This window comes from Pseudomonas sp. NFX1, from assembly GCF_051123555.1.
Classification (GTDB): domain Bacteria; phylum Pseudomonadota; class Gammaproteobacteria; order Pseudomonadales; family Pseudomonadaceae; genus Aquipseudomonas; species Aquipseudomonas capeferrum.
On record NZ_CP169366.1, the window covers coordinates 685116 to 799661 of the forward strand.

Below are 114546 nucleotides of genomic sequence, written 5' to 3' on the forward strand. Positions count from 1 at the left end.
TGGCGAGTCCCTGCGTGAAGTCGAGCCGGACGACCTGGTCAAGTTTGGCCTGATCCCCGAGTTCGTCGGCCGTCTGCCGGTACTGGCGACGCTCGATGAGCTGGATGAGGCTGCTTTGATGCAGATCCTCACCGAGCCGAAGAACGCGCTGACCAAGCAGTATGCCAAGCTGTTCGAGATGGAAAGCGTCGACCTCGAGTTCCGCAGTGATGCACTCAAGGCCGTTGCTCGCAAGGCCTTGGAGCGCAAAACCGGCGCCCGTGGCCTGCGTTCGATCCTCGAAGGCGTGCTGCTCGACACCATGTACGAGATCCCTTCGCAGAAGGATGTCAGCAAGGTGGTGATCGATGAGAGCGTCATCGAGGGTACTTCGCAGCCGCTGATGATCTACGAGAACAGCGAGCCGCAAGCCAAGGCCGCACCTGACGCCTGATCCAGGCGATAACCAGGTGATGGTTGCAAGCAAGAAAGGGGCCTACGGGCCCCTTTCTGCTTTTCCTGCGCAAGCGCTTGTAATTTCCCAGGCGTGCCCCCACATTAGGTCCAAGCATCATTTCCACCGGTTTCCGGCCATAAAGGCCGCTGTAGAGGCGAAATCATGAAGACCACCCTCGACTTGCCTCTTTTGCCATTGCGCGATGTCGTTGTTTACCCGCACATGGTCATCCCGCTGTTCGTGGGGCGCGAAAAATCCATCGAAGCCCTTGAGGCAGCGATGACGGGCGAGAAGCAGATTCTGCTGCTGGCCCAGAAGAACCCGGCCGATGACGATCCAGGCGAAGACGCCCTGTACCGTGTCGGTACCGTTGCCACCGTGTTGCAATTGCTGAAACTGCCCGATGGCACCGTCAAGGTGCTGGTCGAGGGCGAGCAGCGCGGTGCGGTCGAGCGCTTCACCGAAGTAGAAGGGCACATCCGTGCCGAAGTTTCCCTGATTGATGAAGTCGACGCCGCCGAGCGCGAGTCGGAAGTCTTCGTGCGCACGCTGCTGTCGCAATTCGAGCAGTACGTGCAGTTGGGCAAGAAAGTCCCCGCCGAAGTACTGTCGTCGTTGAACAGCATCGAAGAGCCTGGGCGCCTGGTCGATACCATGGCCGCGCACATGGCGCTGAAGATCGAGCAGAAGCAGGAAATCCTCGAGATCGTCGACCTGGCGACCCGCGTCGAGCACGTGCTGGCGCTGCTGGATGCCGAGATCGACCTGTTGCAGGTCGAGAAGCGCATCCGTGGTCGGGTCAAGAAGCAGATGGAGCGCAGCCAGCGCGAGTACTACCTGAATGAGCAGATGAAGGCCATTCAGAAAGAGCTTGGTGATGGCGACGAAGGCCACAACGAAGTCGAAGAGCTGAAAAAGCGCATCGAAGCCGCTGGCCTGCCCAAGGATGCCCTGACCAAGGCCCAGGCCGAGCTGAACAAGCTCAAGCAGATGTCGCCGATGTCGGCTGAAGCGACGGTGGTTCGCTCCTACCTCGACTGGCTCGTCCAGGTGCCGTGGAAGGCCCAGAGCAAGGTGCGCCTGGACCTGGCCAAGGCCGAGGAAATCCTCGATGCCGACCACTATGGCCTGGAAGAGGTCAAGGAACGCATCCTCGAATACCTTGCCGTGCAAAAGCGCGTGAAGAAGATCCGCGGCCCGGTGCTGTGCCTGGTCGGCCCGCCTGGCGTCGGTAAGACTTCGCTGGCCGAGTCGATCGCTGCCGCCACCAACCGCAAGTTCGTGCGCATGGCCCTGGGCGGCGTGCGTGACGAGGCCGAGATTCGTGGCCACCGTCGCACCTACATCGGCTCCATGCCGGGCCGTCTGATCCAGAAGATGACCAAGGTGGGCGTGCGCAACCCGCTGTTCCTGCTCGACGAGATCGACAAGATGGGCAGCGACATGCGTGGCGACCCGGCCTCGGCATTGCTCGAAGTACTCGACCCCGAGCAGAACCACAATTTCAACGACCACTACCTGGAAGTCGACTACGACCTCTCGGACGTGATGTTCCTCTGCACCTCCAACTCGATGAACATCCCGCCAGCGTTGCTGGACCGGATGGAAGTCATCCGTCTGCCGGGCTACACCGAAGACGAGAAGATCAACATCGCGGTCAAGTACCTGGTGCCCAAGCAGGTCAAGGCCAACGGCCTGAAGAAGGAAGAGCTCGAGATCGATGTCTCGGCGATCCGCGACATCATCCGTTACTACACCCGCGAAGCCGGCGTGCGGGGCCTGGAGCGGCAGATTGCCAAGGTCTGCCGCAAGGTGGTCAAGGAACATACCGGGCAGAAGCAGGTCAAGGTAAAGGTGTCCAGCGAGCAGCTCGAACACCTGCTGGGTGTGCGCAAGTTCCGTTACGGCCTTGCCGAGCAACAGGACCAGATCGGTCAGGTAACCGGCCTGGCGTGGACCCAGGTGGGTGGCGAATTGCTGACCATCGAGGCGGTGGTGATCCCCGGCAAGGGCCAGCTGATCAAGACCGGCTCGCTGGGCGATGTCATGGTCGAGTCGATCACTGCCGCGCAGACCGTGGTGCGCAGCCGCGCGCGCAGCCTGGGCATCGCAGCTGACTTCCACGAAAAGCACGATGTGCATATCCACATGCCCGAGGGCGCCACGCCCAAGGACGGGCCAAGTGCCGGTATCGGCATGTGCACCGCGCTGGTGTCGGCGCTGACGCAGATTCCGGTACGTGCCGACGTGGCCATGACCGGCGAGATCACCTTGCGTGGCCAGGTCCTGGCCATTGGCGGGTTGAAGGAAAAACTGCTGGCGGCACACCGTGGCGGCATCAAGACGGTGATCATTCCCGAGGAGAATGTTCGCGATCTGAAGGAGATTCCGGAAAATATCAAACAGGATCTTCAGATCAAACCGGTCAAATGGATTGACGAAGTCCTGCAAATTGCGCTGCAATACGCCCCGGAGCCCTTGCCAGATGTGGCTCAGGAGATTGTCGCAAAGGATGAGAAGCGCGACAGCGATGCTAAGGAAAGAATCAGCACGCATTAGTAGTTTTTAGCTGGGGGGCTTTCCTTGACAGTTTTTTCGGGGCCTTGCTATAAAGCGGCACGCTATTGTTATCAGGCCACCCAGCGCACGTTACATACGCTTTTCATTACATACTTAGAAACAAACTCAATAGAGAAATAAGGGGACTTAGAGTGAACAAGTCGGAACTGATTGACGCTATCGCTGCATCGGCTGACATTTCCAAAGCTACCGCAGGTAAGGCTCTGGACGCTGTGATCGACTCCGTAACGGGTGCCCTGAAAGCAGGCGACGACGTCGTTCTGGTTGGCTTCGGTACCTTCTCGGTCAAGGATCGCGCCGAGCGTACTGGCCGTAACCCTCAAACTGGCAAGGCTATCAAGATCGAAGCCGCCAAGGTTCCAGGCTTCAAGGCTGGCAAAGGCCTGAAAGACGCCGTCAACTAAGTCGTCTCTTTCAGCCGGACCCGGCCTGGCCAGGTTCGAGCACGTGAGGCGGGTCGCAAACGTTCCCGCCTGACACGTTTGCTAAGAAAAGGCGCATCCTCGGATGCGCCTTTCTTTTATCAGGATTCTACCCACGCTCCGCGGTTGTCGACGCAGTGGTACAGCCGTTTCTGGGGGACGCATGCTGCAAAATATCAGGGACAATTCACAAGGTTGGATTGCCAAGACCATCATCGGCCTTATCGTCGTGTTGATGGCGTTGACCGGTTTCGAGGCCATTTTCCAGGCTGCCAGCCATAGCCAGGACGCCGCCAAGGTGAACGGCCAGACCATCAGCCAGAACGAGCTGAGCCAGGCGGCCGACATGCAGCGCCGCCAGCTGATGCAACAGTTGGGCAAGGATTTCGACCCCGCGCTGCTGGATGACAAGCTGCTGCGTGATGAGGCGCTCAAGGGCCTGATCACTCGCAAGCTGCTGTTGCAGGGCGCCGAAGACGCCAAGTTCGCCTTCTCCGAGGCCGCGCTGGATCAAGTGATCCTGCAGACTCCGGAGTTCCAGGTTGACGGCAAATTCAACGCCGATCGTTTCGACCAGGTCATTCGCCAGATGGGTTATGGCCGCCTGCAATTCCGCGACATGCTTGCCGAGGAAATGCTCATCGGCCAACTGCGTACCGGCCTTGCCGGCAGCAGCTTCGTCACTGACAAGCAGGTCGAGGCGTTCGCGCGCCTGGAGAAGCAGACCCGCGATTTCGCCTCCCTGACCTTCAAGGCCGACCCGGCCGCGGTCAAGGTCAGCGAAGCAGAGGTCAAGGCGCACTACGACCAGCACGCCAAGGAATTCATGTCGCCTGACCAGGTTGTCATCGATTACATCGAGCTGAAGAAGTCGGTGTTCTTTGACCAGGTCAAGGTCAGTGATGACGAGCTCAAGGCCCAGTACGAGAAAGAGATCGCCAACCTTGCCGAGCAGCGCCATGCCGCGCACATTCTGATCGAGGTAAACGACAAGGTCACCGACGCCCAGGCCAAGGCCCGTGCCGAAGAGATCGAACAGCGCCTGGCCAAGGGTGAAGACTTCGCCGCACTGGCCAAGGAGTTCTCCCAGGACCCAGGCTCGGCCACCACGGGTGGTGACCTCGGCTTCGCCGGCCCTGGCGTGTACGACCCGGCCTTTGAAGATGCCTTGTACCAGTTGAAAGATGGCCAGGTATCGGCCCCGGTGCGCACCGAGTTCGGTTACCACCTGATCAAGCTGCTGGGTGTCGAGGCGCCGCAAGTACCAAGTTTCGCCAGCCTGAAGGACAAGCTGACCCGTGACTTGAAGATCCCGCTGGTCGAACAGCGCTACGTCGACGCCAGCAAGCAGTTGCAGGATGCCGCCTACGAGGCTTCCGACCTGGCTCAGCCTGCCCAGGACCTGAACCTGAAGGTACACACCTCCGCCGCGTTCGGCCGTGAGGGTGGCGAAGGTATCACTGCCAACCGTGCGGTGGTTCAGGCGGCGTTCTCGGAGGAAGTGCTGGAGGAGGCTGCCAACAGCACCGCCATCGAGCTCGATCCGGAAACCACCGTGGTGCTGCGCGTCAAAGAGCACCGCAAGCCGGAACAGCTGCCGTTGGAAGCCGTGGCCAAGAACATCAGCGAACACCTGGCCAAGGAGAAGGCGACAGCCGAGCTCAAGACCAAGGCGGACAAGCTGATTGCCGGCCTGCGTGATGGCTCCATTGCCGCTGACAGCGTCCATGAGGGTCAGGGCTGGAAAACCTACGAGGCAGTGACCCGTGGTGAGGACGGTATCGACCCGGCCGAGCTGCAGGCAGTGTTCCGCCTGGGCAAGCCGCAGGCCAAGGACAAGCCGGTCTACACCAGTGTGGTGCTGGGCGATGGCAGCCTGGTGGTCTTGCAGCTCAAAGGGGTCAACGAAGGCGCTGCGGCCACCGACGAAGAGAAGCAGCAGATTCGCCGCTACCTCGCTTCGCGTGCCGGCCAGCAGGACTTCGCTGCCTACCGCAAGCAGTTGGAAGCCAATGCTGATATCACCCGTTACTGAGTGATCGTTGCATGACAAGACAGGCCGCGTAATGCGGCCTGTCTTGTTTCTGGCCTGAGCGGCCCTCTACCGCTTCACCCCTTCATAATTATCCAGCGTATCCCGCGCAATCTCCCGACCCAGGGCAATCAGCTCCGGTGCCTTGTAGAACTCGAAGAACCGGCACACGCGCTTGGGTACGTTGATCAGTACATCGGGCGGGTAGCCTGCAATCTTGTATTGCGCCAGCGACGTCTGCATCACTTCGAAGCTTTGGTTGATCAGGTCCAGCAGTGACGCAGGCCCCACGTTGTCGATGATGAATGACCCGGTAGCAGACTTGGGTGCGCCTTCACGTTCGGGGGCCGCCGCAGGCTGCTGGCCTTCCGGGTCTGCAGTACCTGCCAGCCACGGGCTGGGCGGCGCCAGCCCTTCGGCAACGATCTCCTGTTCGATACGTATCAGCTCTTCCGCCGGCTTGCGACGGAAGGGCAGGCGTGAACCCAGTGAGCTGAGCAGCGAATCGAAGCGCATCTTGAATGCCGCCGGGCGTTCGATCACCGGCAATTGGTACTGCTTCTGGTTGGTGGCGTTGAGGTTGACCGCAATGATCAGGTCGCAGTGGCTGGACACCACCGGCACGATCGGCAGCGGGTTGAGAATGCCACCGTCGACCAGCATGCGGTTGCCTTGCATCACCGGTGTGAACAGGCTGGGGATTGCTGCAGAAGCGCGCATGGCCTGGTGCAGGCACCCTTCCTGGAACCAGATTTCCTGTTGGTTGGTAAGGTCGGTAGCCACTGCGGTGTAGGGGATGCGCAGCTGCTCGATGTTGATCTCGCCGACGATCTTGCGGATCTGGCCGAACACCTTGTCACCGCGGATCGCGCCAAGGCGGAAGCTGACATCGACCAGGCGCAGGACGTCCAGGTAGTCCAGGCTTTCGATCCAGTTGCGGTACTCTTCGAGTTTGCCGGCGGCATAGATGCCACCCACCACCGCCCCCATGGAGCAGCCGGCGACGCAGGCGATGTCGTAGCCGCGTCGTTCGATTTCTTCGATCACACCGATGTGTGCATACCCTCGGGCACCCCCCGATCCCAGTACCAGCGCAACGCGTTTACTCATGATTTTCCCTCGGCCTGTGCAACCATGGTTTAACAATGCACCCATTGCTGCCTGTGCTTCAATGTACACCGCGCTGATCTACGCTAAGCAAAGCGCCTTGGCGGGCACTTTTCTATTGCAGGTGCGTCGAACAGCCACTCTTTTGACTTTGAGGAATTACCGATGAAAGCCTGGATCTGCCTTCCACTGATTGCCCTGGCCCTTGCTGGCTGTGCGGGCAAGACGGCCTACCGTGACAGCTGCGCAACCCAGCTGGATGCCGCCTGGAAGGAACTCGACCTGGCCAAGGCCGAGGGTTTCGCCGGTACTGTCAGTTATTCCAAGGCCTTGTCGCTGCTGACCGGCGCCAAGACCCAGCAGCAGTTCGAGGGGTTCGAAGGTTGCACCAAGAAGGCCGAGAAGGCGCGTTTCTACATTCGTGAGTCGCGCGCTGGCCGCTGACCGAGGAGCGTCCCATGTCTGCCATGCTCGATCACGTGGTGTCACAGATACTGGCCTCGCAGGTGCGCCTGCTGGCCTGCCGTGAGCGCCTTGCCGCCGATACCGACAGCGAGGCATTGCATGACCTGCGCATTGCTGTACGGCGCTTGCGCAGCCTGCTGCGGCCGCTGCGGGGGTTGCCTGGGGTCGAACAACTGGAAGGCGCAGCCAAGGCCCTGGGGACGTTGACGACGCCGCTGCGTGACCGCGAGGTGCTGGCGGCCGAATTGTTCGGGCGGGGCTTGAACGAGGCGGCGCAGCGACGGCTGGCGGGGCGGGGCAAGCCCTTTGCCAGGGTCGCGAGCAGTGCGCAGCTGGCCCGTCTGTTGGCGATCGTCGATGCATTTCCGTTGTTCCTGCGTGCGGCTGATCGCGAAGGCCTGGTGGATGCGCTGGGCAAGCGCATCGACAAACGCCTGGACAAGCAATGGCGCAAGCTGCGCAAGGCATTGGCGGACCCCGCCCACGATCGGCATCGGCTACGGTTGTTGATCAAGCGGGCACGCTATGGCGACGAGGCCTACCCGCAACTCGAGCATGCCGGGAAAAAACTGCAACGCCTGTTGAAGCAGGCACAGAGCGATCTGGGTACGTGGCATGACCGTCTGCAGTGGTTGTTGCAAGCGCGCGAGGACGCCGACCTGGCAGTGTGCAAACTCGATTGGCAGCAGCAGTTGCAGGAGGCCGCAGGCAAATCCGATGCTGCGCTGGATGCCTTGCAGGTGGCGTTGAAGCAGCGTCAGCCCGGCAAATGACCGATATGCGGGCTGAACGGTGCCAAGTGGCTGGTTAGTATGTCCTGATGCAGGGCACGTGAATGGCGTGCCCCGGATCACCACGGCACAGGAGCCCACCTGCCATGAACTTCACCCAATTGCTCGAAGCCGTTCGAGCCAACCCTGAATCGGTATCGGTGCCGGCGTCATGGGCCCAGGGCCGCGCGGCTTTCGGCGGGCTCATGGCCGCCATGGTGTATGAAGCGATGCGCCTGAAGCTTGCCGATGATCGGCCTGTGCGCTCTTTGGCCATCAGCTTCGTGGCGCCTGCTGCGGCTGACGTGCCGATCCGTTTCGAGGTCGACGTGCTGCGTGAGGGCAAAGCGGTCAGTACCTTGCTTGGCCGCGCGGTGCAGGAGGGGCAGGTCGTCACCCTGGTGCAGGGCAATTTCGGTGCGGGGCGCTCCTCGCAGGTCGAGGTCCCGGCCAAGGCTGCGGTTGCCATGAAGCCACTGGAGCAGGCTGCCCCTGAGCTTCCCTACATCAAAGGTGTGACCCCAGAGTTCATGCGCCATGTAGCCCTGCGTTGGGCGGTTGGTGGGCTGCCGTTCAGTGGCAACGATTCGCGGCAGATGGGGGGCTGGGTACGGCTGCGCGACATCGCTGACGAGCCGTTGAACGAGGCTCACCTGCTGGCACTGGTAGATGCCTGGCCGCCCAGTCTGTTGCCGCACCTGAAGCGGCCGGCGGCGGGCAGCACACTGACCTGGACGATCGAATTCATCCAGCCCATACCGCAGTTGTCGACACTCGACTGGTGCCGCTATTGCGTCGAGACCGAGCACGCACGTGAGGGTTATGGGCATGCCGCCGCCGCGCTGTGGTCCGCAGAGGGCGAGTTGCTGGCGTTGAGCCGGCAGACGGTGACGGTTTTCGCGTAGCCGTAACGGGCGGCAGGGTCAGCGGCGATGCTTGTGCCGCTCGCGCCAGGCACGCCACCAGGCGCCGCTTAGCACAAAGCGTGGAAAGGTGATGAACTGCTCGGTCAGCAGTCGCTGTACGGCGTCTTTGCGGTTGGCGAATGGCTCTGGTTGTTCGGCTTCGAGGCGATGCCCGTGGCGCTGCAGGCCCAGGCCGGCAATCAGGGAGATGACGCCCACGGCGATCTGGCCCAGGTCCAGGGCGAACAGGCCGGACAGCACCAGCAGTGCGCCGAGAATGAACAGCGGCACGGCGATCAGGTGCAGTACAAGGTTGGCCGGGTGACGGTGATTATGGTGGTAGCCGCGCCATTGCCAGGCGGGTAGGTTGGGTAGGCGTTTGCTCATGGGCAGGTCCTCTCGGTCATGTCCAAAGCTTAGTGCGGCCCCCGGCAGGGGGCCAATCGAGGCTGGCTATCGTGACTGTAAATGAGGGCTATAGCTTGAGCTGGCCTATCACCTTGTTCAGCTCACCGGCCAGCGTCGCCAGTTCGTTGCTGGTGGTGGCCGAGCCGACGGTCTGTTGCACGGTGTGTTCGGTGACGTCGCGGATACTCACCACTGCCCGGTTCATTTCTTCGGCCACCTGGCTCTGCTGTTCGGCAGCCACGGCGATCTGGGTGTTGCTTTCGCGCATCTGCGCAACCGCACCGGTGATCTCGGCCAGCGCTGCACCAGCTGCCTGGGCCTGCCGGACGCAATCGTCAGCCTTGTAGGAGCTCTCCTGCATGAACTCCACCGCATCGCGGGTGCCGGACTGAAGCGCCGAGACCATGGTGGTGATTTCGTCCGTGGACGTCTGCACGCGCTTGGCCAGGTTGCGTACCTCATCGGCGACTACCGCGAAGCCACGGCCCAAGTCACCGGCACGGGCTGCTTCGATGGCCGCATTGAGTGCCAGCAGGTTGGTTTGTTCGGCAATGCTGTGGATCACCCCGACCACGCCATTGATCTTCTGGCTGTCCTCGGCCAGTTGGCGGATCATCTCGGCGGTCTGCTGCACGCCGCTGGACAGCCCGGAAATCGAGTCCTGAACGCGGCTGACGACCTCCTGGCCGCTGCCGGCCAGGGTATCTGCGGTCTGCGACAGGTCGCGTGTGGCGCCGGCATGCTGGGCGATATGGTGCACAGTGGCCGACATCTGGTTGATGGCCGTGGCGGCCTGGTCGGTCTCGCTCTGCTGGCCGAGCATGCCGTGGCGTACGTCATTCATGCTCGCCGCCAGGCGTGCGGCGCCGGCGTCGAGCTGTGCGGCGGTGTGGGCCACGGTGCTGACCACGCGGTGGTAGGTGCCTTGCATGGCGTTGAAGGCGCCCGCCATCTGACCGACTTCGTCGCCGCACGCCAGGGGTACGCGTGCCGACAGGTCGCCGGTCTTCTCCACATGGAGCATGACGTCCTTGAGGGTGTTGAGCTGGCTGAGCAGAAAGCGGATCAGCAACTGCGAGGCGCCCAGCATGGCCAGCATCAGTATCAGCACGCACACGGCATAGTTGGTGAAACGTTCGAAGAACACCTGGCGTACGCTCGGCGACTGGGCCAGCACGGCCAGATGCTGATCGCCGTTGCGCAGCACCTGGGCGCCGCGCAGGGGGTTGTCGCCAAGCAGCCAGGCAGCGGGCAGTGCGACCCAGCCCTGGGCGTCGCGCAGGGCCTCCAGCGGTTCGCCGGCAAAGGTCGGGGTCTGGCCTGGCAGCCAGGTGATGACATTGGCCTGGCGGGGCAGCGTTTGCCCGACGGGCCACGCTGCCAACAGCTGGGCCTGTGCCGCCGCTTGGGCCTGAGCGGCGTCCGCGCGGGCACGCTGCTCCAGATGCACGGCGTACAGCACCAGCAAAAGGGTCGTGACAAAGGCCACCGCGTTGACGGCCCAGAATTTGTACTTCAGGGAAACATTGCTAAGCCAGGCACCCATGGGCAGGTCTTCTCTGAGTTGAGCGGAAACAATATTGGCAAGGTGCCATCATTGTGCCCGCGCCCGCCAGAGCCGTTCTTGATGTGTATCAAGAAAAAACCGAGGTGCCTGTATCGACGGGGCCCGATGCAGGCTTAGCTCAGCCGAAAGAATGCCCGTGCCGCCGCGGTGGTATGGGTTGCCGTGTGTTCCATCGACTCGCCCCGGTGCAGCGCTACCTCCCTCAACACTTCCGGCAGAAACGCCGGTTCGTTACGGCCGCTTTTCGGCTTGGGCCTCAGGCTGCGCGGCAGCAGGTAAGGCGCATCGCTCTCCAGCATCAGGCGCCCTTCAGGGATATTGCCGACCAGCGGGTGCAGGTGCGTCCCACGACGCTCGTCACAAATCCAGCCGGTGATGCCGATGTGCAGGTCCAGGTCCAGGTAGGCGAACAACGCCTCGCGCTCGCCGGTGAAGCAATGCACCACAGCGCCGGTCAAGTGGTCCCTGTAGTCCTTGAGGATGGCCAGCAAGCGCTCGCTGGCGTCGCGTTCGTGCAGAAACACGGGCAAGCCCAGTTCGGCCGCGAGCGTCAGCTGTGCCTCCAGGGCCTTTTCCTGCTGAGGGCGAGGGGAGAAGTCGCGGTTGAAGTCCAGGCCGCATTCACCGACTGCTCGCACCCGTTGCTCATTCAACAATTGGCGCAGTTGCCGCTCGCTGCCAGCGTCCCAGGACTTGGCATCGTGGGGGTGGACGCCCGCCGTGGCGAACAGGTGTTCAGCGGCCGCATCCAGCTGCTGGCACAGCTCCAGTGCCTGTTCGCTGACCGCAAGGCTGGTGCCGGTCAGCAACATCTGCGCCACGCCGGCCTCGATGGCGCGCTCGACGATGGCGGCCTGCTGGTCGTGGAAACTGCTGTTGGTCAGGTTGACGCCGATATCGATCAGTTGCATGGTGCTACCTCGTGCCGCGGGGCGGCCAGCATAGCAAAATCCGCGTTTCTCGGAAAAATCCAAGAACTTCATGCGGTTGCCGTGGTCTTCTGCTGTCATTTATCACTAGGCGGCGATGCCGCATGAGTGCCGCCCACCGACCTCGGACTCGTTTTCGCATGCTGCGATACTTGCTGACCTTCCTGCTGATGCTTGGGCTGACCACGGCCGGTGCTGCCCAGGCACGCTTGCCGGGGCCGCAGCAGAACATCCCGCCCAGCAAGCTGCGCGACCTGCAGCAGGTTCGGGCGAGCAAGGTGTTGCGGGTGCTGGTCAATCAAAGCCGCAACAGCTCTGGTGAGGTCAAGGGCGAGCCGGTCGGCATCGAATACTACCGCCTGCGTGCGCTCGAGCATTACCTGAATGCGCGTGCCGGTGACGGGCAGCAGATTCAGCTGAAGCTTATCCCTCGGGCCAAGGAGCAGTTGCTGGGTGCGTTGCAGCGCGGCGAGGGCGACCTGGCGGCGCCCGGTGAACTGCTCGACCCGGTGGTAGTGCGCGGTGTCAACAGCAGCGCGCCGGTGCTGGACCAAGTGCCCTTGTTGCTGGTCGGGCGCAAGGGGGAGCGCAGCTTCAGCCATGTCGAGCAGTTGTCCGGGCGCACTGTGGCCTTGACCAGCGCCAGTGCTGCCGGCCCGGTGATCCAGCAGGTGAACCAGCAGCTGGCCCTGCGCAAGCGCGCGCCGATCAAGGTGGAGTGGGTCGATTCGACCCTGGCGGTGGAGGATGTGCTGGAGATGGTGCAGGCCGGCATCTACCACCTGACCGTGGTAGAGCGCCCGATTGCCCGGCGGTGGGCCAGGGTGATGCCGCGTCTGCGCCTGGACAACCGTGTGCACCTGGGCTCGCCGCAAGCCATGCGCTGGTATGTAGGGCGCGATGCGCTGCAATTGCTGGCCACGGTCGATCGCTTCCTTCAGGGTTATCGCGCGCCGGACAACCAGGACGCCGCGTTCGAGCGTATCTACCGCCGCCAGTACCGGGTACACAACCCCTTGGCGAGCAAGGATCGCCAACGCCTCAGTGCGGTGCGTGCGGTGCTGCAGAAGCATGGCAAGGCGCAGCAGATCGACTGGCTCAACCTGGCCGCACTGGCCTTCAAGGAGTCGACACTCAACCCCGCTGCGCGCGGCACAGGCGGGGCCCATGGCCTGATGCAGATCACCCCTTCGGCCGCCCAGCGGGTAGGGGTGAGCAATACCGCCACGGTGGACGGCAATGTACAGGCCAGTGCCCGCTACCTGGCGTTGATCCGACGCAAGTTCTTTGCCAGCCCACAGATCAACGAGCGCGAGCGCATGGCGTTCGTGCTGGCGGCCTACAACCTGGGGCCCGAGCGGGTCCAGGCGATGCGTGCCGAAGCGCGCCGGCGTGGGCTCAACGGCAACCAGTGGTTTTTCCAGACCGAGCGCATTGCCATGGAGCAGGTCGGCATGGGCCCGGTCAATTTCGTCAACAGCGTCAACAAGTACTTCCTGGCGTTCAACCGCGAGCGTGCCCTGCTGGAGCGGGTGGCCAAGCGCTGAGCAATGCAGCGTGAGGCTTGTAACTTCGCGCTTGTAGCTCTAGCATACCGCCTGCGCCGATTTAAACAGCTACTTGCGGGGCGCAGGAAAGGCCCTCCGGTCATCCGAAATACCGCTAAAGCGCTGGTTCGGTGACGCCTCCCACCGCTGCCCAGCGGGAATCGCGAGGCTGAGAGAAGCGCCATGAGTTGCCCACGTACCAGTGTCTGTTTGAGCCCTTTGCCTGCCAACCAGGCTTCCCGCACACCGCGCATCCTGCTCGGTGGCCAGCATCAACCCACTCTTTTGCGTCACCTTGAAGGGCTTTCGCGTCGTAAAGGCCAGGCCCGTGCCTTTCTCATCCAGTTCACCGAAACCTGCTGCCACCTTGCGCAGTACGGCAACGACCGTTTCGACCTGGCGGTGATACAGGCGCCGGCCTCTGCCGAGGCCGCCGAAGTCATCGGCCATCTCACCCGCATTGCTCGCCAAGGCCTGATTACCCGCCGTTGAGGAGAGTGCTGTTGAGCACCAATATCATCACCACCGAAGGTCATGAGGCCCTGAAGAAGGAGCTGGATCACCTGTGGCGCGTGTACCGCCCCGAGATCACCCAGAAGGTCGCCTGGGCGGCTTCGCTTGGCGATCGCAGCGAGAATGCCGACTACCAGTACAACAAGAAGCTGTTGCGCGAGATCGACCGTCGGGTGCGGTACCTGCGTAAACGCCTTGAAGATGTAAAGGTGGTGGCTTATTCGCCGGAGCAGGAGGGCAAGGTGTTTTTCGGCGCTTGGGTCGAGATCGAGAACGACGACGGTGAGACCAAGAAGTTTCGCATCGTCGGGTATGACGAAATCTATGGGCGCAACGACTACATCTCGATCGACTCCCCCATGGCCCGGGCCTTGCTCAAGAAGGAGGAGGGCGATGAGGTGGTGGTGAAGACCCCGACCGGGGATGCGGCGTGGTACGTGAACAGCATCCGCTACGGGCAATGATCGGCGATTGCCTGTAGCGGCCATTCACTGTGTTTCTTACCCCTCCCGCAACACCGTCAACGGGCTGGCATTGAGCGCCCGCCGTGTGCCCAGCACCCCAGCGCCACCCACCAGCACTGCCCCCGCCAGTGGCAGTACCAGCAGCCATGGGTGCGGGTGCCACTGCAGGTCGAAGGCGTAGCGGTACAGCACCAGCGTGATCAGCTCGCAACCGAGTGCGGCCAGTAGCCCGCTGGCCGCGCCCAAGAGGCCGAACTCGATACGCCGCGCCTTGACCAGCAACGGCCGCGCCGCACCCAGCGCACGCAGCAAGGCGCCCTGGCGGATGCGTTCGTCGAGCGTTGCCTGCAAGCCGGCGAACAGCACGGCCAGCCCCGCCGCCAACACGAACAACAGTACATACTCGACCGCCAGGGTGACTTGGGCGAGGATGCTGCGCAGTTGATCAAGCAAGGCGTCGACCTGAAGGATGGTCACTGCCGGGAAGGCCCGGGACAGGGCGACCACATCCAGGTCATGACCTGGGGCCAGGTAGAAACTGGTGAGGTAAGTGGTGGGTAACCCCTGCAGCGTTCCAGGCTGGAAGATCATGTAGAAGTTCGGCTGGAAACTGTCCCAGTGCACGCTGCGCAGGCTGCTGACCCGGGCCTGGCGTTGCTGGCCACCGATGTCGAAGGTCAGCAGGTCGCCCAGTTGCAGCTTCAGGCTGGTGGCCAGTTCCGCCTCGACCGATACACCGGGCACCTCATCGCCGGAAGGCAGCGCCTGCCACCAGTCGCCCGCAGTCAGCGCGTTGCCGTCAGGCAGCTCGGCGGCCCAGGTCAGGCTGAGGTCGCGTTGTACGGCCCGCTCGCCGGCAGAGTCCTTGCTGACGATCTGTTGCACCGGTTGCTGGTTGATCTGGATCAGGCGGCCGGGTGTCACCGGGTATAGCGGCGCCGAGGCCGCATTGACCTGCTGCAGGCGCTGGGCGAACGGTGCGCGATCATCTGGCAGGATGTTCAGGGCAAAGTGATTCGGCGCGTCCTTGGGCAGTTGCGCCTGCCAGGTGTCGAGCAGTTCGGCGCGCAGCAGTGCAACCAGCGCCATGGCCAACAGGATCAGGCCAAATGCCAGTGCCTGGCCAGCGGCTGCCAAGGGGTGGCGTAACAGCTGCCCCAGCCCCAGGCGCCAGGCCAGCGGTGCGCCGACCAGCAGTTGGCGCAGGCTGCGGAGCCCGAGCAGCAACAGGCCGCCGAGTACCACGGCGGCGACCAGGCCGCCGCCCAGCAGTGCGAACGTCAGCAGCAGGTCGAGGCTCAGGCGCCACATGATCAGGCCCAAGGCCAGCAAGGCAGCGCCATACACCAGCCAACTGCTGGGCGGCACCGGCAGCAGGTCGCGGCGCAACACGCGCAGCGGCGGCACCTGGCCGAGCGCGGCGAGCGGCGGCAAGGCGAAGCCAGCAAGGGCCACCAGCCCGGTGCCCATACCGGCGAGCGCCGGCAAGATGCCGCCCGGTGGCACCACACTCGGCAGCAGGCCATGCAGCAGCCGGAACAGGCCCAGCTGTGCCAGCCAGCCGAGCAGGGCGCCTGCCACGGCCGCCACCAGGCCAAGCATGGCCAGTTGCAGGCAGTACAGGCCCAGCGCTTGCCGTCGGGACAGGCCAAGGCAGCGCAGCAGCGCACTGGCATCCAGGCGCCGCGCGGCGTAGCGGCTGGCCGACATGGCCACGGCAACGCCGGCCAGCAGTACCGCCACCAGGCTGGCCATGTTCAGATAGCGCTCGGCCTTGCTCAAGGCGCCACCGATCTGCCGGTTGCCATCGCGGGTGTCGCGCAGGCGCTGGCTGGCCGCCAGGTCTTTTTCCACGGCCTGGCGATACTGGGCCAGTGCGTCGATGTCGCCGCGCCACAGGTCACGGTAGGTCACCCGGCTGCCGGGCTGGATCACCCCGGTCGCCTGCAGGTCCGTGAGGTTCATCATTACCCGAGGGGTCAGGCTGTAGAAATTATTGGCGCGGTCCGGTTCGTAGGTCAGTACACGGCTCATGCGCAGGGTTTTCATGCCCACATCGATGCTGTCGCCGATCGACAGCCCCAGCGCGGCCAGCAACCTCGGTTCTACCCAGGCCTCGCCGGGCGCCGGGCCACCGCCGGGGGTTTCTTCGGCATAGGGTGCTGCGGCGCTGCGGACTTGCCCGCGCAAGGGGTAGGCGCCGTCGGCGGCCTTGACGCTGGACAACTGGATGCCGCTATCGCCGCCCACCACACTGGTGAACTCGACCACCTGTGCGTGGCGCAAACCGAGTGATGTGCCTGCACTGATCTGCTCGTCGCGGGCCGGTGAGCTGCCCTGCAACACCAGGTCGGCGCCGAGGAACTCGCTGGCGCGCAATTGCATGGCGCCGTTGAGTCGGGCGCCGAAGTAACCGATTGCGGTGCTGGCGGCTACGGCTACCAGCAGGGCAAAGAACAGCACGCGCACTTCGCTGGCGCGGATGTCGCGCAGCAACTGGCGTAATGCCAGGCCGCACAGTCGGGAGAAGGGCATGCTGGTCATCGGGCTCAGACCTCCACGGGGGCTACCAGGCGCCCCGCGTCCAGGCGGATCAGGCGCCGGCAGCGGCGGGCCAGGCGCTCGTCATGGGTGACCAGCACCAGGGTGGTGCCACGCTCCTTGTTCAATTCGAACAGCAGGTCGCTGATGCGCTCGCCGGTATGGCTGTCGAGGTTGCCGGTGGGCTCGTCGGCGAACAGCACGGCAGGTTGTGCGGCGAAGGCGCGGGCGATGGCCACCCGCTGTTGCTCACCGCCGGACAGCTGGCGCGGCGTGTGGCTCAGGCGCTTGCCCAGGCCAACCCGTTCGAGCAGGGTGCGGGCGTGCTCGCGGGCATCGCGGCGCCCGTCGAGCTCCAACGGCAGCATGACATTCTCCAGTGCGTTGAGGCTGTCGAGCAGCTGGAACGACTGGAACACGAACCCGACATGCTCGGCGCGCACACGGGCGCGTTGGTCTTCGTCCAGTGGCCCCAGGTCGTGCCCGGCGAGGATGACCTTGCCGGCGCTGGGGCGGTCGAGGCCGGCCAGCAAGCCGAGCAAGGTCGACTTGCCTGAGCCCGAAGCGCCGACGATGGCCAGGCTGTCGCCCTGGGCGAGGTCGAGGGAAAGTGCGTGGAGGATGGTCAGGTCGCCTTCCGCGCTGGGGACCACTTTGCTAAGGTTCTGCGCAACGAGAATGCTGGGGCCCATGGAGAATCCAATGCGAATGTGGTGGTTGAGTGCCGGTCTGGCCTTGTATTGCCTGGCCCAGAGCGCCACGGCGGGAACGGTGCTGGTGGTTGGCGATAGTATCAGCGCCGGTTTTGGCCTGGATAGCCGCCTGGGGTGGGTCTCTTTGTTGCAGACCCGGCTCAAGGACGAAGGTTTCGATGATCAGGTGGTCAATGCCTCGATCAGTGGTGACACCAGCGCCGGAGGCCAGGCGCGGCTGCCGGCGCTGCTTGCAGCGCACAAGCCGGCCGTGGTGGTGCTGGAGTTGGGCGGCAATGACGGGCTGCGCGGGCAGCCGCCGCAGCAATTGCAACAAAATCTTGCTTCGATGATCGAGAGCGCTCGCCAGGCAGGTGCCAAGGTGCTGCTGCTGGGCATGCGCCTGCCGCCCAATTATGGCGTGCGCTACACCACGGCGTTTGCCCAGGTGTATGAGCAGTTGGCGGCAGAGAAACAGGTGCCATTGGTGCCTTTTTTCCTGGAGGGTGTAGGGGGCGTGCCGGAGCTGATGCAGGCCGATGGCATCCATCCGGCGCAAGGTGCCCAGCAGCGCTTGCTGGAAAATGCCTGGCCGCAGATAAAACCCTTGCTGTGACGCTTTAAACGGGGGCGGGTTTCGGCTAAGGTTGCGCCCCCCGTTTCGAGAGCCCCCGATGCCGCGCCCTGCCTGGTCCCTTTATGCCTACCAACTGATCGAGCCTGACGAACAGCTCGACCTGTTTGCCTGCCAGGAAATCCGCGTCCACCTGGCCGCTCGCCAGCTTGAGCTTGGCGTGCCGGTCGACCGTACCTTGTGTGGCGGCCTGCTGCCCGCGCAGCCGCGCTGGTCGGGCGTGCAGCGCTCGATCTACCGCGACAACCGTCTGTGCGCGCTGTGCCGTGCCATTCTCGACGCCCAGCGGCGCGGCATGCGCCCGGTGTGGCCGCAGCTTTGACGCGCAAACTGTCACACCTTTCATCATCTGAAACGCTTGCATACCGCCAATGCCTCCCGCTTGCATCGGTGCGGGTGTACAATCGATCCTCTTGACCCACCTTTCGAAGGATTTACCGGATGTTGCCGCGCTTTCCTGCCGTCACCCGTAGCCTGTCCCTGGCCGCCCTGCTGGTAGCGGGCCCCGCTGCTGCGCTGGAACTGCCACTGCCACCCCCCGGTGAAGACATTGTCGGCCAGGTGCAGGTGATCAAGGCCAAGTACGAAGACACGTTCGCCGACATCGGTACCGCCAACGACCTTGGCTACCTGGAAATGATCGCCGCCAACCCGGGTGTCGACCCCTGGTTGCCGGGTGCCGGCACCGAGATCATCCTGCCGACCCGCTATGTGCTGCCGCCCGGCCCGCGCGAAGGCATCGTCATCAACCTTGCCGAGTACCGCCTGTATTACTTCCCGAAAGGGGAGAGCGTGGTGCATACCTTCCCGCTGGGTATCGGTCGTGAAGGGTGGGGTTCGCCGATCGCCAACACCAAGATTACCGCCAAGACCCCGAATCCGACCTGGACCCCGCCGGCCTCTATCCGTGCCGAGCATGCTGCCGACGGCGATATCCTGCCGACAGTGGTGCCTGCCGGCCCAGACAACCCGCTGGGGCCTTTCAAGTTTACCCTGGGTGTACCGGGTTACCTGATTCACGGTTCGAACAAGAAGTTTGGTATTGGCATGCGTACCAGTCATGGTTGCTTCCGCATGCTCAACAACAACGTACTCGAACTGTCGAAAATGGTCCCGGTCGGTACGCCGGTACGCATCATCAACGAGCCCTACAAGTTCGGTATCAGTGCCGGCAAGGTCTATCTGGAAGCGCACACTCCGCTGGACGATCAGGGCAACCCGTCAGTCGTGGACAAACACACTGCGGTCATCAATGCCTTGCTCAAGCGTGAAGACCTGGCGAACAACCTGCGGATGAACTGGGATATGGTGCGCGACGTGGTCGCTGCCGAAGATGGCATGCCTGTCGAGATCGCCGTGCCGGTCGACAATCAGGGTACTGCACCGATGGTGACGAGCATTCCGCCCGAATTGCAGTAAGGTTTCGCGACCTGCCCAGGGCCTGCCTTAGTGCAGGCCTTTTCGTATGTGCGCTGCGTGTCGAACGGCAATAAAAAAGCCGACCCACAAGTGGGTCGGCTTCATAACAATCCGTGAGGACTATTACTTGCGGCTGGCTTTGTCCAGCATACGCAGAGCGCGCTCGTTGGCTTCGTCAGCGGTCTGCTGAGCCTTCTGAGCGGCTGCCAGTGCGTCGTCAGCCTTACGGTAGGCTTCGTCAGCACGAGATTGAGCGCGAGCTGCTGCGTCTTCAGTCGCAGTCAGACGAGCTTCGGTTTCTTTGGATACGCTGCTGCAACCGGTAGCCAGAACTGCGGCCAGAGCCAGAGCAGAGAATTTCAGAACGTTGTTCATCGTGTTCCCCTTCAAGGACTTTCTATTAAAGAGCCATCTCTCGGAATAGAGAAACTGGCCGGCGTACATAGTACCCATTACTTGTAGTAAGTAAACTGACTGAGCGCAAGAACTGCAAAAAAAATGTTGCGCCAGGTCACGCCGACACGCATTGCGACGCTTTTGTGAAAAAAACGTTCAGGGATCGCAAGCGGTTGTAGTACGGGAACTTTTTTGTTGAACTAACGGTGACTTTGACTGTCCTTCTGCGTCTTAAGGGCTAGAACATCCGGCTTCTGTTGGCGTACCGGGAAGAGTCGATTTAACCCCGTTTTTCGCCATTTTTAACCGCTGCTACCTTGAGCAATCCCGCCTGCCGCGCCTACTATCTTGTGAGTGCCGGGGGCAGAACCATTGCAAGCGCCTTGCGGTCCAAGGGGCAACAGGTGGCGTAGAGGTTCTGTGCCGGATCAACCACCATCGGTTAAGGTATGGGTCTGCCGAGAAGACCTGCGAGGAGTAGTGATGAGCGAAGCGCTGACCATCCACCATGACCAGGCCGGTCATCAGTTCGAGACCAACGTGGACGGTCATCGTGCCTATCTGACGTACATGGACCTGGGCAAGCAGACGCTGGACATCTATCGCACCTTCGTGCCCAACGCCCTGCGCGGGCGTGGGATTGCCGCAGCACTGACCGAGCGGGCCTTGGAGTATGCCGAGCAGATGGGCTACACGGTGATACCGTCGTGCTCTTATGTAGAACGCTACATGGAGCGCCAGCAGCGTCACTCGAGCAAGGCTTGAACTATTAGATAAAAGAAAAGGGGCCGTTCGCGGCCCCTTTTTTCGTCTTTGCTCAGCCGCGCTGGCGCTGTGGCAATACATCCTTGAGTTTGGCGTGCATGCTGCGCAGGGTCTTCTCGGTGGCGGACCAGTCGATGCAGGCATCGGTGACCGAAACACCATATTGCAGTTCGTTCAGGTCTTTGGGGATCGACTGGCAACCCCAGTTCAGATGGCTCTCGACCATCAGGCCGATGATCGATTGGTTGCCTTCGAGGATCTGGTTGGCGACGTTTTCCATCACCAGCGGCTGCAGGGCCGGGTCCTTGTTGGAGTTGGCGTGGCTGCAGTCGACCATGATGTTGGCCTTGATCTTGGCCTTGGCCAAGTCTTGTTCGCACAGGGCGACGCTGACCGAATCGTAGTTCGGCTTGCCATTGCCGCCGCGCAATACCACGTGACCGTAAGGGTTGCCCTTGGTGGTAACGATCGATACGCCGCCTTCCTGGTTGATGCCCAGGAACCGGTGCGGTTTGGATACCGACTGCAGGGCGTTGATCGCAACGGTCAGGCCGCCATCGGTGCCGTTCTTGAAGCCGACTGCCGAAGACAGGCCCGAGGCCATTTCCCGGTGGGTCTGGGATTCGGTGGTGCGGGCGCCGATGGCCGACCAGCTGATCAGGTCCTGCAGGTACTGCGGGGAAATCGGGTCGAGCGCTTCGGTGGCCGTCGGCAGGCCCATTTCAGCCAGGTCCAGCAGCAGTTGGCGACCAATGTGCAGGCCGTCCTGGATCTTGAACGAGTCATCCAGGTACGGGTCGTTGATCAGGCCTTTCCAGCCGACCGTGGTGCGCGGCTTTTCGAAGTACACGCGCATGACCAGGTACAGCGTGTCGGACACTTCTGCGGCCAGTACCTTCAGGCGTTCGGCATACTCGTGGGCAGCCTTGATATCGTGGATGGAGCAGGGGCCGACCACGACGAACAGGCGATGGTCCTTGCCGTCGAGAATATTGCGCACCACTTCGCGGCCGGCAGTCACGGTCTGCAGAGCCTTGGCGCTGAGAGGGATTTCCTTCTTGAGCTGATCGGGGGTGATCAGGGTCTCGTTGGAAGCAACGTTTAAGTCGTCGATCGGTAAATCAGCCATCGTGTTACTCGTCAGGTCACGGGTGCCGGCCGCCAGCAATCCCCGTGCGGCCCAGCAGCAAGAATGTTCGCAGCGGGGAGCCGAACCTTAGCGCGTTACAGGGGGGCGCGACAATGGGCTTGACCCCGTCAACCCAGGGATTTTCCCCACGCTGGCGGTGGTGTGGTGCGATTGGGGTGCCCAGGGTGCAGCAACCGGTGTAAAAAAGCGCACTGACATTTACCTGGAGATTGGCATGCATCCGCGCAAACCACGTATCGGCATCATCGGCAGTGGTGCTATCGGCGGCTTTTATGGGTTGATGCTGGCACGGGCCGGTTTCGATGTGCATTTCCTGTTGCGCAGTGAGTATGAAGTGGTGCGCGACCAGGGGCTGATGCTTGAAAGCGCAGTGCATGGCACCTTGCAGATGAAGGTTCAGGCTTATGTCAGCGCTGCCGACATGCCGCAATGCGACTGGCTGTTGGTGGGGGCCAAGGCCACCAGTAACGAGCAGTTGGCGCCGCTGATCGTCCAGGCCGCCGCGCCCGATGCGCGGGTGGTATTGCTGCAGAATGGCCTGGGTGTAGAGGCGCAGTTGCGTCCTGCCTTGCGCGATGACATGCACTTGCTCGGCGGCTTGTGTTTCATTTGTGTCAACCGCCAGGCGCCTGGGGTGATTCGTCATCAGGCGCTGGGGGCGGTCAATCTTGGCTATCACAGCGGGCCTGCCCGCGATGGCGGTGCCGCGCTGGTGAAGGAGGGGGCGGGGTTGTTCCAGGCGGCGGGCATCGATTCGCAGGCCATGGATAACCTGAGCCAGGCGCGTTGGCAAAAGCTGGTGTGGAACGTGCCTTATAACGGGCTTTCGGTGTTGCTCGGCGCCAGCACCACACCGTTGATGGCCGACCCGCACAGCCGGGCGCTGGTCCAGGCGTTGATGGCCGAGGTGGTCCAGGGTGCCGCTGCTTGCGGCCACGTGCTGCCCGAGGGCTATGCCGAGCATCTGTTCCAGATCACCGAGCGGATGCCCGACTACTGGCCAAGCATGTACCACGACCACGCGCAGCAGCGTCCGCTGGAGCTTCAGGCTATCTATGCCGAGCCGTTGGCACAGGCGCGAGCGGCAGGTTGCAACTTGCCGCGCATGCAGATGCTTTACCAGGCACTGTCGTTCATCGACCACGCTGGCCGGCACGCCTGAAGCTTGCACAGCCCGCGCCGGCAGCACGCCGGACGGCAAAGCGTGCGTGCGGCGCGCTGCTAAGCTGAAGCTTGCTCTGCCGCAGCGGCAGTCGAGGAGGTCGAATGATCCGCTCCATGCTGTACGCCACCGACCTCGGTGTCTACGCCCCCTTTGTCATGCAGCACGCCTTGGCCCTGGCGCGGACGTTCAATGCAGAGCTGTATGTGATCCACGCGGTAGAACCCATGGGGCAGTTTGCCGAATCGCTCCTGCAAAGCTACCTGGATGAACAGACGCTGGACCAGTTGCACAGCCAGGGCGTCACCACCGTCATGGCCAATATCGAACAACGCGTGCTGGAAAACTTTCGCGATGAACTGGGTGAAGAGGCGGACCTGGCTGTCATCAAGGCGGTGCGTGTGCGCCAGGGCGACCCTGCCCAGGTGATCCTCGACCAGGCCCAGCGCCTGAGTGTCGATCTGCTGATTTTTGGGAGCCACAGTGCAGGTGCGGGGGTTGATGTACCGCTTGGGCGAACGGCGGTGCGATTGCTTCAGCTGTCGCCTGTGCCGGTGTATATGGTGCCGCTTGCTCAGCATTTGGGGCGTAGGAAAACGTGAAGCTGGCTGTAGGCTATTACGGGGCGCGTGTAACAAAATAGTTCTAGATTTATTTCCAGAACCACTAATATAGTTATATATCGTCGCTGCCTGCTGCCGCTGACTCACCGCTGAACCGAGGGAAACCTATGAAGCTTCAACAACTGCGCTACATCTGGGAAGTGGCGCACCACGACCTCAACGTCTCCGCGACGGCGCAGAGCCTGTATACCTCCCAGCCAGGTATCAGCAAGCAGATCCGCCTGCTCGAGGATGAGCTGGGTGTTGAAGTCTTTGCCCGCAGCGGCAAGCACCTGACCCGCGTCACCCCGGCCGGTGAGCGCATCATCAATACCGCTGGCGAGATCCTGCGCAAGGTCGAGAGCATCAAGCAGATCGCCCAGGAATTCTCCAACGAGAAGAAGGGCACCCTGTCCATCGCCACCACCCACACCCAGGCACGCTATGCGCTGCCGCCGGTGATCAGCAGTTTCATCAAGCAGTATCCGGAAGTGGCCCTGCACATGCACCAGGGCTCGCCCATGCAGATTGCCGAGATGGCCGCTGATGGCACTGTCGATTTCGCCATTGCCACCGAGGCGCTGGAGCTGTTCGGCGACCTGATCATGATGCCGTGCTACAAGTGGAACCGCTGCGTCGTGGTGCCGCAGGGGCACCCGCTGACCAAGCTGCCGAAGCTGACCCTGGAAGCGGTCGCCGAATACCCTATCGTCACCTACGTGTTCGGCTTCACTGGCCGTTCGAAGCTGGACGAGGCTTTCAACCATCGCGGCCTGACGCCGAAGGTCGTGTTCACCGCAGCGGATGCCGACGTGATCAAGACCTACGTGCGCCTGGGGTTGGGTGTCGGTATCGTCGCCAAGATGGCAGTCGACACCAAGCTCGACAGCGACCTGGTGGCCCTGGATGCCAGCGAGTTGTTCGAGGCCAGCATCACCAAGATCGGCTTCCGCCGTGGCACCTTCCTGCGTGGCTTCATGTGCGACTTCATCGAGAAGTTTGCCCCGCACCTGACCCGTGAAGTGATGGCCAAGGCCATTCAGTGCCATAACAAGCAGGAGCTCGAAGAGCTGTTCGACGGCGTCGAGCTGCCGGTGCACTGAAAGCAGCTTCAAGCTTCAAGCTTCAAGAAAGAGCAGGCCGTGCGCGGGCTGCTCTTTTTTTCTTGCAGCTTGCGACTTGTGACTAGACGCTGCTTCAAGCCTTGCTGATCAGGTTGCCAGCGTGCAGCCCGCATTCCTTCTGGGTTGACTCTTCCCACCACCAGCGGCCTTCGCGCTCATGCTGGTTCGGCAACACCGGGCGTGTGCACGGCTCGCAGCCAATGCTGATGAAGCCGCGTTCGTGCAGGCTGTTGTAAGGCAGTTCGAGCATGCGAATGTAGCCCCAGACTTCCTCACTGCTCATCTGTGCAAGCGGGTTGAACTTGTACAGCGTACGCTCGGGGGTCGAGAAGGCGCCGTCGATTTCCAATGCCGCCACCTGGCTGCGGGTGCCCGGGCTCTGGTCTCGGCGTTGGCCGGTGGCCCAGGCACTTACCGTGGCCAGTTTGCGTCGCAAAGGCTCGATCTTGCGGATGCCGCAGCACTCGCCATGGCCATCCTTGTAGAAGCTGAACAGGCCCTTTTCCTTGACGAACGGGTCGAGCTTGCTGCGATCGGGGCTGAGCAGTTCGATCGGCAGGTTGTACTGCTCGCGGACCTGGTCGATGAACCGGTAGGTTTCCGGATGCAGGCGGCCGGTGTCTAGGCTGAACACCTTGACCTGCTTGTTCAGCTTCCAGGCCATGTCGACCAGTACCACGTCTTCGGCGCCGCTGAAAGAAATCCACAAGTCGTCGCCGAAGTGTTCGAAGGCGAGCTTGAGGATGTCCTGCGGGGACTTGTTGGCATAGGTCGCGGCGAGGGCGGCGACGTCGAAGGGTTGGCTCATCAGGCGGTTTCCATCTTGGCTGTGGCGCTCTGCGCTCGTAATAGGGTGATGGTAACAAAAAATACGGGGTTAGACGCCCGGCATAGGGGCTTGTGGCGCCGGGTCAGAGCTGTTGCAGGGTTTGCATCAGCACCCGTACCTTGGCAATCGACTCTTCATACTCCGCCTCCCAGTTCGAATCTGCCACCACCGCGCCACCTCCCCAACAGCTGACGTGCCCATCCTTGACCAGCAAGCTGCGAATGGCGATCGAGCTGTCCATTTCGCCCCGTACGTCGATGTACAGCAGCGAGCCGCAATACAGGGCGCGGCGGGTAGGCTCCAGTTCGTCGATGATCTGCATGGCGCGGATCTTGGGTGCCCCGGTGATCGAGCCGCCCGGGAAGCTGTCGCCGATGAGGTCCAGGGCATCCTTGTCGCTGGCCAGTTGCCCGGTGATGCTGCTGACCAGGTGATGCACGTTGGGGTAGCTTTCCAGGCTGAACAGCTCGGGCACCTTGACCGAACCGATCTGGCAGGTGCGGCCCAGGTCGTTGCGCAGCAGGTCGACGATCATCAGGTTTTCCGAGCGGTCCTTGGGGCTGTGCAGCAGCTCTTCGGCATTGCGGGCGTCTTCGTCCGGGTCGCTTGCGCGCGGGCGGGTGCCTTTGATCGGGCGGGTCTCGACCAGCCCCTGGCTGACGCGGATGAAGCGCTCCGGGGAAAAGCTCAGCAGTGCGCTGCCGTCGGCCAGTTGCTGGTAGCCGGAGAACGGCGTTGGGCACGCCTTGCGCAGCGCCTGATAGGCGCGCCACGGGTCGCCTTCGCAGGGGGCGCGGAAACGTTGTGTCAGGTTGATCTGGTAGCAATCGCCGGCCTGGATATACCGCTGTACCTGGTTGAACGCTGCCTCGTATTGCGCGGGTTGCAAATCGCCCTTCATGGCGGCGAGCAGGTGGAACTTGCCACCCGCAGGGGCATCCGCTGCGTGGAACAGGGTGATCAGGCGCTCGCGCTCGTCAGCTGCAAGGTGGGGGTGGAACACCAGTTGGCTGGTGCCTAACTGGTGATCGGTCACCAGTGCCCAGTCATACAGCCCCAGCTGGGCATCGGGCAGGTTGAGGTCGTCTGCGGCGAGGCTGGGCAGTTGCTCCAGGCGGCGGCCGAAGTCGTAGCTGAGGTAGCCGATCAGGCCGCCGGCAAACGGCAACTGCACCCCATTGGGCAATTCGGCGTGGCCGAGTTGCGCCAGCCCTGCACGCAGGCGTTGGAGGAACGCGCGGCCGTCCTCGTCTGTTTGCGCTTGCAGATAGTGCAAGGGCCAGGCGCTCAACAAGTCATAGCGCCCGCGTTCGGCGCCGGGGCGGGCGCTGTCGAGCAGGATCGCGCCGGGTGCCTGGCGCAGGCGGGCGAAATAGGCAGCGGGATCAGGCTGGTAGGGCAGGGGGTGGAGCGTACAGGTCGGCATCAGTGTGGACGGCGATGTAAAAGCGAGGGGGGCGATTGTAGACCTGTGTAGGAAAAGCGCCTAGCGCTGGGCGCGACATTAAACCTTTCGATTGCGCGCCGGTGCCGCTATACAGGCTTTCGCAGGTGAGCCCGCGAAGGTCTGTATAGCGGCAGGCTGTCAGTGCGGATGCACGTGCCCGAACAGCCCTTGCGATACGCGAACACGCTGTTCGGCATCTTCGGTCAGGCCATCCTTGGCCAGTGCTTCAATGTGCGCCTCGATGGCATGGGTGCGCTGGGTCAGCCCGCAGTCGTTGGCAATCTGGATGTTCAGGCCCGGGCGGGCATTGAGTTCCAGGATCAGCGGCCCTTTCTCCTGGTCCAGCACCATGTCGACACCGATGTAGCCCAGGCCGCACAGCTCGTAGCAGCCGGCTGCGAGCTTCATGAAGCCATCCCAGTTGGGCAACTGAACGCCGTCCACCGCATTGGTGGTGTCCGGGTGCTTGCTGATGATGTTGTTCAGCCAGGTGCCACGCAGCGTCACGCCGGTTGCCAGGTCGACACCCACGCCGATGGCGCCCTGGTGCAGGTTGGCCTTGCCGCCGGACTGGCGCGTCGGCAGGCGCAGCATGGCCATGACCGGGTAGCCCATCAGCACGATGATGCGGATGTCCGGTACGCCTTCGTAGCTGATGCTCTTGAAGATCTGGTCCGGTGTCACCCGGTATTCGATCAGCGCACGGTCGCGGTGGCCGCCGAGTGAATACAGGCCGGTCAGGATGCTCGAGACCTGATGCTCGATCTCTTCGTGGCTGATGATCTTGCCCGACACCGTGCGGTAACGGTCTTCGAAGCGATCGGCGATCACCAGGATGCCGTCACCGCCGGCGCCTTGCGCCGGCTTGATGACGAAATCACTGCGCCCGCCAATGATCTGGTCGAGCTTTTCGATCTCTTTCTCGGTCTCGATGACGCCGTACATTTCCGGCACATGGATGCCCGCTGCGAGTGCGCGCTCCTTGGTGATGATCTTGTCGTCGACGATCGGGTACAGGTGGCGCTTGTTGTACTTCAGGACATAGTCCGCGTTGCGCCGGTTGATACCCATGATGCCCCGGGCCTCCAGGGCTTTCCAGGTCTTGATCAGTCCGAACATCAGGCATCAGCCTTCTTCAGGAACGCTTTGAAGCGAACGAGCTCGGTCAGGCGGTAGCCGCGGTAGCGGCCCATCGCCAGCATGAAGCCCACCAGGATCAGCAGCACCGCCGGGAAGGTGAAGACGAAGTACACCAGCTCCGGCACCATCATCAACAGGTGCGCCACGGACGCTGCGAACAGGGTGCCGATAGCCACTTTCATGGCATGGCCGCCGCCGCGCTCTTCCCAGGTGATCGACAGGCGTTCGATGGTCATGGTCAGAATCACCATCGGGAACAGCGCCACCGACAGCCCGCGCTCCAGGCCCAGCTTGTGGCTGAACAGGCTGATGGCGGCGATCAGCACCACCACGAAGGTCAGCACCACCGACAGGCGTGGCAGCATCTGCAGCTTGAGGTGTTCAAGGTACGAGCGCAGTGACAGGCCCAGCGCCGTGATCACCGTGAACAGCACGATGCCGAAGCCCAACTGGGTTTCACGGAAGGCCAGGGCAATCAGTACCGGGGTGAAGGTACCCAGGGTCTGCAGGCCGATCAGGTTGCGCAGGACCAGAATCACCAGCACGCCGATCGGGATCATCACCATGATCATGAAGGTCTGCTGGGTCTGCAGCGGCAGGCTGTACAGCGAGTATTCGAGGAAGTCGGCGTCGGTGTTCTCGTCGGTCAGCTTGGCCAGGCGGATGGCGTTCATCTCGCTGTTGTTCATGCTGAAGGTGACGTTGGCTTTCTTGCCGCCATCGACGCTGATCAGGTTGTCGTCACCGGTCCACCACAGCAGGCGGTCGCTGGGCAGGCCCTGCTCGCCGGTGTCCGGGTTGAAGTACAGCCAGTCGTTGCCGTTGAAGCTGCGCAGCCACAGCTCCGGGGTCTGCGGGGTGTCGGCGACCAGGCGGATGGTGTGGACCTTTTCCATCGGCACGTGGGCAATGGACAGCAGCAGGTCGATGACCTGGGCTTTCTTCATGGCCGAGGTGTCGCCGGCCAGCAGCAGCTTGACGTTGTCGTCGTTGAGGTTGTTGACCCGCTTGATGGTCTCGCTGACGAAGGTCTCGACGTCGGCCGAATGCTGGCGGATCGGCGCCATCAGGGCTTCGGCGGCGATTTTCTCGGGGCCTTCGACAGCCAGGCTGTCACGGAAGGTCGGGCCTTTGACGGTGGTCTTCTCGTTGCTGTAGCGCTTGGTCAGCACCAGGCGGTAGTAGAGGGTCTGGTTGCCGCTGGCGCGGCGTGCCGACCAGGTCACCTTGCGGTTGCCGTCGGCACGGTTGACGCTCACCCCGTAGTTGTTGGAGATGAAGCTCTCGTTGAGGCTGACGTAGTCGCGGTTCAGCGGCGGGACGAACATCTGCACCTTGACCGGGTCTTTGGTGCTGGCCACGAACTCGACCTTGGCGTCGATGTTCCACAGATCGTCGGTTTCATCTTCGGTCACCGGGATGCCGAGGAAGAAGATCTGATAAGCCGTGACCGCCACGCCCAGCAACACCAGCACGGTGATCAGGACTTTCAGATGGAGGGTAAGAGAGCGCATCGGGATTACTCTGCTTTGGGAGCGTCGGTGGCACAGGCAGGTTTGCCGGCCGCGTATTTAAGGCTTGGGTCGACCAGCGCGTCGAAGTGCTTGAGCGCCTCGGAGCCGATCAGCAGCGGGAACTGGAACGCGCTGCGGTCGGTGAGGTTGACTTCGATGGTGCGCAGGGCCTGGCCCATGCAGATTTCGAGTTCGATGACCGGGCGCGCGGTATAGGCCTTGCCCGATTCGGCATCGTAGTCGCCTGCCCGTCGCTTGATCTTGCTGACGCGCGCAAGGGGGCGCTCGATCGGATGCGAATGGGCGGCATCGATGGCCAGGTAGAAGCGTACCCAGCTCTCGCCGTTGCGCTTGAAGCGCTTGATGTCGCGGGCGCTGAGCGAGGCGGTCTTGGCGCCGGTGTCGAGCTTGGCGGCCACTTCCAGGTCAAGGTCGCCCAACTGTGCGTATTCGTTGAGACCGTACACGGTCTTGCCCGCCGCTTGGCCGATGGCCGGCAGCAGGGTGAGGCATAGCAGCAATAAAACGGGTGTAAGTCTCATAGTCCTGGCGCGGTACTGTGCAGGGTTCGGGGCAAGGCGACTGGCAACGACTGCGCAAGCTTCCTCGTTCATCTGTCAACAACATGAATAGATGACAGACACGCTATCCATACTCCGTCGGAGGCGCGGCATTCTATCACGCCGACGTCTTGACGCCAGCGCGTCGCGATCTGACAGCGGCCGGACAGGGTTAGTTCGTTCTTAGACGATTGTCGACAATATTGATATTGTCTTTGACTGATAGCGCTTAATTAGCTAATTTCTGGCCATGTGATTATCAGGGTGTCGACAATATGCTGGACCTTTCCACTCCCAGCCCCGCGTTGGCAGACGAAACGGAAACCTTGTCCGAAAACGTCTTTCGGCGAATCCAGGCGGCCATCGTCAAGGGCGAGATCGCCCCGGGCAGCAAGATCTCCGAGCCGGAGCTGGCGCGCACCTACGGCATCAGCCGCGGGCCGCTGCGCGAAGCCATCCACCGGCTCGAAGGCCAGCGCCTGCTGGTGCGCGTGCCGCATGTCGGGGCGCGGGTGGTGTCGCTCAACCACGCCGAGCTGATCGAGCTGTACGAAATCCGCGAATCGCTCGAAGGCATGGCCTGCCGCCTGGCCGCCGAGCGCATGAGCCAGGCCGATATCGACGAGCTGCGCCGGGTGCTCGACACCCATGAACGCGATGCGGCGTTCCAGGCTGGTGTCGGCTACTACCAGCAGGAAGGCGACTACGACTTCCACTACCGGATCATCCAGGGCAGCGGCAACCAGACCCTGGTCAAGATGCTCTGCGGCGAGCTGTACCAACTGGTGCGCATGTACCGCATCCAGTTCTCCGCCACGCCCAATCGGCCGCGCCAGGCGTTTGCCGAGCACCACCGGATCCTCGATGCCATCGCCGACCGTGACGGTGAACTGGCCGAACTCCTGATGCGCCGCCACATCGGCGCGTCCAAACGCAACATCGAGCGTCACTACCTGGACGCCAACGACAACAGCCCACGAGGTGATTCATGACTGTGAAGAGCACGCCCGGCCAACGTTTCCGCGACGCGGTTGCCGCCGAACACCCCTTGCAGGTGGTCGGCGCGATCAACGCCAACCATGCCCTGCTGGCCAAACGCGCCGGTTTCAAGGCCATCTACCTGTCCGGTGGCGGTGTTGCTGCCGGCTCGCTCGGCCTGCCGGACCTGGGTATCAGTGGCCTGGACGATGTGCTCACCGACGTGCGCCGCATCACCGATGTCTGCGACCTGCCGCTGCTGGTGGATGTCGATACCGGTTTTGGCGCCTCGGCGTTCAACGTGGCACGTACGGTGCGATCGATGTGCAAGTTCGGCGCTGCCGCCATCCATATCGAGGACCAGGTGGGTGCCAAGCGCTGCGGCCATCGCCCGAACAAGGAAATCGTCACCCAGCAGGAGATGGTCGACCGGATCAAGGCCGCCGTCGATGCGCGTACCGATGACAGTTTCGTGATCATGGCGCGTACCGACGCCCTGGCCGTTGAAGGCCTGAATGCTGCCCTGGACCGCGCCGCTGCCTGCGTCGAGGCGGGCGCCGACATGATCTTCCCGGAGGCCATCACCGAGCTTTCGATGTACAAGACCTTCGCTGACCGCGTGAAGGCGCCGATCCTGGCCAATATCACCGAATTCGGTGCCACGCCGCTGTACACCACCGAAGAGCTGGCGTCGGTCGACGTGTCGCTGGTGCTGTACCCGCTGTCGGCCTTCCGGGCCATGAACAAGGCGGCCGAAAATGTGTACACCGCGCTGCGTCGCGACGGCACCCAGAAGAACGTGATCGATACCATGCAAACCCGCATGGAGCTCTATGACGCCATTGGTTATCACGCCTTCGAGCAGAGCCTCGATGCGTTGTTTGCGCAGAAGAAAGGATAAGTGATGGTGCTGGCCCCCTTTGGCAGCGGGTTTAGCCGCGAACAGGCCGGCACAGGCACGCCGAATTAGCCAGAAAGCAATCCATAACAAATTCAAGAAAGGAGAAACACCATGGCCGAAGCAAAAGTACTCAGTGGCGCAGGCCTGCGTGGCCAGGTGGCCGGCCAGACCGCGCTGTCGACCGTCGGGCAGGCCGGTGCCGGCCTGACTTACCGCGGCTACGATGTCCGTGACCTGGCGGCTGGGGCGGAGTTCGAGGAAGTGGCCTATCTGCTGTTGTACGGCGAACTGCCAAGCAGCGCCGAGCTGGCCGAGTACAAGCACAAGCTCAAGGGCCTGCGTGACCTGCCGCAAGCCCTCAAGGAAGTGCTCGAGCGCATCCCGCGCGACGCCCATCCGATGGACGTGATGCGCACCGGCTGTTCGCTGCTGGGTACCCTGGAGCCGGAACTGACCTTCGACGCCCAGCACGACAAGACCGACCGCCTGCTGGCGCTGTTCCCGGCGGTCATGTGCTATTGGTACCGCTTCACCCACCATGGCGTGCGCATCGATTGCACCAGCGATGAAGACACCCTGGGCGGGCATTTCCTGCACCTGCTGCACGGCAAGAAGCCCAGCGAATTGCACGTCAAAGTGATGAACGTGTCGCTGATCCTCTACGCCGAGCACGAGTTCAACGCATCGACCTTCACCGCGCGCGTGTGCGCTTCGACCCTGTCCGACCTGTACTCCTGCATCACCGCTGCCATTGGCTCGCTGCGCGGCCCACTGCATGGCGGTGCCAACGAAGCGGCGATGGAGCTGATCGAGCGCTTCCAGAGCCCGCAGGACGCGACGGCCGAACTGCTGAGGATGCTGGAGCGCAAGGACAAGATCATGGGCTTCGGCCATGCCATCTACAAAGAGTCCGACCCGCGCAACGAGGTGATCAAGGGCTGGTCGAAGCAGCTGGCCGACGAGGTCGGCGACAAGGTGCTGTACCCGGTTTCCGAAGCCATCGACAGGACCATGTGGGAGCAGAAACGCCTGTTCCCCAATGCTGACTTCTACCACGCGTCGGCGTACCACTTCATGGGCATCCCGACCAAGCTGTTTACCCCGATCTTCGTTTGCTCGCGCCTGACCGGCTGGGCGGCGCATGTTTTCGAACAGCGTGCCAACAACCGCATCATCCGCCCGAGCGCCGAGTATGTCGGCGTCGAACAGCGCCAGTTCGTGCCGATCGAACAGCGTTGAGTTGAAGGCCGTTGCGGGCTGTAACGCAGCCCCGACGGCCAGACCTACCGACTACCGTGACCGAGCCTGATAACTATATGAACACCGCATACCGCAAGAATCTGCCGGGCACCGACCTGGACTACTTCGATGCCCGCGCGGCGGTCGAGGCGATCAAGCCCGGCGCCTACGACGGCCTGCCGTACACCTCCCGCGTGCTCGCCGAAAACCTGGTGCGCCGCTGCGACCCGAGCACCCTCGACGCCTCCCTGGCTCAGTTGATCGAGCGCAAGCGCGATCTCGACTTCCCCTGGTTCCCGGCCCGTGTGGTGTGCCACGACATCCTCGGCCAGACTGCCCTGGTCGACCTGGCCGGCCTGCGTGACGCCATTGCCGACAAGGGCGGTGACCCGGCTCAGGTCAACCCGGTGGTGCCGGTGCAACTGATCGTCGACCATTCCCTGGCCGTCGAGTGTGGTGGTTTCGACCCGCAGGCGTTCGAGAAAAACCGCGCCATCGAAGACCGCCGCAACGAAGACCGTTTCCATTTCATCAACTGGACCAAGAAGGCGTTCAAGAACGTCGATGTGATCCAGCCGGGCAACGGCATCATGCACCAGATCAACCTGGAGAAGATGTCGCCGGTCATCCACAGCGACCGCGGCGTGGCCTACCCGGACACCTGTGTCGGCACCGACAGCCACACCCCGCATGTCGACGCCCTGGGCGTGATCGCCATCGGTGTCGGCGGCCTGGAAGCCGAGAACGTGATGCTCGGCCGTGCCTCGTGGATGCGCCTGCCGGAAATCGTCGGCGTCGAGCTGACCGGCAAGCTGGCGCCGAACATCACCGCCACCGATCTGGTGCTGGCCCTGACCGAATTCCTGCGTAAACAGAAAGTCGTCGGTGCCTATCTGGAATTCCACGGCGAGGGCGCCCGCGCCCTGACCCTGGGCGACCGTGCGACCATCTCCAACATGGCCCCGGAATATGGCGCCACTGCAGCGATGTTCGCCATCGACCAGCAGACCATCGACTACCTGAAGCTGACCGGCCGCGAGGATCAGCAGGTCAAGCTGGTAGAAACCTACGCCAAGACCGCCGGCCTATGGGCCGACAGCCTGGGCGGCGCCGTCTACGAGCGCACCCTGAGCTTCGACCTGTCGAGCGTGGTGCGCAATATGGCCGGCCCATCCAACCCGCACGCCCGCGTTGCCACCAGCGAGCTGGCGGCCAAGGGCATCGCCGGGGCCTGGGAGGAAGTGCCCGGGCAAATGCCGGACGGCGCGGTCATCATCGCCGCCATCACCAGTTGCACCAACACCAGCAACCCGCGCAACGTGATAGCCGCAGGCCTTCTGGCACGCAATGCCAACAAGCTCGGCCTGGCGCGCAAACCTTGGGTCAAGTCTTCGCTGGCGCCAGGCTCCAAGGCGGTGCAGCTGTATCTGGAAGAAGCGGGGCTGGAGAAAGAGCTGGAGCAGATGGGCTTTGGCATCGTCGCTTTCGCCTGCACCACCTGCAACGGCATGTCCGGTGCATTGGACCCGGTGATTCAGCAGGAGATCGTCGACCGCGACCTGTATGCCACTGCCGTGCTGTCGGGCAACCGCAACTTCGACGGGCGCATCCACCCTTACGCCAAGCAGGCCTTCCTGGCCTCGCCACCGCTCGTGGTGGCCTATGCCATCGCCGGTACTATCCGCTTCGACATCGAAAAAGACGTGCTGGGGGTGGTCGACGGCCAGGAAATCCGCCTCAAGGATATCTGGCCGAGCGATGAAGAGATCGATGCCGTGGTGCGTGCGGCGGTCAAGCCGGAGCAGTTCCGCAAGGTCTACATCCCGATGTTCGCCATCGAGGAGGACCGCGGGCCGAAGGTTGCGCCGCTGTATGAGTGGCGCCCGATGAGCACCTACATCCGCCGTCCGCCGTACTGGGAAGGTGCCCTGGCCGGTGAGCGCAGCCTGCGTGGCATGCGCCCGTTGGCGGTGCTGCCGGACAACATCACCACCGATCACTTGTCGCCGTCCAACGCCATCATGCTGGACAGTGCGGCGGGTGAATACCTGGCGAAGATGGGCCTGCCGGAAGAGGACTTCAACTCCTACGCCACTCACCGTGGCGACCACCTGACTGCGCAGCGCGCCACCTTCGCCAACCCCAAGCTGTTCAACGAAATGGTGCGCAAGGAAGATGGCAGTGTGAAGCAGGGCTCGCTGACGCGTCTGGAGCCAGAAGGCAAGGTGACCCGCATGTGGGAGGCGATCGAAACCTACATGGAGCGCAAGCAGCCGCTGATCATTGTTGCCGGTGCCGACTACGGCCAGGGCTCGTCGCGTGACTGGGCAGCCAAGGGCGTGCGCCTGGCCGGTGTCGAGGCGATCGTCGCCGAAGGCTTCGAACGGATCCACCGTACCAACCTGGTGGGCATGGGCGTGCTGCCGCTGGAGTTCAAGCCGGGGACCGACCGCAATACCTTGGCGCTCGATGGCAGCGAGACCTACGATGTGCTGGGTCAGCGCACGCCACGCGCGACCCTGACCCTGGTGGTGACGCGTCGCAGCGGTGAGCGGGTCGAGGTGCCGGTGACTTGCCGCCTGGATACTGCCGAGGAAGTGTCGATCTACGAGGCGGGTGGGGTGCTGCAGCGCTTTGCCCAGGACTTCCTCGAAGCCTCCGCTTGACGGCTGGGGCCGCGCAGCGGCCCCAAGGGTTATTGCATTTTCAGACAGGACGGCACAGCAATGGCACATGCAGCACAAATCAAGATCCCCGCCACCTACATCCGTGGCGGTACCAGCAAGGGCGTATTCTTCCGCCTGCAAGACCTGCCCGAACAGGCGCAGGTCCCGGGCCCAGCCCGGGATGCGCTGCTGTTGCGGGTCATTGGCAGCCCGGACCCCTACGGCAAGCAGATCGACGGCATGGGCGGCGCCACTTCGAGCACCAGCAAGACGGTGATTCTTTCGCGCAGCATCAAGCCCGAGCACGATGTCGACTACCTGTTCGGCCAGGTTAGCATCGACAAGGCTTTCGTCGACTGGAGCGGTAACTGCGGCAACCTGTCTGCCGCTGTCGGCTCGTTCGCCATCAGCAGCGGCCTGGTGGATCCGTCGCGCCTGCCGCGCAACGGCATGGCCACCGTGCGGATCTGGCAGGCCAACATCGGCAAGACCATCGTCGCCCAGGTACCGATCACCGAAGGTGAAGTTCAGGAAACGGGCGATTTCGAGCTCGATGGCGTGACCTTTCCGGCCGCCGAGGTGCAGTTGGAGTTCCTCGACCCGGCTGCCGATGAAGACGGCGACGGGGGCTCGATGTTCCCCACCGGCAACCTGGTGGACGACTTGGAAGTGCCCGGTGTGGGTACCTTCAAGGCGACCCTGATCAATGCAGGGATCCCGACCATCTTCATCAATGCGGGCGATATCGGCTACACCGGTACCGAGCTGCAGGACGCGATCAACGGCGACCCGCAAGCGCTGCTGCGGTTCGAGACCCTTCGCGCCTATGGCGCCGTGCGCATGGGCCTGATCGAGCATGTCGACCAGGCGGCCGGGCGTCAGCACACACCGAAAGTGGCCTTCGTCGCCCCGCCGACCACCTACACTGCGTCGAGTGGCAAGGTTGTCGCGGCGGCTGACATCGACCTGCTGGTGCGTGCGTTGTCCATGGGCAAGCTGCACCACGCAATGATGGGCACTGCCGCAGTGGCCATCGGTACCGCTGCTGCCATTCCGGGCACGCTGGTCAACCTCGCCGCAGGCGGGGGTGAGCGCAGTGCCGTGCGTTTCGGCCACCCCTCGGGCACCTTGCGGGTGGGCGCCGAAGCGCGTCAGGTGAAGGGCGAGTGGACGGTGACCAAGGCAATCATGAGCCGCAGTGCTCGCGTGCTGATGGAAGGCTGGGTGAGGGTGCCCGGCGATAGCTTCTGATGCACCATTGGCGCTCGGCTTCGAGCGGGGCTGCACAGCAGCCTCAGTACTTCTGAAGGGAGCAGATGATGAGCGCCAACGTAGACCTCAACGAGCGCCCGGACTACGACCGGGTGCTGCAAACCCTCGCCGACTATGTCCTGACCTACCGGGTCGAATCCCCCGAGGCGCTGGACACCGCGCGCAACTGCCTGATGGATACCCTGGGCTGCGGCCTGCTGGCCCTGCGCTTTCCTGAATGTACCAAGCACCTTGGCCCGCTGGTGGAAGGCACCGTGGTACCTAACGGCGCCCGTGTGCCCGGCACCGCGTATCGGCTGGACCCAGTCAAGGCCGCCTGGGATATCGGCTGCATCGTGCGCTGGCTGGACTACAACGACACCTGGCTGGCCGCCGAGTGGGCGCACCCCTCGGACAACCTTGGCGGCATCCTGGCCGTGGCCGATCACCTGTCGCAAAAACACGTGGCAAAGGGTGAAAGCCCACTGCTCATGCGCGAAGTGCTCGAAGCCATGGTCATGGCTCACGAGATCCAGGGTGTGCTGGCGCTGGAAAACTCCTTCAACCGCGTTGGCCTGGACCACGTGATACTGGTCAAGGTGGCCTCCACGGCCGTGTGCGCAAAGCTGATGGGCGCCACCCGCGAGCAATTGCTCTCGGCGTTGTCCCATGCCTTCGTCGATGGCCAGGCCCTGCGTACCTACCGCCATGCGCCCAACGCCGGTTCGCGCAAGTCCTGGGCGGCGGGCGATGCATCCAGCCGTGGGGTGCGCCTGGCCGATATCGCGCTACGTGGCGAGATGGGCGTGCCGGGTGTGCTGACTGCGCCGCAATGGGGCTTTTACGACGTGTCGTTCAGCCATACCAACAAGGACCTGGCGCTTAAGCCCAGCGCCCAGCAGGAGCTGCGCGTGCCGCAGCCGCTGGCCAGCTATGTGATGGAGAACGTGCTGTTCAAGGTCAGTTTCCCGGCCGAGTTCCACGCGCAGACCGCCTGTGAGGCGGCGGTGAGCCTGCACCCGCAGGTGCGTAATCGCCTGCATGAGGTAGACCGCATCGTCATCACCACCCAGGAATCGGCGATTCGCATCATCTCCAAGGGTGGCCCGCTGGCCAATGCCGCCGACCGCGACCACTGCCTGCAGTACATGGTGGCAGTGCCGCTGATTTTCGGCCAGCTGGTGGCTGAGCATTACGAGGATGCCTTTCACGCTGCCCATCCGAGCATCGACCGCCTGCGCGAGAAGATGGAGGTGGTCGAGGACCCGCGCTTCACGCGTGAATACCTGGAAGCTGACAAGCGCTCCATCGCCAACGCCCTGCAGGTGTTCTTCAAGGATGGCAGCAGCACCGAGCAGGTGGTGGTCGAGTACCCGGTCGGGCATCGGCGCAGGCGCGGGGAGGGCATACCCTTGCTGGAGGCGAAGTTCAGGGAAAACCTGGCGACGCGGTTTGCGCGGCAGCGTTGTGAGGCGATTTTCGAGCTGTGCGAGGACCAGCAGAAGCTGGAATCGACGGCGGTGCACAGGTTTGTCGACCTGTTCGTGATCTGAGGTTGCCTTTGCGGGCCTCTTCGCGGGGCAAGCCCGCTCCCACTGGTAGGGTGTCGCCCCTGAGGGCCGAGCGCCCAATAAAAAACCCCGGCATTTCTGCCGGGGTTTTTGTTACTGCTTACCGCTGATTACGCCTGAACCACCGGGATCTTGGCGTTGGCCGCAGCCTCGCGGAACTCGGCGATCTGGTCGAAGCTCAGGTAGCGGTAGACGTCGGCAGCCATGCTGTCGATGTCTTTGGCGTACTGCATGTACTCTTCGACGGTCGGCAGTTTGCCGATGATCGAAGCGACAGCAGCCAGCTCGGCCGATGCCAGGTACACGTTGGTCGCGTCGCCCAGACGGTTCGGGAAGTTACGGGTCGAGGTGGAGACCACGGTCGAACCGGTCTGCACGCGCGCCTGGTTACCCATGCACAGCGAGCAGCCTGGCATTTCCATGCGCGCACCGGCCTTGCCGTAGATGCCGTAGTAGCCTTCTTCGGTCAGCTGATGAGCGTCCATCTTGGTTGGCGGAGCCAGCCACAGACGGGTAGGGATGCCACCCTTGACCTTCTCCAGCAACTTGCCGGCAGCGCGGAAGTGGCCGATGTTGGTCATGCACGAACCGATGAACACTTCGTCGATCTTCTCGCCCTGTACCGAAGACAGCAGGCGGGCATCGTCCGGGTCGTTCGGCGCGCAGAGCACAGGCTCCTTGACGTCGGCCAGGTCGATTTCGATGATTTCGGCGTACTCGGCATCGGCGTCGGCCGACAGCAGCTCAGGGTTGGCCAGCCAGGCTTCCATGGCCTGGGCGCGACGCTCCAGGGTACGTGGGTCGCCGTAGCCTTCGCCGATCATCCAGCGCAGCAGGGTGATGTTGGACTTCAGGTACTCGGCGATGGCCTTTTCCGGCAGCTTGATGGTGCAGCCGGCAGCGGAACGCTCGGCCGAGGCGTCGGACAGTTCGAACGCTTGCTCGACGGTCAGCTCGTCCAGGCCTTCGATCTCCAGGATGCGGCCGGAGAAGGCGTTTTTCTTGCCCTTCTTCTCGACGGTCAGCAGGCCGTTCTGGATGGCGTAGTAAGGGATGGCATGCACCAGGTCACGCAGGGTGATGCCGGGTTGCAGTTTGCCCTTGAAGCGCACCAGGATCGACTCTGGCATGTCCAGCGGCATGACGCCGGTGGCGGCGGCGAAGGCCACCAGGCCGGAGCCGGCCGGGAACGAGATGCCGATCGGGAAGCGGGTGTGCGAGTCGCCACCGGTGCCGACGGTGTCAGGCATCAGCATGCGGTTCAGCCAGCTGTGGATGATGCCGTCGCCTGGGCGCAGCGACACGCCGCCACGGGTGCGGATGAAGTCTGGTAGGGTGTGGTGGGTGGTGACGTCGATCGGCTTGGGGTAAGCCGCGGTGTGGCAGAACGACTGCATCACCAGGTCAGCGGAGAAGCCCAGGCACGCCAGGTCTTTCAGCTCGTCGCGGGTCATCGGGCCAGTGGTGTCCTGGGAGCCGACGGTGGTCATCTTCGGCTCGCAGTAGGCACCTGGGCGCACGCCTTGGCCTTCTGGCAGGCCGCACGCGCGGCCAACCATTTTCTGCGCCAGGGTGAAGCCCTTGTCGGATTCGGCAGGCTGCTCTGGTTTCTTGAACAGGTCGGACGCACCCAGGCCCAGTTCGGCGCGGGCTTTTTCGGTCAGGCCACGGCCAACGATCAGCGGGATACGGCCGCCAGCGCGGACTTCGTCCAGCAGTACTTCGGTTTTCAGGGCGAAGTTGGTGACCAGTTCGTCGCTGTCGTGACGGCGCACTTCACCTTTGTACGGGTACACGTCGATGACGTCGCCCATGCCCAGGTTGGTGCAGTCGAACTCGATCGGCAGGGCGCCGGCGTCTTCCATGGTGTTGTAGAAGATCGGGGCGATCTTGGTGCCGAAGCAGAAACCACCAGCGCGCTTGTTCGGCACGTATGGGATGTCGTCGCCGAAGAACCACAGCACCGAGTTGGTGGCGGACTTACGCGAAGAACCGGTACCGACGACGTCACCGACGTAGGCGACCGGGAAGCCTTTGGCCTTGACCGCTTCGATCTGCTCCAGCGGGCCGACCGAACCTGGCTGCTGCGGTTCGATACCGTCGCGGGCCATTTTCAGCATGGCCAGGGCGTGCAGCGGGATGTCAGGGCGCGACCAGGCATCCGGGGCAGGGGACAGGTCGTCGGTGTTGGTTTCGCCAGGCACCTTGAACACGGTCAGGGTGTACTTGTCGGCGATGGCCGGGCGCGTGGTGAACCACTCGCCGGCAGCCCAGGACTCCAGCACGGCCTTGGCGTGGGCGTTGCCCGACTTGGCTTTTTCGGCCACGTCGTGGAAGGCATCGAACATCAGCAGGGTGTGCTTGAGCTGTTCGGCCGCGACGGCGCCCAGTTCGGCGTCATCCAGCAGCGCGACCAGCGTTTCGATGTTGTAGCCGCCCTGCATGGTGCCCAGCAGCTCGGTGGCGTGCTTGCGGTCGATCAGTGGCGACTTGGCTTCGCCCTTGGCTACGGCGGAGAGGAAAGCGGCCTTGACGTAGGCAGCTTCGTCGACCCCTGGCGGTACGCGGTTGGTGATCAGGTCTACGAGGAAGGCTTCTTCGCCGGCCGGCGGGTTTTTCAGCAGCTCGACCAGGCCTGCAGTTTGTTCGGCGTTCAGCGGCTGGGGCACGATACCCAGGGCGGCACGCTCTTCGATGTGTTTGCGGTAGGCTTCAAGCACAGTTATTACCCTCATCAGTGGTCCCTAAAGGGAGTCCGGGACGCTCATCCAGCATTCCATGCACCCATGCGCAATCACGGCTTCTTGGGCCGCCCAGCCAGGGTCGCAGAGAATCCTTACAGAAGCTGCTTTCAAAGTTTTACGCCTGCAGAACGGGGAGCTGATGAGGGCTGGCGCGGGCATGCGAGGGTGCATGGCCCGGGCCAACGCCGTTCTACCGGATTAACTGTGCTCGTGACGCTTTGAAAACAGCTTCCAACGGACATTGTTGCCTTGAAAAGGCGGGATGATTCTACGGCAAAAAAAGCCCGAAGGTAAGGCGGCGAACATGACTTTAACGAGTGACCCCGGTTAGACAAAGGGCTAACATGGGCCCGTATTCCTCCGCAAAGCCGTTGTTTTTCATGTCCAACAAGTCCATCAAGACCCCTTGCGTCGGCCTGTGCTCCACGGTGTACGGAGACACGGTATGCCGTGGCTGCAAGCGTTTTCACCATGAAGTGATCAACTGGAACGGCTACGACGACGCGCAGAAGCGCGCCGTGTGGTTGCGCCTGGAGCAGTTGCTGGTGCAAGTGATGATGGCCAAGCTGGAAGTCTTCGACAAAAGCCTGCTGCGCCAGCAACTGGAGCAGCGTGCCATCCGTTTTGTCGAACATCAGTCGGAATACTGCTGGGCTTACCAGCTGATCGCCCGTGGGGCGCGGATGATCCGTGACCTGGAAGCCTATGGCATGGTGCTGTTGCCCGAGTTCCGTGACTGGGAATTGCCGCAGCTGCGCGATGCCATCGATCGCGAATTCTTCTTGTTGTCCGAGGCGCATTACCAGCGCTACATCGTGCCGGCCTTTCTCCAGCAGGGGCTGGGGTGAGCTGATTCCTCCTGCCTGGCACACCGGTGGTTGCCTAACGTAAGGGCCTTGTGACCTGACGAGAAGGAACACCGGCATGAGCGAATACGTTTACAACTCCCGTTATACCTTCCTGGCCCGTTGTTGGTGGCAAAGCTCGGCTGTGCGCATCGAGCCTGAGTCATGGGCCGATTCGAAAAGGCATCTGTCGACAGTCTGGGTCGAATCGGGCAGCGGGGGTGCCCGCGGCCATTGGGATCGGTATCTGCAGGCCGAGCCCGACGGCGTGCTGGAAAAAAACCTCAATCCATCGGATTACCAGTCCGCGACCCAGCAGTACTACGAGCTGTTCTGGTTTGGCGCTTACGCCAAGGGCAGCTACGCGCATGACAAGCCGCTCTATTACGAGATAAGGCCAGCCGACCGGGTATGGGCGGTATCCAGGTGGGTACTGGACCACAGTGACAACTTCTTGTCGGGCTACGTGGGCGCTTGGCCTGCCAGTGAACCAAAGGGCGCCGACCGCAAACCCGATGGGGCCCGTCTGTGGAGGATCGATGGCCTGGCCCGCGAAGGGCTGAAACAAGGCGATCGGCACTGCAACCTGCAGTTGTTGGCGCCGGGAGGAAGCAAGGTTTGTCGCTATCAGAGGGCGGGCGGCCGGTTTTTCAATACCCGTGAGGGTGAGGCGGGGTTCATTGCCCTGGAGATCCTGAGCATTCCGCATCAATTCGGCGAGCTCTGAGGGGGCTGCCGCCGTTCATCCCTGCCACAGTCGGCAGCGGATGAAGGGTGGCAGTGGCAAGCTCAATCGCCGCTGTATTCACAGCCGCTGGTGCAGGTTTCGTGAATGCGTACCTTGGACAGCTCCGGCAGCAGCGGCTTGACCTGCTCCCAGATCCACTTGGCGATGACTTCGCTGGTGGGGTTTTCCAGGCCTGGGATGTCGTTCAGGTAGTTGTGGTCGAGCTGCTCATAGAGCGGCTTGAAGATCGCCTTGATTTCGGAGAAGTCACGGATCCAACCGGTGTGCGGGTCGAGCGGGCCGGTGAGGTGAAGCGCGACCTTGAACGAGTGACCATGCAGACGACCGCACTTGTGCCCGGCGGGCACGTGGGGCAGACGGTGGGCGGATTCGAAGGTGAATTCCTTGAAGATTTCCACGTTGTAGAGACTCTTGAAAAAAATACTGGGGCAGATTCTACCAGCATGCCAGATGCAAGGGGTGCGGGCGTTCGTGCAACTGCCCGGTGGCGCACGGTCAGCCAACCGCTTGGTTGACTGGCGTTTCGTGGCGAGGGACGTCTTCCAACTGCTTGCAAAGCCCCAGCAGCACTACGTTGCCGACTGTATCTCCACAGACGGAAGATCATCATGAACAGTTATGTATTCAATGCCGAGAAAAGTTTCATCGCTGCCTGCTTCTGGCAGGACGTGCTCCCGACTACCGCAAGCGATGAGTCCCCCAGTTGCAGAGGGTAGGCGACACCCGTACCGGCGTGGCAGCGCCCTAACATTCAGCAACGCGCTACTCCCACCTTCATGGGGCTCCGGCTTGCGCTATCATGCGGCCAGTTTTTTCAGCTTGGCTTAAGGAGCTTTGAGTAATCTTAACTCCGTAGACAACTTGAACATCTCGATGGAGAGAACCTCATGAAGACTTTGACTGCCCTGTTCGCTGCCGCTGCTCTGGCTGTTGGTACCAACGTCGCCCTGGCCGATGTACCGGCTCACGAAATCAGCGGCCTTGAAAAAGCCGGTACCGTCCAGTCCCTGCAGAAGCTGGCCGAAACGGCCAAGGCAAAACACCCGGGCTCGACCATCACCGATTCGGAGCTCGAGAACGAGTACGGCCGTTACATCCTCAAGGTAGAACTGCGTGATGCGCAAAACGTCGAATGGGACGTCGATCTGGACGCCAAGACTGGTGAAGTACTCAAGGACAAACAGGACACCTGATGAAAGCGCTACCGCGCAAGGCTCGCTACCTGGCCCTCGCGCTGATGGCTGTCTGTTCGCTGGCGGTTGCCCGTGACCTCGATCAGGATGAAGCCCTTGAGCTGCGGCAAAAGGGCGTCATCCTGCCGCTTGAGCAATTGCTTGACTCAGCCCTGGGGCGTTACCCCGGGGCGCGTCTGCTGGAGGCAGAGCTGGAAGAAAAACACGGACGCTACGAATACGAGGTCGAGCTGTTGACCCCTGCCGGGGTGGTGCGCGAAATCAAGCTGGATGCCCGCAGCGGCGTGCTGCTCAAAGACGAGGAAGACGACTGAATGCGCCTGTTGCTTGTCGAGGACAATGTGCCGCTGGCCGATGAACTGATCGCCGGCCTGCAACGCCACGGCTATGCCGTGGACTGGCTGGCCGACGGCCGTGATGCGGTGTACCAGGGCCAGAGCGAACCCTACGACCTGATTGTCCTCGACCTCGGCCTGCCGGGCTTGCCGGGGCTCGATGTGCTGGCCCAGTGGCGCGCCGGCGGCCTGGCCACGCCGGTACTGGTGTTGACCGCGCGCGGCTCCTGGGCCGAACGTATCGAGGGCCTGAAGGCTGGGGCCGACGATTACATGAGCAAACCCTTCCACCCGGAAGAGTTGCAGTTGCGCATCCAGGCGTTGCTGCGCCGTGCCCGCGGCCTGGCCAATCAGCCCACCTTGGAAGCTGCCGGCTTGCACCTGGATGAAAGCCGACAGTGCGTGAGCCGTGATGGGGTCGATATTCAGCTGACCGCCGCCGAGTTTCGGCTGCTGCGCTATTTCATGCTGCATCCGCAGCAGATCCTTTCCAAAAGCCACCTGGCCGAACACCTTTACGATGGCGAGACCGAGCGCGACTCCAATGTGCTTGAAGTGCACGTCAATCACCTGCGTCGCAAGTTGGGCCGCAGTGTGATCGAAACCCGTCGCGGTCAAGGCTACATCTACGCCGGGAACGTCGCGTGAAGTCGATCCAGGCGCGCCTGAGCCTGGGGCTGGTGGCGGTGCTGGTGGTGGTTGGCGTGGTGCTGGCGCAGCTCACCCTGTGGTTGTTCGAGGCGGGCCTGCAGCGCTACCTGGAAAACGGCCTGCGCAAGGAAAGCGAGAACCTGCTGGTGGCACTGGTGCGTGGCCCTTCAGGGTTGCAGCTGGATGAGCGGCGTATTTCCGGCGCTTACCAGCGGCCGTTTTCCGGTTATTACTTTCGCATCGACTTTGACCAAGGTACCTGGCGTTCGCGCTCGCTGTGGGACCTGGACATGCCCAGGCCTGCTGCGCCCGGCCTTTCCGATAGCCACGAGCTAGGCCCTGAAGGCCAGCAATTGCTGGCGCTGCGCGCTGACTATCGACGCCTTGGCCAGGACATCTCAATCAGTGTGGCGCAGGATTACTCACCGGTGCGCGAAGGCTTCCGGCGCATGCAGCAGATCGGCCTGGGCATGGGGCTGGTGGCCTTGATACTGGTACTGGTACTGCAGCGCATCACGGTGAAGCGCTCGTTGCGCCCACTGGAGCGAGCCCGTCAGCAGATCGCCCAGTTGCAACAGGGCAAGCGCTCCCAGCTGGATGCCGAAGTACCTGTGGAACTGGCACCGTTGGTGGGGCAGATCAACCATTTGCTGAGCCACACCGAAGACAGCCTGCGCCGCTCGCGCAATGCCCTGGGCAACCTGGGCCATGCGCTGAAGACGCCGTTGGCGGTGCTGCTGAGCCTGGCGTCCAGCGAGCGCTTGCAGGGGCTGCCCGACGTGCGTGAGCAGATGCGCGCACAGCTTGAGCAGATTCAGCAGCGCCTGGCGCGCGAACTCAACCGGGCTCGCCTGGCGGGCGATGCCTTGCCGGGTGCCCAGTTCGACTGCGATGCCGAATTGCCAGGGCTGTTGGGCACGTTGGGGATGATCCACGGTGAAGGCCTGGTGCTTGAGCGGGACGTACCGCCTGGGCTGTTGCTGCCCTGGGATCGCGAAGACGTGCTGGAGCTGCTGGGTAATCTGCTGGACAACGCCTGCAAGTGGGCCGACAGCGAGGTGCGCCTGGGCATCGCGCCGAGTGAAGGGGGTTACCAGCTGTGGGTTGACGATGACGGCCCGGGCATTCCTGAAGCCCAGCGGCTGCAGGTGCTGGAGCGCGGTTCGCGGCTGGATGAACAGGTCGATGGGCATGGTCTGGGGCTGGGCATCGTGCGCGATATCGTCGAAGCCTGGGGCGGGCGCCTGGTACTGCTCGAAAGCCCTTTGGGCGGGTTGCGGGTGAATATCGAGTTGCCGCGCCGGGCTCGATAACGCCGGGGCCAGCCAGATCACCACTGCAAAAATATTGCAGTACAGCCGCATTTTTTTGAATTGGCCCTTGTAAGCCCCGCCCGGCACAATCCCCTCACGAAACTTCCCAGTTTCCATCTCTCCACGGACGGAGCCCCTTGCGCTATTGCTTTGGCAATACAGGGCCCAGGCCAGCTCGGCTGGGCTTTCTTTTTCACCAGAAAAACTACGATCCCGATTATTCCAATGCCTGCCTCGCGTTCCGAAAGTCGTCTGCAGCGGCTGTTGCCTGCGCCCCTCAATACATCTCCTAAAGAATGGCTGCGTGCTGGAGCCGGTGCACTGCTCGGCCTGTTCTTCGCCGGCTGGCTGACCAGCCTGGCCTACGGCCCTGGCATCGCCTTGCACCTTCTAGGCCCCCTGGCTGCCTCGGCAGTGCTGGTATTTGCCGTGCATTCCGGCCCTTTGGCCCAGCCTTGGCCAGTGCTGGGCAGTTACGCCCTGGCGGGCGCTGTCGGCCTGGCCATGCGCCAGGGCTTCGGGCCTGAGCTGTGGGTGGCTGCCGCAGCCCTGGCGATCTCGGTGCTGCTGATGTGCCTGCTGCGCTGCCTGCACCCGCCGGGCGGTGGGGTGGCGGTGAGTGCAGTGCTGGCCGATTCGGGGCTTACGGCCCTGGGTGACCATCTGCTGGAGCCGGTGCTGCTCAATGCGCTGATCCTGGTGACGGTGGCGGTGCTCTACAACCGTTTGACCGGCGTGCGCTACCCCAAGGGCAATGCCCCGCGCAAAGAGCTGCATCACACCCATGACCCGCTGCCCAATGAGCGCGTCGGGGTCAGCGGCGCCGACCTGGACCAGGCGCTTGAAGAGTTGGGCGAGTTCGTCGATGTCACCCGCGACGAGCTGGAACGCATCATCCTTGCCACCGAGCAGCATGCCCTGCAACGCAGCCTTGGCGGTATTACTGCGGCATCGGTGATGTCCCGGGATGTGCAGTTCGCGTCGCCTGACACCACCCTGGAGCAGGCGTGGAAGATGCTGGCCAGTCACCACCTGAAAACCCTGCCGGTACTGCAGCATGGCAAGTTGGTGGGCATCGTCAGCCTCAGCGACCTGGTCGGGCCTGCCATGCAGCGGGGACAGTTCCGATGGCGCGGCCTGTTCGGGCGCAAGGCGGTGCGCATGGCGCAGGTGATGAGCCGGCGGGTGATCAGTGTCAGCAGCCAGCACCCGCTGGAGCGCCTGTTGCCCTTGCTGTGTGAACAAGGGCTGCACTGCTTGCCGGTAATCGACGCTGGCCAATTGGTCGGGGTGGTCACCCAGACCGACCTGATCGCCGGCCTCAAACGCCAGTTGCTCAGCGCCGCGGGCAATGCTTCAGATCACCGGGTCCCAGCGCTGTGACCAGTCGCTGACGCCGGCGGCCACGAGCCGGCGCAGTATCGCGAATGCCTGTTGCAGGGCCTCGCTGTCGCGCTTGCGCGGGTACACCAGAAATGTCGGGTAGGTGAATTCTGGTGCCTGGGGTACCCGCTCGAACACCCCGCTGTCCAGATAGGCCTGCACTACGCGGGTACGGAAGTAGCCGCTGCCGCCCTGGTCGAGGATGAACTGCAGAGCCAGGGGCCCGAGGTTGAAGCTCAGTGCCGGGCGCGCGCAGTCGGGCAGGGCGGCGTCGTGCTGGCGGCGGAATGCCTCCCCCCAGTCGATGTAGATGTACGGGTCTGGCTGGTCGACCCGGCGCACGCGGATCAACTTCTCTTCCATCAATTGCTCCACCTGCAGGCCCGGCCCGTAGGTCGGCTGATAGACCAACGCTGCGTCCAGCAGGCCCATCTCCACCTTGCGCAGCAGCGACTCGCCATCGCTCACCTCGCTGCGGATGGCATGGCTGGGCAGCTCGCGGTGCAGGGCGCTGACCCAGTCGAGCATCATCGGGTTGCCCAGGCTCACTTCGCCGCCCACATGCAGCACCTGCTGGCACCCTTCAGGCAGCGGCAGGTCGCGGCGCGCCGCTTCCCACGTCTGCACCAGCTGGTTGGCATAGCTGACGAAGGCCTCGCCATCGCTGGTCAGGCTGGCGCCGTTGCGGCTGCGTACGAACAACTGGCAGCCCAGTTGCTGCTCCAGGCGCTGCACCCGTGCAGTAATCGCGGTCTGCGATACGAACAGGCGCTCAGCGGCGGCGACCAGGCTGCCGCAACGCACGATTTCCAGAAAGGTACGGGCCTGTTCGATATCCATGGGGTGCTCAGTGGCGGAAGGGGAGGCCTATTCTAGAGAATTTGCACCGTTATGGGGCGTATTGGCGTTGTCTGCAAATTTGCAGGTCGGTTGTGACTTTAGTCCCATGGCGGCCCCGGTGTGGCGGTCCATACTCAAGTTTCGCCCTTCAATAACAACAAGTACCGGGTTTTCTACGCCATGAGCTATCAGCACAGCTACGCCCATTCCATTGCCGACCCTGCCGCATTCTGGGCCGAACAGGCCGCGCACCTGGCCTGGCACCGCACGCCTTCCCTCACCTTGCAGAACAACCCGGACGGTACCCACCGCTGGTTTGCCGACGGCCGCCTGAACAGCTGCCACCTTGCCCTCGACCACCAGATCGAACAAGGTCGCGGCGAGCAGTTGGCGCTGATCTACGACTCGCCTGTGACAGGCGTGCAACAGGCGTACACCTATCGTCAGTTGCGCGACGAGGTGGCACGCCTGGCAGGCTTGCTGCGCCATCTGGGGGTCAACAAGGGGGACGGGGTGATCATTTACATGCCCATGGTGCCCCAGGCGGCCATGGCCATGCTGGCGTGCGCGCGGATCGGTGCGGTGCATTCGGTGGTGTTCGGCGGTTTTGCCGCCAACGAACTGGCCTTGCGCATCGATGATGCCCGGCCCGCGTTGCTGCTGACGGCGTCCTGTGGCCTGGAGTTCGACCGGGTGATCGAATACAAGCCGCTGGTCGATCGCGCCCTGCAACTGGCCCGCCACCAGCCACGCAATGTGCTGGTATTGCAGCGGCCCCAGGCCCGCGCCCCGTTGCAGCCTGGCCGCGACCTCGATTGGCAGCAAGCGCTGGCAACGGCCGAGCCGGTCGCCCCTGTCGAACTGGACGCAGGTGACCCGCTGTACATCATGTACACCTCCGGTACCACTGGGAAGCCCAAGGGCATCGTGCGGGAAAACGGCGGCAACGCGGTAGCGCTGTGCTATGCCATGCGCCACATCTACGGTATGCAGGCCGGTGACGTGTGGTGGGGGATTTCCGACGTGGGCTGGGTGGTCGGCCATTCGCTGATTGTGTATGGCCCATTGATGAGCGGCTGCACCACGGTGTTTTATGAGGGCAAACCGATACGCACCCCGGACGCCTCGGCGTATTGGCGGGTGGTCGAGCAATACAAGGTCAACGCCTTGTTCTGTGCGCCGACCGCCATGCGCGCAATCCGCAAGGAAGACCCGGACGGCGCGTTGATCAAAGGGCACGACCTGAGCTCGCTGCGTCAGCTGTTTCTGGCCGGGGAGAAGCTCGACTCCAGCACCCATGAATGGCTGGAACGGGTCACTGGCAAACCGGTGCACGACCATTGGTGGCAAACCGAGACCGGCTGGCCGGTCACCGCACCTTGCGTTGGGCTGGAAGGCAGCGCCGCGCGAGCGGGCTCGAGCAACCGCGCCGTGCCGGGCTACAACGTACGTGTGCTGGACGATGAAGGCCATTTGCTGGGGCCCAACCACCAGGGCTCGATCGTCATCGCGCTGCCGTTGCCGCCCGGGTGCAGCCAGACGCTGTGGGGCGACCACGAGCGCTACCTGCAGGCCTACCTGCGCACCTACCCCGGCTACTACCACACAGGCGACGGGGGTTACCTCGATGATGACGGTTTCGTGTACATCATGGGGCGCACGGACGACGTGATAAACGTCTCCGGGCATCGTCTGTCTACCGGCGAGATGGAGGACCTGGTGGCGCGTCACCCGGCGGTCGCCGAATGCGCGGTGATCGGCGTGCATGACGATATCAAGGGGCAGGTGCCTTTGGCGCTGGTGGTGCTCAAGGACGGCGAAGGCATTACCGAGTCGCAGCTGCTGGTCGAATTGGTGGGCAACGTGCGCGAGGAGATCGGGGCACTGGCGTGTTTCAACCGGGTGCGGCTGGTCAAGCGGTTGCCCAAGACCCGCTCAGGGAAGATCTTGCGGGCGGTGCTGCGCAAGATTGCCGACGGCCAGGACTATGTGCCGCCTTCGACCCTGGACGACCCCGCCGTGCTGGGGGAAATCGAGGTGGTGCTGGCGGACCTGCCGCGGGCGGGTTGAGGCGGGATGCTGGGGCTGCATGGCAGCCCCAGCATCAATCAGGCCCCACCTGATGCAACTGCCCCAGGCGGCTGCGCGTGCGCATCAGGTCGGCAATCGCGCCACCCAGGCTCTCATCCAGCGGTCGCTGCCCGATCACCGTCAGTTGCTTGTCCTGGTCATACAGCACATCCACCAGGTTCACGAACCGCTGCTGCGCGGCCAATGAGCAGTCGGACAAATCGCCCAGCCCATCAATGACCCACTCATCGTACTGCGCCGCCAGTGCCAGGTAATCGATGACCGCAGTAGGCTGTTCGCACAGGTCGTCGAAAGCAAGCATCACCTGCCGACCTTGATGGGCCAGTGCGCGCAGGCTGCGTTTGTTGATATCCAGCGTGGCAGGCTGCGCGCCCGGCACGTTCAGTGCCTGGCGCTGCTCGGCGGTGCCGGGCCACACATAGTGACCTTGGGTAAACCGCTGGTGCTCGCGGTTGGCTGGCAGGCTGCGAAAATCGGTGTCGCCGCAGACTTCCAGCACCTGCATTCGGCCGTTGATCAGGCGGATCACCGGCAGAAAACGTTCATGGTAAAGCGGGTTGGGCAACAGCCCTTCCGGTGCGTAGTTCGACGTGACCAACAGCCATATCCCACGCTCGAACAACGCGGTGAACAGCCGGGTGAGCAGCATGGCATCGCCAATGTCATGCACATGGAATTCGTCGAAACACAGCACTCGACACTCGCCGAGCAGCTCGTCCAGCGTCGCCCCGAGGGCATCGTCCAGCGCCCGGTGGCGGTGCATGCCCTGGTGCAGTCGGGCAAAGAAATCATGGAAATGCAGGCGCCGCTTGGTCGCAACCGGCACAGCCTGGAAAAAACCGTCGAGCAGCCAGCTTTTGCCCCGGCCGACCGAGCCATGCAGGTAAAGGCTGCGTGGTTGTCCGTTTTCCAGCTGCGCCAACTGCTCGGCCATGCACTGGATGACCCGCCGCTGACCCTCGCTGAGCTGGTAGCCACGGCTGCTGGCCTTGTCCTCGAACCAGGCCAGCAATTCGCTCTGAGGGGCAGCGCTTGCGCGCAGGCGCTGGCCGAGCTGACGCAGCGGGGTAGGGATCCAGGCAGGCAAATCGATAGCTCCGTGGTCGAGGGGGCGCAGCTCAGCTTGCGCGAAGGCCGCCATTTTGACCAATAGAGAAAGCAGTGGGCAATGATCGCCTGACGAGATAGGTCGGGAGGCTCTCAGCTTTTACGTTCCAGTTGGCGCTCGATCATGTACTTCACCGCCAAGCGGCGTTCCTTGAGGTGGCGCAGGTCTTCGTCGACGAAATTGCCAGCGGAGATCGACTCGGCGGCCAGCACCTGGTTGTCGATGTCCATGTACTCGTCCAGCAGCCGGTCCAGGGCCTTGTCCTGCTGGCGACGTTGCTGGACGATTTCGCGGGGGTAGTGCAAGTCCTGGTAAAGGTCGTGTGAGACAGGCATGGGTGCCTCCTTGGTCAATGCAGTGCGCTTATCTGATTGGAAGGGTGAAATACGATTGTGTTGACGCGGGGCAGGGGGAAAGCGACGGGTGGTTGCCGGGGATGGGCGCTTCGCGCCGGTGACGAAGAGTAACTTGCTGTTTTAAAGCATTTTTTTTCATCAAGGGGGTTCACAGGTCGAAAGAATGTTGTTAAAGTGCCGCGCATTCCACGACAACAACCCAGTTGTCAGGCAGTTGGAATTGTCAGAGCAGCAATTGCTGCATCCGATACAGGGGCGTCGCCAAGCGGTAAGGCAGCAGGTTTTGATCCTGCCATGCGTTGGTTCGAATCCAGCCGCCCCTGCCATTTTCTGTTTCACATTACCTGCTATTTTCTCGGTGCTTAGCAAGATAAGCGCTGGGTTTTCTCGTTTCCGGCGTTTGTGCCTGCCCTTGTCGCCGGTAAGCCGGCGACAAGGGCAGGGGGTGCAAACTACGCCGAGGTGCGCAGGAGTTCACTCAGCACACGCGCCAGTTCATCGGCCTGCACAGGCTTCTGCATCACCAGGCTACCCGGCAACTCCAACCCCTCCAGCTCTGCATAACCGGTCAGAAACACCACCGGCAAACGCGGGTGCCGTTCGCGCGCCGCCAGCGCCAACTGCGCGCCGTTGAATTCGGGCATGGCAAAGTCGGTCAGCAACAAGTCAATCTCGTCATCGAGCAAGGCCAGGGCCTGCTCACCGCTGTGCGCCTGACGCACCTGATAGCCGTACTGGCGCAGCACATCGCCGAGCATGTCGCGTACCAGGTGGTCGTCATCCACCAGCAGCACCGTGCGGTTGTGGCCACTTGCACTGGTCGGCTGGGCAAGCAGTGGGGCCACCGGTTCGCTCTGCACGTGATCCTTTACCGCCGGCAGGTACACTGCCACCTGGGTGCCGCGACCAGGCTCGGTGTCGATGCGCACGCCACCGCCCGACTGCTTGGCAAAGCCGAATACCTGGGCCAGGCCCAGGCCCGAGCCCTTGCCGATGTCCTTGGTGGTGAAGAAGGGCTCGAACACCTTGGCCAGCACGTCTTCGCTCATGCCGCAGCCGGTGTCGCGGATGCTCAGCATCACGTACTCGCCGGGGTCAGGGTCTTCCGGGCGCTGAGGGCGGGCCTCGATGTGGGTGTTGCGGGTCGAGAGGGCCAGTTGGCCGCCGTCCGGCATGGCATCCCGGGCATTGATCGCCAGGTTGAGGATGATCATCTCGGTCTGGGTCGGGTCGGTCAGTGCCTGCCACAGGTTCGGGTCCAGGTCCAGGCGCACCGACACGTTGCCGCCAAGGGTGCGGCGCAGCAACTCCTCAAGGCCGGCCAGGGTCCGGTTCAGGTTCAGTGGCACCGGCTCCAAGCGCTGGCGTCGGGAGAAGGCCAGCAACTGCGATGTCAGCTTGGCACCCCGTTCGCCCGCTTCGCGAATATGCGTGAGGCGGGTGCGTGCCTTGTTCAGGTCGGCCTTGTTCAGGTCGCGCTCAAGGAAGCTGGCACCGGTGAGGATCACTGTCAGCAGGTTGTTGAAGTCGTGCGCCACGCCAGCGGTCAGTTGGCCGACTGCTTCCAGGCGCTGCATCTGTTGCAACGCGGCCTCGATGCGCTCGCGCTCGGTGATTTGCTCACGCAGGCGGGTGTTGGCCTCGGCCAGCCCCAGGGCCGCCTCGCGCTCGCTGGTGATGTCGCGGGCCACCACATACAGCAGGGTGTCTTCCGGTACCACTACCCAGGACAGCCAGCGCTGCTGGCCGCCGGCATGCAGGATGCGCCCGACGAAGCGCGCGCTGGTGCGGCCGTGGGCGAGGGCGGCCAGTTCGGTGAGCAACAATTCTTGATCGGGTTCGGGTAACAGGTGCAGCAGCGAGGCCTGGCTCAGCCGCTCGCGGGAGAAGCCCAGGCTCGCCTCCCAGGCCGGGTTGAGCGCGACCGGGGTGAGGTCTTTGTTCAACACCGCCAGCAGGTCCTGCGACAGCTCCCAGGCACGGTCACGTTCACGGGTGCGGCGTTCGACGCGTTCACCGAGCATCTCGTTGAGTTGCTTGAGGGCTTGGGTGGCCTGGCGCTGGGTATGGATGTCCTGCAGCACGCCGGAAAAGCGCACGCACTGGCCGTCGACGAACTGGGTCTGGCCGCTGCTGAGCAGCCAGCGCGGTTCCAGGCCGGCGAGTAGTGCGCTACGGAATTCGACCCGGTAGTGGCCGCCGCTCTCGGGGCGCATGGCTTGCTGCACGGCGTCACGGACCATGGCGACGTCATCGGGGTAGATGCCGGCCAGGAACACGTCCATGCTCATTTCGGTGCTGGTGGGCAGCCCGAACAAGGTTTTGCAGCGGTCGTCCCACAGCAGCAGGCCTTCTTGTGGGCGCAGGTCCCAGGTGCCCATGCCGGCGGCGTCGATGGCGATGCGTGCGCGCGCTTCGACATCTGCCAGCGCTTCTTCGGCGCGGCGCCGGCGCTGGCGTTCCTGTACCTCGGTCAGGGCCCGGCGCACGGCCTTGGGCAGCAGGGGCAGGTTTTTCTTCAGCACATAGTCGGTGGCACCCAGGCGGATCATCTCCACCGCGTGCTCTTCACCGTAAATGCCGGAAAGGAAGATGAACGGGGTGTCCGGTGCCAGGCGCTGGGCAATGGCCAGCACGTCGGTGCCGGACGAGCCGGGCAGCACGCAGTCGCAGAGGATCAGGTCGTAATGAGCCTCGCGCAGCGCGTGTTCGACCCCGATATGGTCGAACACCAGCTGCGACTCAACGTGCAGCCCGCTGCGCTCCAGGCGCAGCAGGGTCAGCTCGGCGTCCATCGAGCTGTCTTCGACCATCAGCAGTTTCAGGGGCGTTGGCAGCATTTTTGCGGTGGCCTCAATTGCTGCTGCGGCGGTTCAGGCGCAGCGAGCCGGGTGGCGGTTCGTTGAGCACGGCCCAGAACACCCCGAGGTCGGAGATGGCGGCGACGAACTCTTTGAATTCCACGGGTTTGACCACGTAGGCATTGACCCCCAGCTCGTAGGCGCGCAGCAGGTCGGGTTCCTCTCGCGACGAGGTCAGCATCACCGTCGGGATACTGCGCAGGTCAGGGGTGGAACGGACTTCCTTGAGCACTTCCAGGCCATCGACCTTGGGCAGCTTGAGGTCCAGCAACAGCACGGCGGGGTTGCCGTCGTCGCGTGCAGCATAGGCATTGCGGCGCAACAGGTAGTCCAGGGCATCGGCGCCGTCACGCAGCACGATGACTTCGTTGGCCAACTGGCTGCGCTCCAGGGCCAGCAGGGTGAGCTCCAGGTCCCGGGGGTTGTCTTCTACCAGCAGGATGGGTTTGAGCATGATGGTACAGGGGCCTCATGTAGTCGCGGCAGGCCGCGGGAGGGTGAAGTGGAAACTGGCGCCCTGGTCGATCTGGCCTTGCGCCCAGACGCGGCCGTCATGGCGCTCGATGATGCGGCGTACGCTTGCCAGGCCGATCCCGGTGCCTTCGAAGTCTTCCATCCGGTGCAGGCGCTGGAATACGCCGAACAGCTTGTTGGCGTAGGCCATGTCGAACCCCACGCCGTTGTCGCGGATGCACACCTCGACTTCGCCCTGATGCACCTGGGCGCTGATTTCGATACGCGCCGGGTCGCGTCCTCGGGTGTACTTGATGGCGTTGCCGATGAGGTTCTGCAGCGCCAGGTTGATGAACGCCGGGTCGGCAATCACCTTCGGCAGCGTGGCGATGTCCCAGACGATTTCGCGGCCCTGGTAGTCCGGGGCCAGCTCGGTGCGAATGGCGTCGACCAGGGCATTGAGGTCGACATCCGACAAGCGCAGGGCCGAGCGGCCCATCTGCGAGAAGTTCAGCAGGTTGTCCACCAGGCTGCCGGCAAAATGCGCCGCTTCTTCTATATGCTGCAAAAAACGTCGACCGCGTTCGCTCAGGCCCTGGCCCTCGATCTCGCCCAGCAACTCGGTGTAGCCGGCGATATGCCGCAAGGGCGCACGCAGGTCGTGGGACACGCTGTAGGAAAAGGCTTCGAGTTCCTTGTTCGAACGGCGCAGCTCGCCTGCCAGTTGCGCCAGCTCTTCGGCCTTGCGCAGGACGATGCCGAGCACGGCGGTGCGCAGTTCAACCACACCTTCGACGATCAACGGGTCCCAGGGTTGGCAGTAGCCGCGCACGTCTTCCTGCCAGCGCTCGAAGCTGTGCCGCGGGTCCAGCTGGCCTTGCGGGCCGAGCTGTTTGGCAGGCTGCCCGGCCCAGTTCACCGTGCGCACCTGTTCAGGGCGGAACCACACCAGGTAGTGCGAATGGATTTGCGAGATGGCCACCGCCAGCACACCGCCGACATGCGCCGCCAGCTCAGGCAACTCGTCGATGTCGCGGCGTACGTTGTCGCTGTGGAATACCGTGTCTTCACCGCGCTGGGCCAACCAATGCACCAGCGCCGTGACTTGCGCTTGCGGTGGCGTCTTGCCGATCAGGTCGCAGCGGTCGGCCGAGATCACCGCAGCGCCGCAGGCGTCGGCGAACTCCAGCAAAACTTCGGGCAGGTCGCGCAGGCCGTCACTGACGCTGTCATGGTCGGCCATCGACGAAATCATGCGCACGATGTGCTGGCGCAGGTCGAGCAGTTTGCGCGTGCTGGCGTGGGACTCCCGCGATTCGATCTGCAGCGACAGCACGCTGGCCAGCAGCTCGCAGGCGGTGCGGGTAGGCAGGCCTACCGGACGCGGCTGATCATGGTGGCAGGACACCAGCCCCCACAGCTGCCCGTCGACCACGATCGACAGCGACATCGACGCCAGGGTGCCCATGTTGCGCATGTATTGCAGGTGCACCGGCGACACGCTGCGCAGCGCAGCGAAGCTCATGTCCAGTGCCTTGCCGGTACGCGGGTTGGCGGCGGGCACCAGCGGCGAGGGCTGGTAGTTAACGTCTTCGATCACGCGGATACGGTTGACCCGATACAGCTCGCGGGCCTGGCGCGGGATGTCCGAAGCGGGGAAGCACAGGCCCAGGTAGCTGGGGTAGCCTGGGTCGGCCACCTCGGCCAGCACCTGACCGTTGCCTTCGCTGTCGAAACGGTACGCCTTGACCCGGCCAAAACCGGTGATGCGCTTGAGCTGTTGCACCGACTGCTGCAGCAACTCCTCAAGGCTGGCAGCCAGGTGCAGGTTGCCGACAAAGCTGCGCACCAGTGGGTAGTAATCACCTTGCTCGGCCGCGTTCGCAGGCCTGCGCACCGGCTCGAACTCGACGATCAGCACCTGGTCGTGACGGTGGGCCATTACGCGCAATGGCTCGGTGCAGGGGGCGCCCTGGCGCAGGCGCACATCGCCTATATGGAAAGGAAAAGCCTCGTCGTCGGGCAGGCGGGCAAGGTGCGCCCGTACATCGAAGGCGTCACTGACCAGGTCGGCAACCGTACAGCCCAGCAGCTCCCTGGCCGGCAAGCCGAGCCAGCGCTCGGTGTTCTCGCTGGCCTGGAGGACGCGCAGGTCGGTTTCGTCCAGCACCAGCAGAAACCCGTGGGGCTGGATGCTGCCAGGCACCTGGATAGGCTCCTGGGCACAGCGCTCTGCGGCCTCGGCGAATGGGTTGTCTGCAGTCATCAATGAAAACGCTCCTGTCATGCCTGTCCATGCATGCCGCATCTGTCTGGCACGGGATGAGGGTAGCCATGCACCGTACCAGAATGTCGGCTGATTTGCCGGCTCATGGCCATTGGAGGCACTGTGCGACGAGGGGTTCGCTGATGAAGAAGATTTTTTCCTGACGGCTGTCGGGGAGTGGCCTTGAACACGCGCTATCGCTTTCTCGCTAATACCAAAAAATGGCTTGAAGCCATCAATGATATTCCAACGCGCTGCTACGCTCAGGTGAGCACACAGCGACAAGGATTATCAAGTGACGGAACGCTTTGTGGCCGCGTTGTTGGGCCTGATGTTGAGCGGCAGTGCCGTAGCGGCTGACTTTCTCGTGGAAGTACGGGTCCTGGTGCAGCGCGGCTGCATGCTCGTCAACCAGACGCGCGACGCTGGCGCACAAGCGTTGGGTCGGATCGACCTGGGTAGCGCTGCGCGTCTGGATGGCCCTGATGCGCCTTTGAGCGGCGTACTCCTCAACCAACGGCCGCCACGCCTTGAATGCAACCCTGACACGCCCTACCAGGTGCGGGTCGATGGCGGCCAGCACGGTGGCGCAGGTGAGCTGCGCTTTCTGGCCAACGACGACGGCAAGGCCCGGCCCATTCCTTATCGCTTGTACCGCGACGCTGCCTGGCGCGAACCGGTTGCGGTCGATGTGGCGCATTCGGCACGGGTGCCGGACAGCGGGTCCATAGAACTGCCGTTATACGCCCGTATCGACAAACTGGCCTGGGTGCCACGGGCAGGCCTGTATGGCGACCTGCTCAAAATCACGGTCACCTGGTAGGGACGCCACCATGCACAAGGACGCGACGCCATGAACCGCACCTCGATCCTGCTGCTTACCCTTGGCCCGCTGCTGTTGCCCGGCGGTATGGCCCATGGCACCACCACCGGTTTCATCCAGGCACGGCTAGTGATCAGCGCGGCCTGCCAGATCAGCAGCGGCACCGACCAGCCCGCGACCCTGGGCAACCCCGGCCTGATGGACTTCGGTGAACGCGGCCCGAACTGGGACCAGCCACTGCGCAGTCGGGTCGACGAAGTGGCCGGCGAAGGCAGCTTGCAGATCAGCTGCACGCCCGAGGTGCGGGCCTTCAATGTGCGGATCAATGGCGGCTTGAATGGCAGCGACGGTGTGCGACGCCTGAGCAACGGCCGTGAACTGATCCCTTATCAACTGGCGGTAGACCCAGGCGGCAACAGCCGCTACGGCATCGGCCAGGCGCGCGCCTTCACCATCAGCAGCACCCAGCAGATTCCGATTCCGATTTACGGCGTGGTGGTGGCGCAACCGCGCGCGCTGCCTGCCGGGCTGTACCGCGACACCCTGAGAGTGACCCTGGACTGGTAACCACGCAAGGAGACTCCGATGCGAACGAACCTCACCCACTGCATCCTCGCCGGCCTCGGTTTGGCCTTGGCTTCCCAGGCCCAGGCCGCCACGGTGACCGGCAACATCACCTCGACGCTGACACTGATCTCGGCCTGCCAGGTCAACGGCAGTTCTGCGAGTTCAGGGTTGAACTTCGGTGCCCTCAACTTCGGTACCCAGGATGCCCTGTTCGGCACCGCCAACGCACAAGTGCTTGGCGGTAGCGGTGGCGCCATGAGCATCCTGTGCTCGGCGGGCACCATACCGGCGATCCGCGTGCGGGCCGGTAGCCACGATGGCCAGTCCAGCGGCGGCACGCGTGCGCTCGCCGACGGTGCCGGCAACTTCGTGCCGTATGACTTCTACACCGACACCGGGCGCACCCAGGTGCTGGTCATCGACGCCACCATCACCTTGCCGACCAGCACCGGCGTGGCGCAAACCGTCAACCTGTACGGCCAGGCACGCGGCAAGGCTGGGCTGCCGGCGGGGGTGTACACCGACACCGTGGCGGTCGAGCTGACGTTCTGAGCCATGCGCGCCTGGTTGGCAGGTGGCCTCACGGGTATCGCTGTGCTGCTGGCGACGCCCCTGGGTGCGGCGCCCACCAGCACGTTCCAGGTGTCTGCACAGATCGTCGCCGGCTGCCTGGTGGTCGGGGGCGTGAGCAATTACGGAGCGCTCAACTTCGGCACCCAGTCGGCGCTGGCCAGCGGCACCCTGAGTACCTCGCTGGGAGGCAGCACGGTGACCTTTCAGTGCACCCCAGGCGTGGCCTTGAGCATGAGCCTGGACGGCGGGCAGAACAACGCCAGCGGCACGCGCAACCTCAAACGCACGGGCGGCACGCAAGTGCTGGCCTACCAGTTGTACCGCGACGCGGCCTACAGCCAAGCCTTTGGCATCGGCCAGAGCGTGGCGATCAGTTACACCGACCCCACGGCGATCAAGTTGCCCGTGTATGGCCGAACCCAGTTGACCGGCACGCTGCCGGCAGGGACCTACACCGATGTAGTGCAAGTGACGGTGACCTGGTGAAACAGCCGGCACCAATTACAGCTAAGGAGAGTGGCATGGGGGCAGGCGCGAAGTGGGCGCATGGTTTGATCGGGTTGTTGCTGCTGGCAAGCCTGCCGGTGGGGGCCGCCACCTCGGTGCTGATCTGGCCGATTGACCCGGTGCTGGAGGCCGACCAGAAGGCCGGTGCGCTGTGGCTGGAAAACCGCGGCAGCGCCCCGGCCAACTTGCAGGTGCGGGTGTTCGCCTGGCGACAGGGGGATTACCAGGAGCAGTTTCAGCCGCAGCGCGACATCATTGGCAGCCCGCCAGTGGCCAACATCGCCCCCGGGCAGAAGCAGCTGATTCGCCTGACCCGCACTGGCAGCTCGCCCGCCGGCCAGGAGCAGGCCTATCGCATCATCATCGATGAAATCCCCCCGGCGATACCGGCCGACCCCGCCAGCCAGGGCGCCACGGCCGCCATCCGCTTGCAGATGCGCTACTCGGTGCCGCTGTTTGTCTACGGCGAAGGCTTGTGGGGCAAGGCCGACCCCGAGGGCAAGCGCAACGCCGAGGGTGTGGGCAAGCCGCAATTGAGCTGGCGCGCGGTGACGGTGCAGGGCAAGCCCTACGTGGAACTGCGCAACACCGGCCCGGTGCATGCGCGCCTGACCGACATGGTGGTGCAGCAGGGCAGCCAGAGCAAACCATTGGCCGAAGGCCTGCTGGGCTATGTGCTGCCCGGTGCCAGCATGCGCTGGCCTGCACCACTGGCGCCGAGCGCCGGCAGCGTGCTCAAGGGGCGGGTCAATGGCCAGAGCGCGGCGGATGCCATCCGCCAAGGGCAATGAGCCAGCAATTGAATGAAGGGCAGGGGCCAGGGAGGACCCGGCAATGGTTGGAAACCGTGTGTGAACTGGCTGTCGGCGACAACGCGCCGCTGGTGCCTGGGGCTGGCCATGTTCGGCCCCTGCCTGGTGCTGGCCGACGACCTGCCACCACCACCCACGGAGATGTCCGCCACCGCCGATGCCACGCTGTACCTCGACCTGTTGGTGAACCAGATGCCCAAGGCTGAGCTGGTGCCGGTGCAGCAACGGGCCGGGCGCCTGTACTTGGGCAGCGATGTGTTGCGTGCTGCCGGTATCAGCCTGCCGGGCGAGCCCCAGGGCGAACTGGCCCTGGATGCGGTGCCAGGCCTGCACACCGACTACGACAGCGCGAACCAACGCCTGCTGTTGCAAGTACCGCCTGCCTGGCTGCCGGGCCAACAGGTTGGCGACCGCAGCCTGTACCCGGCCAGCGATGCACGCAGCAGCTTCGGCGTGTTGTTCAACTACGACCTGTACCTCAACGATACCGATGAAGGCGGCACCTACCTGGCGGCCTGGAATGAACTGCGCCTGTTCGATAGCTGGGGAACGTTCTCCAGTACCGGTCAGTGGCGCCAGTCGTTCAATGGTGCGCAGGCCGACCAGACGCGCCAGGGCTTCCTGCGTTACGACAGCACCTGGCGCTTCACGGATGAACAACGCCTGCTCAGTTACGAAGCCGGTGATTTCGTCACCGGTGCTTTGCCCTGGACCAGCTCGGTGCGGGTCGGCGGCCTGCAACTGTCGCGAGACTTCGCCGCCCGTCCCGACCTGGTCACCTACCCACTGCCTGCATTCGCCGGTGAAGCGGCGGTACCGACCTCGCTCGACCTGTTCATCAACGGCTACAAGTCCAGTACCACTGAGCTGCAGCCGGGCCCTTACACCCTGACCAACGTGCCGTTCATCAACGGCGCCGGCGAGGCGGTGGTGGTGACCACCGACGCCCTTGGCCGGCAGGTGTCGACCACGCTGCCGTTCTATGTCACCAGCAGCCTGCTGCAAAAAGGCCTGTCGGACTTTTCGGTAGCTGCCGGTAGCCTTCGCCGCGACTACGCGTTGCGCGACTTCAGCTACGGCCCAGGCGTCGCCTCGGGCAGCCTGCGCTATGGCCTGAGCGACAGCTTTACCCTCGAAAGCCACATCGAAACCTCTGAATCGCTTTTGCTGGGCGGGCTGGGTGGCAACATGCGGGTGGGCAACTTCGGGGTGCTCAACGCGGCCTTGGCGCAGAGCCAGTTCGAGGGCGAGAAGGGCCATCAGGTCGCCCTCGGCTACCAGTACAACAGCCAGCGCATCGGCTTCAGCTACCAGCGCCTGCAGCGCTATGGCGACTATGCCGACCTGTCACGGGTCGACAGCCCGGACATGCAGCTGAGCCAACGCAGCGAGCAGGTCACCGTCAGCCTCAACCTCAACGAATACGGCAGCCTCGGCGCCGGCTATTTCGATGTCCGGGCCGGGGACGGTTCGCGCACACGGCTGATCAACCTCAGCTGGAGCAAGTCGCTATGGGGCAACACCAGCATCTACCTGTCGGGCAACCGCGAGGTTGGTGACAGCCAGTGGGCCGTGCAGGCGCAAATGGTGATTCCGTTCGACTTCAATGGCACCTTGGCCATGAGTGTGGAACGCAGCAAGGAAGGCGAGGACCTGCAGCGGGTCAATTACAGCCGTGCGGTGCCGGTGGGCGGTGGTGTCGGCTACAACCTGGGTTACGCCACCGGTGGCAACCGCGATGCCTACCGCCAGGCCGATGCCACCTGGCGCCTGCAGTCGGTGCAGTTGCAGGCTGGTGTGTATGGCAGCAGTGGCGAGATGACCCGTTGGGCTGATGCCAGCGGCTCACTGGTGTGGATGGACGCCGGGGTGTTCGCCGCCAACCGCATCGACGACGCCTTCGTCGTAGTCAGCACCAATGGCTATGCCGATGTGCCGGTGCGCTACGAAAACCAGCAGATCGGCCGCACCGACAGCAGCGGCCATCTGCTGGTGCCGTACAGCAGCGGCTACTACCGGGGCAAGTATGAAATCGACCCGATGGACCTGCCGCCCGACATCCTGGCGCCGGAAGTGGAGCAACGCGTGGCGGTCCGTCGGGGCAGTGGTTACTTGCTGGAGTTCCCGATCAAACGTGTGCTGGCGGCGAGCATTGAGCTGGTGGATGGCAACCAGCAGGTGATCAAGCTCGGCAGCCGCGTGACCCATGAGGAAAGTGGCAGCCAGGCCGTGGTTGGCTGGGATGGGTTGGTCTACCTGGAGAACCTGTCGCCGCACAACCGCCTGCAAGTTGCGCTGGAGGGGGGCGGGCATTGCCAGGTCGAATTCGACCTGCCTGAAAGTGCAGGGTCGATCCCCTTGATTGGCCCATTGGTGTGCCGATGAAGGCCTGGCAACGAAGGTTATGGGCCAGCGCGCTGCTGCTGCCAGCAGGTGTGGCATGGGGCAAATGCACGTCAGTGCCAACCGTGCCTGCGACATTTGGCACCATCAGTTCGACCCTGGTGCGCAGCACGGTACAGACCGCCTTCAGCAGCAATTCGGGGTTGCAGTGCAACGGCTCGGTGCTCAGCGTGCTCGGCAGTGGCGATACCTTCAAGGCGACCATTCTTCCGGCCACCGGTGGCTTGGTCGGCCCCACAGGCGACGTCATTCCCTACACGTTGTATGCCGACAGCAGCACCAACTACCCGATCACCCGGGGCGTGGCCTTCGATTTCGCCCGCAACGGCATTATTGACCTGCTCGGGTTGCTCAACGGTACGCCCAAGGCGGTACCGATCTACATGCGGACCCAGATCGGCAGTAACGTTGCGGCGGGGCTCTATCAGGAAACGCTGAGCGTCGGCTGGGCCTGGAACTACTGCGACGGCATCGGCATTGGCGGTTTGTGCATCGGGCGCGACAACAGTTCCGGCACCCAGCCGCTCACGGTCAGCCTGACGGTGAGCAACGACTGCCAGATCACCACCCCCACCATCAGTTTCGGCAGTGCACCCGTGGTATCGGGGTTTGCCACGGTGAACCAGGGCGTAAGCCTGACCTGCACCAAGGGTACCAGCTACACGGTGGGGCTGGATGACGGGCAGAACGTGTCTGGCGGGCGGCGCCGGATGAAATCCGCAGCCAACAACTACCTGGCCTACGATATTTTCAAGAGCGCCAGCGCGGTGCGCTGGGGCTCGGTCACCGGGGCCCGACGTTCGAGCAGTGACGCCGACATCAACCCGGGGGCTGGCACCGGCACGGGCAGCCAGGTGTTCAACTACAACGCCAAGGTGTACACCGACCAGGCCACACCGCCGGCGGCCACCTATACCGACAATGTGACGCTGGATGTGCAGTTTTAGCGGTCGACCCTTGATGTCAACGCAGGTCGTCAACCATTTTCAGCAACGTCTCCAGCACAGCCCCGGCCAAAGCCTTCGACCGCGCCCCCGACCACCCGGCAACCGGATCAGGCGCATCGTCATGGTCCTTGAACGGCATCTCCAGCGTCAGTGACAGGCAGTCATGGGCCATCCCCACGGCATTGCACGCCAGCGTGGTATTGGCCTGCCCAGGCTCATCGCGCGTGTAGCCATGCACGGTCTGGAAGTCCGGCGTCACGCTGCACAGCGTGCTACGGAACTGTTCCTCCAGCTTCGCCAGGCGTGGCGTGTAGCCTGGGTTGCCTTCACACGCAGCGGTGAACACATGCGGGATTTCTTCGTCCCCATGCACATCGATGAATGCATCCACCCCGTACTGCTTCATCTGCGCCTGGGCAAAGAACACCTCGGGGCTGAGTTCGACGCTGGCGTCCTGCCAGGCGCGGTTGAGGTCCTTGCCTTTGAAGTTGGTGCGCAGATGCCCGAGGAAGGCACCGTCCGGGTTCATGTTGGGGATCAGGTACAGGTCGGCTTTTTCCAGCAGTTGCCGCACCTTGTCATCGTTGGCTTGCAGGCGGTCGATCACGCCCTCCATGAACCACTCGGCCATGTGTTCGCCCGGGTGCTGCTGGGCGATCAGCCACAGCTTGCGTTTGCCGGGTGCGCCGTTGCCGGCACGTAGCAAAGGGATGTCACGGCCCTGCACGCTACGGCCGCTGGCCAGCAGTTCGACCCCCGGAATCTGCTGTGCGCGTTCGATCAGTTGGTTGTGGCGGGCGCGAGGGTAGGGTTGGAAGTAGGCGAACCAGACCTGTTCGTGCTCAGCGTTCAGCTCGAACGACAAGGCCTTGCCATCGAACTGGCTGGGTACGCGGAACCACACCTGCTGATCGTAGGAGGCCACCGCGTTGTAGCCGGCCCAGGCCTGCTTGTATGAAGATTCGTAGGCGTTATCCAGGCTGAAGCGATGGGCCTGCCCCGGTGTCAGCCCGCTGACCTTGAAGTGAAACCACTGGAAGTGGCCGCTGTGGGTGTCCGGGCGGATGGCCAGGTGCACCTGGGCTGGGTTGCTGGCATCCAGTACCTGGATGTTGCCGGAATCGAAATCGCAGTCGATCTGCAGGGGGGACAGCGTCACGGTCATCGCCGGGCTCCTTGACGGGCTTTGTTGTGGGGTTACTGTACACCGGTTGCGTGCCGGAGTGATGCAGGTGGCCTGTTGCTGCGGGTTTCATGTGCTCGGCAATAGGTTAATAGCTGTGTATTTTGCATATTAGGTTGGTTCTAAAATCAATTTCATTTATTAGCTGTCGCCCGCTACAGTCGTGGTTTTCCAGGCCCTGCAAGGAGCAGCGGATGTCCCTTCGAACCCGACTCTTGATCATCGCCGCCAGCACGTTGCTGGCCACCCAGGCATTGGCTGCCGAGCGCCTGACGCTGCGCATCGGTGACCAGAAAGGCAACATGCGCGCCCAACTGGAGGCCGCGGACGCCCTGCGCGACCTGCCATACGACATTCAGTGGGCCGAGTTCCCCGCAGCCGCGCCATTGGCCGAGGCGCTCAATGCCGGGGCAATCGACGCAGGCATCATCGGCGATGCGCCATTGCTGTTCGTGCTGGCCTCGGGGGCGCCGGTCAAGGCGGTTGCCGTTGACAAGTCCGACCCGTACGGCACCGCGCTGCTGGTCAGCCCAGAGGCGCCGTTGCACAGTGCCGCCGACCTCAAGGGCAAGCGCATCGCGACTGGCCGAGGCTCGATTGGCCATCACCTGGCCCTCAAGGCGCTGGACCAGGTTGGCCTGTCGGAAAAGGACGTCGAGTTCCGCTTCCTCGGCCCGGTCGACGCCAAGATCGCCTTGGCCAATGGCGCGATAGACGCCTGGTCGACCTGGGAGCCCTACACCGCACTGTCGGAATTGAGCGGGCAGGGCCGGGTGCTGGTCAATGGGCGCGGCCTTTCCAGCGGCAACAGCTTCCTTGCGGCCACCGACAAGGCGCTGGAGGACGCGCCACGTCGCGCGGCGTTGCAGGACTACCTTGCGCGCCTGGCCGGTGCCCAGGTCTGGGCCAACCAGCACCTGGACAGCTACTCGAAAACCCTTGCGGCCATCATCGGCTTCCCTGAAGACGCTGCACGCCTGCAGTTTGAACGCCGCCAACTGCGCTGGCAGGCGATCGATGCCAAGACCATCGCCGAGCAACAGGAAACCGCCGACTTCTACCAGGCCCATGGCCTGATGAGCCGGCGGCTGGACGTTGCGCCGACCTTCGCCAGCGGCTTCAGCGTGCCCGCTGCCGATTCACTGGCGGCCCAACGCTGAGCCGCTGGCAGCGGCCGCCGATCAATCCGCCAAGGTGGCGTTGTCGATCACGAAGCGATACTTCACGTCGCCTTTGAGCATCCGCTCATAACTCTCATTGATCTGATCGGCCCGGATCAGCTCGATGTCGGCAACGATCCCATGCTCGGCGCAGAAGTCGAGCATCTCCTGGGTTTCGGCAATGCCGCCGATCATCGACCCGGCAATCGCTCGGCGCTTCATGATCAGGTTGAATACGTTCGGCGATGGATGCGCCGTGGCAGGTGCCCCCACCAGGCCCAGCGTGCCATCGCGCTTGAGCAGCATCAGGAATGCATCCAACTCATGCGGCGCCGCGACAGTGTTGAGGATGAAGTCGAATGACAGGCGGTGCGCTGCCATTGCGTCGGCGTCGCGCGACACCACCACTTCATCGGCGCCCAACGCCAGCGCCGCTTCACGTTTGGACTCGGACGTGGTGAAGGCCACCACATGCGCGCCCATGGCATGGGCCAGCTTGATGCCCATGTGCCCCAAGCCACCGATGCCGACCACGCCGACCTTCTTGCCCGGCCCAGCGCCCCAGTGGCGCAGCGGGGAATACGTGGTGATACCGGCGCACAGCAGTGGCGCCACGGCCGCCAGTTGCGCTTGCGGATGGCGTACGCGCAGCACATAGCGCGCATGCACGACGATCTGTTGCGAGTAGCCGCCCAGGGTCCAGCCGGGTTCGTCGGGCGTTGGGAAGTTGTAGGTACCGATCATGCCGTTGCAGTAGTTTTCCAGCCCCGCGTCACAGTCGGCGCAGTGTTTGCAACTGTCGACGATGCAGCCGACACCGACCAGATCGCCGGCCTTGAAGCCTTTGACATGCTCACCCACGGCAGTCACCCGGCCGACGATTTCGTGGCCCGGTACACAGGGGAAGCGGGTGCCCTCCCATTCGGAGCGCACCTGGTGCAGGTCGGAGTGACAGATGCCGCAATAGTCGATGGCGATCTGCACATCGTCGGCGCCTGGCGCGCGACGGGTGATGCGGATCGGTTCGAGGGGCTGGTCGCTGGCGTGGGCGCCATAGGCGATGACGTGCATGGGGAGATCCTCGGGTGAAGAGTCGGAACAAGCAGCATGTCCGACCCTCACCGGGCAGGGGTAACTCGATTCAGCCGACGGATTGCCTGATTCTGTTGCCGGCGTCAGCGCATGGCGCGCTGAAAAACGCCATCAGCATGGCTCGCCTTCTGCGCCTTCCCTGGCCATCCACTTCAACAGCGTTGCGATGGGCACGCGGCGGTGCACTTCGTGCCGCTGCTGCGCAGCTGCCTCGCCAGAGCGTTCGCGATAGCGGCTGATGATCAGGTCCCGGCCATCCTCGGAGACTCGGGCCTCGAGCTCGTGCAGCAACTGTTGCCGGGCGTTGCTCTCCAGGCGCCTGAACAGCACCACGGTTGGTTGTGCATCACGCATCGGTTGGCACCCCCTGGCAGCGTGCTGGGTGGCCAGCTTTGCCCTCGGCTACCCGTTCGGCACGCTGCTGGGCGGTGTAGTCGCGCACGGCCTGATAATAGTCTGGCTGAGTGCGCAGCCTGTCGGTCAGCGGCAGCACGTCGGCGCGGCCATCCACCACGCCACCTGCCGTTGCCGCGTTGCCCAAGGTGTCGACCGTGTCGCTGTTGTCGCCAAACGGTGCGACTGCGATGCCCAGCACCCTGCCGGTTGCATCGCGCAGGTTGTGCGTGCCGAGCAACGGCAGTTCGACGATCGGGCCATCGGCAATGTTCCACACACCGAAGGTCTGGCCAAAGTCCGAGGTGTGTCGGGCCAGCCCCATCTTCCCGGACACATCGACCAGGCCTGCCACGCCCAGGGTCGTGTTGAAGGTGAAGCGTGCAAGGCTGGTCATTGCCCGCTCGCCATTGCCTTGCAGCAGGTCGTTGAGAAATACCTTGGGCTCGCCGAAGTTGGCGACGAAGTTGTGCACGCCCTGCTGGGTGAAATCAGGCAATGCGCTGTAGCCACGGGCGATGGGTGCCAGCAGGTAGTCATCGACACTTCGGTTGAAGGCGAACACGGCGCGGTTGGCGGGTTCGGCGGGGTCGCTGAGTTGATAGGCCACAGGCCCGCAGGCACTGGCAGGCGGCCGCTGACTGCAGCCTGCGGCGGCGAGCAGTGACAGGGCGAGTAGGGCATTGCGGGCTGAGGACCAGGCATGGGGGAGGGTGGGCATGGGCGCATTCCTGACAAGAACTGGCGCCGATGGTGTGGCCGGTTGATTGCCAGGGAATGTCCAGATTGCTTCGCGGTTGTCACTTTGTTTCCGGGTTGAAATATATGACGGCAGCTGCGCGATGGCCGTACAGTAAGCGTTTACTGTCCCTGTTCGCGGTGCCCTGGTGTGAGCCATTTGCTGATTGTCGACGATGATGTCGAAGTACTCGACCTGCTGCAGAAGTTTCTCCGTCAGCATGGTTACGAAGTCGATGTGGCCAGTGATGGCAAAGGCCTTTGGCAGGCGCTCGAACGGCGGGTGCCAGACCTGGTCATTCTTGATGTGATGCTTCCGGGCGACAGCGGCCTGGTGCTGTGCCAGCGCTTGCGTGCCGAATACAAGATGGCGGTGATCATGCTCACCGCCATGGGCGAGCTGAGCGACCGTGTGGTGGGGCTGGAGCTGGGCGCAGACGACTACCTGACCAAGCCGTTCGCTGCCCGTGAGCTGTTGGCCAGGGTGCGGGCGGTGCTGCGCCGCGCAGGCGAAAGTGCGAGCAGCCCACCCGCTGACGTGCGTACGGTACTTGAGTTCTCGGGCTGGCAACTGGAGGTGCTGCGCCGTGAGTTGCGCTCGCCAGAGGGCGTGCTGATCCCCTTGTCCACGGGCGAATTCGAACTGCTGCTGGTGTTTGCCGAGCACCCCAGGCGCGTGCTCAGCCGCCAGCAATTGCTGGACCTGGCGCGGGGTGAAGCGCACGAAGCCTATGATCGAAGCATCGATGTGCAGGTGAGCCGGCTGCGGCGCAAGCTTGAGCGCGATGACGACTGCGAGCCGCTGATCCGCACCTTGCGCAACGTCGGCTACCTGTTCAGCGCCAGCGTGAACAAACGATGAGCCCGCTTGCCTGGGTGCGCAAGGCGCTGCCACGGCCGCGGGTCACCATCGCCCGCTGGATTGCGCTCACGACCCTGGCTGCCATGCTTGGCCTGCTGCTGCTCAAGTGGCTGTTCAGTGTGCTGCTCAGTGTGTGGGCGCAACCGCCGTTGCTGGAAAGCGGCCTGATCGACAAGGTTGCCTCGGTCGCCCGCATGATCGACGCCGCGCCTGCGGCACAGCGGCCGGCCCTGGCCAGCGCAGCGGGTGATGCGGCCTACAGCGTGCAATGGCTGCGCCGGCATGCCGACGCTGGGTTGCCGACCCTGGCCGATAGCGAGTTTCGCGAAGGCGCGCCGACCTTGCGTGCGCTGTTGAAGCGCCCGGACGCGCAGATCGAGGTCTTCGGACCGCAGGATCTGCCCGCGCAGGCGCAGCAGCGTGGGTATGCCCTGCTGATCGAACTGTCGGACAAGTCGTGGCTGCTGTATCGCGCCAGTGACCGCAGCTGGGGGCTGGATGAACTGCCGCGCAACCTGATCATTCTGGCGTTGATGATTGCCTCCAGCCTGGCCTTGGCGCTGCTCGCCACGCGTTACCTCGCCCAGCCTCTGGAGCGTTTCGCCGAAGGGGCGCGGCGCTTTGGCAAGGACTTCAACGCGCCACCGATACCGGTGGTCGGCCCTTACGACTTGCGCCAGGCTATCCTTGCGTTCAACGCCACGCAGGCCCAGCTCAAGCACTTTCTCGACGACCGCACGCAAATGCTCGCCGCCATCTCCCATGACCTGCGCGCCCCGCTGACCCGCATGCGCCTGCGCGCCGAGTTCATCGAGGACAGTGAACTGCAGGCCAAGTTGTTCAAGGACGTGGACGAGATGCAGGCGATGGTCGACGCCGCATTGCAGTTCTTCCGTGACGATGCGCGGCTGGAGCCGAGCACGGCGTTCGACCTGGGTGAACTGCTGTTGACGGTGGTGGATGACTTCAAGGATGCAGGCATCGACATCCGCCTCAGCGGCCCGCGCCGCTGCGTCTATGTGGGCCGGCCCATCGGCATCAAACGGGTGGTGGTGAACCTGATCGACAACGCAGTGAAGTACGGCTGTGAGCCGACCGTGCAGTTGCACGTTGCTGACGAGCACCTCGTCATTGCAGTGCTTGACCGTGGGCCGGGCATTGCGCAGCCACTGCAGGCGCGTGTTTTCGAGCCGTTCTACCGCATCGAAGGCTCGCGCAACAAGGATACCGGCGGGGTGGGCCTTGGCTTGCCGGCGGCGCGCGCCATCGTGCTGGAACAGGGCGGCAGCGTGACCCTGAGCAACCGCCAGGGCGGCGGGCTCGAGGTCAGGGTCACGCTGCCTGTCGGTTGACCGGGTCGCTGTGCTCAGAGCTCCAGGTCACTGAGGCCGGGGTGATCGTCCGGGCGCCGGCCGAGGGGCCAGTGGAACTTGCGATCCGCTTCGGCTATGGGTTGCTCATTGATACTCGAATGGCGGTTGTGCATCAGGCCATCGTCGGCGAATTCCCAGTTCTCGTTACCATACGCGCGGAACCATTGGCCGCTGTCATCGTGGTACTCGTAGGCGTAACGCACGGCAATGCGGTTGCCGGTAAAGGCCCACAGCTCCTTGATCAGGCGATACTCCAGCTCATGGTTCCACTTGCGTGTCAGAAAGGCCTGCACCTCGGCCCGGCCACGGGGGAACTCGACGCGGTTACGCCACACCGTATCGGGCGTGTAGGCAAGCGCCACCTTGGCGGCGTCGCGGCTGTTCCAGCCGTCTTCGGCGAGGCGGACTTTTTCGATGGCGGTTTCGCGGTTGAAGGGGGGCAGCGGTGGGCGGGGCATCGTAGGCACTCCTGAGGTGATTTGCACCTATTCAGAGTAGTCACCGAGTCTGGTGAGGAGAATGGGTGCGTTTGACACTTCATAGTTGCGGGCTGCGGAACAATGCGCTGTACGGCGTAGTATCGAGTTCTGGCACCGTAGCGCAACCCAGGTCTCAGCCGGCTCAGTCCCAGTGCGGCGCCAGGCCGTCGGGGCTGACTTCGCGGCCATTGCGCTCGAGGGTGGCAATGCGCGCCATGTCGTCGGTATCCAGGTGCAGGTCACGGGCGAGCCGGTTGCTGGCCAGGTTTTCGCGCTTGGTAGAGGACGGGATTACCGCATAACCCAGTTGCAGGGCCCAGGCCAGTGCGACCTGCGCGACGGTGGCTTTGTGCTTGGCGGCGATTTCGGCCAGCAGCCGGTCCTTCAGGACCTTGCCATAGGCCAGGGTCATGTAGGAGGTGACGGTGATGCCCTGTTCCTTGAGGAAAGCGCTCAGCGCGCTGTTTTGCAGATAGGGGCTGAGCTCGATCTGGTTGGTGGCGATTTCGCCCTTGCCCACCACTTCGATGGCCTGGCGGGTCAGGTCGATGTTGAAGTTGGACACACCGATCTGGCGGGTCAGGCCCAGCGCCTTGGCCTCAGCCAGTGCAGTCATGTATTCGGGCAGCTCGATGCCATTGCCCGGTGCGGGCCAGTGGATCAGCAACAGGTCGACGTAGTCGGTGCGCAGTTTGGCGAGGCTTTCGCGCAGGCTGGGGATCAGTTTGTCGGCTGCATAGTTGTCGACCCAGATCTTGGTGGTGATGAACAGCTCGCTGCGCGCCACGCCGCTTTCGGCAATGGCCTGGCCCACGTCGGCTTCGTTCTTGTAGATCTGTGCGGTGTCGATGGCGCGGTAGCCCAGTTGCAGTGCCGAGCTGACCGAGTCGATGACGGCTTGGCCGGTAAGGCGGAAGGTGCCTAGGCCGAAAGAGGGAATGCTCATGGAGGTGCTCCTGTTGAGTGAGACTGTTCGAGTGGGCAGCAGTGTGCGGGGTTCAGGTGAAATGATTAAGGCGGGTCTGGGCGAAGGTCATTTGACTTGTAGTCACGAATGGCGGGGGTGACCGTGATCAAGTCGCGGGCAATCCATCGATTGCCGCCCTGGTTGACTTAAGTAGTGCGGCTGCCCGGCGCAACGCTGTTTAGCTGCGGGCTGAACCTACAATCGGAAAATGCCGCCCATGACCTCGCCATCGCAGCAACCCAATGTCACCGACACCCTGATCGCCAGCCTGTTACCCACCTGGCTCAGCACGGCCTCACTCGATCAGCTGGGCAAGTTGCGGACAAGCCTGCAGCATCAGCAGCGCACCCAGCACAGGCTGGCGACGTTGTTTTCCCGTGTAACCCCATTGGATGCCTTCGCCGAGGCGTTGCTTGACCAGGTATTGAGCGAGCAACTGTTGCCTGGGCTTGATGTGCGGCAGGTGAAGTTGCGGCGCACCACCATCCTTCCTGGTTCGTCTACGGTACCTGGCGGGTTGGGCCAGTCGCAGACCGAGGTCAGCGAGGTGACGTTGCTGGTTGCTGCGCTGCACAACTTCGCCGAACAGGAAGCCGCGCCGGCAGGCTCGCTGCAGACCGAGGTGATCGTTGATGCTGAAGGCACGGTGCAGGCGCTTGACCCACAAACCTACGTTGCGCTATGCCGAAGCGTGGATGTCGGGGGGCAGTACCAGGGGCATCTTGAATCCATACTGCTGGCGCCGGGCGTGCCGGGTACGCAGGTAGCCGCATTGCTCGAAGAAAGCGCACGCGCCAACCTGGAGGCCGACGTGCGCCTGGCGGCAGCCAAAGGTGAGATCGATGAGCGCACGTACTTGCAATGCCTGCCGGTCATCGCGGAAGTTGCCGTGGTGGCGTCCGACCCAACCCGATTGCTGCCCTTCGAAATTCGCCTGCTGGGCAAGTTGATGCGAGGGGTGGTGGCGTTCGAAGCGCGCCAGGAGGGGCTGCCGAGCGCACCGCTCGAGGGGGTGGTGCTGTGGGTGCCGGATGATGTTCATGGTGCGTTGCAACGTTATGATTCCTGGGATGAGCTGTGGCAGGCCCTGGGCCAAAGGTGCCGGCAGGACGGCTATCCTGCCTTCATTCAGCGCTTCGTCAGCGAGCGCGACCGGTGCGCCTTCAGCCAGACCCTGCAACGTTTGTTGCAGACCCATACCAACAGCCAGCCAGTCCAGCTCGATGGCCGCAGTCAAGCGATCGAAGGGCAGCTGTTTCAGCACGTACGCCAGGTGCGTATCAATACGCTGCTTGACGATGCGTGCGTGTTGGCCACACCCACTGCCAAGGCCAACCAGGCAGAGCGCGAGCGGCGCATGGGCGACTATGCCAGTGCAGGTCTTGACCTGTTGGGGCTGGCCAGCCTGTTCGTCCCCGTGCTTGGCCTGCCGTTGTTGGGTATCGCTGCGTTGCAGGCCAGCCATGAGGTTTATGAAGGGTATGCCGACTGGCAGCTAGGGGACCGGGAAGGCGCGCTGAATCACCTGTGGGGCGTTGCTGAAAACCTGGCCGCAGGGGTGGCATTGGCGTCGATCGGTTTGGTAGCAGGGCGCCTGATCGAACGGTCTGCCTACGTGGACGCATTGATGCCGGTGTTGACCGAAAACCATGGGTTGCGCCTGATCGATGCAGCTCTGCCAGGCTACGCGTTGCCAGATGGAGGGCTGGCCGTTGGCGAGCGGGCCGAGGTGGTGGGACAGATGCGCTTGCGTACCCACCTGGCGACCTACCAGGTGGTCGAGGATGCTCAAGGGGCGGGCTTGCGCATCCGCCACCCCAGCAGGGCGCAGGCCTACTCGCCGTTGCTCGACAGCAATGGCGAGGGCGGTTGGCGCCATCAGTTGGAAACCCCACAGCATTGGCAGGGTTCTACGCAACTGATGCAACGCTTGAACAGCGCCTGGGCGGCGCTCGAGCCACTGACTGCCGAGCATGTCATGCGCATCACAGGCTTCGATGAAGCGCGTCTGCGCCGCTTGCACCTTGAGCATGCGCCAGCGCCTGCACGGTTGCAGGATGCTGTGCAGCGCTACCAGTTGCATGCACAGCATCCAGCGTTGCACGGTGACGCTTTCGAGCTGCACCTGAGTGGGCTGCAGGCCCCTGCAGAACCCGCCGAGCGGGTGTTGAGGCGCGACTTCCCCGGCCTAACGCCGCGTGGCGCGCGGGAGATCACCCAGCGTGCGGGGCCCGAAGTGATCGAAGCCATGAACAGCAGCCAACGTGTGCCGCTTGCCTTGGCCACCGAAGCACGCTGGCTGTTGCGTGACTGCCGCTTGGATCGTGCCTGCGCAGGGTTCTATCAGGCGGCAGCGGTGAATGCTGACACCGAGCGGTTGGCTCTGGGCCTGATCGCAGAGGCGGCACCGTGGCCGCAAACCGTGCGGGTCGAGCTGCGCAGCGAGCGCCTGGGCGGCGATCTGCTCGCCCAGTCAGGTGCACAGGATGCCAGCCAAGTGAGGTACATCGTCAGGCGTGGCCAGGGTTACCAGGCTCTGCAGGATTCGGGGGTGCCACTGCCGTCGGCGAGCGAAAATGACAGCGTGTGCCAGGCGCTATGGTGGCACCTCGATGAGGCGCAGAAGCAGGTGCTGGGCGAGGGTGTGGGTACGGCTGAGCAGCTTGGCCATACCCTGGCCATTCGCGCTGGCGAACCACGGGAGCGCGCGGCAACGCTGCTTGGCATGGCGCCGCCAAAGGGGGCTGTGCGCCCGCCAGTGCGCCTTGGCGATGGTCGGCTGGGCTACCCGCTGAGTGGTGGCGATGCCTCGCGACCACTGCGCGGCCGGGTATTCACCACGGCAGACCTGCATGCCCGCCAGTCCATTCGCACCGGGCTGCACCAGTTGTTCACGCACCGCTCGGTTAGGGATGTGATGTGGTTGGCGATGCAACTGGAGCAGAGGCCGGGCCGCACGGTCTGGACAGCGTTCAGTGACCTGGCAAGGCAGGTCGAGCGGCTAGACCTCAGCCTGCGTGGTTGGCGGGGGCAAGCCACGCCGGAAAATTACCATCGCCGCCAGCGCGTCGGGCAACTGATTCGGGAGGCATGGGAGCCTGATTTCTATGGACCCGGCGGTGTAGAGGAGTTGGTAGTACGCAGTGAGCCAGTTGGTGGCCTGCCCCTGCTGCCAGCGGATATCCAGTTTGGGAACCTGCACCGGCTGTGCTTGAGCAATCTTGGCTTGACCTCGCTGGAAGGCGATTTCCTTGGCCGCTTCACCCAATTGCGCAGCCTGCAATTGAGTGGCAACAAACTGACCGTGGTACCTGGCTTGGGCAACCTACGCCGTTTGATCAGCCTGGACCTGCAGCACAACCGCTTGACCACCGTCGATGGGGTTCAGCATATGTCGTCGCTGACGCAACTGATCTTGAATGACAACGAGGTCAGTGAGGTGCCTGGGTTGGCAACGCTAACCAGACTCACCCGCCTGGACCTGCGGCGCAACCGGCTGACTGCGCTTGACGGTGTGCAGGGGCTGACGCTGCTGACCCAGCTGGACCTGAGTGACAACCTGTTGTCTGGCCTTCCCGATCAGATTCACAGGTTGATCCGGCTACAGTATCTGAACCTGAGCAATAACCAGTTCACGTCGTTGCCAGCGGGTGTCGAGCGGATGGTGGGGTTGACCCAGTTGAACCTTGCCGGCAATCGCCTTGACGAACTGCCGGAGGCGTTAGGCGGGCTGAGCCGGTTGTTGCAGCTGCACGTGGCCGAGAACAGGCTAGTGAATGTCCCGGCGGCCATCGGCAACCTGACCAGCCTTAAAATCCTCAACTTGCGCGGCAACCAGCTCACCGCGATACCCGAGGGCCTGGAACGGCTGCGACAACTGACCGAACTGTACCTGGGCGATAACCAGATCGTCATCGATGTCTCAGGCGGCCAACGCCTGGAAGCGTTCAGCGCGCTGCGAACCTTCAGCTTGAATGGCAACCCGATCGGCATGATCCCGCCACTGCGTAACCTCGACCACCTGGCCCATCTGTCGCTGCGCTCGACAGGCCTGAGGGAATTTCCATTGGCTTTTCTGGAGCACCATGCGCAGCTGTATGTGGACCTTGCCGATAATCTGATCGTCGAATTGAGCGAGCGGGCCTTGATCTGGATTCGGCAGCACCCGAACCGGCTCAACATCAACAACAATCCCCTAGATGAGCAGGTGCTGGCACGTTGGCGTGCTGCGCGGGTGCAGTTCGACACGCTAAGCCAGCGCGGTTGATTCAAGGGCTGCCGCTGCCAGTGGGGCGGTTTGCAATAGTTACCGCCAGCCCCCCGCTTGGCAGTGGTGCAATCGCAGCTCTTGCCATGAGGAGCCTGTGATGCAGACCCCGCCATTTCCCGAAGCGTCCACGGATGCCTTGATTGCCAGTCGCTTGCCTGCCTGGCTGACCGAGGCCCCGCTCGATACCTTTTACGCGTTACACGAAAGTCAACGCCGTCAACAGCAGGTACAGCAGCTACTGCACGACCTGCTGGCGCAGATCGCACCGCTGGACGTCTTCGCCGCCCCATTGCTGCAACACGCACTGCAAGCGCAGCATCAGCTGACGCTCGATGTGCGTCAGGCCAGATTGCGACGCAGAACCTTGCAGCGCTTCCCCTCGCACATTGCGCACGTGCCAGATGGGGTCAAAGAACAGGTCTATGAACACAGCTTGCTGCAATCGGCCTTGCATAACTTCACCGAAGGCGAAACATTCGCCAGCGCAATCATGCAGGGGACCGCGGTGCTGGATGCAACCGGGCAGCCTTGTTCGCTTGCTCCCAAGGCATTCTTCACGCTGTGCCGCTCGCTCGACCTCGGTGGCCAGTACCAGTCGTACCTCCAGGCGCACCTGACACCGGCAGGAGAGGCCGGTCGGCAACTCGAAGTACTGATCGAGGAGGGCTTGCGTGCAAACCTGGAGGCGGCGTTACGGTTATCGCTGGTCAACGGGGAAATTGCGCAGCACGCTTATGAACATTGTGCTGCGCTGGTTGCGCTGTTTTCATCCGAGGCGTTTTCGGCTTCAGGGCTGCGGCCCATGCAACTGCGGGTATTCGGTCAGCGGGTACGCGGTGCGGTGGCGTTTGAAATCACTCATCAGGAGGCCACTGATGAGGTATTCGAGGGGATATTGTGCTGGATCCCCGATGACCCTCAAGGCCCCTTGACCTGGTACACGTCCTGGGATGTCTTGTACTTGACCCTGGGCAAGCAGTTTCGCTTGCCTGGGTACGTCGAGTTCTTTCAGCGGTTCATCGGTGCACGTGACCTGCAAGCCTACGTGCGCGCCCTGGATAACGCGCTGAAAGCCACCGACCGGGATGTGCCGGTCGAGCTTGACGGGCGTCATGAAGCAATCGAGCTACCGCTGTTCGAGTATTTGCGCACGCAGCAGATCGACACCCTGCTGGACAACGCCAAGGTGCACGGCGTGCCCACTGCAGAAGTGGATGCGCAGGTACGCGACAGGCGCCTGCATTTCTACCTGAGTTTTGCCCTTGATGCGTTGGGCCTGGCAAGTTTCGCGCTGCCCGTGCTGGCTTTGCCGCTGCTGGGCATCACTGCGCTGCAGGTGGCGGATGAGGTCTACGAGGGTTATGCCGATTGGCAACTGGGGGACCGCCAGGGCGCACTGGAACACGTGTATGCGGTTGCAGAAACCGTGGCCATGACCGCTGTGAACGCTGGTGCAGGCGCAGCGTCGCACCGGCTGGCGCGTAACGTACGGGTCGAAACGTTGGTGCCGGTGCATGCGGTTGATGGCACGGTGAAGTTGTGCGACCTCGACTTGCCAGGTTATGCCGTTCAACACCAAGGCACCGTCGGCACGGTGGTCACGGTGCAAGGCGCAGAAGTGGTGCGTACCCCCCTGGCCAGCCATGTGACCTCAGCAAACGGTGAAACCCAGCAGCGCCGTATCCGCCACCCCACGCGCAGCAATGCCTACGCACCGTTGCTTGAAGGCAACGATGCCGGTGGCTGGCAGCATGAACTTGAGACCCCACATGAATGGCACGGCAGTGTTCAGCTGTTCAAGGACCTCGCTACGGATTGGGCGAACCTCGACGAGCAGGCCATACATAACGTGATGCGGGCCACAGGGCTCAATGAAGACCTGTTGCGCCGATTGCATGTGGAACACGCCTCGCCCCCGGCCCGCGTGTTGGATGCGCTGCAGCGGCACCAGTTGCACACGCAGTTGCCAGGGCTGCAAGGCGAGGGCTTCGAGCTGCAGTTGCAGGCGCAGCAGCCCTGGCCGTCCGAGGCCGAAACCCTGCTGCGTCGGGATTTCCCCGGGTTGTCGGTGCTGGGCGCGCGGGAGATCATCGCACACGCTGGTGAAGACCTGGTCGAGCAGTTGCAGGCGCACCAGCGTGTACCGCTGGCCTTGGCCGAGCACGCGCGCTGGTACTTGCGCGATACGCGCCTGGACCGCGCTTGCGCGGGGCTGCTGCAAGCCGCAGCGATCAATCGTGATACCGAGCAACTGGCGCTGGGCCTGATCGCTGACCGTGCTCCTTGGCGCGGCGTGCGCATCGAGGTGCGCGGCGATACGCACTTGGGCGCACGGTCTGCCTGGGCCGGTGCGCAAGAGGCCAGTGAAGTCCGTAGCGTAGTCAGAACTGCCCATGGCTATCAGGCGTTGGATGCGCACGGTGTCCCGCTGCCATCGGCAACGGCCGAAGACTCTTTGTTCCAGGCCCTGTTGCTGCAACTTGACCCTTGGCAGAAGCGGGCTTTGGGTAACGCTGGGGACTCACCTGAGGCGCTGGCTGAGGCGCTGTCGCTGTGGGCCGGTGAGCAGCGCGATCATGCCGCAACGCTGTTGGGCATGGCGCCGATCGGACTTGGTTTCAGGCCACCGGTACGGCTCGGCGATGGTCGCCTGGGCTACCCGCTGAGCGGGCGTGGCGAGAGCAGCGATCGTGCGCTGCGACGCGGTATCCAACGGCTGTTCCCCGACATTGACCCAAGTACGATGGCACGCTTCGCGCAAGACGCCCGCGAGCTTGGGCTGACCCCTTGGAACTACTACCTGCGCCTGTGTGAAGAGCTGCGTGCCCTGGATCAGGCATTGGGCCTGTGGCGGCGACAATCGTCCGGGCCGATCCAGTTGCTCAGACGGGCGCGCATGGCACGGCGGATTCGTCATGCCTGGCAACGGCGCATTCGCGATGTTGACGGTCATCCAGCCCTGATCCTGGAAGGCTCACGCCTGGGCACGCTGCCAGCGCTCCCAGAATCGGTGCGCTTTGATCATGTGACCGCGCTCACCCTGCGCAGCCTCGAGCTGACAGCTATCGAGCAGGGCTTTCTTGCCCGTTTTCCCAATGTGCATCGTCTGGATTTGTCGTTCAACAGGCTGGCATCGATACCCGAAACCGCAGCATTGACGCAGCTTCGGCAGATAGATCTACGGGACAATCTTATCGTTGACATCAGCGAAGCGCAGGCGAGCGCGCTGCGTGCCAACCCCGAAAGGGTGCATTTGCAGGGCAATCCGCTTTCAGCAATGGCGCGCGAGCGGCTGGCGATGGGGGCGTCTGCAGTGCCACCCGAGCAGGGCGCAGGAAGCAGGGAGCGGTGGTTCGAAGGGGAGAGTGAGCACGAGGCGGCGCGGCATCGCAGCCAGTGGCGGGCGCTAGAGCATGAGGCTGGCAGCGGCGGGTTCTTCGCATTTCTCGATGCGTTGCGGGCTAGCGAGAAGTTTGCGCTTGAACCCGCAGAGATGCGGCGTCGGGTAGGCGAGTTGATAAACGCCATGTACCACCATGCTCACATTCGACAGGCACTTTTCCTGCAAGCGGCTGTGCCTCGCAGCAGCGTCGACCTTGATACCCTCATCATCAGGTTGCAGGTTGCATTGCGTACCGATGGCGTGCACGGTCGGCGTATCGAGCGTGAGTTGCGCAGCCTTGGGCGTGAACTGTTCAGGCTCGATCAGGTGAACCGCTTTGCTGCACGTCATATGGACGGCCTGCGTCTGCGCGCCGTGTCATTCAACCCGAGCGAGATCTACCTGGCATTTCGGGCACAGCTCGCAGAGCAGTTGGGCATTTATGGCCAGCCGACGTACTTGAGTTTCAGGCACATCGAGCATGTGACGCCAGATGATCTTGTCGGGGCCGAAGCAGCTGTGTACGAGGCCGAGACGGCCGAGGCGCTCAGCCAGTTCCTGGCGCAGCAGGCGTTCTGGGAAGATCACGTTCGGGTTGCTTACGACGATCAGTTTGCCGTCATCCGTCAAGCCTACGTTGAACGACAAGCTGTACTCGCCGCAGACCAGGCCCACGAGCAGGTGTCGCCAGATGCGTTGGCGCGCATCACCGAACAGCGCCGGGAGGAGGAGCAGGCACTGACGCTGACACTGGCCCGCGGCAGTTACTGGACATGGTATCGGCTGGAGCCTCCCCACGGTCCTGGCACCCGGGCGTTTGCGCACCTGTCGAGGCGGCTTGAAACAAGCCTGGAGCTATGGCGCGGGCTGCCAGGTGAGCCCGAGTACGCCGCGCGGTCACATGTCGCGGATGTACTGCGCGCGTTCTGGCAGTCGAATTATCGCGAAGAAGGGCCGTCCTTGGGCTCTACCAGTACAGGTTTGACTATCAGTACGTTGCCTGTGTTGCCCGCCGGTATCATGTTCGACCGGCTAAGAGCCTTGTCCTTGCGTAATCAGCAGCTTTCGAACATCCGGGCTGACTTCCTGCGCCATTTTCCCAACCTGGAGGTCGTGCAGCTGTCCGGTAACCGACTGACCGAGCTTTGCGGGCTGGAACATCTGCCGCAACTGCGCATCCTGGACCTTGGTGGTAACCAGCTCGAGACGGTGGCTGGGTTGCAGCACTTGCGGCAACTGACTGACCTGGACCTCAGTGGCAACCACCTGGAGCAACTGCCGGCCGGCGTCGAGCAGTTGGCCCAACTGGCCAGCCTGGACCTTTCGTTCAATCGGCTCAACGTACTCGATGAGCGCATCGGGCAGTTGGCAAACCTTGAGAACCTGCAGTTGAGCGGTAACCTGCTGAGCAGTGTGCCCAGCAGCCTTGGCAACCTTGCCCAACTGAATATTCTCAACCTTGGCGCGAACCGCTTTGCCACTGTCCCGGAGCGTTTGAATCATCTGGGCAGGCTGACCCAGCTGTACCTGCACGACAACGTGATAACCCTCGATGCAGAAAGCCAGTTGCGCCTGGAGTGGTTCTCCCGGTTGGAAGTCCTGGACTTTGATGGAAACCCGTTGGGTGTGGCCCCTCAGTTGCGCTACAACGTTCACCTGCAGTACGTGTCGTTGCGTGCAACGGGCTTGCGCAGTGTTCCGCTGGCGTTGATGCAGCGCTACCCTGACCTGGTCGTGGACCTGCGTGGTAACCGCATTGCGACGCTTGGCGAGGACGCGTTGAACTGGATCGAAGCCCACCCGGAAACGATCAATCTCGAACAGAATCAGCTGAACGAAGAGGTCATGGAGCGAATACGCGAGGCGCTGGCACGGGTGCAGGCCGAATGGGTGAGGGCGATAGAGCAGCAGCAAGCCACTGCGAGCAGGAAACCGCGGGGCCGCAGAGGCTGAAAAGCGGTTTTGCGTGGGTTGCGGTAGAAGAAGGGGCACGGCCCACCGGGTAGTGGGCCGTACTTGCCGCGGTCAGCGGCGGCGGAACAGCGGCAGCGGCTGATCGGTGGCGCCCTGATAGGTCACCGAGAAGTCTTTCAGACCTTCCAGTGCGTCTTCCGGGTCCTTGTCAGCACGGATGGCAAACGCGTCGAAACCGCAGCGGGCCATGAAGAACAGCTGGTCGCGCAGAACGTCGCCGATGGCGCGCAGCTCGCCTTTGAACTGGTAGCGGTCCCGCAGCAGGCGCGCGTTGGAGTAGTTGCGCCCGTCGGTGAAGGCCGGGAAGTTCAGGGCGATGACCTGGAAGTGCTGCACGTCCTCGCCGATCTCTTCCGCTTCCTCGTCGCTGTCCAGCCACACACCCAGGCCGCCGTCGCGGGCCTTGAGCACGTGGGCATGGTCACGCCACAGTTGCAGCGGGACGATGTAATCGTCGCAGTTGCTCAGCTCGTCGAGGGTAGTTTCCTTGGGCAGCAGGTGCCAGGTTTCGTCGACGATCTGGTTGTTCTTAATGATTCGCTGCATAGACGCGTTCCTTGAAGGGGTCGATGCCGATACGCTGGTAGGTGTCGATGAAGCGCTCTTCCTCGGTACGTTGTTCGACGTACACGGCGATCAGCTTTTCAATCACGTCGGCCATGGCGTCCTGGGCGAAGGATGGGCCGAGGATCTTGCCCAAGCTCGCGTCACGCGCAGCGTTGCCGCCCAGGGACACCTGGTAGAACTCCTCGCCTTTCTTGTCCACGCCGAGGATGCCGATGTGGCCCACGTGGTGGTGGCCGCAGGCGTTCATGCAGCCAGAGATGTTGAGGTCGATTTCGCCGATGTCGAACAGGTAGTCCAGGTCGTCGAAGCGGCGCTGGATGGATTCGGCGATCGGGATCGACTTGGCGTTGGCCAGCGAGCAGTAGTCGCCACCCGGGCAGCAGATGATGTCGGTCAACAGGCCGATGTTCGGCGTGGCGAAGCCACCTTCACGCAGTTCTTGCCACAGGGCGTGCAGCTGGCGCTGCTCGACATCGGCGAGGATGATGTTCTGCTCGTGCGAGGTGCGCAGGAAGCCAAAGCTGTAGCGCTCGGCGAGGTCCGCCACGGCGTCCAGCTGCTTGTCGGTCAGGTCGCCAGGGGCAACGCCGGTGGGTTTCAGCGACAAGGTCACGGCCACATAGCCGGGGCGCTTGTGGGCGCGGGTGTTGCGCGAGCGCCAGCGAGCGAAACCTGGGTATTCGGCATCCTGGGCACTGTAATCGACGTTGTCGAGTGCCAGGTAGTCAGGGTCGACGAAGTGGCGCGACACGCGCTGGACTTCATCTTCGGTCAGGGTGCTGCTGCCGCCACGCAGGTGGACCATTTCGGCCTCGACCTTCTCGGCGAACACTTCGGGCGTCAGCGCCTTGACCAGGATCTTGATCCGCGCCTTGTACTTGTTGTCACGGCGACCGTAACGGTTGTACACGCGCAGGATGGCGTCCAGGTAGCTGATCAGGTCTTGCCAGGGCAGGAACTCGTTGATGAACGAGCCGACCACCGGGGTACGGCCCAGGCCGCCGCCCACCAGTACGCGGAAGCCAAGCTCGCCGGCTTCGTTGCGCACCGGCTCCAGGCCGATATCGTGTACTTCGATGGCGGCGCGGTCTTCCTTCGAGCCGTTGATGGCAATCTTGAACTTGCGCGGCAGGTAGGCGAATTCCGGGTGGAAGGTGGTCCACTGACGGACGATCTCGCACCACGGGCGCGGGTCGATCAGCTCATCTGCGGCGACACCGGCGAACTGGTCGGTGGTGGTGTTGCGCAGGCAGTTGCCGCTGGTCTGGATCGCGTGCATCTGCACGGTGGCCAGCTCGGCAAGGATGTCCGGGATGTCTTCCAGCGCCGGCCAGTTGTACTGCACGTTCTGGCGGGTGGAGATGTGGGCGTAGCCCTTGTCGTAGTCGCGAGCGATCTTGGCCAGTGTGCGGACCTGGCGGGCGTTCAGCTGGCCATAAGGCACGGCGACGCGCAGCATCGGCGCGAAACGTTGGATATACAGGCCGTTCTGCAGGCGCAGAGGGCGGAATTCTTCTTCGCTCAGCTCACCGGCCAGGTAGCGGCGGGTCTGATCACGGAACTGCTTGACGCGGTCCTCGATGATCCGCTGATCGTACTCGTCGTATACGTACATAAAAGTCCTGTCTCAGGCTGCATGCAGCTATTCGCGCGCACGGCCGCGCACTCCGGTTCGGAGCTGGGGAACGATATCAGAGTGTGTTTATGCGCTAAAGTGATGTTTTTGCATATGAAAAGAACCAAACGAACTAAGTGAGACTGACTGGCATTTGTTCGTCAACGCGGGTCGCAGGTTTATACTCGCGGGTTTGTTGCAAGGGGTGTAACCGCATGCTCAAGGCGCTGTGCCAAAGCTTGTGCCTGAGCCTGCCGTTGGCAGCCAATGCGCAGGCTGCTTCAGTCGTGTTCCTTAACCCGGGCCTTTCGAGCGAGACATTCTGGGTTGGGTATTCGCGCTTCATGCAGGCGGCGGCCGACGACCTGGGCCTGACGCTGCGGGTGGAATACAGCGAGCGCAGCGCCGAACGTGCGCTGAACCAGGCACGGGCGCTTCTCAAAGGCCCGCAGCGCCCGGACTATCTGGTGCTGGTCAACGAGCAGTACGTGGCGCCAGAAATCATCCGCCTGTCCCAGGGCACCGGGGTCAAGCTGTTTCTGGTCAATAACGGCCTGACCGCCAGCCAGGCGCAGAGCATCGAGGCCCAGCCCGAGAAGTATGCCCAGGTACTGGGCACGCTGATCACCAACGACGAGCAAGCCGGTTACCAGATGCTGCACGAGATGGTCGCCCTGCTGCCGCCGAGCAACGAGCCGGTGGACCTCGTGGCGTTTGCCGGGGTCAAGACCACCCCCGCCTCGCAGTTGCGCGAAGCGGGCATGCGCCGCGCCTTGGCTGACTTCCCCCAGGTGCGCTTGCGCCAGGTGGTGTATGGCGGATGGAACCGGCAGCGTGCATTCGAGCAGGCGCAACTGCTGTTGCAGCGCTACCCGGACACACGCCTGGTGTGGTCGGCCAACGACGAGATGGCCTTCGGTGCCATGCAGGCGTTCGAGGCTGCCGGGCGAATGCCGGGGCGGGATGCGGTGTTCAGCGCCGTCAACAGCTCGCCGCAAGCGCTGCGTGCGCGCATCGACGGGCGTCTGGGCGTGCTCATGGGCGGGCATTTCACCTTGGGTGGTTGGGCCATGGTCATGCTCAATGACGATGCGCAGGGGCTGCCGATCAATCGGGGCGGGCGCCGTGAGCACAGTGTGCCGGTGCTGCAGTCGATTGACCCGAACAAGGCCCGACGCTGGCTCAAATTGCTCGAACGTGACGACTACGGCATCGACTTTCGCCACTACAGCGCTGAAGGCCGTCCATCCGATTTTCAGTACCCTTTCCTCACATCCCCTGTGGAGTACTGATCTGCCTGGCCGCGGCTGGCAAAAAACCCTGCTTGAGAGAAGGGCATTGCTCGTCTTTACTGCTGTGGGTGAAGTGCATTCCCATAACCACTACAAGAGGCAATGCAATGGGAAACTCAACCAAGGTCCGCAAAGCTGACAGCAGTGTCGATGCCTGGGCGATTCTGTGTTTGATCGTGCTGGTGGTCGTTACCGCCGTGTATTGGGTCAGCCACCAGTAGACTTCCCTTCAGACCGTGATGCAGCCTGAGCGCCTGCGGGGTGGATGCCCGCAGGCGTTTTCATTCAGGCTGAACCTCAGCGTGCCGTCAGGTGCATGGCCAGTTGCACCAGCCCGATCAGCAGCAGAATGAACAGCAGGGTGAACACCGTGCCCATGGCAATGAAGTGGCTGGCCTTGCCGTGGGTGAAGTCGCGCGCGCGGTTTTTGCCGCTTTGCACGCCGAAGGCGGCGGCGAGGATGCTGTGCAGCATTTGCCAGAAGGAGGGGGGCTTGCCTTGGCTTGAGTCGTCCATGGTGGCTCCTGGGTTTCGGAGGCAATCAGGGACAGTGTAGGCAATGCCAGGGTAGTTGGCATTTCTGGCCCTTTCGCGGTTAAACCCGCGAAAGGGCCAGCACAGGCCTAGTTGTCGTACCCGAGGTTAGGCGCCAACCAACGCTCGCTCACGCTCACTTCCTGGCCCTTGCGCGCGCTGTAGCGCTCGATCTGGTCCTTGTCCACCTTGCCCACGGCAAAGTACTGCGCCTGCGGGTGCGCAAAGTACCAGCCACTGACCGCCGCCGCCGGGAACATCGCAAAGTGCTCGGTCAGGAATACGCCGCTTGCGCCGGTCTCGCCAATGGCCGTGCCATCGAGCAGGCGGAACAAGGTTTCTTTCTCGGTGTGGTCCGGGCAGGCCGGGTAGCCTGGGGCAGGGCGGATGCCGCTGTACTGCTCCTTGATCAACGCCTCGTTATCCAGGTGTTCGTCGCGGGCGTAACCCCAGTGCTCTTTACGCACCTGCTCGTGCAGCCACTCGGCGCAGGCTTCGGCCAGGCGGTCGGCCAAGGCCTTGACCATGATCGAGCTGTAGTCGTCGCCCTTGTCCTGATACGCCTTGGCCACTTCCTCGGCGCCGATGCCGGCGGTGGTGATGAAGCCGCCGACGTAATCGGTGACACCGCTGCCCTTCGGCGCGACGAAGTCTGCCAACGACCAGTTCGGCTTGCCGTCGGGCTTGATGGTCTGCTGGCGCAGGTGGTGCAGGGTGGCCAGCGGCTGGCCGTCGTCGCCATACACCTCGATATCGTCATCGGCGACCTGATTGGCCGGCCAGAAGCCGAACACTGCGCGGGCACTGATCAGCTTTTCGTCGATCAGCTTGTCGAGCATCTCGCGGGCATCTTTGTACAGCGCTGTGGCCGCCTCGCCGACCACTTCGTCGGTGAGGATGCGCGGGAACTTGCCGGCCAGGTCCCAGGAGATGAAGAACGGCGTCCAGTCGATGTATTCGGCCAGGGTCCGCAGGTCGATGTCCTGCAGCACCTTGACGCCGGTGAAGGAGGGCACTGCGGGCTGGTAGCCGGCCCAGTCATACTGCGGCTTGGCGGCAATCGCCTTGGCGTAGCTCAGGCGCTCGGTACGGGCACTGCGGTTGGCCGTGCGCTCGCGAACATCGACGTAGTCCAGGCGGGTCTTTTCGACGAAGCCGGGTTTGAGCTCCTTGGACAGCAGCTGGGTCGCCACGCCGACGGCGCGCGAAGCGTCGGTGACGTAGATCACCGCGTCGTTGCTGTACTTGGGCTCGATCTTCACCGCCGTGTGCGCTTTGGACGTGGTTGCACCACCGATCAACAGCGGCAGGTTGAAGCCCTGGCGCTGCATTTCGCGGGCCACGTGGACCATCTCGTCCAGCGACGGGGTAATCAGGCCGGACAGGCCGATGATGTCGCATTTCTCGTCGCGAGCGGTTTGCAGAATCTTCTCTGCCGGCACCATCACGCCGAGGTCGACGATGTCGTAACCGTTACAGCCCAGCACCACGCCGACGATGTTCTTGCCGATGTCGTGCACGTCGCCCTTGACCGTGGCCATGAGGATCTTGCCCTTGGCCTCTGGCTTGTCGCCTTTTTCGGCTTCGATGAACGGGATCAGGTGAGCCACGGCCTGCTTCATCACGCGTGCCGACTTGACCACCTGGGGCAGGAACATCTTGCCGGCACCGAACAGGTCGCCGACCACGTTCATGCCGCTCATCAGCGGGCCTTCGATGACCTCGATGGGCCGCGCGCATTGCTGGCGGCACTCTTCGGTGTCTTCGACGATGTGCGCGGTGATGCCTTTGACCAGGGCGTGCTCCAGGCGTTTGCCGACCGGCAGCGAGCGCCAGGCCTCGTTCTCGACTTCCTTGGTGGCGCCGCCGCCTTTGTAGTCGTCGGCGATGGCCAGCAGTGCATCGGTGCCTTCCGGAGTGCGGTTGAGCACCACGTCCTCGACCTTGTTGCGCAGGTCGGCCGGGATCTCGTCGTAGATCTCCAGCTGGCCGGCGTTGACGATACCCATGGTCAGGCCGTTGCGGATGGCGTGGAACAGGAACACCGAGTGGATCGCTTCACGCACCGGGTTGTTGCCGCGGAACGAGAACGACACGTTGGACACCCCGCCCGAGCTCAGCGCGTGAGGCAGGTGGTCACGGATGTAGGCGCAGGCTTCGATGAAGTCGACGGCATAGTTGTTGTGCTCTTCGATGCCGGTGGCGACGGCGAAGATGTTCGGGTCGAAGATGATGTCTTCCGGCGGGAAGCCCACTTCGTTGACCAGGATGTCGTAGCTGCGCTTGCAGATTTCTTTCTTGCGCGCGGCGGTGTCGGCCTGGCCGACCTCGTCGAAGGCCATTACCACCACGGCGGCGCCGTAGCGTTTGCACAGGCGGGCGTGGTGCTTGAACTGCTCGACGCCTTCTTTCATGGAGATCGAGTTGACGATGCCCTTGCCCTGGATGCACTTCAGGCCCGCCTCGATCACTTCCCACTTGGAGGAGTCGATCATGATCGGTACGCGGGAGATGTCCGGCTCGCCCGCGATCATGTTGAGGAAGCGGACCATGGCGGCCTGGGAGTCGAGCATCCCTTCGTCCATGTTGATGTCGATCACCTGGGCGCCGGCCTCGACCTGCTGCAGGGCCACTTCCAGGGCTTCGGTGTAGTTCTCTTCACGAATCAGCCGGGCGAACTTGGCCGAGCCGGTGATGTTGGTGCGCTCGCCAACGTTGACGAACAGCGACTGACGATCGATGGTGAAGGGTTCCAGGCCCGACAGGCGGCAGGCCTTGGCAATTTCCGGGATCTCGCGGGGTTTGTACTTGGCCACGGCTTCGGCGATGGCCTGGATGTGGCCCGGGGTGGTGCCGCAGCAGCCGCCGATGATGTTGAGGAAGCCGCTGGCGGCGAACTCCTCGACCACTGCGGCCATCTCGGCCGGGGTTTCGTCGTACTCGCCGAAGGCGTTGGGCAGGCCCGCGTTGGGGTGCGCCGAAACATGGGTGTCAGCCTTGGTCGACAGCTCTTCCAGGTACGGGCGCAGGTCCTTGGCGCCCAGGGCGCAGTTCAGGCCCACGGAAATCGGCTTGGCATGGCGCACCGAGTTCCAGAAGGCTTCGGTGGTCTGCCCGGACAAGGTCCGGCCCGAGGCGTCGGTGATGGTGCCGGAGATCATGATCGGCAGTTCGACCTGGTCATCCTCGAACACCTGTTGCACGGCGAAGATCGCCGCCTTGGCGTTCAGGGTGTCGAAAATGGTTTCGATCAGGATCAGGTCGGCACCGCCCTCGATCAGGCCGCGGGTGGCCTCGACGTAGTTTTCCACCAGCTCGTCGAAGGTGACGTTGCGGTAGCTGGGGTCGTTGACGTCCGGGGAAATCGAGCAGGTGCGGCTGGTCGGGCCAAGCACGCCGGCGACGAAGCGCGGTTTGTCCGGCGTTTCCAGGGTCTTGGCATCGGCGACCTGGCGGGCGATGCGCGCGCCTTCGACGTTCAGCTCGTAGACCAGCGACTCCATGCCGTAGTCGGCCTGGGAAATCTGTGTGGCGTTGAAGGTGTTGGTTTCTAGAATATCGGCGCCAGCATCCAGGTAGGCTTTTTCGATGGCGGCGATGACATCAGGGCGGCTGAGCAGCAACAGATCGTTGTTACCCTTTACATCGCTTGGCCAATCGGCAAAGCGCGTGCCACGATAGTCGTGTTCCTCGAGGCGATAACTTTGGATCATAGTACCCATGCCGCCGTCGAGGATCAGGATGCGCTCTTTGAGTGCGTGCTGGAGTGCTTGGAGACGAGCGCTGCGGTCGGACATAGGAACTACCTGGTCGGGCGATATCAGAAGGTGCCGAATCATAACAAAGCTGCGCGGTTTTTAGGCGCATCGCCCATTTGCATGAATTTTGCTCATGTTGGCGCACAAGCACCCAAGCGCCACCAGGCAATCGTGATGGCTTTCATGAACCAGGACTTTTCGCACATGCTGCATCGTATTCTTGCCGGCGTCTTCGCCTTGCTCATCAGCGGCGTGGCGTTCGGGCAAGCCCCCCAGTCGAGTCCGGCCATTTCCTACACCCGGGACATTCAGCCGATCTTCACCGAGAAATGCGTGGCCTGCCACGCTTGTAACGACGCGGCCTGCCAGCTCAAGCTGGAAAGCCCCGAAGGGGCCGTGCGTGGCGCCACCAAGGTACCGGTGTACCAAGGCGACCGAAGCAAGGCGGTGCCCACCACGCGGCTGTTCTACGACGCCCACAGCGAGGGCGAGTGGCGCAAGAAGGGCTTCTACTCGGTGCTCGACAGCCAGGGCAGCCAGGCGGCGCTGATGGCGCGCATGCTCGAACTTGGGCACAAGACACCGCTCACGCCCAATGCCAAGTTGCCCGAAGACATCGTCCTGGGGATCAGCCGCAACAACATGTGCCCGTTGCCCCATGAGTTCGACGCCTACGCTGGCGCGCACCCCAAAGAAGGCATGCCGCTGGCGGTCACCGGCCTGACCGACCAGGAGTACAGCACGCTGCAACGCTGGCTGGCCACGGGGGCGCCGGTGGAGTACCAGCCGGTCCAGCCCAACCCGGCCGAGGCCAGGCAGATTGCCGACTGGGAAGCGCTGCTCAACCGCCCAGGGTCCACCGAAGCCCTGGTCGGGCGCTGGCTGTACGAGCACCTGTTCCTTGCACACATCTACTTCGTTGGAGGGGAGCAGGGCCACTTCTTCCAGTGGGTGCGTTCGCGCACGCCCAGCGGCCAGCCGGTCGACCTGATCGCTACCCGTCGCCCCAACGACCCGCCGGGCACCGACTTCTATTACCGGCTGATTCCGGTGCAAGGCGTGATCGTGCATAAGACGCACATCACCTACCCAATGGGCCCACAAAAGCTCAAGCGGGTGAAGCAACTCTTTTACGCCGGTGACTGGCACGCTGCGGCGCTGCCCGGCTATGGCCCGCGTCATCGGGCCAACCCGTTCGAGACCTTCGAAGCGATCCCGGCGGTGGCGCGCTACCAGTTCATGCTGGACAACGCCGAGTACTTCGTGCGCACCTTCATCCGCGGCCCGGTGTGCCGTGGGCAGATTGCGACCGACGTGATTCGCGACAACTTCTGGGCGCTGTTCCAGGAGCCGGCCCATGATCGCTACATCACCGATGCCCAGTACCGCGGCGCCGCCACCCCGTTGCTGGCCATGCCGGGGCAGATCGATGACGTGGGCAGTGTGCTGAGCCTCTGGCACGCCTACCGCGACAAGCGCAACGAGTACGAAAAACTGCGCCGCGAAGCCTATGCCGAAATGCCGGCGCCGGGCTGGTCGACGTTGTGGGCGGGTAACGACAATGCGCTGCTGAGCATTTTCCGCCACTTCGACAGCGCCTCGGTGAGCAAAGGCCTGATCGGCGATGTGCCGCTCACCGTGTGGCTGTTCGACTACCCGCTGCTGGAGCGCACCTATTACCAGTTGGCGGTCAACTTCGATGTGTTCGGCAACGTCTCGCACCAGTTGCAGACACGCCTGTACTTCGACCTGATCCGCAACGGTGCCGAAGTCAATTTCCTGCGCCTGATGCCGGCCGATCAGCGCGGCGCGATCCTCAGCGACTGGTACCAGAACAGCGGCAAGGTGAAGATGTGGCTCGATTATGAAGACATCGATACCGATACCCCGAGCGGCATCAAGCTCGACCCGGGCAACCCCAAGCGCGACTTCGGCCTCAAGCTGCTGCAGCGCACCGGCAGCCTGAATGCGGCACCCGACCCGATCAACCGATGCCAGGGTGCCTACTGCTCACGGCCGCAAATGAGCGAAGAGTTCCGCAATGCCGAGCAGTCGCTCAGCCGCCTGGTGTCGCGCCCGGCTGCCGGGCTCAAGGTCATCAACCAGCTGCCTGAGGCAAGCATGCTGCGCATCGAAGGGCAGGGCGGTCAGCGCCAGGTGTACAGCCTGCTGCGCAACCGTGCGCACAGCAACGTCGCCTTCCTGCTGGGCGAAGCTTCCCGCTATCAGCCAGGGCTGGACACACTGACCTTGTACCCGGGCGTACTCAGCAGCTACCCGAACTTCATCTTCAACATACCGACCCAGGATGTGCCGGAATTTGTCGAAGACATGGAGTATGCGCGTGATGACCCGAGCAAGTTCGAGCGCATCGTCATGCGCTGGGGCGTGCGCCGTAGCCATCCGCAGTTCTGGCAGTACTTCCATGACCTGAACAGCTACATCAAGGAGACCCAGCCGGTGGAAGCGGGTGTGCTGGACATGAACCGCTACGAGAACCTCTGATCGGTTGGCCTGACCTTTCCGGGGTAGCTGCGGTCGGAAACGGTGGGTGGTCCTGATCGACTGCAGGGGGGGCTGCTGGGCAGCCCTTCGCGGGTATTGCCCCCCTCTGCGCGCGGTCACCGGCCTCAATGCACCGGCAATCGCAGGGTATTCCATGCTGTATTCGCTTCAGGCACTGCGGGCGTTCGCCGCCTGGGTGGTGGTTTGCCACCATTTCATGCAGATTTTCTTCGACTTCCACGCCAGTGGCCCCATCGGCCAACTGCTTACCGACCGGGGCGCCGTGGGCGTCGATATCTTCTTCGTCATCAGTGGGCTGGTGATCTACCTGTCGACCCGTGACAAAACCATCGAACCGCGTCAGTTCCTGCTCAACCGGGTGCTGCGCATCGTGCCGGCGTACTGGTTCTACAGCTTGCTCATGGCGGGCCTGCTGCTGGCGGCCAGCCGCTGGATGCCGCACCAGCAGTTCGACTGGCAGCACCTGTTGCTGTCGTTGCTGTTCGTGCCAGCGGAAAACCCTGGGGGGTACGGGCTCTACCCGACTTTGAACGTGGGCTGGACGCTCAATTTCGAGATGTTCTTCTACCTGCTGTTCGGCCTGGCGTTCCTGGTGCGCCAGCGCCATCACCTGTGGCTGGTGAGCGCGGCGCTGTTGCTGGTCAGTGAAGTGCTGGGCCGGCTGGGCGTGCTCAGCCATTTCTACAACAACGACATCATCTACGAGTTCCTGCTCGGCATCGGCTTGGGCGTGCTGTATCGCCGGGGTCTGATTCGCGAGGGCGTGTGGATGCCGCTGGCGTTGCTCGGGGTGGCGGGGTACGCCCTCTATCACCTGGACGCTTCCCAGCGCCTGTTGCACTGGGGCGTGCCCAGTGCCTTGGTGGTGCTGGCCTTCATTGCCCTGGAACCCTGCTTCAAGGGCAACCAGGTACTCAAGGCACTCGGCGACTGTTCGTATTCGGTGTACCTGATCCACGTGCTGGTGCTGTATGCCGGCTGGTTCGCCAGTGAGCGGCTGCACTTGAACCCGTACCTGGTGTTTGCCCTGTGCGTGCCGTCCATTGGACTAATGTCGTGGTTCAGCTACCAGTGGCTGGAGCGTGGCTTGTACCGGCGAATGCAGGCCTGGCTGGCGGCGCCACGGGGGCAGGCCCCGGCTTACGTGCTTTCCCGAGTCAAATACTAGGACTTTGTGCCGGGGCCAGGTTGGCGTACACTTGGCCGCAAGTCTGTGAGGAACTTACATGAGCGCTATAACCATTACCGACGCCGCCCATGATTACCTGGCCGATCTGCTCTCCAAGCAGAATACGCCCGGCATCGGCATTCGCATTTTCATCACCCAGCCAGGCACCCAGTACGCAGAGACGTGCATTGCCTACTGCAAGCCGGGCGAAGAGAAGCCTGACGACACCGCCGTGGGTCTGAAGAGCTTCACCGCTTACCTCGATGCGGTCAGCGTGCCCTTCCTTGAGGACGCGCTGGTCGACTACGCCACCGACCGCATGGGCGGCCAGCTGACCATCAAGGCGCCAAACGCCAAGGTGCCGATGGTCAACGAGGACAGCCCGATCAACGAGCGTATCAACTACTACCTGCAGACCGAGATCAACCCCGGTCTGGCCAGCCATGGCGGCCAGGTGAGCCTGGTGGACGTGGTCGACGACGGCATTGCCGTGCTGCAGTTCGGCGGCGGTTGCCAAGGCTGCGGCCAGGCTGACGTGACGTTGAAGGAAGGCATCGAGCGCACCCTGCTCGAGCGCATTCCCGAGCTCAAAGGTGTGCGTGACGTGACTGACCACACCCAGAAGGAAAACGCGTACTACTGACAAGTACGCGTCCCTAGCAACAAACTGTTACGGATTCAACCCCTGCGACAACAGGCCGCAGCCCGTATTCAAAGGGCTGCAGGCCAACACCGCCTTCGTCGGGTAGAAGCACTTGGGGTGTCATGTAAGAATGCCCCGGTTTTTCGACCGGCCCCTCCCAGGGTCGGCACCTTTCCTGTGAAGGATGGCCTGTAAAGGATGGTTCCATGAATGATCTGTATACCCGGCGCGCGGTTGTCGCTGGGATGGGCGTTCTCGGGCTTGGCCTGCTGGCCGGCTGCAGCCCGGCCCGGGGTCTCGAGTTCAAGTACGGCAAGAACATGAGCAACGAAATCCTTGGGCGCAAATTCAACCTCAAGGACCCCCAAGGCAACCCGCGTACCCTGTCGAGCTTCTACGGCAGCATGCCGATGATCTTCTTCGGCTTCACCCAGTGCCCGGCGGTCTGCCCGACCACGCTGGCGCGGGCGGCGCAAATCAGGCAAATGCTCAAGGGCCGTGACCGTGACCTGTTCCAGGTGGTGTTCATCACCCTGGACCCGGAGCGCGACACCCCCGAAGTGCTCGATGCCTACGTCAAGGCGTTCGACCCGTCGTTCACCGCCCTGACCGGTACCCCTGAGGAAATCGCCGAGGTGGCCAAGGAATTCAAGGTGTTCTACGAGAAGGTCCCGGCCGGTGACACCTACACCATCTCTCATTCGTCCACCAGCTACGTCTACGACACACGTGGCACTCTGCGCCTGAGCCTGGGCCATTCCCTGAACGCCAAGGAATGCGCCGAAGACCTGGTCACCCTGATGGAGATTTGCTAATGGCTGTTTCACTGCAACCGTTCAAGCGCGGCCTGGCCGCCATCGCCCTGCTGGGCCTTGCCCTGCCAGCGTTGGCCGAGACCACCGTGAGTGATGCCTGGGTCCGTGCCAGCGTGCCGCACCAGCAGTCCACCGGTGCCTTCATGACCTTGACTGCCAGCAGCGACAGCAAGCTGGTAGGGGTCGAGTCGCCAGTGGCGAAGACCGTGCAGGTGCATGAAATGACCATGAACGGTGATGTGATGGGCATGCGTGAGGTCAAGGCAGTCGAGTTGCCGGCTGGCAAGGCTGTAACCCTGGACCCGAATGGCTTGCACGTCATGCTGATGGGCTTGAAGCAGCAGGTGAAGGAGGGTGAACAGGTGCCTCTGACCCTGCTCATCGAAGACGCCAAGGGTGGCAAGCAAACGCTGCAGGTGCAGGCGCCGGTGCGCCCGCTCAACGCCGAGGATGGCGGTGGGCATGACCACATGCACATGAACCACTGAAATACCGGGGGCCGCATAGCGGCCCCCGTTCATTCAGCTGCGAAAGCGTGGCAGCGGCCTGTCCAGGGTCAGCGAGGTCAAGGTCTTGCGTACCTGGGCTTCGTCGGCCTCCAGTGCCTTGAGGCTCGCGCGAATCTTGCCGGCGACGGGCACATCGCCCTGCCGGTCGATCCAGTCGGCGATCTCCTTGCAAGCACTGCTCAGGCAGGCCTGACGCTGGTTCATCAGCGATATGAGGGTGGTGAGCTCTCTTTCGGACATGGCAGGATCCTCCAATTCAGCCCTGTCAGTGTAGCAGTGCCTGACCCGTTTGCCCGGCCAGTCCCGCGGCCTGCCTAGCTGTGCAGGCAAGCCTGTCGATAGGCTCCCGGCGTCACTCCATAGGCCTGCTTGAATTGCCGGCTCAGGTGGCTTTGGTCAGCAAAGCCCAGGCTGAATGCCACCTCGGACGCCGTCAGGCCGCTTTTCAAGAATTCCCGGGCTCGGGCCAGGCGCCGTTGCTTGAGCCAGGCATGCGGCGGCAGGCCGGTGGCCTGGCGAAACACCCGGGCGAAGTGGAAGGGCGACAGGTTGACCGCTGCCGCCAGGGCTTCAAGCGAGGGTGGGTCGGCCAATTGGCTCTCCAGCAGTTCGCGGGCGCGTGCTACCGCCAGGGGCTCGAGGCCGGGTGCTGAAGGCTCGGCGCACTGCCCGTGGCGTTGCACCAGGGCCAGCACGGCATGGCGCCAGGCGGTCTGCTGCTCCAGCACACTGGCAGCCGATTCGGACAGCTGGTGCAGTTGACTGAAGGCCAGCGCCAGGGCCGGGTCCTGGATCACACTGTCCTTGAAGCTGGGCATGCCATGGCGGCCCATCTCCAGTTCCTCCAGCACGCCGGTGACGCGTTCGTGTTCCGGGTAGAAGCCGCGATAGCGCCAACCGGCTTCATGGGCAGTGGCACCGGTGTGCAGCTCGTCGGGGTTGATCAGCACCATGCTGCCCACCGGGGCCAGGTGCTCGCTACCGCGATGCCAGAAGCGCTGGGCGCCGGACTCGATCACGGTGAACACATAGCCTTCGTGCACGTGCGGGGCGAAGCGTTGCTGAAAATACCGCGCGTGCAGCATTTCGACGTCGCCCAGCGCCGGCGCCTGCCACAGGTGTGTCTGTTCGCGCAGGGGCGTGGTCATGCCAGCCAGCTGCGCAGGAGGAAGAAGATCAACATGCTCACCAGCATGCTCAGCAACACGCTGCGGGTCAACAGCACCAGCGCGACGGCCACCACCGATCCCAGCAGATAAGGGTTGAGCAGGCTCAGGTTCAGGTGATGGTCAGGCATGAAGATGATCGGCCCGCAGATGGCGGTGAGCATGCCCGGCACTGCAAACCCGAGAAACTTCCGGGCGTTGGAGCTCAGGCGCAAAGGCAGGCGCGGTTCAAGAAACGCATAGCGGTTGAGAAACACGATGGCGCCCATGGCGAAAATCAGTAACCAGGTCATGCACGGCCTCCAAACCACTTCTGGCAAACGAAACCGGCGCTCATGCCGAGCAGGCCTGCCGCCACCAAGGCGGTTTCCCAGTGCCAGGCACTGAACAGCACCGAACAGAACAGCGAAACGGCCACACACACTACCGTTGCGAGGTTGCGCACCAGGGGCGCGATCAGGGCGACGAAGGTGGCGACAATGGAAAAGTCCAGGCCCAACTGGTCGAGGTGCGGAATGTTCTGGCCAAGCACGATGCCGGCCAGGGTGAACAGGTTCCAGGCGACATAGAAGGTCAGGCCCACGCCCAGCGCGTACCAGCGGTTGAACTGTTGCTGGTCGTAATGGCTGGTCAGGGCGAAGAATTCGTCGGTCAGCAAAAAGCCCAGGCCCAACCGCCAGCGCAGTGGCTGGTTCGACAGCACGGGGCGCATGGACAGGCCGTACAGCAGGTGCTGCGAGGTCAGCAGCAAGGTGGTGAGCAGGATCGACGCCAGGTTGGCGCCGCCCTTGAGCATGCCAATCGCCACCAGTTGCGCGGCACCGGCAAAGACGATGGCCGACAGGCCTTGGCCTTCCCAGGCACTGAGGTTGGCTTCAATGGCCATGGACCCGGCCAAAAGGCCCCAGGGGGCCACGGCCAGGGACAGCGGGAGGATGGCGATGGCGCCACGCAGAAAGGCTTGGCGGGCAATGTGTGGGCTGTGGGGCATGGTGGCTGCAACGCGTGTACTCGGTTGCGCAGCATGCCAGAGTGGTAATGGCGATGGCTTGAACGATCTTGCTGGTTTGGGCCCTGTTCGGGCCCAAGGGCGTTAGCGATGGCTGGCCAATCCGTGTTGCGCTGTCACGCACCCGTTGATGTCCACGGCCTTTTGCAGCAAGGTCTGACGCTGCTGCGTGTCCAGGTTTGCCAGCAAGCGGTACACCTCAGCCTGGTAGTCGCGCTGACGCCCCCACTGCATTTCCAGGCCCTGCGGCTGGCTGCGGCTACAGGCCAGTCGCGTGGCAGGTTGCGGGTAGTAGGGGGCGTACTGGGTGGCCATGCTCGGGATCGCCTCCAGTGCAGCGCGGTACTCCGCGCTGGCGTTGTAGGGCGGGCACCAGGTGGCGATGGCCGGTGCCGGAGCCGCGAAGCCTTGCTTGAGGCTGGCTACCAGCAAAGGGCAGGCCGCGTCGGGGATCTGCCCGGCGGGCAAGTAGGTCATGTAGTAGAGCGCCAGCCGGTACTGCGCCACCGGGTGGCCCAGCGCCACTGACTTTTTCAGCAGTGTCACCGCGGTAGGCAACGTGTGGGCAAGGGCCTGGCCCTGACGGGTGAGTTCCGGGTCGCTACCCAGGGCAGTGCGCAGTGAACTGGCGCTGTCATCCTGGCTGTCGGCCTGTTCCAGCAGCGGCAGGGCCTGGCGGTAGAGCAGGTCGGCATGAGGGTCGATGCGCACGTCGAGCGCTTGCGCAGCCAACGGCATCAGGGCGATCAACAGCATGGGCAGGATGACCGCGCGACTCACAGGCAGGCCTCGTGAGAGGCGCAGTCACGGCAGGCAGCCAGTTGTTGATGGACGGCTTCGATGTTCATGACAGGTACACGTGCGCCTCGGGCGGATCGGAACGACGACGTATTCTAGCCACCCAAGGGCCCTCGCCGAAAGACCAGCAGGCAACTGTCAGACGAGCTTGATGGGCGTGACCTTGCGCTGAGCGTGTTTTTCCTGGGCCAGGCCCAGCTTGGCGGTAATGACCTTGGCCAGGGCATTGTTGCCCAGGTCGTTGAGGTGCAGGCGGTCGACGAACAGGTCGGCGCCGAATACCGGCGAGCTGCTGAGCATGCTGTTCATGTCGTAGCAGGGTACCGGATCGGCCTGGCTTTTGATGCGGCGAAAGAAGGCCATGTGCAACTGGCTGTCAAAGACCCCGTCGAGCAGGCGGTCGAAGTTGGCCGGCTGTTGCTCCAGCGCCGTCAGCATGGCCTGCTCACCCTCAGGCAGGGTTTCGCGGCACCAGGGCAGCAATGGCTGGAGTATGAAGGTGAGGGTGGCATGGCTGTCTGCCAGCAGGCGCTCCCATTGGCGCAAGGTACGGCCGATGGTGTCGGCTGCACGGGCCAGTCGCTTTTCAGGGGGCGATAATGGCCTGGCGATAGGCGCTATGGGCGGGGGCGTGGTCAAGGCTTGGCCAAGCCGTCGCCAAAGCGATTGCGGGCGCGGGGCCACAGCAGGCGGCATGCCGTCGCTGTAGCTGTTCAGCGTGTCGCGCAGGGCCGTGGCGTGAAGCGGGTCGTGGGGGCTGGCGAGGACTTCGCCAAGGGCTTCATGGGCCAGTGTATTGAGGCCGCTGAGCACCACCACATGGCCCAATTGGCCGAGCCGATGCTGGTGGGTGAGGAACATCAGCAGCTCCTGGCCGGCATTGAGCCCGCAGCCGGCCAGGTTCAGCCAGACTTCCCCAGTCAGCATCGACAAATGTGAAGCCACCGTGTGTTCGTCGCAGCTGGCGCCGATACCCAAGGCGGTAGAGCCCCCCACCAGCAGGTTGATGCGCGGCGCAGCACCGCGTTCGGCCGCCGAGAAACGCTTGCCCGCACAATGGCTGTAACGCAGGCCAAGGGCATCGGTGTTGATGGTGCCGGAGCGATAACCGCGCTCATGTACCTGCAGGGTGTGTGGCGCACGGTGGTTGCCCAGCAGCAGAAAGCGCTGGTAGTCCTGTTGCAGCGGCGAAGGAGGGCCCGGGACATGCGTGCTGGTGTCGGTGGATCTCATGGGCACTCCTTTGCGTTGTTGCTGGCTCAGGCCGCCAGTTCCTTGAGGTTGTAAAGCAGGCCGCCCGCTGCAATCAGCAGCAGCGCGACGCCCGAAGCCAGGCTGATCAGGCGGTTGCTGCGTTGCGAGGCGATCTTGCCGATGGCGAAGATGTACAGGCTGAGCACGGCGAAATCGATGGCCACCCACAGCAGCGACAGCACCACCATGCTCTTGCCGAACGACTCGGTGATTTGGATGAACTGGGGGAAGAAGGCGATGAAGAAGATGATGTCCTTGGGGTTGGAGATGCCCACCATGAAGCCTTGCAGCAGGCCGCCGCGCCCAGGCCCCTGTGCCTCGCTCGCCGCGTCCGAGGCCGGCGCCTGCAGGGCTTCCTTGAGGGTGCACACGGCGATGTAGCCGATGAACAGGCAACCCATCAGGCTCATGCTGCTGAGCCAGGCCTTGTCGATGGCAGCGCTGGTCAGGATGATCCAGGCTGCCGCGCCTATCAGTACCAGGGACGCCCAGTTGGTACCCACGGCGGTGAACATGGCCTTGCGCGAGCCCGAGGCGGCAGCGGTGTTGACGATCAGTGCTACAACCGGGCCAGGGGTGGCGATCAGCAGCAGCACGGTCAGGGCATAGGTGGCGGTCAGTGCGGTATTCACGGTCAATTCTCGATCAGTGTGTCGGCTGGTACATGGGCGTGGAACGGGCAGCGTGACGGGTTGAGCGAACCTGCCTCCTGCAACTGGTACTGCTTCCACTCGTAGTTGTCGGCATCGCCGAATGCGCCAAGGGTGTCAGGCATGACACCGTCGTTGTAATGGGCCACGCGCTCGCGGATGCGGGCACGAATACGCTTGCCACTTTCAGTGCTGGCGTTGGCCACTTCGTCAAAGTTCTCCCGGGGGTTGATGACGAAGGTGATGTGGGGGCCCAGGTTGCGGCTTTTCATCTGCCGGTGGCCCGGGAAGTTCATGTTGATGAACAGCGGCATGCCGGCGTAGCAGAACGACCAGCCATTATCGTCCGGGTCGGAGGGTATCGCCTGCGGCCAGGGATGCGGGTCGCGGGCATGGACCCCACGCAGCACCTTCCAGGCCAAGGCCTGTTGCTCGGCAAGGGTGTAGTCGCCAGGGGTTTCGAGAAACACCACCAGTGGGCTGCCGATGCGCTGCTTGAGCGGAATTGGTGCGATGGTGCGCACATAGTCGGCCAGGCCCTGAGCGATGTCATCGGCCAGTTGCTCGGCGCGGGCGAAGAGGATGTGGCAGGTCTCGCTGGCGACTGCCTTGCGCCCGAACAGGCACGGAAAGTCGGGGCTGGCGAGAATGCCGCGAAAATGCTGTATGGTTTTGTACGTCCAATGCTGCGTGTTCCGGACATGTTCAGTGGCCAGCTCTAGCGCATCCAGGCGATAGCAGTTTCCATAACCCGTAAACATGATTTCCCCAGGTTTCCAATTAAGTAACGTTCCAGGCATATGCAGGCAGAATCTTGGTTATCTTTATTATTTACATGCATTTTCTGAGACGGACTTAACGTTGTAAAACGCGTGGAACTATGACCTACTATTAGTCTTACTCATGCTTCGGACGTCGCCATGTCGGAACGGATTCAGGCTCTGCACGCCTTGCGTGCTTTCGAGGTGGCCTCTCGGTATGGCTCCTTTACCCGTGCGGCGGAGGAGCTGGCACTGACCCAAGGGGCAGTCAGCCACCACATCAAGACCCTCGAGGCCATGTTCGGCTGCGACCTGTTCGAGCGCCGTGGCCCGAAACTGAGCCTGACCGAGCACGGGCGTCTGTTGTCCCAGGAGCTCAAGGTCGGCTTCAAGATCATCGAGAATGCCTGCGCGTTGCTGCGTCAGGACCGCTACGGCCTGCGCCTCAAGGCCCCGTCCACGCTTACCATGCGCTGGCTGCTCAGGGCACTGGACGGGTTCAAGAAGAACGACGACAGCTGCAGCGTGCAACTGTCGAGCGTGTGGATGGACATCGACAGCGTGGATTTCTATTCCGAACCCTACGACTGCGCCATCCTCCTGGCCAACGGGCGTTTCCCCGCTGACGTCGAGAGCTTCAAACTGTTCGATGAATGGCTGATCCCGGTCTGCCACCCCGACTACATGGCACAACCGCAACCCGACCTGGGCGACCTGCGCCAGTGCGAGTTCCTTCACCCGTCCCCGGACCGGCGCGATTGGCGGCGTTGGCTGGCCCGCATGGATGCGCTGGATATCAGCATCGACCAAGGGCAGGTGTTCGATACCCTCGACCAGGGCATCTCAGCCGCCCAGCAAGGGCTGGGCATCTCGGTGGTGGACCTGGTGCTGGCCACGACCGACCTGTCGGCAGGGCGCCTGGTGACACCGTTCAAGTACGCAGTGGCCACTGGCGACGGCTATTACATGACCTGGCTCAAATCCAGCCCCAAGGCGCGGCAGATGCACAAGTTGCGTGATTTCCTGTTCAGCCAGGTACCGCCGCTGGCCTACAAGGACATCAACTATTTGTACGGTTGAGGGCTGCCTGGCAAGACCCGTTCGAGCATGAAGTCGATGAACACCCGCAGCTTGGGCGGCACGTGGCGCCCCGACGGCCACAGCAGGTAGAAGCTGCCACGCCGTTCCATGAAACTCTCGAGCACGCTCACCAGTGTGCCTGCGGCCAATTCGCGGCGCACGCTGAAGTCTGGCAGGCAGGTGATGCCGCGGTGGTTGAGGGCAAAGCAGATGCGCGTCTCGACGTGGTTGCACACCATCGAAATGGGGATGTCATAGCCCTGGTCGGGGTGCTCCTGGCGCAGCGGCCAGACTTCCAGCTTGCCGTTGCTGGGGAAGCGGTAGTGCAGGCAGGTGTGCGTGCTCAAGTCACGCGGGTGGCTGGGCGTGCCGCGCTCGCGCAAGTACTCGGGTGATGCTACGAGGCGGTGCTGGAAGTGGCCGAGGAATTTGGCACTGAGGCGCGAGTCCAGCGGCTGGCCACCACGCATCACCACATCGAAACCCTCTCCGACGATATCCACCATGCGGTCGGTGAACTCCAGGTCCAGCTCCACCTGGGGGTACAGCGCCATGAACTCGGCCAACGCCGGCATCACCAGCCCGGTGACCTGGGGCAGGCTCACGCGCAGGCGGCCGCGCGGGGTTTCGCTGGCCTGGGACAGCGCCTGCTCGGTCGCTTCGATTTCCGCCAGGATGCGCCGGCTGCGCTCCAGAAACAGCGTGCCTTCGGCGGTCAGGGTGATGCTGCGCGTGCTGCGATGGAACAGTCGCACACCCAGGCGACTTTCCAGCCGTGCCACGCGCTTGCCCACGGCCGAGGCAGTGATGCCCAGTGACTGACCGGCAGCGACGAAGCTGCGGGTTTCGGCAACCCGGTTGAAGACCACGAAGCCGCTGAGGCTGTCCATGACGTGTTCCTGATTGCGGACATTGATGTCCGGGGTGAGCGGCATTGTAACCGTCTTTTTCCGTAATGCCGCCGCCGTGCACACTGTCGCCCTCGATTTCCACTTCAAGGCACCCTGCAATGTCCCAGATATCTTGCGCACCGCCATTGGTTGAGCGCGCCGAGCGCCTGCCCCTGAGTGGCCTGCTGGCGCTGGCCATGACCGGCTTTATCGCCATCCTCAGCGAAACCCTGCCCGCCGGTTTGCTGGACCAGATCGCCGGTGGCATGCACATCAGCCAGGCCATGGCCGGGCAATGGGTTACGGCCTACGCACTCGGTTCGTTGTTGACTGCCATTCCCTTGGTGACCCTGACCCAGGGCTGGTATCGCCGTCGCGCTTTGCTGCTGGCGATCGGCGGCTTTGTACTGTTCAACGGCTTGACGGTGTTGTCGTCGTCCAACGCCCTTACCCTGGTGCTGCGCTTTTTCACCGGTGCCGCTGCCGGCCTGGCCTGGGGGCTGATCGCCGGCCATGCCCGGCGCATGGTGCCGGTAGCCTTGCAGGGCCGGGCGATGGCCGTGGCCATGCTTGGGCAGCCGATAGCGTTGTCCCTCGGGTTGCCTATTGGTACCTGGCTTGGGGCAATGCTGGGGTGGCGTGCCACCTTCGTCGTGGTCACCCTGGTGGCGCTGTTGCTGGTGGTCTGGGTATTGCGCGCGGTTCCGGATTACCCGGGGCAGGCAGCCGGCAAGCGCCCTGCGGCGTTGCAGGTGTTGCGCACACCGGGCGTGGCGCGGGTGCTGCTGGTGATCCTGACCTGGGTCCTGGGCCACAACATCCTCTATACCTACATCGTGCCGCTGTTGGCGGCGGCGGGGATGGCCGCCGAGATTGGCCAGGTGTTGATGGTGTTCGGCCTATCGGCGCTGGCGGGCATCGGGCTGGTCGGGTTGTTGGTCGATCGGCATCTGCGCAAGCTGGTACTGCTGAGCCTCGCCGGGTTTGCCGTGGCCGCGCTGGTGCTGGGGCAGGCGTCTTCGTGGGCGATGTACCTGAGCATTGCGCTGTGGGGCGTGACGTACGGCGGCGCGCCAACGCTGTTGCAGACGGCCTGTGCGGATGCGGCGGGCGAGGGCGGTGATGTGGCGCAATCGATGCTGGTGACGGTGTGGAACAGTGCGATTGCCTTGGGAGGGATTATCGGCGGTTTGCTGCTGACCGGGGCCGGTGTCGCGTGGTTTGCGCCAGTGGCGTTGCTGTTGATCGGCTTGGCGTGGCTGCTGGCGTGGGCTGGGCGGCGTAGCGGGTTCGTCGCCGGCTCCCGCTGAAAACAGCGCTGAGTTGCCCCGACAAGACATGCAAAGCCACAGGCTGCCCTGCAAAGCGTAGAATCGTCACTTCAGGCACAACAGACAACCAGAGGTCGACGCGGTGGATTTGCAGCAGGGCTTTGTCCTGACCCGGCATTGGCATGACACACCCGAAGGCACGTGCGTGGAGTTCTGGCTGGCTACCGACCAGGGGCCGCGGCAACTGCGCCTGGCGCCGCAGGTGTCGGTGGCGTTCCTCCCCCAGGCGCAAGCCGAGCATGCTCGCGTGCTGCTGGCCAACGAGCCGGGCGTCGAGCTCAAACCCTTGCAACTGCGTGACTTCGATCAGCGCCCGGTGCTGGGCCTTTACTGCCGCCAGCATCGCCAGTTGATGCAGGTGGAGCAACGCCTGCGCAACGCCGGCGTTGAGGTGTACGAGGCGGACATCCGCCCACCCGAGCGCTATCTCATGGAGCGCTTCATTACCGCCCCCGTGCAGTTCACCGGCCAGCCCAACGCCCAAGGTGTGCTCTGCGATGCCCAGCTCAAGCCCCTGCCGGACTACCGTCCGCCACTGCGCCTGGTGTCGCTGGATATCGAAACCAGCCAGCGCGGTGAGCTCTACAGTATTGCCCTCGAAGGCTGCGGCCAGCGCCAGGTGTACATGCTTGGCCCGGCAAACGGCGACAGCAGCGCCGTGGACTTCGACCTGCATTACTGCGACGACCCTGCCGCGCTGCTCGCGTGCCTCAACCAATGGATGGCCCAGCATGATCCGGATGCGATCATCGGCTGGAACCTGGTGCAGTTCGACCTGCGCCTGCTGCACGAACACGCCAAGCGATTGCAGGTCCCTTTGGCCCTGGGGCGCAACGGCGCGCCCATGACCCTGCGCGCTCACGCCAGCGGCGTTCACGTATTCGTCGATGCCCCCGGGCGGCTGCTGATCGACGGCATCGAAGCCTTGCGTTCGGCCACCTGGAGCTTCCCTTCGTTCAGCCTGGAAAACGTGGCGCAAACGCTGCTGGGCGAGGGCAAGGCCATCAGCACGCCTTATCAGCGCATGGACGAAATCAACCGCATGTTCGCCGAGGACAAACCGTCGCTGGCACGCTACAACCTCAAGGACTGCGAACTGGTCACGCGCATCTTCGCCCATACCCGGCTGCTCGAATTCCTGCTTGAGCGTGCCAGCGTCACGGGGTTGGCCGTGGACCGAAGCGGTGGCTCGGTGGCGGCGTTCTGCCATTTGTACATGCCGCAGATGCACCGCCTGGGCTTTGTCGCGCCCAACCTCGGCAGCCGCCCCGACGAGGCCAGCCCCGGTGGCTTCGTGATGGACTCACGCCCTGGTCTCTACGATTCGGTGCTGGTGCTGGACTACAAAAGCCTGTACCCCTCGATCATCCGCACCTTTCTGATCGACCCGGTCGGCCTGGCCGAAGGCCTGCGCCAGCCCGATGACCAGCACTCGGTGGCCGGCTTTCGCGGCGCTCGCTTCTCCCGTAGCCGGCACTGCCTGCCAGCCATCGTCGAGCGTGTGTGGCAGGGCAGGGAGGCGGCCAAGCGCGCGGGTAACGCGCCGCTGTCGCAGGCACTGAAAATCATCATGAATGCCTTCTACGGTGTACTGGGTTCCAGCGGCTGTCGCTTCTTCGACCCGCGCCTGGCGTCGTCGATCACCCTGCGCGGCCACCAGATCATGCGCCAGACCCGTGAATTGATCGAAGCGCGCGGTTTCGATGTCATCTACGGCGATACCGATTCCACGTTCGTCTGGCTCAAGGGCGCCCATGGCGAAGACGCCGCTGCGCGCATCGGCCGTGAGCTGGTGGCAGAGGTGAACCTTTGGTGGCGCCAGCACCTGCACGATTCGATGGGGCTCGACAGCGCGCTGGAGTTGCAGTTCGAAACCCATTACCGACGCTTCCTGATGCCCACCATTCGCGGCGCCGACGAGGGCAGCAAGAAGCGTTACGCCGGCCTGGTACAGCGCGCCGATGGCAGTGAACAGATGGTGTACAAGGGCCTGGAGTCGGTGCGCACCGACTGGTCGCCGCTGGCGCGGGAGTTTCAGCAGGCGCTGTACGGGCGCATCTTCCGTGGCCAACCGTATCGCGACTACGTGCGCCAGTACGTGCAACAGACCCTGGCCGGTGAACTGGATGAGCTGATGGTCTACCGCAAGCGCTTGCGCCGCCCGCTGGCCGACTACCAGCGAAACGTGCCGCCGCACGTGCGTGCGGCGCGCCTGGCCGATGAGTACAACAGCCGCCTCGGCCGCCCACGGCAGTACCAGAACGGTGGCTGGATCAGCTACCTGATCACCACTGCCGGCCCTGAACCCTTGGAGAGCCTGCAGGCGCCCATCGACTACGAGCACTACCTGAGCCGCCAGCTGCAGCCGGTGGCCGATGCCATCCTGCCCTTTGTCGGTGATGACTTCGCGGCGTTGACGGGCAGCCAGTTAGCGTTGTTCTAAGTGCGGGCATTAGCTATGTAGCGCCTCGACGAACCTGTTCTGCCTAGGCTGGCCTCTTCACTGAAGAGGAGGGTTTGAGCATGGGCACTACCGCGGGCAATGATGTCGAGTCAGGCTTGCCGCATCTGGATACGCTGCAGCGCGACAGCGAGGCGTTTCAGGATGACATCATCGGCCAGCGCTTGCCCCGTTGGCTACGCCAGGCGCCGGTTGAGCAACTGCCCGAGATCAGTCACGCACTGGCCAAGAGCCTTGAATGCCGTCAGCAACTGGGCGCGGTGCTGGCGCGCATCGACGGGATCGATCATTTCGTTGTATCGGCGCTGGAGAACGCGCTCACCGAGCGCTATGGCGTCACGGGCAATCCACGCCGGCTGACGTTTCTGGAAGGGCGCCGTGAGCCGGTAATCAATGCTCAACCGGTTGGGGCTCACCTCACCGAGGTGGTGTACGAAGAAAAGCCATTGCTCGAGGTGGTACTGCGTAACTTCACTGCCGAACAGGCCAGCACGGGCGGCCAGCCTGTCGGCAACCGGCTGCTGGTGCCGCGTGCAGGCACCCACACACCACCCACCGCCATCGCCTTTGCCGCATTGTGCCGCGAGCTGGACCTGGGTGAGGGCTATCAGCGTCATCTGGATGCCATCCTCACGCCGGGCGAGGATCCAAAACGCATCGAGTCGCTGCTGGTCGATGCAATCCGCTATGCCATGTTGGTGGATGGGTACAAGGCCAGGCAAGAAGAGGTGCTCGATGCCAGTGACCTGAAACTCTTGGTAGGCATGTGCCTTGAGGGCAAGCTATTGCGCCTGGCAGGTGACCTGGTGGTGGCTAGGCAACTGAGGTTGCTCGGGTGCACGATCGAGCAGGTCATGGTGCTCGAAGTGATCGATCAAGGGCCTCTGTTCAACACCACTCGGCGATTGTTGATGCATGTGCCGGGTGACCCGGTGGCGGCGTGGAGTGCATTCGACAGCCTCGATGACCTTAACCGCGCGCTTGGCCGTCGCCTGCGCCTCGAGACGTATCAACGGTTCTTCAGCCGCTTCGTGCTCAGGCGCGACAGCCAGGCATTTTTCGCCACGGTGGTGCCGGCTTTTGACGACCTTCCAGACTGGGCCAGTTTTGACCTGAAACCGTATTTGCAGGCGTATCCGTCACCCCTGTTCAACAGCCTGGCGCAGGCGCGCATGCGCCAGATCAAGGAGGACGCAGCGATGATCGCGGTGCCGGTGGCACGGCTCGATCGCGAGCTTCAGCGTGCCCATGACGAACGGCTGGCCGCAGAAGGGTGGGCGCTGCTCAACCTGGCGTCGTTCTTTGTACCGGGCTTGGGGCTGGTCATGCTCGCGGTGACCGTATGGGAGTTGCTGGGCGAGGTCTACCACGCCATCGAGGCCCTGCATGACGGGGACACCCAGCAGGCACTTGATCATATGACCAACGTCGCCACCGACCTTGCAATAGTCGCGGCCACGGCGGCCAGTGTTTCGCTGACCAAGCGGTTGTGGGCACGTTCGGCGGTGGTCGATGCGATGGTGCCTGCGCGGCTCGAAGACGGTAGCACCAAGCTCTGGCAGCAGGATCTGGCAGCGTATCGCAGCATCGCGCCGAGCAGTGCGGCGGCCCAGGATGCCTTGGGTATTTGGCGCTACGGTGGCCAGGCCTGGGTCGAAATGGACGGGCATCACTACCCTGTGGTCGAGCCGGCTGGCGATGGCCAATGGCAACTTCGCCCACGCGGTGGCAACGGGCCTGCGCTACGCTACAACGGCGCCGGCGCCTGGCGGGTATGGACCGAGCAGCCCGCGCAATGGGACGACACCTACCGCATGTTCCGCCGTCTTGGCGCACCGCTGGACAGCATGAGTGACGAGCAGATCGACCAGGTGCTGGGCTTTCATGAGCTCAACGCCGATCACCTGCGGGCGCTGCATGTTTACGGGCGTGCGCCGGAGCCTGGGATGCTCGACAGCGCCGAGCGCTCCAGGCTCGACCGGCGCATTCGCCTGGTGGTCAGCCATTTGCGCGCGGGTGAGCAGGTTGAGGATTTCACCGTGCTCCAGCATGCCCGGCGCCTGCAAGGTGCCTCCGGTGCGTCAGACCAGGCGTTGGCCGAACTGGCATGGGCCCAGCGCCGCCACTTGCTGGGGCAGTTGTATGAGGCCGTGCAGCCCAGCGACACGCCCGGTTCTGTCTTGCTGCGCAAGGTGTTTCCGGGGCTGCATTCGCGTGCCGCGCGAGCGCTGCTGGCGGCGGCCAACGGGCATGATCGACGACGCTTGTTGCAAAGCGGTCGCGTGCCATTGAACCTGGCCGAAGCGGCCAGGCGCAGTGTCTCGGACATCCGCAGGGTTCGAGTGCTTGAAGCGTTGACCCTGGATACCCCACAGAACGCCGACCTGGCACGAGTGGTAGTGGGGTTGCTCAAGTACCTGCCTGGCGCTGGCCAAGGTGTGCGCTGGCGTCTTTTCGAAGGCCAGCGCGGAGGGCCACTGCTGTCATCGGTTGAGGAGGGCACCCACGGTTTCGATCTCTTGCACCAGCATGGCGCCTTCCAATTGCTCGATGCGCAAGGCGTACCGCAAGGTGAGGCCGGCGAGTTGTTCGAGGTGATGGCTGTTGCCTATGCGCCGCATCAGCGCGCGGCCATGCAGATGAATGAGCCTTTCGCCCACAACCTGAGGGTTACGGTGGCGCATGAGGCCCTGCGACGTCACGCCGAAATCGAAGGCTTGCTGGGTGTGCAGCGCCCAGGTGCCTTGCGACTACCGCAGCGTTTGGCCGATGGCCGCTTGGGCTACCCCTTGGGCGGCAGCAACTCGGGTGGCCCGGGACGGCCCGAACGGGCGCTGGGGGCGACGGTGCGTGACCTGTTTCCGTCGTTCAGTGATGAGCAGGTGGCGGCATGGACCGACAATGTGCGGCGCTCGGGTCGACAGCTGGATGCGGTACTGGCCGCGCTGCGCACAGAATACAGGGCGCTGCGCAACAGCCTGGACGCATGGGTTGGGGAGGCCGTAGGTGAAGCCAGGGAGGACCGGGCCTGCTTGCGCGAGACGCTGATCGATTGTTGGCGGCGCACGACCGATGCCGGGCAAACCCACCTCGACACCGACCACAACTACCGCATGGTCTTGTACAACATGTGCCCTGAGGGGCTGCCGGAATTACCGGCCCAGGTCAGCTTCGCTCATGTTTCCGATCTGTCACTGCTGCGCTTGGAGCTGCAGGATGTTCCCGCGAGTTTCCTGCTCGCCTTCTCGCGCCTGCGCATGCTGGATCTGGGGGGCAATCTACTGACTCAATTGCCGCAGCCCTTGTTGCAATTGCGCAACTTGCGTCAATTGACCCTGACCAACAACCAAATCGTGTTGAGCACCAGCCAGGCCGCTACCTTGGCAAGCGCGACACACCTGGAGTACATCGACCTGTCCCACAACCCATTGGGGCGCACCTTCACCTTGAGCGGGTTGACCGCGCTGCGCTGGTTGAACATGCGCAACACCGGCCTTACGCACTTCCCCCACGGTATGGCCAGCCGTTCCTCCCTGGTTCTCATGGATATGCGCGAAAACCGCATTACGCAGATCCCCCACTGGTTCTATCAACTGCCGCCCGGGGTTCGGCGGCGCACCAGGCTGGCCGGGAACCCGCTGGAGGGCGAAGAGCTGGTACGTCTACAGGCGTCTTTCATGACGCCGCTCGTACCCCTGGACGAGGCCTTGCTGCGAGAACAGCTAATCCGTACCCGTGAGGTCTGGGGGGATGCTGTTGGCCCGCAGCACCGTGGCCTGCTGATTGCTGCGTGGGAAACGGTGGATGTCGGCGAGCCAGCAGAGCGTTTCTTTCGTGTCCTGCAGCAGTTGCTGCAGTCTGCGGATTTTCACATCAATCCCCAGGCACTCGCGCAACGGGTACTGGCTGTGCTGCAGGCGATGTCCATGGAGCCAGCTCTGCGTCAGGCGTTGTTGGATATCGCCAATGACGAGTGGGGTTGTCAGGATGGCGCTACCTGGTGCCTGAGCAACCTTGAGTTGAATGTGCTGGTGTGGCAAGCCCGGGCGGATGCACAAGGCAACACGGAGCGCGCCTTGCTCGCGTTGGGGCGGCGTTTGTGGCGTCTGGATGAAGTCGACCGCCTTGCCGTGCGCGACATTCTTGATCGCGGTGGCAACCCGGATGAAAGCGAGGTGGGGCTCGCCTATCGCCTTGGGTTGCGTGATCGTCTGGGCTTGCCCATTCAAGTGGGAGACATGAGTTTTCGGCCACTGGCAGGGGTGACTGAAGCGCACCTTGCACGGGTTGAAGCGCAAGTGCTTGAAGCCGAGACGCAAGAGCAGGTCGCCCGTTCGCTGGTGGACCGAACCTTCTGGCAGGCGCACCTGGAACGCACTCACCCGGATCGTTTCGCGCAAGTCGACTGGCCGTTCCGGCGCCGGCTCGACAGCGTACTCGATGACGAGGCGCTGACCGACGAGACCAGGCAGGCACAGTCCGATGCCATTCTTGGCGAACAGCGCGCAGCGCGGCGGGGGCTGATGCTCGACATGACGCTGGCGGCACTCGAGGCCGGGCCTAGGGACGCGGGTATCGACGTGTAATGGCCCCGACAGACAGTGCACAGTCCTGTCTGCAGCCGCTTTGGACTATGCTCAGTGACAGGGCGGTGTGCTCGGTAAAGGCCGTCATCCTGTTCTGACGCATGCCTGGAAATTGCCCGTTACTTTTCCCTGACACACCGGGTGTTTGAAGTGGTTTAGGCTCCAGGTCGGATTTTTCTCCGTGATCTGCAGTCATTGGTTTATCGAGATATTAAGGAGATGTGTATGCTCGTTCGGTCACTGACCCTCGCCACCTTGCTCGCCGTCACCAGCCCACTGTTCGCCGCAGACAGCGACGCGCCTTTGGCCAAGGAGTTGGGCAAGGCACGGCCTTTGGTGATCATCGCCCCCAGTACAGCCGACCCGACACTGCGCGGGTTGAATAAAGCACTGGAAGACCCTGCCATTCAGGCGGCCTTCAAGGAGCGCAGCCTGGTGCTGTACAGCGTTGCCAAAATGGTGGGCAAGCGCGAGGACAAGAACCTCGAGCAGCAAACCACCATGGCCCTGATTCGCGAACTCAAGCTCGGCGCGAGCGCGGGTACCAAAGTGATCCTCGTGGGCAAGGACGGTGAACGGCACATGCTCAAGGATGACGCGACCGGCGAGCCGATCGACCCGCAGGCCATCCTCAAGGCGGTCGATGAACTGCCGGCGAGCGAGAAGGCCGTGACGGCGCCGGAGCCTGTCGCGGCAGCGCCTGAAGCCAAGGCCAAGGCCAAGGACAGCAAGCCTGCCAAGCCGGTCAAACCGGCCAAGCCAGCTGCACCGCCCAAACCGCTGGAGGACTGATCGCCTTCGCCCGCTCCCTGGCCGCAGGGGCGGGCGCTCTGTATCGCACTGTATCCTGCACGGCTGCAGACCCATTTCTGTACAAAATTCGGACATCGGCGATACATCCCCGACACACCCACGCGGCCTAATGGCTCCACACCCCAACCACAGTGGAGCAACACCATGACTCATGCACGGAACACCCTCGGCCTGCTCGGCGCCGCACTGCTCGGCAGCATGGCCTTTGGCAGCAGCGCGTTCGCAGTCGAGCCCCTGTCCCAGGGTTATCAACTGGCTTCGGCTAAGGTTGCCGGCGAGGGCAAATGTGGCGAAGGCAAGTGCGGGAGCAGCAACAAGGCCAGCCAAGGTGAAGGCAAATGCGGTGGCGACAAGAAGGCCAGCGAGGGCGAAGGTAAATGCGGTGAAGGTAAATGTGGCGCCGCTGGCAAGGCGGGTGATGCCAAGGTTACCGGTAAGTCCTGACTTCAATCCTGGTAATGACACAACGCCCCGCCTGCTGGACAGGCGGGGCGTTGTGCATGTTGCGGAGACTTATCGATGACTACCTCTCGCTTGTTTGCAGGCCTTGGCCTGCGCCGTGGCCTGATGCCCGAGTTGTTGAGCCTTGAAGAGGGCGCAGTGGACTTTCTCGAATGTGCGCCGGAAAACTGGATCGCTGTTGGCGGTGCCTATGGCCGAGGCCTGGCGCAACTGACCGAACGCTTTGCCCTGGCCTGTCATGGCCTGTCCCTGTCCCTTGGCGGCAGCCTGCCACTTGATCGGGGCTTTCTGGACCAGACCCGTGACTTCCTCGATCGCTACCACGTACGCCTGTACAGCGAACACCTGAGTTACTGCAGCGATGACGGCCACCTTTATGACTTGTTGCCGATGCCTTTCACCGAAGAGGCGGTGCATCACGTTGCCGCCAGGATCCGCCAGGCCCAGGACCACCTGCAGCGGCGCATCGCCGTGGAAAACATCAGCTACTACGCAGCGCCTTACCAGGCGATGAGCGAGCTGGACTTCATCCGTGCGGTGCTCGACGAGGCCGATTGCGACCTGCTGCTGGATGTCAACAACGTGTTCGTCAACGCGTGCAACCATGCTTACGATGCGCAGGCGTTTCTTCAGGGGCTGCCGCAGGCGAGGGTCATTGGCATGCATGTGGCGGGTCACTACGATGAGGCCCCCGACCTCAAGGTCGATACTCACGGAGCACCGGTAAAAGAAGATGTGTGGGCCTTGTTCGCGATGGCCTGCAAGCGTTTCGGCGCCAAGCCGACGGTGCTTGAGCGTGACTTCAATTACCCGCCATTGGCCGAACTGCTCGACGAGCTCGCCCGCATGCGTGCTGTGCAGCAGGAGGTGGCGCATGCGCGAAGTGTTGCGTGAACAGCAGTACACACTGGCACGGCATCTGCGTGATCCGGCCCGGCATGCCCCGCCGCCTGGCATCGAGGCGCGCCGCTTGAAGGTTTACCGTGAACTGTTCTACGGCACGATCGAGGGTTTGTTGGCCGGCAGTTTCCCGGTGATGCGGCAAACTCTGGGCGAGCTGCGCTGGCATGCCCGTGTGCGTGATTTTTATGCCAACTACCGCAGCCAGACACCCTTGTTCACCGAGGTGGCCGAGGCGTTCATCGACTACCTCCAGGGTGTCGAACCCGATGCCCCGTGGCAGCTGGAGCTCGCCCACTACGAGTGGGTCGAGGCCCAGCTCTACCTGAGCGATGCCCAGGACCCGGCGCATGATCCGCAGGGGGACCTGCTGCAGGGCGAGCCGCTGCTGTCGTGCACGGCCAGGGTGCTGGCTTACCGTTGGCCTGTCGAGCGTATTGGCCCTGGTTATCAGCCGCAGGTGGCGCCTCAGGCGCCCACGTTGCTGCTGGTTTACCGAGATGTAGGGCTGCAGGTGCGCTTCGCCCGTCTGGCATCCAT

At 63.2% G+C, this 114546-nt stretch carries 96 protein-coding genes, 1 tRNA gene and 1 pseudogene (2 of these 98 running past the window's edge); 58 read left to right on the forward strand and 40 right to left on the reverse strand.

The window, feature by feature from the left end:
• The 4 genes from clpX to DJ563_RS03050 form a co-directional block, all read left to right on the forward strand.
• Positions 1-433: the 3' portion of an ATP-dependent Clp protease ATP-binding subunit ClpX gene (gene clpX / locus DJ563_RS03035; protein ID WP_033699106.1), read on the forward strand. Its footprint begins 851 nt before the window's first position; only the last 433 of its 1284 coding nucleotides appear in the window; its start codon lies off the left edge, out of view; it ends in the stop codon at positions 431-433.
• Positions 434-598: 165 nt separating this feature from the next.
• Positions 599-2995 (forward strand): endopeptidase La, encoded by a 2397-nt coding sequence (lon, locus tag DJ563_RS03040; protein ID WP_434518786.1) that lies wholly within the window; start codon positions 599-601, stop codon positions 2993-2995.
• A gap of 152 nt (positions 2996-3147) precedes the next feature.
• Positions 3148-3420 carry an HU family DNA-binding protein gene (locus DJ563_RS03045; RefSeq protein WP_016485887.1) on the forward strand — a complete coding sequence of 91 codons (273 nt, stop codon included), beginning with the start codon at positions 3148-3150 and terminating at the stop codon, positions 3418-3420.
• A 181-nt stretch (positions 3421-3601) separates the two neighbouring features.
• Entirely contained in the window at positions 3602-5473 is a 1872-nt protein-coding gene (locus DJ563_RS03050) for a SurA N-terminal domain-containing protein (RefSeq protein WP_434518787.1), read from the forward strand.
• 66 nt (positions 5474-5539) lie between these two features.
• On the opposite strand, the gene DJ563_RS03055 is transcribed toward DJ563_RS03050, so the two are convergent.
• Positions 5540-6580, reverse strand: a complete 1041-nt coding sequence (locus DJ563_RS03055; protein WP_033699102.1) for a patatin-like phospholipase family protein — start codon at positions 6578-6580, stop codon at positions 5540-5542.
• A gap of 162 nt (positions 6581-6742) precedes the next feature.
• Here DJ563_RS03055 and DJ563_RS03060 point away from each other — a divergent pair, with 162 nt between their 5' ends.
• The 3 genes from DJ563_RS03060 (at position 6743) to DJ563_RS03070 (ending at position 8717) form a co-directional block, all read left to right on the forward strand.
• Entirely contained in the window at positions 6743-7021 is a 279-nt protein-coding gene (locus tag DJ563_RS03060) for a hypothetical protein (RefSeq protein WP_027593946.1), read from the forward strand.
• Between the two features lie 14 nt (positions 7022-7035).
• Entirely contained in the window at positions 7036-7815 is a 780-nt protein-coding gene (locus DJ563_RS03065) for a CHAD domain-containing protein (RefSeq protein ID WP_434518788.1), read from the forward strand.
• A 104-nt stretch (positions 7816-7919) separates the two neighbouring features.
• The gene (locus DJ563_RS03070; protein WP_434518789.1) at positions 7920-8717 is read left to right on the forward strand and encodes an acyl-CoA thioesterase; all 798 of its coding nucleotides are present in this window, start codon (positions 7920-7922) and stop codon (positions 8715-8717) included.
• Positions 8718-8735: 18 nt separating this feature from the next.
• On the opposite strand, the gene DJ563_RS03075 is transcribed toward DJ563_RS03070, so the two are convergent.
• The 3 genes from DJ563_RS03075 to DJ563_RS03085 all read right to left on the reverse strand — a co-directional run bounded on the left by DJ563_RS03075 (position 8736) and on the right by DJ563_RS03085 (position 11603).
• Positions 8736-9104, reverse strand: coding sequence for an Mpo1-like protein (locus DJ563_RS03075; RefSeq protein WP_095063657.1), 369 nt, complete (start codon positions 9102-9104; stop codon positions 8736-8738).
• An 88-nt stretch (positions 9105-9192) separates the two neighbouring features.
• Positions 9193-10671: a methyl-accepting chemotaxis protein gene (locus DJ563_RS03080; protein WP_274098654.1), complete on the reverse strand. Its 1479-nt coding sequence runs from the start codon at positions 10669-10671 to the stop codon at positions 9193-9195.
• Positions 10672-10805: 134 nt separating this feature from the next.
• Complete coding sequence (locus DJ563_RS03085; protein ID WP_434518790.1) at positions 10806-11603, reverse strand: TatD family hydrolase; 798 nt, start codon at positions 11601-11603, stop codon at positions 10806-10808.
• Positions 11604-11761: 158 nt separating this feature from the next.
• Between DJ563_RS03085 and DJ563_RS03090 the strand changes: the two genes are divergently transcribed.
• From DJ563_RS03090 to greB, 3 genes are all read left to right on the forward strand, one after another.
• Positions 11762-13168, forward strand: a complete 1407-nt coding sequence (locus DJ563_RS03090; RefSeq protein ID WP_434518791.1) for a transglycosylase SLT domain-containing protein — start codon at positions 11762-11764, stop codon at positions 13166-13168.
• A gap of 183 nt (positions 13169-13351) precedes the next feature.
• Positions 13352-13660 (forward strand): hypothetical protein, encoded by a 309-nt coding sequence (locus DJ563_RS03095; protein WP_274098657.1) that lies wholly within the window; start codon positions 13352-13354, stop codon positions 13658-13660.
• Positions 13661-13671: 11 nt separating this feature from the next.
• A complete protein-coding gene (greB, locus tag DJ563_RS03100) occupies positions 13672-14145 on the forward strand; it encodes a transcription elongation factor GreB (RefSeq protein ID WP_274098658.1) in 474 nt (157 codons plus the stop codon).
• A gap of 36 nt (positions 14146-14181) precedes the next feature.
• Here greB and DJ563_RS03105 read toward each other — a convergent pair whose 3' ends face one another.
• Positions 14182-16689 carry an ABC transporter permease gene (locus DJ563_RS03105; protein ID WP_434518792.1) on the reverse strand — a complete coding sequence of 836 codons (2508 nt, stop codon included), beginning with the start codon at positions 16687-16689 and terminating at the stop codon, positions 14182-14184.
• A 5-nt stretch (positions 16690-16694) separates the two neighbouring features.
• Positions 16695-17378 (reverse strand): ABC transporter ATP-binding protein, encoded by a 684-nt coding sequence (locus DJ563_RS03110; protein WP_033699089.1) that lies wholly within the window; start codon positions 17376-17378, stop codon positions 16695-16697.
• 10 nt (positions 17379-17388) lie between these two features.
• Between DJ563_RS03110 and DJ563_RS03115 the strand changes: the two genes are divergently transcribed.
• The 3 genes from DJ563_RS03115 (at position 17389) to DJ563_RS03125 (ending at position 19431) form a co-directional block, all read left to right on the forward strand.
• Positions 17389-17994 carry an arylesterase gene (locus tag DJ563_RS03115; RefSeq protein ID WP_274098660.1) on the forward strand — a complete coding sequence of 202 codons (606 nt, stop codon included), beginning with the start codon at positions 17389-17391 and terminating at the stop codon, positions 17992-17994.
• 58 nt (positions 17995-18052) lie between these two features.
• A complete protein-coding gene (locus DJ563_RS03120) occupies positions 18053-18334 on the forward strand; it encodes a hypothetical protein (RefSeq protein ID WP_033699086.1) in 282 nt (93 codons plus the stop codon).
• A 119-nt stretch (positions 18335-18453) separates the two neighbouring features.
• A complete protein-coding gene (locus DJ563_RS03125) occupies positions 18454-19431 on the forward strand; it encodes a L,D-transpeptidase family protein (protein ID WP_033699085.1) in 978 nt (325 codons plus the stop codon).
• A 123-nt stretch (positions 19432-19554) separates the two neighbouring features.
• Here the strand turns inward: DJ563_RS03125 and DJ563_RS03130 are convergent, their stop codons facing one another.
• A complete protein-coding gene (locus DJ563_RS03130) occupies positions 19555-19806 on the reverse strand; it encodes an Lpp/OprI family alanine-zipper lipoprotein (RefSeq protein ID WP_274098661.1) in 252 nt (83 codons plus the stop codon).
• Positions 19807-20310: 504 nt separating this feature from the next.
• Here DJ563_RS03130 and DJ563_RS03135 point away from each other — a divergent pair.
• Positions 20311-20592 carry a GNAT family N-acetyltransferase gene (locus DJ563_RS03135; RefSeq protein WP_003250290.1) on the forward strand — a complete coding sequence of 94 codons (282 nt, stop codon included), beginning with the start codon at positions 20311-20313 and terminating at the stop codon, positions 20590-20592.
• Between the two features lie 52 nt (positions 20593-20644).
• Here DJ563_RS03135 and DJ563_RS03140 read toward each other — a convergent pair whose 3' ends face one another.
• Positions 20645-21721 carry a 3-deoxy-7-phosphoheptulonate synthase gene (locus DJ563_RS03140; protein ID WP_033699083.1) on the reverse strand — a complete coding sequence of 359 codons (1077 nt, stop codon included), beginning with the start codon at positions 21719-21721 and terminating at the stop codon, positions 20645-20647.
• A 235-nt stretch (positions 21722-21956) separates the two neighbouring features.
• Between DJ563_RS03140 and DJ563_RS03145 the strand changes: the two genes are divergently transcribed.
• The 3 genes from DJ563_RS03145 (at position 21957) to cysB (ending at position 24609) form a co-directional block, all read left to right on the forward strand.
• Complete coding sequence (locus DJ563_RS03145) at positions 21957-22904, forward strand: putative 2-dehydropantoate 2-reductase (RefSeq protein WP_434518793.1); 948 nt, start codon at positions 21957-21959, stop codon at positions 22902-22904.
• 104 nt (positions 22905-23008) lie between these two features.
• Positions 23009-23506, forward strand: a complete 498-nt coding sequence (locus DJ563_RS03150) for a universal stress protein (RefSeq protein ID WP_033699079.1) — start codon at positions 23009-23011, stop codon at positions 23504-23506.
• Between the two features lie 128 nt (positions 23507-23634).
• On the forward strand, positions 23635-24609 hold the full coding sequence (gene cysB / locus DJ563_RS03155; RefSeq protein WP_033699078.1) for an HTH-type transcriptional regulator CysB: 975 nt from the start codon (positions 23635-23637) through the stop codon (positions 24607-24609).
• A gap of 94 nt (positions 24610-24703) precedes the next feature.
• Here the strand turns inward: cysB and DJ563_RS03160 are convergent, their stop codons facing one another.
• From DJ563_RS03160 to DJ563_RS03180, 5 genes are all read right to left on the reverse strand, one after another.
• Positions 24704-25438, reverse strand: a complete 735-nt coding sequence (locus DJ563_RS03160; protein WP_033699077.1) for a phosphoadenylyl-sulfate reductase — start codon at positions 25436-25438, stop codon at positions 24704-24706.
• A 103-nt stretch (positions 25439-25541) separates the two neighbouring features.
• On the reverse strand, positions 25542-26885 hold the full coding sequence (gene pabB / locus DJ563_RS03165) for an aminodeoxychorismate synthase component I (RefSeq protein ID WP_434518794.1): 1344 nt from the start codon (positions 26883-26885) through the stop codon (positions 25542-25544).
• A gap of 159 nt (positions 26886-27044) precedes the next feature.
• Entirely contained in the window at positions 27045-28025 is a 981-nt protein-coding gene (locus tag DJ563_RS03170; RefSeq protein ID WP_033699074.1) for an alpha-L-glutamate ligase-like protein, read from the reverse strand.
• Positions 28025-29560 carry an inactive transglutaminase family protein gene (locus DJ563_RS03175; RefSeq protein WP_274099381.1) on the reverse strand — a complete coding sequence of 512 codons (1536 nt, stop codon included), beginning with the start codon at positions 29558-29560 and terminating at the stop codon, positions 28025-28027. Before DJ563_RS03175 ends, DJ563_RS03170 begins: the two co-directional genes overlap by 1 nt.
• Positions 29561-29565: 5 nt before the next feature.
• Positions 29566-30102 (reverse strand): ATP-dependent zinc protease family protein, encoded by a 537-nt coding sequence (locus DJ563_RS03180; RefSeq protein ID WP_033699072.1) that lies wholly within the window; start codon positions 30100-30102, stop codon positions 29566-29568.
• A gap of 293 nt (positions 30103-30395) precedes the next feature.
• On the opposite strand from DJ563_RS03180, the gene DJ563_RS03185 reads away from it, so the two are divergent.
• The 6 genes from DJ563_RS03185 to prpD all read left to right on the forward strand — a co-directional run bounded on the left by DJ563_RS03185 (position 30396) and on the right by prpD (position 38708).
• On the forward strand, positions 30396-31112 hold the full coding sequence (locus DJ563_RS03185; RefSeq protein ID WP_274099382.1) for a GntR family transcriptional regulator: 717 nt from the start codon (positions 30396-30398) through the stop codon (positions 31110-31112).
• Positions 31109-31999: a methylisocitrate lyase gene (gene prpB / locus DJ563_RS03190; protein ID WP_033699071.1), complete on the forward strand. Its 891-nt coding sequence runs from the start codon at positions 31109-31111 to the stop codon at positions 31997-31999. Before DJ563_RS03185 ends, prpB begins: the two co-directional genes overlap by 4 nt.
• A gap of 111 nt (positions 32000-32110) precedes the next feature.
• Positions 32111-33238 (forward strand): bifunctional 2-methylcitrate synthase/citrate synthase, encoded by a 1128-nt coding sequence (prpC, locus tag DJ563_RS03195; RefSeq protein ID WP_274099383.1) that lies wholly within the window; start codon positions 32111-32113, stop codon positions 33236-33238.
• Between the two features lie 77 nt (positions 33239-33315).
• Positions 33316-35904: a Fe/S-dependent 2-methylisocitrate dehydratase AcnD gene (gene acnD, locus DJ563_RS03200; protein WP_274099384.1), complete on the forward strand. Its 2589-nt coding sequence runs from the start codon at positions 33316-33318 to the stop codon at positions 35902-35904.
• A gap of 60 nt (positions 35905-35964) precedes the next feature.
• Complete coding sequence (prpF, locus tag DJ563_RS03205) at positions 35965-37155, forward strand: 2-methylaconitate cis-trans isomerase PrpF (protein WP_274099385.1); 1191 nt, start codon at positions 35965-35967, stop codon at positions 37153-37155.
• 68 nt (positions 37156-37223) lie between these two features.
• Positions 37224-38708 (forward strand): 2-methylcitrate dehydratase, encoded by a 1485-nt coding sequence (gene prpD / locus DJ563_RS03210; protein ID WP_434518795.1) that lies wholly within the window; start codon positions 37224-37226, stop codon positions 38706-38708.
• 128 nt (positions 38709-38836) lie between these two features.
• Here prpD and acnB read toward each other — a convergent pair whose 3' ends face one another.
• On the reverse strand, positions 38837-41446 hold the full coding sequence (acnB, locus tag DJ563_RS03215) for a bifunctional aconitate hydratase 2/2-methylisocitrate dehydratase (protein ID WP_434519689.1): 2610 nt from the start codon (positions 41444-41446) through the stop codon (positions 38837-38839).
• Positions 41447-41850: 404 nt separating this feature from the next.
• On the opposite strand from acnB, the gene DJ563_RS03220 reads away from it, so the two are divergent.
• Both DJ563_RS03220 and DJ563_RS03225 read left to right on the forward strand, forming a co-directional pair.
• A complete protein-coding gene (locus DJ563_RS03220; RefSeq protein ID WP_434518796.1) occupies positions 41851-42318 on the forward strand; it encodes a DUF1289 domain-containing protein in 468 nt (155 codons plus the stop codon).
• Between the two features lie 76 nt (positions 42319-42394).
• Positions 42395-43042, forward strand: a complete 648-nt coding sequence (locus DJ563_RS03225; RefSeq protein WP_434518797.1) for a hypothetical protein — start codon at positions 42395-42397, stop codon at positions 43040-43042.
• 62 nt (positions 43043-43104) lie between these two features.
• On the opposite strand, the gene queD is transcribed toward DJ563_RS03225, so the two are convergent.
• Positions 43105-43461 (reverse strand): 6-carboxytetrahydropterin synthase QueD, encoded by a 357-nt coding sequence (gene queD, locus DJ563_RS03230; RefSeq protein WP_434518798.1) that lies wholly within the window; start codon positions 43459-43461, stop codon positions 43105-43107.
• 489 nt (positions 43462-43950) lie between these two features.
• Between queD and DJ563_RS03235 the strand changes: the two genes are divergently transcribed.
• The 5 genes from DJ563_RS03235 (at position 43951) to DJ563_RS03255 (ending at position 47938) form a co-directional block, all read left to right on the forward strand.
• On the forward strand, positions 43951-44256 hold the full coding sequence (locus DJ563_RS03235) for a PepSY domain-containing protein (RefSeq protein ID WP_274099390.1): 306 nt from the start codon (positions 43951-43953) through the stop codon (positions 44254-44256).
• The gene (locus tag DJ563_RS03240; RefSeq protein ID WP_186655086.1) at positions 44256-44570 is read left to right on the forward strand and encodes a PepSY domain-containing protein; all 315 of its coding nucleotides are present in this window, start codon (positions 44256-44258) and stop codon (positions 44568-44570) included. The genes DJ563_RS03235 and DJ563_RS03240 overlap by 1 nt, the downstream gene beginning before the upstream one ends.
• Entirely contained in the window at positions 44571-45239 is a 669-nt protein-coding gene (locus DJ563_RS03245; protein WP_274099391.1) for a response regulator transcription factor, read from the forward strand. It begins immediately after the preceding gene.
• Complete coding sequence (locus tag DJ563_RS03250; RefSeq protein WP_434518799.1) at positions 45236-46555, forward strand: ATP-binding protein; 1320 nt, start codon at positions 45236-45238, stop codon at positions 46553-46555. The genes DJ563_RS03245 and DJ563_RS03250 overlap by 4 nt, the downstream gene beginning before the upstream one ends.
• Positions 46556-46780: 225 nt before the next feature.
• Entirely contained in the window at positions 46781-47938 is a 1158-nt protein-coding gene (locus DJ563_RS03255; RefSeq protein ID WP_274100613.1) for an HPP family protein, read from the forward strand.
• Here DJ563_RS03255 and DJ563_RS03260 read toward each other — a convergent pair.
• Positions 47912-48778 (reverse strand): LysR family transcriptional regulator, encoded by an 867-nt coding sequence (locus DJ563_RS03260; RefSeq protein ID WP_274100614.1) that lies wholly within the window; start codon positions 48776-48778, stop codon positions 47912-47914. The two genes, DJ563_RS03255 and DJ563_RS03260, sit on opposite strands and share 27 nt — an antisense overlap.
• A gap of 180 nt (positions 48779-48958) precedes the next feature.
• Here DJ563_RS03260 and DJ563_RS03265 point away from each other — a divergent pair, with 180 nt between their 5' ends.
• Positions 48959-50848, forward strand: a complete 1890-nt coding sequence (locus DJ563_RS03265) for a propionyl-CoA synthetase (protein ID WP_434518800.1) — start codon at positions 48959-48961, stop codon at positions 50846-50848.
• 34 nt (positions 50849-50882) lie between these two features.
• Here DJ563_RS03265 and zapE read toward each other — a convergent pair whose 3' ends face one another.
• Positions 50883-51956, reverse strand: a complete 1074-nt coding sequence (gene zapE / locus DJ563_RS03270; RefSeq protein WP_434518801.1) for a cell division protein ZapE — start codon at positions 51954-51956, stop codon at positions 50883-50885.
• A gap of 113 nt (positions 51957-52069) precedes the next feature.
• Positions 52070-52312, reverse strand: coding sequence for a hypothetical protein (locus DJ563_RS03275; RefSeq protein ID WP_274097640.1), 243 nt, complete (start codon positions 52310-52312; stop codon positions 52070-52072).
• Positions 52313-52584: 272 nt separating this feature from the next.
• Between DJ563_RS03275 and DJ563_RS03280 the strand changes: the two genes are divergently transcribed.
• Positions 52585-52659 (forward strand) — tRNA-Gln (locus DJ563_RS03280).
• Positions 52660-52785: 126 nt separating this feature from the next.
• Here DJ563_RS03280 and DJ563_RS03285 read toward each other — a convergent pair.
• Genes DJ563_RS03285 through DJ563_RS03295 form a run of 3 tightly spaced genes read right to left on the reverse strand, consistent with a single transcriptional unit; the run spans position 52786 to position 57913 of the window.
• The gene (locus tag DJ563_RS03285; RefSeq protein WP_274097639.1) at positions 52786-55173 is read right to left on the reverse strand and encodes a hybrid sensor histidine kinase/response regulator; all 2388 of its coding nucleotides are present in this window, start codon (positions 55171-55173) and stop codon (positions 52786-52788) included.
• 13 nt (positions 55174-55186) lie between these two features.
• Positions 55187-55648, reverse strand: a complete 462-nt coding sequence (locus DJ563_RS03290) for a response regulator (protein ID WP_033699046.1) — start codon at positions 55646-55648, stop codon at positions 55187-55189.
• Between the two features lie 15 nt (positions 55649-55663).
• A complete protein-coding gene (locus DJ563_RS03295; protein WP_434518802.1) occupies positions 55664-57913 on the reverse strand; it encodes an ATP-binding protein in 2250 nt (749 codons plus the stop codon).
• A 295-nt stretch (positions 57914-58208) separates the two neighbouring features.
• Between DJ563_RS03295 and DJ563_RS03300 the strand changes: the two genes are divergently transcribed.
• From DJ563_RS03300 to DJ563_RS03330, 7 genes are all read left to right on the forward strand, one after another.
• Positions 58209-58736, forward strand: coding sequence for a Csu type fimbrial protein (locus DJ563_RS03300; RefSeq protein ID WP_274097637.1), 528 nt, complete (start codon positions 58209-58211; stop codon positions 58734-58736).
• A gap of 30 nt (positions 58737-58766) precedes the next feature.
• Positions 58767-59303, forward strand: a complete 537-nt coding sequence (locus DJ563_RS03305; RefSeq protein ID WP_095063636.1) for a Csu type fimbrial protein — start codon at positions 58767-58769, stop codon at positions 59301-59303.
• 18 nt (positions 59304-59321) lie between these two features.
• A complete protein-coding gene (locus DJ563_RS03310; protein WP_434518803.1) occupies positions 59322-59855 on the forward strand; it encodes a Csu type fimbrial protein in 534 nt (177 codons plus the stop codon).
• 3 nt (positions 59856-59858) lie between these two features.
• Entirely contained in the window at positions 59859-60362 is a 504-nt protein-coding gene (locus DJ563_RS03315) for a Csu type fimbrial protein (RefSeq protein ID WP_434518804.1), read from the forward strand.
• 35 nt (positions 60363-60397) lie between these two features.
• Positions 60398-61174, forward strand: coding sequence for a fimbrial biogenesis chaperone (locus DJ563_RS03320; protein ID WP_434518805.1), 777 nt, complete (start codon positions 60398-60400; stop codon positions 61172-61174).
• 108 nt (positions 61175-61282) lie between these two features.
• Positions 61283-63580, forward strand: coding sequence for a fimbria/pilus outer membrane usher protein (locus DJ563_RS03325; protein ID WP_434519690.1), 2298 nt, complete (start codon positions 61283-61285; stop codon positions 63578-63580).
• A complete protein-coding gene (locus tag DJ563_RS03330) occupies positions 63577-64545 on the forward strand; it encodes a Csu type fimbrial protein (RefSeq protein WP_274097634.1) in 969 nt (322 codons plus the stop codon). The genes DJ563_RS03325 and DJ563_RS03330 overlap by 4 nt, the downstream gene beginning before the upstream one ends.
• 16 nt (positions 64546-64561) lie before the next feature.
• On the opposite strand, the gene DJ563_RS03335 is transcribed toward DJ563_RS03330, so the two are convergent.
• The gene (locus DJ563_RS03335; protein WP_274097633.1) at positions 64562-65710 is read right to left on the reverse strand and encodes a M14 family metallopeptidase; all 1149 of its coding nucleotides are present in this window, start codon (positions 65708-65710) and stop codon (positions 64562-64564) included.
• 212 nt (positions 65711-65922) lie between these two features.
• On the opposite strand from DJ563_RS03335, the gene DJ563_RS03340 reads away from it, so the two are divergent.
• Positions 65923-66888, forward strand: a complete 966-nt coding sequence (locus tag DJ563_RS03340) for an ABC transporter substrate-binding protein (protein WP_434518806.1) — start codon at positions 65923-65925, stop codon at positions 66886-66888.
• Between the two features lie 21 nt (positions 66889-66909).
• Here the strand turns inward: DJ563_RS03340 and DJ563_RS03345 are convergent, their stop codons facing one another.
• The 3 genes from DJ563_RS03345 to DJ563_RS03355 all read right to left on the reverse strand — a co-directional run bounded on the left by DJ563_RS03345 (position 66910) and on the right by DJ563_RS03355 (position 69094).
• Entirely contained in the window at positions 66910-67959 is a 1050-nt protein-coding gene (locus DJ563_RS03345) for an NAD(P)-dependent alcohol dehydrogenase (RefSeq protein ID WP_434518807.1), read from the reverse strand.
• A gap of 132 nt (positions 67960-68091) precedes the next feature.
• The gene (locus tag DJ563_RS03350) at positions 68092-68334 is read right to left on the reverse strand and encodes a hypothetical protein (RefSeq protein ID WP_434518808.1); all 243 of its coding nucleotides are present in this window, start codon (positions 68332-68334) and stop codon (positions 68092-68094) included.
• Positions 68327-69094: an MlaA family lipoprotein gene (locus tag DJ563_RS03355; RefSeq protein WP_434518809.1), complete on the reverse strand. Its 768-nt coding sequence runs from the start codon at positions 69092-69094 to the stop codon at positions 68327-68329. The genes DJ563_RS03350 and DJ563_RS03355 overlap by 8 nt, the downstream gene beginning before the upstream one ends.
• A 168-nt stretch (positions 69095-69262) precedes the next feature.
• Here DJ563_RS03355 and DJ563_RS03360 point away from each other — a divergent pair, with 168 nt between their 5' ends.
• The gene (locus DJ563_RS03360) at positions 69263-69973 is read left to right on the forward strand and encodes a response regulator (RefSeq protein ID WP_095063633.1); all 711 of its coding nucleotides are present in this window, start codon (positions 69263-69265) and stop codon (positions 69971-69973) included.
• Positions 69970-71325, forward strand: coding sequence for a sensor histidine kinase (locus DJ563_RS03365; protein ID WP_434518810.1), 1356 nt, complete (start codon positions 69970-69972; stop codon positions 71323-71325). Before DJ563_RS03360 ends, DJ563_RS03365 begins: the two co-directional genes overlap by 4 nt.
• Before the next feature lie 14 nt (positions 71326-71339).
• On the opposite strand, the gene DJ563_RS03370 is transcribed toward DJ563_RS03365, so the two are convergent.
• Positions 71340-71804 (reverse strand): nuclear transport factor 2 family protein, encoded by a 465-nt coding sequence (locus DJ563_RS03370; RefSeq protein ID WP_274097627.1) that lies wholly within the window; start codon positions 71802-71804, stop codon positions 71340-71342.
• A 163-nt stretch (positions 71805-71967) separates the two neighbouring features.
• A complete protein-coding gene (gene dkgB / locus DJ563_RS03375; protein ID WP_434518811.1) occupies positions 71968-72771 on the reverse strand; it encodes a 2,5-didehydrogluconate reductase DkgB in 804 nt (267 codons plus the stop codon).
• A gap of 238 nt (positions 72772-73009) precedes the next feature.
• Here dkgB and DJ563_RS03380 point away from each other — a divergent pair, with 238 nt between their 5' ends.
• Together DJ563_RS03380 and DJ563_RS03385 are read left to right on the forward strand one after the other, a co-directional pair.
• Positions 73010-77059, forward strand: coding sequence for a dermonecrotic toxin domain-containing protein (locus tag DJ563_RS03380; protein WP_434518812.1), 4050 nt, complete (start codon positions 73010-73012; stop codon positions 77057-77059).
• 100 nt (positions 77060-77159) lie between these two features.
• On the forward strand, positions 77160-82397 hold the full coding sequence (locus DJ563_RS03385; RefSeq protein ID WP_434518813.1) for an NEL-type E3 ubiquitin ligase domain-containing protein: 5238 nt from the start codon (positions 77160-77162) through the stop codon (positions 82395-82397).
• A gap of 72 nt (positions 82398-82469) precedes the next feature.
• On the opposite strand, the gene DJ563_RS03390 is transcribed toward DJ563_RS03385, so the two are convergent.
• Both DJ563_RS03390 and DJ563_RS03395 read right to left on the reverse strand, forming a co-directional pair.
• Positions 82470-82964: a DUF934 domain-containing protein gene (locus DJ563_RS03390; RefSeq protein WP_033699021.1), complete on the reverse strand. Its 495-nt coding sequence runs from the start codon at positions 82962-82964 to the stop codon at positions 82470-82472.
• Positions 82948-84600 carry a nitrite/sulfite reductase gene (locus tag DJ563_RS03395; protein ID WP_033699019.1) on the reverse strand — a complete coding sequence of 551 codons (1653 nt, stop codon included), beginning with the start codon at positions 84598-84600 and terminating at the stop codon, positions 82948-82950. The genes DJ563_RS03390 and DJ563_RS03395 overlap by 17 nt, the downstream gene beginning before the upstream one ends.
• 215 nt (positions 84601-84815) lie before the next feature.
• On the opposite strand from DJ563_RS03395, the gene DJ563_RS03400 reads away from it, so the two are divergent.
• On the forward strand, positions 84816-85892 hold the full coding sequence (locus DJ563_RS03400; RefSeq protein WP_434518814.1) for an ABC transporter substrate-binding protein: 1077 nt from the start codon (positions 84816-84818) through the stop codon (positions 85890-85892).
• A 297-nt stretch (positions 85893-86189) separates the two neighbouring features.
• Here DJ563_RS03400 and DJ563_RS03405 read toward each other — a convergent pair whose 3' ends face one another.
• Complete coding sequence (locus DJ563_RS03405; protein ID WP_274097622.1) at positions 86190-86408, reverse strand: DUF2970 domain-containing protein; 219 nt, start codon at positions 86406-86408, stop codon at positions 86190-86192.
• A 107-nt stretch (positions 86409-86515) separates the two neighbouring features.
• A complete protein-coding gene (gene metH, locus DJ563_RS03410; RefSeq protein WP_434518815.1) occupies positions 86516-90223 on the reverse strand; it encodes a methionine synthase in 3708 nt (1235 codons plus the stop codon).
• A 165-nt stretch (positions 90224-90388) separates the two neighbouring features.
• Here metH and DJ563_RS03415 point away from each other — a divergent pair, with 165 nt between their 5' ends.
• From DJ563_RS03415 to DJ563_RS03435, 5 genes are all read left to right on the forward strand, one after another.
• Positions 90389-92689, forward strand: a complete 2301-nt coding sequence (locus DJ563_RS03415; protein WP_434518816.1) for a fatty acid cis/trans isomerase — start codon at positions 90389-90391, stop codon at positions 92687-92689.
• A 154-nt stretch (positions 92690-92843) separates the two neighbouring features.
• The gene (locus DJ563_RS03420; RefSeq protein WP_320326906.1) at positions 92844-93878 is read left to right on the forward strand and encodes an acyltransferase family protein; all 1035 of its coding nucleotides are present in this window, start codon (positions 92844-92846) and stop codon (positions 93876-93878) included.
• A 58-nt stretch (positions 93879-93936) separates the two neighbouring features.
• Positions 93937-94521: a Fe-S biogenesis protein NfuA gene (gene nfuA / locus DJ563_RS03425; RefSeq protein WP_012271640.1), complete on the forward strand. Its 585-nt coding sequence runs from the start codon at positions 93937-93939 to the stop codon at positions 94519-94521.
• A gap of 206 nt (positions 94522-94727) precedes the next feature.
• Entirely contained in the window at positions 94728-95336 is a 609-nt protein-coding gene (locus tag DJ563_RS03430; RefSeq protein WP_033699010.1) for an SCO family protein, read from the forward strand.
• A complete protein-coding gene (locus tag DJ563_RS03435) occupies positions 95336-95824 on the forward strand; it encodes a copper chaperone PCu(A)C (protein ID WP_434518817.1) in 489 nt (162 codons plus the stop codon). The genes DJ563_RS03430 and DJ563_RS03435 overlap by 1 nt, the downstream gene beginning before the upstream one ends.
• A 33-nt stretch (positions 95825-95857) precedes the next feature.
• Here DJ563_RS03435 and DJ563_RS03440 read toward each other — a convergent pair whose 3' ends face one another.
• The 8 genes from DJ563_RS03440 to DJ563_RS03475 form a co-directional block, all read right to left on the reverse strand.
• Complete coding sequence (locus tag DJ563_RS03440; RefSeq protein WP_033699008.1) at positions 95858-96085, reverse strand: hypothetical protein; 228 nt, start codon at positions 96083-96085, stop codon at positions 95858-95860.
• Positions 96086-96159: 74 nt separating this feature from the next.
• A complete protein-coding gene (locus DJ563_RS03445; protein WP_434518818.1) occupies positions 96160-96993 on the reverse strand; it encodes an AraC family ligand binding domain-containing protein in 834 nt (277 codons plus the stop codon).
• Positions 96990-97304: an AzlD domain-containing protein gene (locus DJ563_RS03450; protein ID WP_434518819.1), complete on the reverse strand. Its 315-nt coding sequence runs from the start codon at positions 97302-97304 to the stop codon at positions 96990-96992. Before DJ563_RS03450 ends, DJ563_RS03445 begins: the two co-directional genes overlap by 4 nt.
• The gene (locus DJ563_RS03455) at positions 97301-98002 is read right to left on the reverse strand and encodes an AzlC family ABC transporter permease (RefSeq protein ID WP_274097618.1); all 702 of its coding nucleotides are present in this window, start codon (positions 98000-98002) and stop codon (positions 97301-97303) included. Before DJ563_RS03455 ends, DJ563_RS03450 begins: the two co-directional genes overlap by 4 nt.
• Before the next feature lie 102 nt (positions 98003-98104).
• Positions 98105-98776 (reverse strand): sel1 repeat family protein, encoded by a 672-nt coding sequence (locus tag DJ563_RS03460; protein ID WP_434519691.1) that lies wholly within the window; start codon positions 98774-98776, stop codon positions 98105-98107.
• A gap of 180 nt (positions 98777-98956) precedes the next feature.
• A complete protein-coding gene (locus DJ563_RS03465) occupies positions 98957-100051 on the reverse strand; it encodes a hypothetical protein (RefSeq protein WP_434518820.1) in 1095 nt (364 codons plus the stop codon).
• A 26-nt stretch (positions 100052-100077) separates the two neighbouring features.
• Positions 100078-100704: a LysE family translocator gene (locus DJ563_RS03470; protein WP_274097616.1), complete on the reverse strand. Its 627-nt coding sequence runs from the start codon at positions 100702-100704 to the stop codon at positions 100078-100080.
• Positions 100705-100706: 2 nt separating this feature from the next.
• On the reverse strand, positions 100707-101483 hold the full coding sequence (locus tag DJ563_RS03475; protein ID WP_033698995.1) for a YqcI/YcgG family protein: 777 nt from the start codon (positions 101481-101483) through the stop codon (positions 100707-100709).
• Positions 101484-101642: 159 nt separating this feature from the next.
• On the opposite strand from DJ563_RS03475, the gene DJ563_RS03480 reads away from it, so the two are divergent.
• Entirely contained in the window at positions 101643-102563 is a 921-nt protein-coding gene (locus DJ563_RS03480) for a LysR substrate-binding domain-containing protein (protein WP_274097614.1), read from the forward strand.
• Here the strand turns inward: DJ563_RS03480 and DJ563_RS03485 are convergent.
• Positions 102548-103453: a LysR family transcriptional regulator gene (locus DJ563_RS03485; RefSeq protein WP_274097613.1), complete on the reverse strand. Its 906-nt coding sequence runs from the start codon at positions 103451-103453 to the stop codon at positions 102548-102550. The genes DJ563_RS03480 and DJ563_RS03485 overlap by 16 nt on opposite strands.
• Before the next feature lie 119 nt (positions 103454-103572).
• Between DJ563_RS03485 and DJ563_RS03490 the strand changes: the two genes are divergently transcribed.
• From DJ563_RS03490 to DJ563_RS03520, 7 genes and pseudogenes are all read left to right on the forward strand, one after another.
• On the forward strand, positions 103573-104763 hold the full coding sequence (locus DJ563_RS03490) for an MFS transporter (RefSeq protein WP_434518821.1): 1191 nt from the start codon (positions 103573-103575) through the stop codon (positions 104761-104763).
• A 103-nt stretch (positions 104764-104866) separates the two neighbouring features.
• Entirely contained in the window at positions 104867-107227 is a 2361-nt protein-coding gene (locus DJ563_RS03495) for a DNA polymerase II (RefSeq protein WP_434518822.1), read from the forward strand.
• 80 nt (positions 107228-107307) lie between these two features.
• Complete coding sequence (locus DJ563_RS03500) at positions 107308-111831, forward strand: NEL-type E3 ubiquitin ligase domain-containing protein (RefSeq protein ID WP_434518823.1); 4524 nt, start codon at positions 107308-107310, stop codon at positions 111829-111831.
• A gap of 225 nt (positions 111832-112056) precedes the next feature.
• Positions 112057-112623, forward strand: coding sequence for a DUF4174 domain-containing protein (locus tag DJ563_RS03505; RefSeq protein ID WP_274097609.1), 567 nt, complete (start codon positions 112057-112059; stop codon positions 112621-112623).
• Between the two features lie 165 nt (positions 112624-112788).
• A pseudogene (locus DJ563_RS03510) lies at positions 112789-113058 on the forward strand (HvfA family oxazolone/thioamide-modified RiPP metallophore); the annotation flags it as partial.
• A 105-nt stretch (positions 113059-113163) separates the two neighbouring features.
• On the forward strand, positions 113164-114000 hold the full coding sequence (locus DJ563_RS03515; RefSeq protein ID WP_274097608.1) for an HvfB family MNIO-type RiPP peptide maturase: 837 nt from the start codon (positions 113164-113166) through the stop codon (positions 113998-114000).
• Positions 113981-114546: the 5' portion of an HvfC family RiPP maturation protein gene (locus DJ563_RS03520; RefSeq protein ID WP_434518824.1), read on the forward strand. 145 nt of this gene lie beyond the right edge of the window; the window shows 566 of its 711 coding nt (coding positions 1-566); the start codon lies at positions 113981-113983; its stop codon lies off the right edge, out of view. Before DJ563_RS03515 ends, DJ563_RS03520 begins: the two co-directional genes overlap by 20 nt.

Excerpts from the sequence above, each read along its gene's own strand:
- lon (WP_434518786.1), top strand. The coding sequence starts at position 599 with ATGAAGACCACCCTCGACTTGCCTCTTTTGCCATTGCGCGATGTCGTT.
- DJ563_RS03050 (WP_434518787.1), top strand. The coding sequence starts at position 3,602 with ATGCTGCAAAATATCAGGGACAATTCACAAGGTTGGATTGCCAAGACC.
- DJ563_RS03055 (WP_033699102.1), bottom strand. The coding sequence starts at position 6,580 with ATGAGTAAACGCGTTGCGCTGGTACTGGGATCGGGGGGTGCCCGAGGG.
- DJ563_RS03060 (WP_027593946.1), top strand. The coding sequence starts at position 6,743 with ATGAAAGCCTGGATCTGCCTTCCACTGATTGCCCTGGCCCTTGCTGGC.
- DJ563_RS03065 (WP_434518788.1), top strand. The coding sequence starts at position 7,036 with ATGTCTGCCATGCTCGATCACGTGGTGTCACAGATACTGGCCTCGCAG.
- DJ563_RS03070 (WP_434518789.1), top strand. The coding sequence starts at position 7,920 with ATGAACTTCACCCAATTGCTCGAAGCCGTTCGAGCCAACCCTGAATCG.
- DJ563_RS03075 (WP_095063657.1), bottom strand. The coding sequence starts at position 9,104 with ATGAGCAAACGCCTACCCAACCTACCCGCCTGGCAATGGCGCGGCTAC.
- DJ563_RS03080 (WP_274098654.1), bottom strand. The coding sequence starts at position 10,671 with ATGGGTGCCTGGCTTAGCAATGTTTCCCTGAAGTACAAATTCTGGGCC.
- DJ563_RS03085 (WP_434518790.1), bottom strand. The coding sequence starts at position 11,603 with ATGCAACTGATCGATATCGGCGTCAACCTGACCAACAGCAGTTTCCAC.
- DJ563_RS03090 (WP_434518791.1), top strand. The coding sequence starts at position 11,762 with ATGCTGCGATACTTGCTGACCTTCCTGCTGATGCTTGGGCTGACCACG.
- DJ563_RS03095 (WP_274098657.1), top strand. The coding sequence starts at position 13,352 with ATGAGTTGCCCACGTACCAGTGTCTGTTTGAGCCCTTTGCCTGCCAAC.
- DJ563_RS03105 (WP_434518792.1), bottom strand. The coding sequence starts at position 16,689 with ATGACCAGCATGCCCTTCTCCCGACTGTGCGGCCTGGCATTACGCCAG.
- DJ563_RS03110 (WP_033699089.1), bottom strand. The coding sequence starts at position 17,378 with ATGGGCCCCAGCATTCTCGTTGCGCAGAACCTTAGCAAAGTGGTCCCC.
- DJ563_RS03115 (WP_274098660.1), top strand. The coding sequence starts at position 17,389 with ATGCGAATGTGGTGGTTGAGTGCCGGTCTGGCCTTGTATTGCCTGGCC.
- DJ563_RS03120 (WP_033699086.1), top strand. The coding sequence starts at position 18,053 with ATGCCGCGCCCTGCCTGGTCCCTTTATGCCTACCAACTGATCGAGCCT.
- DJ563_RS03125 (WP_033699085.1), top strand. The coding sequence starts at position 18,454 with ATGTTGCCGCGCTTTCCTGCCGTCACCCGTAGCCTGTCCCTGGCCGCC.
- DJ563_RS03130 (WP_274098661.1), bottom strand. The coding sequence starts at position 19,806 with ATGAACAACGTTCTGAAATTCTCTGCTCTGGCTCTGGCCGCAGTTCTG.
- DJ563_RS03135 (WP_003250290.1), top strand. The coding sequence starts at position 20,311 with ATGAGCGAAGCGCTGACCATCCACCATGACCAGGCCGGTCATCAGTTC.
- DJ563_RS03140 (WP_033699083.1), bottom strand. The coding sequence starts at position 21,721 with ATGGCTGATTTACCGATCGACGACTTAAACGTTGCTTCCAACGAGACC.
- DJ563_RS03145 (WP_434518793.1), top strand. The coding sequence starts at position 21,957 with ATGCATCCGCGCAAACCACGTATCGGCATCATCGGCAGTGGTGCTATC.
- DJ563_RS03150 (WP_033699079.1), top strand. The coding sequence starts at position 23,009 with ATGATCCGCTCCATGCTGTACGCCACCGACCTCGGTGTCTACGCCCCC.
- cysB (WP_033699078.1), top strand. The coding sequence starts at position 23,635 with ATGAAGCTTCAACAACTGCGCTACATCTGGGAAGTGGCGCACCACGAC.
- DJ563_RS03160 (WP_033699077.1), bottom strand. The coding sequence starts at position 25,438 with ATGAGCCAACCCTTCGACGTCGCCGCCCTCGCCGCGACCTATGCCAAC.
- pabB (WP_434518794.1), bottom strand. The coding sequence starts at position 26,885 with ATGCCGACCTGTACGCTCCACCCCCTGCCCTACCAGCCTGATCCCGCT.
- DJ563_RS03170 (WP_033699074.1), bottom strand. The coding sequence starts at position 28,025 with ATGTTCGGACTGATCAAGACCTGGAAAGCCCTGGAGGCCCGGGGCATC.
- DJ563_RS03175 (WP_274099381.1), bottom strand. The coding sequence starts at position 29,560 with ATGCGCTCTCTTACCCTCCATCTGAAAGTCCTGATCACCGTGCTGGTG.
- DJ563_RS03180 (WP_033699072.1), bottom strand. The coding sequence starts at position 30,102 with ATGAGACTTACACCCGTTTTATTGCTGCTATGCCTCACCCTGCTGCCG.
- DJ563_RS03185 (WP_274099382.1), top strand. The coding sequence starts at position 30,396 with ATGCTGGACCTTTCCACTCCCAGCCCCGCGTTGGCAGACGAAACGGAA.
- prpB (WP_033699071.1), top strand. The coding sequence starts at position 31,109 with ATGACTGTGAAGAGCACGCCCGGCCAACGTTTCCGCGACGCGGTTGCC.
- prpC (WP_274099383.1), top strand. The coding sequence starts at position 32,111 with ATGGCCGAAGCAAAAGTACTCAGTGGCGCAGGCCTGCGTGGCCAGGTG.
- acnD (WP_274099384.1), top strand. The coding sequence starts at position 33,316 with ATGAACACCGCATACCGCAAGAATCTGCCGGGCACCGACCTGGACTAC.
- prpF (WP_274099385.1), top strand. The coding sequence starts at position 35,965 with ATGGCACATGCAGCACAAATCAAGATCCCCGCCACCTACATCCGTGGC.
- prpD (WP_434518795.1), top strand. The coding sequence starts at position 37,224 with ATGAGCGCCAACGTAGACCTCAACGAGCGCCCGGACTACGACCGGGTG.
- DJ563_RS03220 (WP_434518796.1), top strand. The coding sequence starts at position 41,851 with ATGTCCAACAAGTCCATCAAGACCCCTTGCGTCGGCCTGTGCTCCACG.
- DJ563_RS03225 (WP_434518797.1), top strand. The coding sequence starts at position 42,395 with ATGAGCGAATACGTTTACAACTCCCGTTATACCTTCCTGGCCCGTTGT.
- DJ563_RS03235 (WP_274099390.1), top strand. The coding sequence starts at position 43,951 with ATGAAGACTTTGACTGCCCTGTTCGCTGCCGCTGCTCTGGCTGTTGGT.
- DJ563_RS03240 (WP_186655086.1), top strand. The coding sequence starts at position 44,256 with ATGAAAGCGCTACCGCGCAAGGCTCGCTACCTGGCCCTCGCGCTGATG.
- DJ563_RS03245 (WP_274099391.1), top strand. The coding sequence starts at position 44,571 with ATGCGCCTGTTGCTTGTCGAGGACAATGTGCCGCTGGCCGATGAACTG.
- DJ563_RS03255 (WP_274100613.1), top strand. The coding sequence starts at position 46,781 with ATGCCTGCCTCGCGTTCCGAAAGTCGTCTGCAGCGGCTGTTGCCTGCG.
- DJ563_RS03260 (WP_274100614.1), bottom strand. The coding sequence starts at position 48,778 with ATGGATATCGAACAGGCCCGTACCTTTCTGGAAATCGTGCGTTGCGGC.
- DJ563_RS03265 (WP_434518800.1), top strand. The coding sequence starts at position 48,959 with ATGAGCTATCAGCACAGCTACGCCCATTCCATTGCCGACCCTGCCGCA.
- DJ563_RS03275 (WP_274097640.1), bottom strand. The coding sequence starts at position 52,312 with ATGCCTGTCTCACACGACCTTTACCAGGACTTGCACTACCCCCGCGAA.
- DJ563_RS03285 (WP_274097639.1), bottom strand. The coding sequence starts at position 55,173 with ATGCTGCCAACGCCCCTGAAACTGCTGATGGTCGAAGACAGCTCGATG.
- DJ563_RS03290 (WP_033699046.1), bottom strand. The coding sequence starts at position 55,648 with ATGCTCAAACCCATCCTGCTGGTAGAAGACAACCCCCGGGACCTGGAG.
- DJ563_RS03295 (WP_434518802.1), bottom strand. The coding sequence starts at position 57,913 with ATGACTGCAGACAACCCATTCGCCGAGGCCGCAGAGCGCTGTGCCCAG.
- DJ563_RS03305 (WP_095063636.1), top strand. The coding sequence starts at position 58,767 with ATGAACCGCACCTCGATCCTGCTGCTTACCCTTGGCCCGCTGCTGTTG.
- DJ563_RS03310 (WP_434518803.1), top strand. The coding sequence starts at position 59,322 with ATGCGAACGAACCTCACCCACTGCATCCTCGCCGGCCTCGGTTTGGCC.
- DJ563_RS03315 (WP_434518804.1), top strand. The coding sequence starts at position 59,859 with ATGCGCGCCTGGTTGGCAGGTGGCCTCACGGGTATCGCTGTGCTGCTG.
- DJ563_RS03320 (WP_434518805.1), top strand. The coding sequence starts at position 60,398 with ATGGGGGCAGGCGCGAAGTGGGCGCATGGTTTGATCGGGTTGTTGCTG.
- DJ563_RS03325 (WP_434519690.1), top strand. The coding sequence starts at position 61,283 with ATGTTCGGCCCCTGCCTGGTGCTGGCCGACGACCTGCCACCACCACCC.
- DJ563_RS03330 (WP_274097634.1), top strand. The coding sequence starts at position 63,577 with ATGAAGGCCTGGCAACGAAGGTTATGGGCCAGCGCGCTGCTGCTGCCA.
- DJ563_RS03335 (WP_274097633.1), bottom strand. The coding sequence starts at position 65,710 with ATGACCGTGACGCTGTCCCCCCTGCAGATCGACTGCGATTTCGATTCC.
- DJ563_RS03340 (WP_434518806.1), top strand. The coding sequence starts at position 65,923 with ATGTCCCTTCGAACCCGACTCTTGATCATCGCCGCCAGCACGTTGCTG.
- DJ563_RS03345 (WP_434518807.1), bottom strand. The coding sequence starts at position 67,959 with ATGCACGTCATCGCCTATGGCGCCCACGCCAGCGACCAGCCCCTCGAA.
- DJ563_RS03350 (WP_434518808.1), bottom strand. The coding sequence starts at position 68,334 with ATGCGTGATGCACAACCAACCGTGGTGCTGTTCAGGCGCCTGGAGAGC.
- DJ563_RS03355 (WP_434518809.1), bottom strand. The coding sequence starts at position 69,094 with ATGCCCACCCTCCCCCATGCCTGGTCCTCAGCCCGCAATGCCCTACTC.
- DJ563_RS03365 (WP_434518810.1), top strand. The coding sequence starts at position 69,970 with ATGAGCCCGCTTGCCTGGGTGCGCAAGGCGCTGCCACGGCCGCGGGTC.
- DJ563_RS03370 (WP_274097627.1), bottom strand. The coding sequence starts at position 71,804 with ATGCCCCGCCCACCGCTGCCCCCCTTCAACCGCGAAACCGCCATCGAA.
- dkgB (WP_434518811.1), bottom strand. The coding sequence starts at position 72,771 with ATGAGCATTCCCTCTTTCGGCCTAGGCACCTTCCGCCTTACCGGCCAA.
- DJ563_RS03380 (WP_434518812.1), top strand. The coding sequence starts at position 73,010 with ATGACCTCGCCATCGCAGCAACCCAATGTCACCGACACCCTGATCGCC.
- DJ563_RS03385 (WP_434518813.1), top strand. The coding sequence starts at position 77,160 with ATGCAGACCCCGCCATTTCCCGAAGCGTCCACGGATGCCTTGATTGCC.
- DJ563_RS03390 (WP_033699021.1), bottom strand. The coding sequence starts at position 82,964 with ATGCAGCGAATCATTAAGAACAACCAGATCGTCGACGAAACCTGGCAC.
- DJ563_RS03395 (WP_033699019.1), bottom strand. The coding sequence starts at position 84,600 with ATGTACGTATACGACGAGTACGATCAGCGGATCATCGAGGACCGCGTC.
- DJ563_RS03400 (WP_434518814.1), top strand. The coding sequence starts at position 84,816 with ATGCTCAAGGCGCTGTGCCAAAGCTTGTGCCTGAGCCTGCCGTTGGCA.
- DJ563_RS03405 (WP_274097622.1), bottom strand. The coding sequence starts at position 86,408 with ATGGACGACTCAAGCCAAGGCAAGCCCCCCTCCTTCTGGCAAATGCTG.
- metH (WP_434518815.1), bottom strand. The coding sequence starts at position 90,223 with ATGTCCGACCGCAGCGCTCGTCTCCAAGCACTCCAGCACGCACTCAAA.
- DJ563_RS03415 (WP_434518816.1), top strand. The coding sequence starts at position 90,389 with ATGCTGCATCGTATTCTTGCCGGCGTCTTCGCCTTGCTCATCAGCGGC.
- DJ563_RS03420 (WP_320326906.1), top strand. The coding sequence starts at position 92,844 with ATGCTGTATTCGCTTCAGGCACTGCGGGCGTTCGCCGCCTGGGTGGTG.
- nfuA (WP_012271640.1), top strand. The coding sequence starts at position 93,937 with ATGAGCGCTATAACCATTACCGACGCCGCCCATGATTACCTGGCCGAT.
- DJ563_RS03430 (WP_033699010.1), top strand. The coding sequence starts at position 94,728 with ATGAATGATCTGTATACCCGGCGCGCGGTTGTCGCTGGGATGGGCGTT.
- DJ563_RS03435 (WP_434518817.1), top strand. The coding sequence starts at position 95,336 with ATGGCTGTTTCACTGCAACCGTTCAAGCGCGGCCTGGCCGCCATCGCC.
- DJ563_RS03440 (WP_033699008.1), bottom strand. The coding sequence starts at position 96,085 with ATGTCCGAAAGAGAGCTCACCACCCTCATATCGCTGATGAACCAGCGT.
- DJ563_RS03445 (WP_434518818.1), bottom strand. The coding sequence starts at position 96,993 with ATGACCACGCCCCTGCGCGAACAGACACACCTGTGGCAGGCGCCGGCG.
- DJ563_RS03450 (WP_434518819.1), bottom strand. The coding sequence starts at position 97,304 with ATGACCTGGTTACTGATTTTCGCCATGGGCGCCATCGTGTTTCTCAAC.
- DJ563_RS03455 (WP_274097618.1), bottom strand. The coding sequence starts at position 98,002 with ATGCCCCACAGCCCACACATTGCCCGCCAAGCCTTTCTGCGTGGCGCC.
- DJ563_RS03460 (WP_434519691.1), bottom strand. The coding sequence starts at position 98,776 with ATGCTGTTGATCGCCCTGATGCCGTTGGCTGCGCAAGCGCTCGACGTG.
- DJ563_RS03465 (WP_434518820.1), bottom strand. The coding sequence starts at position 100,051 with ATGAGATCCACCGACACCAGCACGCATGTCCCGGGCCCTCCTTCGCCG.
- DJ563_RS03475 (WP_033698995.1), bottom strand. The coding sequence starts at position 101,483 with ATGTTTACGGGTTATGGAAACTGCTATCGCCTGGATGCGCTAGAGCTG.
- DJ563_RS03480 (WP_274097614.1), top strand. The coding sequence starts at position 101,643 with ATGTCGGAACGGATTCAGGCTCTGCACGCCTTGCGTGCTTTCGAGGTG.
- DJ563_RS03485 (WP_274097613.1), bottom strand. The coding sequence starts at position 103,453 with ATGGACAGCCTCAGCGGCTTCGTGGTCTTCAACCGGGTTGCCGAAACC.
- DJ563_RS03490 (WP_434518821.1), top strand. The coding sequence starts at position 103,573 with ATGTCCCAGATATCTTGCGCACCGCCATTGGTTGAGCGCGCCGAGCGC.
- DJ563_RS03500 (WP_434518823.1), top strand. The coding sequence starts at position 107,308 with ATGGGCACTACCGCGGGCAATGATGTCGAGTCAGGCTTGCCGCATCTG.
- DJ563_RS03505 (WP_274097609.1), top strand. The coding sequence starts at position 112,057 with ATGCTCGTTCGGTCACTGACCCTCGCCACCTTGCTCGCCGTCACCAGC.
- DJ563_RS03515 (WP_274097608.1), top strand. The coding sequence starts at position 113,164 with ATGACTACCTCTCGCTTGTTTGCAGGCCTTGGCCTGCGCCGTGGCCTG.